This window comes from Microbacterium hydrothermale (genome assembly GCF_004854025.1).
Taxonomy (GTDB): Bacteria; Actinomycetota; Actinomycetes; order Actinomycetales; family Microbacteriaceae; genus Microbacterium; species Microbacterium hydrothermale.
Window position 1 is genome coordinate 452,548 of sequence record NZ_STGM01000001.1, and the last position, 112,854, is coordinate 565,401.

At 70.6% G+C, this 112,854-nt stretch carries 104 protein-coding genes, 5 tRNA genes, 1 other RNA gene and 1 pseudogene (2 of these 111 cut by a window edge); 64 read left to right on the forward strand and 47 right to left on the reverse strand.

Features of this window, described 5'->3' with window-relative positions; genetic code table 11:
* The 7 genes from FB047_RS02200 to FB047_RS02230 form a co-directional block, all read right to left on the reverse strand.
* Window positions 1-146 carry the start of a hypothetical protein gene (locus FB047_RS02200; protein ID WP_136585582.1) on the reverse strand. Its footprint begins 223 nt before the window's first position, so only the first 146 of its 369 coding nucleotides appear in the window; it begins with the start codon at window positions 144-146; its stop codon lies beyond the left edge, outside the window.
* 112 nt (window positions 147-258) lie between these two features.
* On the reverse strand, window positions 259-1,077 hold the full coding sequence (locus FB047_RS02205) for an SDR family oxidoreductase (protein ID WP_136585583.1): 819 nt from the start codon (window positions 1,075-1,077) through the stop codon (window positions 259-261).
* Between the two features lie 186 nt (window positions 1,078-1,263).
* Window positions 1,264-2,289 (reverse strand): CNNM domain-containing protein, encoded by a 1,026-nt coding sequence (locus tag FB047_RS02210; RefSeq protein WP_136585584.1) that lies wholly within the window; start codon window positions 2,287-2,289, stop codon window positions 1,264-1,266.
* Window positions 2,286-3,665, reverse strand: a complete 1,380-nt coding sequence (locus tag FB047_RS02215) for a hemolysin family protein (RefSeq protein WP_136585585.1) — start codon at window positions 3,663-3,665, stop codon at window positions 2,286-2,288. The genes FB047_RS02210 and FB047_RS02215 overlap by 4 nt, the downstream gene beginning before the upstream one ends.
* Before the next feature lie 242 nt (window positions 3,666-3,907).
* Window positions 3,908-4,603, reverse strand: coding sequence for a hypothetical protein (locus FB047_RS02220; protein ID WP_136585586.1), 696 nt, complete (start codon window positions 4,601-4,603; stop codon window positions 3,908-3,910).
* Entirely contained in the window at window positions 4,600-5,511 is a 912-nt protein-coding gene (locus FB047_RS02225; RefSeq protein WP_136585587.1) for an ABC transporter ATP-binding protein, read from the reverse strand. The genes FB047_RS02220 and FB047_RS02225 overlap by 4 nt, the downstream gene beginning before the upstream one ends.
* Entirely contained in the window at window positions 5,508-5,903 is a 396-nt protein-coding gene (locus tag FB047_RS02230) for a GntR family transcriptional regulator (protein WP_136585588.1), read from the reverse strand. Before FB047_RS02230 ends, FB047_RS02225 begins: the two co-directional genes overlap by 4 nt.
* Before the next feature lie 232 nt (window positions 5,904-6,135).
* Between FB047_RS02230 and FB047_RS02235 the strand changes: the two genes are divergently transcribed.
* Window positions 6,136-6,474, forward strand: a complete 339-nt coding sequence (locus FB047_RS02235; RefSeq protein WP_205822589.1) for a DUF7882 family protein — start codon at window positions 6,136-6,138, stop codon at window positions 6,472-6,474.
* 129 nt (window positions 6,475-6,603) lie between these two features.
* Here the strand turns inward: FB047_RS02235 and FB047_RS02240 are convergent, their stop codons facing one another.
* Together FB047_RS02240 and FB047_RS02245 are read right to left on the reverse strand one after the other, a co-directional pair.
* On the reverse strand, window positions 6,604-8,034 hold the full coding sequence (locus tag FB047_RS02240) for a sensor histidine kinase (protein WP_136585589.1): 1,431 nt from the start codon (window positions 8,032-8,034) through the stop codon (window positions 6,604-6,606).
* Window positions 8,031-8,705: a response regulator transcription factor gene (locus FB047_RS02245; protein ID WP_136585590.1), complete on the reverse strand. Its 675-nt coding sequence runs from the start codon at window positions 8,703-8,705 to the stop codon at window positions 8,031-8,033. Before FB047_RS02245 ends, FB047_RS02240 begins: the two co-directional genes overlap by 4 nt.
* A gap of 146 nt (window positions 8,706-8,851) precedes the next feature.
* Here FB047_RS02245 and FB047_RS02250 point away from each other — a divergent pair, with 146 nt between their 5' ends.
* The 3 genes from FB047_RS02250 (at window position 8,852) to FB047_RS02260 (ending at window position 11,031) form a co-directional block, all read left to right on the forward strand.
* Window positions 8,852-9,436, forward strand: coding sequence for a hypothetical protein (locus FB047_RS02250; RefSeq protein WP_136585591.1), 585 nt, complete (start codon window positions 8,852-8,854; stop codon window positions 9,434-9,436).
* Between the two features lie 80 nt (window positions 9,437-9,516).
* Complete coding sequence (locus FB047_RS02255; RefSeq protein ID WP_136585592.1) at window positions 9,517-10,398, forward strand: hemagglutinin; 882 nt, start codon at window positions 9,517-9,519, stop codon at window positions 10,396-10,398.
* Between the two features lie 129 nt (window positions 10,399-10,527).
* Window positions 10,528-11,031, forward strand: a complete 504-nt coding sequence (locus tag FB047_RS02260) for a DUF3145 domain-containing protein (protein WP_076675660.1) — start codon at window positions 10,528-10,530, stop codon at window positions 11,029-11,031.
* 144 nt (window positions 11,032-11,175) lie between these two features.
* Here FB047_RS02260 and FB047_RS02265 read toward each other — a convergent pair whose 3' ends face one another.
* From FB047_RS02265 to aceE, 6 genes are all read right to left on the reverse strand, one after another.
* The gene (locus FB047_RS02265; protein WP_136585593.1) at window positions 11,176-12,414 is read right to left on the reverse strand and encodes a beta-ketoacyl-[acyl-carrier-protein] synthase family protein; all 1,239 of its coding nucleotides are present in this window, start codon (window positions 12,412-12,414) and stop codon (window positions 11,176-11,178) included.
* Between the two features lie 68 nt (window positions 12,415-12,482).
* Window positions 12,483-12,731 (reverse strand): acyl carrier protein, encoded by a 249-nt coding sequence (locus tag FB047_RS02270; protein WP_022880558.1) that lies wholly within the window; start codon window positions 12,729-12,731, stop codon window positions 12,483-12,485.
* A 67-nt stretch (window positions 12,732-12,798) separates the two neighbouring features.
* The gene (locus FB047_RS02275; RefSeq protein ID WP_136585594.1) at window positions 12,799-13,803 is read right to left on the reverse strand and encodes a beta-ketoacyl-ACP synthase III; all 1,005 of its coding nucleotides are present in this window, start codon (window positions 13,801-13,803) and stop codon (window positions 12,799-12,801) included.
* Window positions 13,800-14,720 carry an ACP S-malonyltransferase gene (locus FB047_RS02280; protein ID WP_136585595.1) on the reverse strand — a complete coding sequence of 307 codons (921 nt, stop codon included), beginning with the start codon at window positions 14,718-14,720 and terminating at the stop codon, window positions 13,800-13,802. The genes FB047_RS02275 and FB047_RS02280 overlap by 4 nt, the downstream gene beginning before the upstream one ends.
* Before the next feature lie 167 nt (window positions 14,721-14,887).
* Window positions 14,888-16,069 (reverse strand): PucR family transcriptional regulator, encoded by a 1,182-nt coding sequence (locus FB047_RS02285; RefSeq protein WP_136585856.1) that lies wholly within the window; start codon window positions 16,067-16,069, stop codon window positions 14,888-14,890.
* Between the two features lie 116 nt (window positions 16,070-16,185).
* Window positions 16,186-18,912, reverse strand: a complete 2,727-nt coding sequence (gene aceE, locus FB047_RS02290) for a pyruvate dehydrogenase (acetyl-transferring), homodimeric type (protein WP_136585596.1) — start codon at window positions 18,910-18,912, stop codon at window positions 16,186-16,188.
* A gap of 298 nt (window positions 18,913-19,210) precedes the next feature.
* On the opposite strand from aceE, the gene FB047_RS02295 reads away from it, so the two are divergent.
* The 3 genes from FB047_RS02295 to FB047_RS02305 are packed head-to-tail and all read left to right on the forward strand — an operon-like array spanning window position 19,211 to window position 23,003.
* The gene (locus FB047_RS02295; RefSeq protein ID WP_167494121.1) at window positions 19,211-21,247 is read left to right on the forward strand and encodes a hypothetical protein; all 2,037 of its coding nucleotides are present in this window, start codon (window positions 19,211-19,213) and stop codon (window positions 21,245-21,247) included.
* A 20-nt stretch (window positions 21,248-21,267) separates the two neighbouring features.
* Entirely contained in the window at window positions 21,268-22,311 is a 1,044-nt protein-coding gene (locus tag FB047_RS02300) for an acyltransferase family protein (protein ID WP_167494122.1), read from the forward strand.
* Window positions 22,308-23,003 (forward strand): DUF1345 domain-containing protein, encoded by a 696-nt coding sequence (locus FB047_RS02305; protein WP_136585599.1) that lies wholly within the window; start codon window positions 22,308-22,310, stop codon window positions 23,001-23,003. The genes FB047_RS02300 and FB047_RS02305 overlap by 4 nt, the downstream gene beginning before the upstream one ends.
* On the opposite strand, the gene catA is transcribed toward FB047_RS02305, so the two are convergent.
* Both catA and FB047_RS02315 read right to left on the reverse strand, forming a co-directional pair.
* Window positions 23,000-23,674 (reverse strand): type A chloramphenicol O-acetyltransferase, encoded by a 675-nt coding sequence (catA, locus tag FB047_RS02310; RefSeq protein ID WP_136585600.1) that lies wholly within the window; start codon window positions 23,672-23,674, stop codon window positions 23,000-23,002. The two genes, FB047_RS02305 and catA, sit on opposite strands and share 4 nt — an antisense overlap.
* Window positions 23,675-23,711: 37 nt before the next feature.
* Window positions 23,712-23,787: transfer RNA gene (locus tag FB047_RS02315), tRNA-Val, on the reverse strand.
* A gap of 140 nt (window positions 23,788-23,927) precedes the next feature.
* Between FB047_RS02315 and FB047_RS02320 the strand changes: the two genes are divergently transcribed.
* The 3 genes from FB047_RS02320 (at window position 23,928) to rnpB (ending at window position 26,782) form a co-directional block, all read left to right on the forward strand.
* A complete protein-coding gene (locus tag FB047_RS02320) occupies window positions 23,928-24,656 on the forward strand; it encodes a zinc ribbon domain-containing protein (protein WP_167494123.1) in 729 nt (242 codons plus the stop codon).
* A gap of 15 nt (window positions 24,657-24,671) precedes the next feature.
* Window positions 24,672-26,372, forward strand: coding sequence for a bifunctional 3'-5' exonuclease/DNA polymerase (locus FB047_RS02325; protein WP_136585602.1), 1,701 nt, complete (start codon window positions 24,672-24,674; stop codon window positions 26,370-26,372).
* Window positions 26,373-26,400: 28 nt separating this feature from the next.
* An RNA gene (gene rnpB, locus FB047_RS02330) (RNase P RNA component class A) lies at window positions 26,401-26,782 on the forward strand.
* An 84-nt stretch (window positions 26,783-26,866) separates the two neighbouring features.
* Here the strand turns inward: rnpB and FB047_RS02335 are convergent.
* A complete protein-coding gene (locus FB047_RS02335; RefSeq protein ID WP_136585603.1) occupies window positions 26,867-27,100 on the reverse strand; it encodes a hypothetical protein in 234 nt (77 codons plus the stop codon).
* Between the two features lie 174 nt (window positions 27,101-27,274).
* Here FB047_RS02335 and FB047_RS02340 point away from each other — a divergent pair, with 174 nt between their 5' ends.
* The gene (locus FB047_RS02340; RefSeq protein ID WP_136585604.1) at window positions 27,275-27,562 is read left to right on the forward strand and encodes a hypothetical protein; all 288 of its coding nucleotides are present in this window, start codon (window positions 27,275-27,277) and stop codon (window positions 27,560-27,562) included.
* A gap of 4 nt (window positions 27,563-27,566) precedes the next feature.
* On the opposite strand, the gene FB047_RS02345 is transcribed toward FB047_RS02340, so the two are convergent.
* The 3 genes from FB047_RS02345 to ppgK are packed head-to-tail and all read right to left on the reverse strand — an operon-like array spanning window position 27,567 to window position 29,118.
* The gene (locus FB047_RS02345) at window positions 27,567-27,935 is read right to left on the reverse strand and encodes a hypothetical protein (RefSeq protein ID WP_136585605.1); all 369 of its coding nucleotides are present in this window, start codon (window positions 27,933-27,935) and stop codon (window positions 27,567-27,569) included.
* A complete protein-coding gene (locus FB047_RS02350) occupies window positions 27,917-28,336 on the reverse strand; it encodes a hypothetical protein (protein ID WP_136585606.1) in 420 nt (139 codons plus the stop codon). Before FB047_RS02350 ends, FB047_RS02345 begins: the two co-directional genes overlap by 19 nt.
* On the reverse strand, window positions 28,333-29,118 hold the full coding sequence (gene ppgK, locus FB047_RS02355) for a polyphosphate--glucose phosphotransferase (RefSeq protein WP_136585607.1): 786 nt from the start codon (window positions 29,116-29,118) through the stop codon (window positions 28,333-28,335). Before ppgK ends, FB047_RS02350 begins: the two co-directional genes overlap by 4 nt.
* 96 nt (window positions 29,119-29,214) lie before the next feature.
* Here ppgK and FB047_RS02360 point away from each other — a divergent pair, with 96 nt between their 5' ends.
* From FB047_RS02360 to FB047_RS02370, 3 genes are read left to right on the forward strand one after another with little or no spacing between them, the layout of a single operon-like run.
* Window positions 29,215-29,397, forward strand: coding sequence for an SPOR domain-containing protein (locus FB047_RS02360; RefSeq protein WP_136585608.1), 183 nt, complete (start codon window positions 29,215-29,217; stop codon window positions 29,395-29,397).
* Between the two features lie 45 nt (window positions 29,398-29,442).
* Window positions 29,443-30,783 carry a type I glutamate--ammonia ligase gene (glnA, locus tag FB047_RS02365; RefSeq protein ID WP_136585609.1) on the forward strand — a complete coding sequence of 447 codons (1,341 nt, stop codon included), beginning with the start codon at window positions 29,443-29,445 and terminating at the stop codon, window positions 30,781-30,783.
* 10 nt (window positions 30,784-30,793) lie between these two features.
* Window positions 30,794-33,784 carry a bifunctional [glutamine synthetase] adenylyltransferase/[glutamine synthetase]-adenylyl-L-tyrosine phosphorylase gene (locus FB047_RS02370; RefSeq protein WP_136585610.1) on the forward strand — a complete coding sequence of 997 codons (2,991 nt, stop codon included), beginning with the start codon at window positions 30,794-30,796 and terminating at the stop codon, window positions 33,782-33,784.
* Between the two features lie 137 nt (window positions 33,785-33,921).
* Here the strand turns inward: FB047_RS02370 and FB047_RS02375 are convergent, their stop codons facing one another.
* The gene (locus FB047_RS02375; RefSeq protein WP_136585611.1) at window positions 33,922-35,616 is read right to left on the reverse strand and encodes a long-chain-fatty-acid--CoA ligase; all 1,695 of its coding nucleotides are present in this window, start codon (window positions 35,614-35,616) and stop codon (window positions 33,922-33,924) included.
* A 183-nt stretch (window positions 35,617-35,799) separates the two neighbouring features.
* Here FB047_RS02375 and FB047_RS02380 point away from each other — a divergent pair, with 183 nt between their 5' ends.
* Both FB047_RS02380 and FB047_RS02385 read left to right on the forward strand, forming a co-directional pair.
* Window positions 35,800-36,123, forward strand: coding sequence for a hypothetical protein (locus tag FB047_RS02380; RefSeq protein WP_136585612.1), 324 nt, complete (start codon window positions 35,800-35,802; stop codon window positions 36,121-36,123).
* 38 nt (window positions 36,124-36,161) lie between these two features.
* A complete protein-coding gene (locus tag FB047_RS02385; protein WP_136585613.1) occupies window positions 36,162-36,473 on the forward strand; it encodes a DUF2277 domain-containing protein in 312 nt (103 codons plus the stop codon).
* A 103-nt stretch (window positions 36,474-36,576) separates the two neighbouring features.
* Here FB047_RS02385 and glnA (FB047_RS02390) read toward each other — a convergent pair whose 3' ends face one another.
* Complete coding sequence (gene glnA, locus FB047_RS02390; RefSeq protein WP_136585614.1) at window positions 36,577-38,001, reverse strand: type I glutamate--ammonia ligase; 1,425 nt, start codon at window positions 37,999-38,001, stop codon at window positions 36,577-36,579.
* Between the two features lie 91 nt (window positions 38,002-38,092).
* Here glnA (FB047_RS02390) and FB047_RS02395 point away from each other — a divergent pair, with 91 nt between their 5' ends.
* Window positions 38,093-38,563 (forward strand): RDD family protein, encoded by a 471-nt coding sequence (locus FB047_RS02395; RefSeq protein ID WP_136585615.1) that lies wholly within the window; start codon window positions 38,093-38,095, stop codon window positions 38,561-38,563.
* A gap of 68 nt (window positions 38,564-38,631) precedes the next feature.
* Here FB047_RS02395 and FB047_RS02400 read toward each other — a convergent pair whose 3' ends face one another.
* On the reverse strand, window positions 38,632-39,342 hold the full coding sequence (locus FB047_RS02400) for a DUF4191 domain-containing protein (RefSeq protein ID WP_136585616.1): 711 nt from the start codon (window positions 39,340-39,342) through the stop codon (window positions 38,632-38,634).
* A gap of 117 nt (window positions 39,343-39,459) precedes the next feature.
* On the opposite strand from FB047_RS02400, the gene FB047_RS02405 reads away from it, so the two are divergent.
* Window positions 39,460-40,473, forward strand: a complete 1,014-nt coding sequence (locus FB047_RS02405; protein WP_136585617.1) for a hypothetical protein — start codon at window positions 39,460-39,462, stop codon at window positions 40,471-40,473.
* A 17-nt stretch (window positions 40,474-40,490) separates the two neighbouring features.
* On the opposite strand, the gene sucB is transcribed toward FB047_RS02405, so the two are convergent.
* Genes sucB through FB047_RS02420 form a run of 3 tightly spaced genes read right to left on the reverse strand, consistent with a single transcriptional unit; the run spans window position 40,491 to window position 45,112 of the window.
* On the reverse strand, window positions 40,491-42,221 hold the full coding sequence (gene sucB / locus FB047_RS02410) for a 2-oxoglutarate dehydrogenase, E2 component, dihydrolipoamide succinyltransferase (protein WP_136585618.1): 1,731 nt from the start codon (window positions 42,219-42,221) through the stop codon (window positions 40,491-40,493).
* 54 nt (window positions 42,222-42,275) lie between these two features.
* A complete protein-coding gene (lpdA, locus tag FB047_RS02415; protein WP_136585619.1) occupies window positions 42,276-43,649 on the reverse strand; it encodes a dihydrolipoyl dehydrogenase in 1,374 nt (457 codons plus the stop codon).
* Entirely contained in the window at window positions 43,646-45,112 is a 1,467-nt protein-coding gene (locus tag FB047_RS02420; RefSeq protein ID WP_136585620.1) for a leucyl aminopeptidase, read from the reverse strand. The genes lpdA and FB047_RS02420 overlap by 4 nt, the downstream gene beginning before the upstream one ends.
* A gap of 84 nt (window positions 45,113-45,196) precedes the next feature.
* Here FB047_RS02420 and FB047_RS02425 point away from each other — a divergent pair, with 84 nt between their 5' ends.
* From FB047_RS02425 to FB047_RS02435, 3 genes are all read left to right on the forward strand, one after another.
* Window positions 45,197-46,123, forward strand: a complete 927-nt coding sequence (locus FB047_RS02425) for a proteasome assembly chaperone family protein (RefSeq protein WP_136585621.1) — start codon at window positions 45,197-45,199, stop codon at window positions 46,121-46,123.
* 241 nt (window positions 46,124-46,364) lie between these two features.
* On the forward strand, window positions 46,365-47,693 hold the full coding sequence (locus FB047_RS02430) for an RNA polymerase sigma factor (protein WP_136585622.1): 1,329 nt from the start codon (window positions 46,365-46,367) through the stop codon (window positions 47,691-47,693).
* Window positions 47,690-48,388, forward strand: coding sequence for a coenzyme F420-0:L-glutamate ligase (locus FB047_RS02435; protein WP_136585623.1), 699 nt, complete (start codon window positions 47,690-47,692; stop codon window positions 48,386-48,388). The genes FB047_RS02430 and FB047_RS02435 overlap by 4 nt, the downstream gene beginning before the upstream one ends.
* A 262-nt stretch (window positions 48,389-48,650) precedes the next feature.
* Here the strand turns inward: FB047_RS02435 and FB047_RS02440 are convergent, their stop codons facing one another.
* A complete protein-coding gene (locus FB047_RS02440) occupies window positions 48,651-49,673 on the reverse strand; it encodes a sugar-transfer associated ATP-grasp domain-containing protein (protein WP_136585624.1) in 1,023 nt (340 codons plus the stop codon).
* A 45-nt stretch (window positions 49,674-49,718) separates the two neighbouring features.
* Here FB047_RS02440 and FB047_RS02445 point away from each other — a divergent pair, with 45 nt between their 5' ends.
* Both FB047_RS02445 and FB047_RS02450 read left to right on the forward strand, forming a co-directional pair.
* The gene (locus FB047_RS02445; protein ID WP_136585625.1) at window positions 49,719-50,357 is read left to right on the forward strand and encodes an alanine racemase C-terminal domain-containing protein; all 639 of its coding nucleotides are present in this window, start codon (window positions 49,719-49,721) and stop codon (window positions 50,355-50,357) included.
* On the forward strand, window positions 50,354-51,394 hold the full coding sequence (locus FB047_RS02450; protein ID WP_136585626.1) for an alanine racemase: 1,041 nt from the start codon (window positions 50,354-50,356) through the stop codon (window positions 51,392-51,394). Before FB047_RS02445 ends, FB047_RS02450 begins: the two co-directional genes overlap by 4 nt.
* Window positions 51,395-51,545: 151 nt before the next feature.
* Here the strand turns inward: FB047_RS02450 and FB047_RS02455 are convergent, their stop codons facing one another.
* A complete protein-coding gene (locus tag FB047_RS02455; protein ID WP_136585627.1) occupies window positions 51,546-51,764 on the reverse strand; it encodes a DUF7455 domain-containing protein in 219 nt (72 codons plus the stop codon).
* A gap of 134 nt (window positions 51,765-51,898) precedes the next feature.
* On the opposite strand from FB047_RS02455, the gene FB047_RS02460 reads away from it, so the two are divergent.
* The gene (locus tag FB047_RS02460; RefSeq protein WP_136585857.1) at window positions 51,899-53,998 is read left to right on the forward strand and encodes a DNA gyrase/topoisomerase IV subunit B; all 2,100 of its coding nucleotides are present in this window, start codon (window positions 51,899-51,901) and stop codon (window positions 53,996-53,998) included.
* Window positions 53,999-54,023: 25 nt separating this feature from the next.
* On the opposite strand, the gene FB047_RS02465 is transcribed toward FB047_RS02460, so the two are convergent.
* Window positions 54,024-56,495: a DNA gyrase/topoisomerase IV subunit A gene (locus FB047_RS02465; protein WP_136585628.1), complete on the reverse strand. Its 2,472-nt coding sequence runs from the start codon at window positions 56,493-56,495 to the stop codon at window positions 54,024-54,026.
* 70 nt (window positions 56,496-56,565) lie between these two features.
* Here FB047_RS02465 and FB047_RS02470 point away from each other — a divergent pair, with 70 nt between their 5' ends.
* On the forward strand, window positions 56,566-57,693 hold the full coding sequence (locus FB047_RS02470) for an alkaline phosphatase family protein (protein WP_136585629.1): 1,128 nt from the start codon (window positions 56,566-56,568) through the stop codon (window positions 57,691-57,693).
* 102 nt (window positions 57,694-57,795) lie between these two features.
* Here the strand turns inward: FB047_RS02470 and sepH are convergent, their stop codons facing one another.
* A complete protein-coding gene (gene sepH / locus FB047_RS02475; RefSeq protein ID WP_136585630.1) occupies window positions 57,796-58,821 on the reverse strand; it encodes a septation protein SepH in 1,026 nt (341 codons plus the stop codon).
* A gap of 221 nt (window positions 58,822-59,042) precedes the next feature.
* Between sepH and FB047_RS02480 the strand changes: the two genes are divergently transcribed.
* Window positions 59,043-59,336, forward strand: coding sequence for a DUF4193 domain-containing protein (locus tag FB047_RS02480; protein ID WP_136585631.1), 294 nt, complete (start codon window positions 59,043-59,045; stop codon window positions 59,334-59,336).
* On the opposite strand, the gene FB047_RS02485 is transcribed toward FB047_RS02480, so the two are convergent.
* Window positions 59,311-59,802 (reverse strand): DUF3093 domain-containing protein, encoded by a 492-nt coding sequence (locus tag FB047_RS02485; RefSeq protein ID WP_136585632.1) that lies wholly within the window; start codon window positions 59,800-59,802, stop codon window positions 59,311-59,313. The genes FB047_RS02480 and FB047_RS02485 overlap by 26 nt on opposite strands.
* Before the next feature lie 12 nt (window positions 59,803-59,814).
* Between FB047_RS02485 and dut the strand changes: the two genes are divergently transcribed.
* The 5 genes from dut to dxs all read left to right on the forward strand — a co-directional run bounded on the left by dut (window position 59,815) and on the right by dxs (window position 66,769).
* Window positions 59,815-60,270 (forward strand): dUTP diphosphatase, encoded by a 456-nt coding sequence (gene dut / locus FB047_RS02490; protein WP_205822593.1) that lies wholly within the window; start codon window positions 59,815-59,817, stop codon window positions 60,268-60,270.
* Window positions 60,267-60,911 carry a DUF3710 domain-containing protein gene (locus FB047_RS02495; protein WP_136585633.1) on the forward strand — a complete coding sequence of 215 codons (645 nt, stop codon included), beginning with the start codon at window positions 60,267-60,269 and terminating at the stop codon, window positions 60,909-60,911. The genes dut and FB047_RS02495 overlap by 4 nt, the downstream gene beginning before the upstream one ends.
* Window positions 60,908-61,669, forward strand: coding sequence for a DUF3159 domain-containing protein (locus FB047_RS02500; protein WP_136585634.1), 762 nt, complete (start codon window positions 60,908-60,910; stop codon window positions 61,667-61,669). The genes FB047_RS02495 and FB047_RS02500 overlap by 4 nt, the downstream gene beginning before the upstream one ends.
* Window positions 61,670-61,802: 133 nt before the next feature.
* Window positions 61,803-64,643 carry an aconitate hydratase AcnA gene (gene acnA, locus FB047_RS02505; RefSeq protein ID WP_136585635.1) on the forward strand — a complete coding sequence of 947 codons (2,841 nt, stop codon included), beginning with the start codon at window positions 61,803-61,805 and terminating at the stop codon, window positions 64,641-64,643.
* Window positions 64,644-64,819: 176 nt separating this feature from the next.
* Window positions 64,820-66,769: a 1-deoxy-D-xylulose-5-phosphate synthase gene (gene dxs / locus FB047_RS02510; protein WP_136585636.1), complete on the forward strand. Its 1,950-nt coding sequence runs from the start codon at window positions 64,820-64,822 to the stop codon at window positions 66,767-66,769.
* A gap of 213 nt (window positions 66,770-66,982) precedes the next feature.
* Here dxs and FB047_RS02515 read toward each other — a convergent pair whose 3' ends face one another.
* The 4 genes from FB047_RS02515 to FB047_RS02530 all read right to left on the reverse strand — a co-directional run bounded on the left by FB047_RS02515 (window position 66,983) and on the right by FB047_RS02530 (window position 72,192).
* Window positions 66,983-69,136 carry a 3-hydroxyacyl-CoA dehydrogenase NAD-binding domain-containing protein gene (locus tag FB047_RS02515; protein ID WP_240752502.1) on the reverse strand — a complete coding sequence of 718 codons (2,154 nt, stop codon included), beginning with the start codon at window positions 69,134-69,136 and terminating at the stop codon, window positions 66,983-66,985.
* Entirely contained in the window at window positions 69,133-70,341 is a 1,209-nt protein-coding gene (locus tag FB047_RS02520; protein WP_058625199.1) for a thiolase family protein, read from the reverse strand. Before FB047_RS02520 ends, FB047_RS02515 begins: the two co-directional genes overlap by 4 nt.
* 71 nt (window positions 70,342-70,412) lie before the next feature.
* On the reverse strand, window positions 70,413-71,609 hold the full coding sequence (locus FB047_RS02525; protein WP_136585637.1) for a ribonuclease D: 1,197 nt from the start codon (window positions 71,607-71,609) through the stop codon (window positions 70,413-70,415).
* On the reverse strand, window positions 71,602-72,192 hold the full coding sequence (locus FB047_RS02530) for a DUF3000 domain-containing protein (protein WP_136585638.1): 591 nt from the start codon (window positions 72,190-72,192) through the stop codon (window positions 71,602-71,604). The genes FB047_RS02525 and FB047_RS02530 overlap by 8 nt, the downstream gene beginning before the upstream one ends.
* A 25-nt stretch (window positions 72,193-72,217) precedes the next feature.
* On the opposite strand from FB047_RS02530, the gene FB047_RS02535 reads away from it, so the two are divergent.
* On the forward strand, window positions 72,218-73,432 hold the full coding sequence (locus FB047_RS02535; RefSeq protein WP_136585639.1) for an alpha/beta hydrolase family protein: 1,215 nt from the start codon (window positions 72,218-72,220) through the stop codon (window positions 73,430-73,432).
* 67 nt (window positions 73,433-73,499) lie between these two features.
* Here the strand turns inward: FB047_RS02535 and FB047_RS02540 are convergent, their stop codons facing one another.
* Window positions 73,500-73,940 carry a SufE family protein gene (locus tag FB047_RS02540; protein WP_136585640.1) on the reverse strand — a complete coding sequence of 147 codons (441 nt, stop codon included), beginning with the start codon at window positions 73,938-73,940 and terminating at the stop codon, window positions 73,500-73,502.
* Between the two features lie 34 nt (window positions 73,941-73,974).
* Window positions 73,975-74,877: a sulfurtransferase gene (locus FB047_RS02545; protein WP_136585641.1), complete on the reverse strand. Its 903-nt coding sequence runs from the start codon at window positions 74,875-74,877 to the stop codon at window positions 73,975-73,977.
* Between the two features lie 119 nt (window positions 74,878-74,996).
* On the opposite strand from FB047_RS02545, the gene zapE reads away from it, so the two are divergent.
* The 4 genes and pseudogenes from zapE to FB047_RS02565 all read left to right on the forward strand — a co-directional run bounded on the left by zapE (window position 74,997) and on the right by FB047_RS02565 (window position 79,135).
* Window positions 74,997-76,034, forward strand: a complete 1,038-nt coding sequence (gene zapE / locus FB047_RS02550; protein ID WP_136585642.1) for a cell division protein ZapE — start codon at window positions 74,997-74,999, stop codon at window positions 76,032-76,034.
* Window positions 76,035-76,200: 166 nt separating this feature from the next.
* Entirely contained in the window at window positions 76,201-77,475 is a 1,275-nt protein-coding gene (locus tag FB047_RS02555; RefSeq protein WP_136585643.1) for an ammonium transporter, read from the forward strand.
* A gap of 72 nt (window positions 77,476-77,547) precedes the next feature.
* Window positions 77,548-78,107, forward strand: a pseudogene (locus FB047_RS17430) (type II toxin-antitoxin system PemK/MazF family toxin).
* Window positions 78,108-78,187: 80 nt separating this feature from the next.
* Window positions 78,188-79,135: a hypothetical protein gene (locus FB047_RS02565; RefSeq protein ID WP_167494124.1), complete on the forward strand. Its 948-nt coding sequence runs from the start codon at window positions 78,188-78,190 to the stop codon at window positions 79,133-79,135.
* A gap of 54 nt (window positions 79,136-79,189) precedes the next feature.
* On the opposite strand, the gene FB047_RS02570 is transcribed toward FB047_RS02565, so the two are convergent.
* A tRNA-Val gene (locus FB047_RS02570) sits at window positions 79,190-79,262 on the reverse strand.
* A gap of 151 nt (window positions 79,263-79,413) precedes the next feature.
* Here FB047_RS02570 and FB047_RS02575 point away from each other — a divergent pair.
* The 3 genes from FB047_RS02575 to FB047_RS02585 all read left to right on the forward strand — a co-directional run bounded on the left by FB047_RS02575 (window position 79,414) and on the right by FB047_RS02585 (window position 79,724).
* A tRNA-Gly gene (locus FB047_RS02575) sits at window positions 79,414-79,486 on the forward strand.
* Window positions 79,487-79,554: 68 nt separating this feature from the next.
* Window positions 79,555-79,625, forward strand: a tRNA-Cys gene (locus FB047_RS02580).
* A 27-nt stretch (window positions 79,626-79,652) separates the two neighbouring features.
* Window positions 79,653-79,724, forward strand: a tRNA-Val gene (locus tag FB047_RS02585).
* 579 nt (window positions 79,725-80,303) lie between these two features.
* On the opposite strand, the gene FB047_RS16805 is transcribed toward FB047_RS02585, so the two are convergent.
* Complete coding sequence (locus FB047_RS16805) at window positions 80,304-80,486, reverse strand: hypothetical protein (RefSeq protein ID WP_167494125.1); 183 nt, start codon at window positions 80,484-80,486, stop codon at window positions 80,304-80,306.
* Between the two features lie 129 nt (window positions 80,487-80,615).
* On the opposite strand from FB047_RS16805, the gene FB047_RS02590 reads away from it, so the two are divergent.
* From FB047_RS02590 to FB047_RS02600, 3 genes are all read left to right on the forward strand, one after another.
* Window positions 80,616-81,029, forward strand: coding sequence for a PPOX class F420-dependent oxidoreductase (locus FB047_RS02590; protein WP_136585645.1), 414 nt, complete (start codon window positions 80,616-80,618; stop codon window positions 81,027-81,029).
* Between the two features lie 194 nt (window positions 81,030-81,223).
* Entirely contained in the window at window positions 81,224-81,607 is a 384-nt protein-coding gene (locus FB047_RS02595; RefSeq protein WP_136585646.1) for a DUF7882 family protein, read from the forward strand.
* A gap of 7 nt (window positions 81,608-81,614) precedes the next feature.
* Window positions 81,615-82,040 (forward strand): TIGR03618 family F420-dependent PPOX class oxidoreductase, encoded by a 426-nt coding sequence (locus tag FB047_RS02600; RefSeq protein WP_240752511.1) that lies wholly within the window; start codon window positions 81,615-81,617, stop codon window positions 82,038-82,040.
* Between the two features lie 3 nt (window positions 82,041-82,043).
* Here FB047_RS02600 and FB047_RS02605 read toward each other — a convergent pair whose 3' ends face one another.
* Complete coding sequence (locus FB047_RS02605; RefSeq protein ID WP_136585647.1) at window positions 82,044-83,195, reverse strand: SLC13 family permease; 1,152 nt, start codon at window positions 83,193-83,195, stop codon at window positions 82,044-82,046.
* A gap of 82 nt (window positions 83,196-83,277) precedes the next feature.
* Between FB047_RS02605 and thrS the strand changes: the two genes are divergently transcribed.
* The 4 genes from thrS (at window position 83,278) to FB047_RS02625 (ending at window position 87,168) form a co-directional block, all read left to right on the forward strand.
* Window positions 83,278-85,263 carry a threonine--tRNA ligase gene (gene thrS, locus FB047_RS02610; protein WP_136585648.1) on the forward strand — a complete coding sequence of 662 codons (1,986 nt, stop codon included), beginning with the start codon at window positions 83,278-83,280 and terminating at the stop codon, window positions 85,261-85,263.
* Window positions 85,264-85,370: 107 nt separating this feature from the next.
* Window positions 85,371-85,883, forward strand: coding sequence for an HIT family protein (locus FB047_RS02615; protein ID WP_136585862.1), 513 nt, complete (start codon window positions 85,371-85,373; stop codon window positions 85,881-85,883).
* A 56-nt stretch (window positions 85,884-85,939) separates the two neighbouring features.
* Window positions 85,940-86,545: a hypothetical protein gene (locus FB047_RS02620; RefSeq protein WP_136585649.1), complete on the forward strand. Its 606-nt coding sequence runs from the start codon at window positions 85,940-85,942 to the stop codon at window positions 86,543-86,545.
* A gap of 44 nt (window positions 86,546-86,589) precedes the next feature.
* Entirely contained in the window at window positions 86,590-87,168 is a 579-nt protein-coding gene (locus FB047_RS02625; protein ID WP_136585650.1) for a hypothetical protein, read from the forward strand.
* Here FB047_RS02625 and pdxY read toward each other — a convergent pair.
* Both pdxY and FB047_RS02635 read right to left on the reverse strand, forming a co-directional pair.
* Window positions 87,165-88,016, reverse strand: coding sequence for a pyridoxal kinase PdxY (pdxY, locus tag FB047_RS02630; RefSeq protein WP_136585651.1), 852 nt, complete (start codon window positions 88,014-88,016; stop codon window positions 87,165-87,167). The two genes, FB047_RS02625 and pdxY, sit on opposite strands and share 4 nt — an antisense overlap.
* Window positions 88,013-89,371, reverse strand: a complete 1,359-nt coding sequence (locus tag FB047_RS02635; RefSeq protein ID WP_136585652.1) for an aminotransferase class I/II-fold pyridoxal phosphate-dependent enzyme — start codon at window positions 89,369-89,371, stop codon at window positions 88,013-88,015. The genes pdxY and FB047_RS02635 overlap by 4 nt, the downstream gene beginning before the upstream one ends.
* A gap of 96 nt (window positions 89,372-89,467) precedes the next feature.
* On the opposite strand from FB047_RS02635, the gene pdxS reads away from it, so the two are divergent.
* Together pdxS and pdxT are read left to right on the forward strand one after the other, a co-directional pair.
* Entirely contained in the window at window positions 89,468-90,352 is an 885-nt protein-coding gene (gene pdxS / locus FB047_RS02640; protein WP_136585653.1) for a pyridoxal 5'-phosphate synthase lyase subunit PdxS, read from the forward strand.
* Window positions 90,342-90,962 (forward strand): pyridoxal 5'-phosphate synthase glutaminase subunit PdxT, encoded by a 621-nt coding sequence (pdxT, locus tag FB047_RS02645; protein ID WP_136585654.1) that lies wholly within the window; start codon window positions 90,342-90,344, stop codon window positions 90,960-90,962. Before pdxS ends, pdxT begins: the two co-directional genes overlap by 11 nt.
* Before the next feature lie 54 nt (window positions 90,963-91,016).
* On the opposite strand, the gene FB047_RS02650 is transcribed toward pdxT, so the two are convergent.
* Window positions 91,017-91,493 (reverse strand): hypothetical protein, encoded by a 477-nt coding sequence (locus FB047_RS02650; RefSeq protein ID WP_136585655.1) that lies wholly within the window; start codon window positions 91,491-91,493, stop codon window positions 91,017-91,019.
* Between the two features lie 212 nt (window positions 91,494-91,705).
* Here FB047_RS02650 and FB047_RS02655 point away from each other — a divergent pair, with 212 nt between their 5' ends.
* The 8 genes from FB047_RS02655 to FB047_RS02690 all read left to right on the forward strand — a co-directional run bounded on the left by FB047_RS02655 (window position 91,706) and on the right by FB047_RS02690 (window position 100,407).
* Complete coding sequence (locus tag FB047_RS02655; RefSeq protein WP_136585656.1) at window positions 91,706-92,464, forward strand: YebC/PmpR family DNA-binding transcriptional regulator; 759 nt, start codon at window positions 91,706-91,708, stop codon at window positions 92,462-92,464.
* Between the two features lie 47 nt (window positions 92,465-92,511).
* Window positions 92,512-93,114 (forward strand): crossover junction endodeoxyribonuclease RuvC, encoded by a 603-nt coding sequence (gene ruvC, locus FB047_RS02660; protein WP_136585657.1) that lies wholly within the window; start codon window positions 92,512-92,514, stop codon window positions 93,112-93,114.
* Between the two features lie 9 nt (window positions 93,115-93,123).
* The gene (ruvA, locus tag FB047_RS02665; RefSeq protein ID WP_136585658.1) at window positions 93,124-93,744 is read left to right on the forward strand and encodes a Holliday junction branch migration protein RuvA; all 621 of its coding nucleotides are present in this window, start codon (window positions 93,124-93,126) and stop codon (window positions 93,742-93,744) included.
* Window positions 93,737-94,783 carry a Holliday junction branch migration DNA helicase RuvB gene (gene ruvB, locus FB047_RS02670; RefSeq protein ID WP_136585659.1) on the forward strand — a complete coding sequence of 349 codons (1,047 nt, stop codon included), beginning with the start codon at window positions 93,737-93,739 and terminating at the stop codon, window positions 94,781-94,783. The genes ruvA and ruvB overlap by 8 nt, the downstream gene beginning before the upstream one ends.
* Before the next feature lie 91 nt (window positions 94,784-94,874).
* Window positions 94,875-95,333: a preprotein translocase subunit YajC gene (locus FB047_RS02675; RefSeq protein ID WP_136585660.1), complete on the forward strand. Its 459-nt coding sequence runs from the start codon at window positions 94,875-94,877 to the stop codon at window positions 95,331-95,333.
* A gap of 44 nt (window positions 95,334-95,377) precedes the next feature.
* A complete protein-coding gene (secD, locus tag FB047_RS02680) occupies window positions 95,378-97,084 on the forward strand; it encodes a protein translocase subunit SecD (protein WP_136585661.1) in 1,707 nt (568 codons plus the stop codon).
* Window positions 97,084-98,073 carry a protein translocase subunit SecF gene (gene secF, locus FB047_RS02685; protein WP_136585662.1) on the forward strand — a complete coding sequence of 330 codons (990 nt, stop codon included), beginning with the start codon at window positions 97,084-97,086 and terminating at the stop codon, window positions 98,071-98,073. The genes secD and secF overlap by 1 nt, the downstream gene beginning before the upstream one ends.
* An 84-nt stretch (window positions 98,074-98,157) precedes the next feature.
* Window positions 98,158-100,407, forward strand: coding sequence for a RelA/SpoT family protein (locus FB047_RS02690; RefSeq protein WP_136585663.1), 2,250 nt, complete (start codon window positions 98,158-98,160; stop codon window positions 100,405-100,407).
* 16 nt (window positions 100,408-100,423) lie between these two features.
* Here FB047_RS02690 and FB047_RS02695 read toward each other — a convergent pair whose 3' ends face one another.
* From FB047_RS02695 to FB047_RS02705, 3 genes are all read right to left on the reverse strand, one after another.
* Complete coding sequence (locus tag FB047_RS02695; RefSeq protein ID WP_136585664.1) at window positions 100,424-100,975, reverse strand: hypothetical protein; 552 nt, start codon at window positions 100,973-100,975, stop codon at window positions 100,424-100,426.
* Window positions 100,976-101,037: 62 nt separating this feature from the next.
* The gene (locus FB047_RS02700) at window positions 101,038-102,741 is read right to left on the reverse strand and encodes a DUF349 domain-containing protein (RefSeq protein ID WP_136585665.1); all 1,704 of its coding nucleotides are present in this window, start codon (window positions 102,739-102,741) and stop codon (window positions 101,038-101,040) included.
* Between the two features lie 143 nt (window positions 102,742-102,884).
* A complete protein-coding gene (locus FB047_RS02705) occupies window positions 102,885-103,160 on the reverse strand; it encodes a DUF3597 domain-containing protein (RefSeq protein WP_136585666.1) in 276 nt (91 codons plus the stop codon).
* Window positions 103,161-103,266: 106 nt separating this feature from the next.
* On the opposite strand from FB047_RS02705, the gene FB047_RS02710 reads away from it, so the two are divergent.
* From FB047_RS02710 to aroC, 8 genes are all read left to right on the forward strand, one after another.
* Window positions 103,267-104,688 carry a replication-associated recombination protein A gene (locus FB047_RS02710; RefSeq protein ID WP_136585667.1) on the forward strand — a complete coding sequence of 474 codons (1,422 nt, stop codon included), beginning with the start codon at window positions 103,267-103,269 and terminating at the stop codon, window positions 104,686-104,688.
* 184 nt (window positions 104,689-104,872) lie between these two features.
* On the forward strand, window positions 104,873-105,502 hold the full coding sequence (gene rpsD, locus FB047_RS02715; protein ID WP_076675537.1) for a 30S ribosomal protein S4: 630 nt from the start codon (window positions 104,873-104,875) through the stop codon (window positions 105,500-105,502).
* Window positions 105,503-106,338: 836 nt separating this feature from the next.
* Window positions 106,339-106,620 carry an ATPase gene (locus FB047_RS02720; protein ID WP_136585668.1) on the forward strand — a complete coding sequence of 94 codons (282 nt, stop codon included), beginning with the start codon at window positions 106,339-106,341 and terminating at the stop codon, window positions 106,618-106,620.
* Between the two features lie 64 nt (window positions 106,621-106,684).
* The gene (gene alaS / locus FB047_RS02725; protein ID WP_136585669.1) at window positions 106,685-109,354 is read left to right on the forward strand and encodes an alanine--tRNA ligase; all 2,670 of its coding nucleotides are present in this window, start codon (window positions 106,685-106,687) and stop codon (window positions 109,352-109,354) included.
* Complete coding sequence (ruvX, locus tag FB047_RS02730) at window positions 109,351-109,824, forward strand: Holliday junction resolvase RuvX (protein WP_136585670.1); 474 nt, start codon at window positions 109,351-109,353, stop codon at window positions 109,822-109,824. Before alaS ends, ruvX begins: the two co-directional genes overlap by 4 nt.
* A gap of 2 nt (window positions 109,825-109,826) precedes the next feature.
* Window positions 109,827-111,629, forward strand: coding sequence for an endolytic transglycosylase MltG (gene mltG / locus FB047_RS02735; RefSeq protein WP_136585671.1), 1,803 nt, complete (start codon window positions 109,827-109,829; stop codon window positions 111,627-111,629).
* Complete coding sequence (locus FB047_RS02740; RefSeq protein WP_338095109.1) at window positions 111,599-112,459, forward strand: shikimate dehydrogenase; 861 nt, start codon at window positions 111,599-111,601, stop codon at window positions 112,457-112,459. The genes mltG and FB047_RS02740 overlap by 31 nt, the downstream gene beginning before the upstream one ends.
* A gap of 4 nt (window positions 112,460-112,463) precedes the next feature.
* Window positions 112,464-112,854: the beginning of a chorismate synthase gene (gene aroC / locus FB047_RS02745; protein WP_136585673.1), read on the forward strand. It continues 836 nt past the right edge of the window; 391 of the gene's 1,227 nt are visible here — the first part of the coding sequence; it begins with the start codon at window positions 112,464-112,466; its stop codon lies beyond the right edge, outside the window.

Consider the following 112,854-nt stretch of genomic DNA (forward strand, 5'->3'; position numbering starts at 1 on the left):
AGACCGGTGTCGAGGTCGTCCTCGCCGTCCTGCGGCACGACGTCGACGCGCGCTCCGTTCAGGCCGGACTCCGCGAGGTAGTCGTCGACCCAGGCCTGCAGGATCTCGCGACTGCGGCGCGGGGGGAAACCGATGTCGGAGCTCACCGACTCATCATCGCACCGCGACCGGACGGTGAGGCGACGCGCCCCGCAATGCCCTGCTCGGTCCCGCCCGCCCGGGATGCCGGCAGCGCGCCGGTCCCGGGCGGGATCTCGCTCACGAGCCGTGCGCCTCCTCCGACACCGGCTGCCACTCGCGCCACGTCTGCAGCCGCGACGCGTAGTCGCGCTCGGCGATGCCCAGGGGCGCCTTGCCGAAGAAGATGCGCAACGGCGGATTCTCGGCATCCACGACCTTCAGGATCGCGGAGCGGGTCGCTTCCGGGTCACCGGGCTCGGCGGCCGACGGCCGCTTGGCCGCCTGCTCGCGCACCTCGGCGTACGCCTCGATCTCGTCACTGCGTTTCGCGGAGGGACCCGACCAATCGGTCGAGTATCCGCCGGGCTCGATGAGGGTCACGTGGATGCCGAAACCGGAGACCTCCTGAGCGAGCGACTGCGACAGGCCCTCCAGCGCCCACTTCGACGCGTGGTAGACGCCCACCGAGGGGAACGCGCTGATGCCGCCGATGCTGGAGACCTGGATGATGTGCCCCGATCCCTGCGCGCGCATGATCGGCAGAGCCGCCTGGGTGACCCACAGCGCTCCGAAGAAGTTGGTCTCGAGCTGGGAGCGCACCTCGTCCTCGGCGAGCTCTTCGACCATTCCGAAGTGTCCGAACCCGGCGTTGTTGACCACGATGTCGAGGCGGCCGAACTTCTCGTGCGCGGCCTTCACGGCGGCGGTGTCGGCCGCGTGGTCGGTCACGTCGAGCTGCAGCGGGAGGAACGTGTCGGGGTAGGCGTCGACGAGCGCCTGCACGTCGTCGAGGTTGCGGGCGGTGCCGGCGACGCTGTCGCCGCGCTCGAGGGCGGCTTCAGCCCACTCGCGGCCGAAGCCCTTGGATGCGCCGGTGATGAACCAGATCTTGCTCATGGCAGTCCTTGCGGGAAGGGGGAGGGTGAACGCGAGCGACGGTACGCCGCGTTCTTCGGCCCTTCGGACGGCTTGACAGCCCGGCACGAGCGCTCGGACAACCGTCCTCGCCGAGCGGTTCGGGGCGGCATCCTCACCTCGGGGCGCGAAACCGCCGTCCGAGCGGAGGACTCCGCCCCGAACCCCCTAGCGCGCCGCCACCTCGACGCCCTCGCCCGGTCCGGGCAGGATCTCGCGCAGCAGGTCGTCGAGGGTCACCACCCCGACGAGACGCTCTCCCTCGACCACCGTGGCCAGCTGCACGCGCCCGCGGCGCATGCGCGCCAGTGCGTCGTAGGCGGATGCCGTGGGCTCCAGCAGCAGCGGTTCGCGCGCGATCTCGATCGCCGGCGTCGACGGATCGACGGCCAGCGTGTCGCGGACGTGCGCGACCCGCGACGACGCTCCCTGGCCGACGAGGATGCGCAGGTGGGTCGACGAGGCGGCCACCCGCTGGATGTCGGCGACCGTCGCCTGCGCCGACACCGCGGTGGGGGAGCGGTCGGTGCGGACGATGTCGCCCACGGTGAGCGTGCCGAGGGCGATCGCCTGGGCGATGGGCTCGGAGTACTGCTTCTCGAGAGTGCCGGCCTGACGCGAGTGCGCGACGAGTTCGCGGATGGTGTCGGCGTCCTGCCCGCCGGCGGCGGCCTTGTCGACGGGCTCCACGCCCGACGCCTTCACCAGGCGGTTCGCGATGTGGTTGATCCACAGCAGGAACGGGCGCAGCGGCCACGTGAGGGCGCGGGCCAGGATGCCGGTGGCCTTCGCCGCGGTCTCGGGATGGGCGATCGCCCACGACTTCGGCGCCATCTCGCCGATCACGAGATGCAGGAACGTGACGACGATCAGCGCGAGCATGAACGCGATGATGTCGGCGAGCACGTAGGGCAGGCCCCACGCCTCGAACATCGGGGCGAGGGCGTAGTCGATCGCCGGCTTGGTGATCGCTCCGAGCAGGAAGGTGCAGGCCGTGATGCCCAACTGCGCGAAGGCGAGCATGACGGTCAGCTCGTTGACTCCGCGCAGGGCCGCGCGGGCGGAGGCGCTGGTGGCGGCCTCCTCCTCGAGTCGGTGGCGACGAGCCGCCAGCAGGGCGAACTCGACGATGACGAAGAAGGCGCTCGCGATGATGAGCGCCGTGGTGATCAGCGCGACGGTCCAGCCGTTCATCGGGTCACCTCCTCGTCGAGGGCCGCGCGGTCCAGCTCATGCACCTGCACCCGCAGCTGCGACGGCACATGGCGGTCGACCTCGACGACCTCGACGGCGAGCCAGCGCTCGTAATCGAGCCCCTGCACGGTCTCGGAGGCCCGCTCGGGCAGGTCGATGCGCACGATTCCGCCGACCGGCGGGAGATCGCCGTGCGTCTCGATGACGAGCCCCGCGACGGTCTCCACGTCGCTGTCGGCGAGGTCGAAGCCGATGAGCCGCTCGAGTTCGTCGAGGTGCAGGTCGCCGGGCACGCTCCACGCGTCGTCGCCGACGGCGGCCACCTCGGCCACCTCGGCGTCGTGCTCGTCGGAGAGCTCGCCGATGACCTCCTCGGTCAGGTCCTCGATGGTCAGGATGCCGTCGAAGTTGCCGTACTCGTCCACGACGCACGCGAGCTCGTTGCGGGTGCGCCGCATGCGATCCAGCGCCACCGGCAGCAGCATCGACGTCGGGATCACGACGGCAGCGCGCATGACGGAGGACACGGGAGCGGCATCCGCCGGCTGCTCCCGCAGGATGTCGATCAGTTCGACGACGCCCACGGGGGAGTCCTCGTCGCCGATCACGGGGTAGCGGGTGTGGCCCGTCGCCATCAGGGCCCGCACCTCGCCCACGGTGGTGTCGGGGGAGACCGAACCGACCTGCGAGCGCGGGACCATCGCGTGCTCGACGTCGCGCTGGGGGAAGTCCAGGATGCGGTCGATGATCATCGACAGATCGTCGGGCAGATCGCCGCTCTGGCGCGACTCCTCGATGATCGCCTCGAGGTCGCGCGCCGTGGCGCTCTCGTCGACGTCTTCGAGGGGTTCGATGCGCAGCAGACGCAGCAGGGCGTTGGCGGCGACGTCGAAGACCGTGATGAGCCAGCCGAACAGCAGCAGGTAGATGCGGGTCGGCACCGCGAGGGCGCGGGCGAGGGGTTCGGGGTTCGCGATCGCGAGGTTCTTCGGGTACAGCTCGCCGAAGATCATCGTGACCACCGTGGCGAGCAGGAGGGCCCCCACGGTACCGATCAGCACCGAGACGGCCGGGTCCACGCCGACGCCGCCCAGCAGCGTGCCGATCGACTCGCCGATCAACGGCTCGGCCACGTAACCGATCAGCAGGCCGGTCACGGTGATGCCCAGCTGCGCGCCCGACAGCATGAACGAGGTGCGCTTGGTGATCGCCAAGACGCGCTTCGCCTGCGCGTCGCCCTTCTCGGCCCGCGCGGTCAGCTTCGCCCGGTCGACGGACATGTAGGCGAACTCCTGCGCGACGAAGAATCCGCACGCGACGATGATCGCCAGAGTGACGATGATCCCCAACAGAAGCGTCAGGGCCGCAGCCAGCATCAGATCTCACCCCCTCTCGAGAAGAGGGGGCTCGAAGATCGGCCCTCCTGGTCGGTGGAGGTGCGGTGATGGCTCACGGGTTTTCTCTCTCGTGGGTCGGATGATCGCAGATCGCCTCCCACGCTAGCGGCGCGAGGTCACGGCATCCTGGGGATTCGCCCCCATCCCGCCGGGAGTCGCGGTCGCCGCGCACGGTGCGGGGCCGCGCCGTCGGTCGACGCGGCCCCGCACCGATCCACGCGTCAGGGCATCGCGTGGCGCAAGGTGCGGAAAGCGGATGCCGCCAGCCCGGCCGTGAGCACGAGCCCCACCAGTGCGAGTCCGAGCGCGCCGGCCCGCGTCACCGCCTCGACCACCGTCGGCCACGATCCGGTCACCGTGACGAGCCAGACGATCACCACCAGCCCGACACCGACCCCGACGAGGGTGAGCGTCGTCACGGTCGCGCCGAAGCGCTTGTAGACGGTCGCCGCCCAGAAGCCGATGACGAAGAAGGACATCGCGATCGCGAAGTAGACCACCCCGGCCGCCAGAGCGCCGGCGTCCCACACCCACGGCATGAAGAAGAACCACCCGTTCATGCCGTAGCCGCCCGTCGCCTGTTCGACGAGGCCGCCCACGACGAACACCGCCGACAGCAGCACCGCCGTGCCGACCGCCGTGAGCAGGGTGCCGCTCCAGAACTCGCGACGCGTGACGCTCATCGCCTGCGAGAACGGGAACGTGCGGGTCAGGGCCTGCACGCCGATCGCCAGGAAGTACCACAGCGGAGCCTGCACGCCCCCGCCGATCTTCACCCCCGACGCCCCGGCCGACTGGATGATGCCGTACAGCGCGAGGCTGATGCCCAGGCTCCCGAACAGGATGATCAGGGGGATCCACACGAAGGTCTGCCGGTTGATCAGCTGCATGCGGACGACGTTCAGCGTGCGGCTCATCGCAGCGCTCCTTCCTCGATGCGCTCGCCGCGGGTCTGCGCGGCGTGGCGGGTGGTTCGGACGACGAGCTCCTGCAGCGAGACCGGGACGATCTCGACGCGCGAGGCGGTGAGGGCGCGACGGTCGGACTGCGACAGCGGACCGGCGACGGTGACGGATGCCACCCGTCCGAGCCCCTCGCGGTGCAGCACCTCGCGATCGGCGCAGAACGCGTCGACCGCGCCGACGTCGCCGACGAGGGTGACGGCCCGATCGCGCACCGCGTCGGTCTCCTCGTCCATGACGATGCGCCCGCGGTCGAGGACGACGACCTTCTCGAGCAGGTTCGCGACCTCGTCGATCAGGTGGCTCGACAGGATCACCGTGCGCGGATGGTCGGTGTAGTCCTCCCGTAGGCGGTCGTAGAAGATCTGCCGGGCCACGGCGTCGAGGCCGAGGTAGGGCTCGTCGAAGAACGTGATCTCCGCGCGGGAGGCGAGCCCGATGATGATGCCGACCGCCGACAGCTGCCCGCGCGACAGCTTCTTGATGGCGCGCGTGGTCGGGAGCTGGAACTCGTCGATCAGGCGCTCCGCCAGGTTCTGGTCCCAGTTCGGGAAGAACAGTCGCGCGGACCCGAACGCGTGCCGGGGCTGCGCGTCATCGGGGTACTTCTGACTCTCGCGCACGAAGCACATGCGCGACAGCACGCGCGCGTTCTCGTACGGCTCCTCGCCGAAGATGCGCACCGATCCCGCGGTCGCGATGTTCTGCGCGGTCAGGATCGACATCACGGTGGTCTTGCCCGCGCCGTTGCGTCCGAGAAGGCCCGTGATGGTGTCCTTCTCGACGCGGAACGATACGTCGTCCACCGCGACCGCGTCGCGGTAGCGCTTCGTCAGGTTCGAGACCTCGATCACGGCGGTCATCGCAGTGTCCCCTCGGTCAGACCGGCGGCGGAGCCGATCGCGGCGCGCTCGCGGATGAGATCGGTCAAGTCGTCGGCCCCCAGGCCCAGGGTGCGGGCCTCGGCCAGGAGCGGGTCGACGAAGCGATCAGCGAAGGCGGTGCGGCGCTCGCCGAGGAGCTGGGCGCGCGCCCCGGGGGAGACGAACATGCCGATCCCGCGCTGTTTGTAGAGGACGCCCTTGTCGACGAGCATGCTGATTCCTTTCGCCGCCGTGGCGGGGTTGATGCGGTGGAACGCGGCCAATTCGTTGGTCGAGGGAGCGCGGCTCTCCTCGGGGAGGGAGCCGACGACGATCTGGTCCTCCACGCTCTCGGCGATCTGGAGGAACAGAGCCCGGCCGTCGTCGATCATGTGATCTCCGTCTGTTGGTTACCTACTTGACTAAGTAACCATGCAACACAGACGAACGGCGTGTCAAGAGCCGCCGACGATGCAGCCCCGCGGCCGCTACCGATATATCGGTCGGATGCCGCCGACACCCCCGAACAGTGGAATACTGAAGGTCCCCGCATTGCCTCGCTTCCCGGCGTGGTCCCGCCCGTGCTCTACCGGTACGCTTCAGCGCGCCAGAAAAGGACCCGTCGTGGGAAGACTCATCTACCGAGACCGCGCATCGTTCGACATCGACGACCGCATCCTCGCCCACCTGCGCATCGTCGTCATGAACAAGCTGCGTCGCAACGAGGGATTCATGCTGCAGCTGCCCGTCAACGAGGGCGTCCGCCAGGCCAGCCTGTGGATCCACGCCTCGAACGCGCTCGTCATGCAGTTCTACGGGGGACGCGAGCCCGCGATCGATCGCGAGCTCATCGACCAGATGATGCACGACGCCAGCGGCGCGGACGGCCTCACGTTGACGGCCGCGGGGATCGCTCCGCCGCCCGCCCCCGCCCGTCGTCCCGTCGGGCGCACCGCGTCCTGACGGTCACCGCGTCCTCACGCGCACGCGCGCGCGGCGGGCGCTCGCGGCATCCTGATCCCCGCCGCTCGCGGGAAGACGGATGCCGCGGCGCCGACGCTCCGGGAGGCGTCCGCGCGGGCCTCGCCCCGCTCAGTCCGCCGCGAGGGGCAGGTCGACCTCGAACCGCGCGCCCCGGTCCCCGGCAGCCGTGCAGCGCACGTCGCCGCCGTGGGCGCGCGCGATGCCCCGGGCGATCGGCAGCCCCAGGCCGACGCCCGCGGCCGAGGCCCGCGCGGCGTCGAGGCGCACGAGCCGGTCGAAGATGCGCTCCCGCTCGGCGGCGGGGACGCCCGGCCCGTCGTCGGTCACCGAGATGACGGCGCGGTGCGCGCGCACTTCGAGCGCGAGGTCGATATGTCCGGTTCCGCCCGTGGCCCGCGCGGCGTTCTCGACGAGATTCGCCACCACCTGCGCGAGCCGGTCGACGTCCACGCGCGCCATCACGGCCCCCTCCGGCGACGTCCTCCGCAGCCGCACCGAGGGGTGCACGAGCGGCACCCGACGCGCCTCGGCGTCGACGAGCGTGCGCAGGTCGACCTCGACGCGCTGCAGCTCGAGCCCCCGGTCCACGCGCGCCATCATCAGAAGATCGTCCACGAGCCGCGACGCACGGCCGGCCTCGCGCGCGACGTGGGCGGCCAGCATCTCGCGCTCGGGTCCGTCGAGGTCGGCCCGCACGAGGGTGTCGGCGGCCGCCCGGATGCCGGCGACCGGTGTGCGCAGTTCGTGCGCCGCGTCCGACAGGAACGCCCGCAGCCGCTGCTCGGCCTCCCGGGCCGTCTGCTCGGCACCGACGACGTCGTCGAGCATGTCGTCGAGCGCCGTCGCGACGCGCCCGATCTCGGTGTCGGCGCGGGTCGGACGCAGCCGACGCCCTCGTTCGCCGGCGCCGATCGCCCGGGCCACCTCCGACACGCGGTCCAGCGGCCGCAGACTGCGGCGGACGACCAGGGTCACGGCGCCCGCCGCGAGCACGAGCACGCCGACCGATGCGACCGCCATGATCCACCGCACCTGCGCGAGCGTCTCGCCCACGCCGACAGCCGAGGCCGTGAGGGTCAGGACCGAACCGTCGCTCAAGGTCGACCGCAGGGTCACCAGTTGGTCGTCGCCCGAGACCTCGGATGCCACCACCTGCACGCTGCTCGAGGGGGCGGCCTGGGGCGTGGATCGGTCGCCGGGGCCGCCGGCACCCGGGCCGCCCGGCCCCGGAGGGGCCTCGCGCAGCTGCTCGGGACTCGGTCCGGCGACGATCGACTCGCCCCCCGCGCCGTCGATGCGCACCGCGAGACCCTGGTCCGAGAGGCGTTCGGCGAGGTCGGCGTCGTCGACCGTGCCGACGAGCGACGCGGTGGCGGCCGCGCGATCGCGCAGGCGGTCCTCGATCTGCCCGCGCAGGCGCGCACCGAGCGCCACGTCGACCACGACGGCCAGCACGACGAGCAGCAGCGCGACAAGCGCCACGACGGCCACGATCGTGCGCCGACGCAGAGAGCCCGACCTCAGCACGGGGGTGGTCACGGCGTCACGCTCAGCCGGTATCCGAGGCCGCGGACGGTGTGGATCAACCGGGGTCCGTGCTGCTCCATCTTGCGGCGCAGGGCGCTGAGGTGCACCTCGACGAGGTTGGGGTCGTAGTCCTCGTACCCCCACACCTGGGTGAGGATCTGCGCCTTCGACAGCGTACGTCCGCGGCTCTCCGCGAAGAGCTGGAGCAGGCGGAACTCGGTGGCCGTCAGATCCAGCGACGCTCCCGCGCGGTGGGCGGTCGCGGCATCCGGGTCGACGAGGAGGTCGCCGATCGCGAGGGTCTGCGGAAGGCGCCCGCGCCGGCGCAGCACCACCCCGGCCCGCGCGACGAGCTCCGCCATGGTGAAGGGTTTGACGACGTAGTCGTCGGCGCCCTCGGCGAAGCCGCGCAGGCGGTCGTCGACCTCGTCGCGCGCCGTCAGCATGATCACCGGGATGTCGCCCGTCGCCCGCACGAGGGGGAGCAGACGGATGCCACTGGGCCCGGGCATCATCCAGTCCAGGATCACGAGGTCGGGGCGGAACCGCTCGAGGCGGGCGCTCAGATCGCTCCCGTCGGGAGCGGCCTCGGTCACGAAGCCCTCGGAGCGCAGCGCGGTCTGGACGGACACGCGGATCGTCTCGTCGTCGTCGAGGACGAGCACGCGGGCGGGAGCGGACATCCGAACGACGTTAGGGCCACCCCCTGAACGCGGGATATGGCTTGCGTATGCGCTCGCCCGTCGGCGACCGGCTTCAGGTTCGCTTCAGTCCCGGCTCGAAGTCTGGTCTCAGGAGCCGGTGAACGCCACCGGCACAGGAGGAGATCATGAACGACGACGACAACCCCACGCAGCCGCTGCCGCGTCTGGACGACACCGCCGAGCCGCGCCGACGCAGCTGGCGCCGGCCCGCCCTCATCGCGGGTGCGGTCATCGTGGCCGCCGGCCTCACCGGAGGAAGCGCCGCCCTGGCCGCGCAGACCGGCGGAGGGGCGACCCTCGCGTCGGCGACCTCGGCCCCGAGCGCCGACGGAGGCTCGACCGGTCCCGGCAGCGCCCCGACGCCCGGATCGACGCCCAGCGGCGCACCCGCCGACGGCACGGCCCCCACGCCCGGGACCGTCCCGAGCCCCGCCCCGACCGACGGCACCGCTCCGGCCGCGCCCGGTGGAGGCGCGGGACCCGCCGAGTGCGGACCCGGCGGTGCCGGTCCCGCGGGCCCCGGTGCGGGAGGCCCGAAGGCCCAGGGGGAGAAGCCCGCTCCGCCGGCTCCGCCGGCGGACGGTTCGGCCCCCACTCCGCCGACCGACGGCAGTGCCCCCACCCCGCCGGCGCCCCCGGTCGACGGCACCGCGCCCACGCCGCCCGCGGACGGTTCGGCCCCCACCCCGCCGGCCCAGCCCGGCAGCTGAGCCGTCGCCGACCGCGCTGACCGACGCGCCCACGCCCTCGCGTGCAGCGCGCGGTCAGCGCGGTGCGGCACGATCGTGTGGTGGCCAAGACTCGCAAGCGGCGCCCCTCCGCGGCCCGCGCCCGCGTGCTCCGCCGCCGCCGGATCGTCGCGGGCGTCACCGCCGCCACCCTTGTCGCCCTGATCGTCGCGGCCCTCGTGCCGTTGATCACCCTCACGCGCGCGTGGAACGCCGCCTGGAACGCCGAGACACGGCGCGAGGCGGTCGACCTGACCGCGTTCGACGCGGGGTCGCTCATCTCCGACGACGACTTCTACGACGGCGACGCCCTCACCGCCGATCAGATCCAGGCGTTCCTCGACGACCAAGTCGGCGCGTGCACCTCGGACACGTGCTTGGCCAACCTGCAGGTGGATCTCCCCGCCCGCGCACCGATCGTCTCGGATGCCACGGGCCGCACGATCTGCGAGGGCTGGGACGGGGGACGCCTGACCGCCGCCGAGGTGATCGACCGGGTACAGCGTGCGTGCGGCATCTCGGCCAAGGTCATCCTGGTCACCCTGCAGAAGGAGCAGAGCCTCGTGGCGGGTCGGACCGCACGCGCCCCGAGTCCCGCGCAACTGGGCGCCGCGATGGGCGCCCGGTGCCCCGACGACGCCGCGTGCGATGCGGGCGTGGCGGGCTTCGCGGAGCAGGTGGCCCAGGGCGTGACCGATCTGAAGTCGTACAGCGCCTCGGACTTCATGCGCCAACCCGGCACGCACTACATCGCCTATTCGCCCGACCCCGCCTGCGGGGGGAGCGACGTGACGATCGCGAACGAGGCCACCGCCGCGCTGTACAACTACACCCCCTATCAGCCCAATCCGGCCGCTCTGGCCGCCCGCTGGGGCGCCGGCGACGCGTGTTCGGCGTACGGGAACCGCAACTTCGCGCTGTACTGGGCGCTCTGGTTCGGCTGAGCCGCACTGTCGGCGGAATCACAGTGTTGTGATTTCGTTATGCGCGGGCGATAATTGCCGGGACAACCGAACAGCCGCCGTGCTCCATCACAGGTCGTAGGGGAAGACGTACCTGACGAAGGAGAGACCATGGCGATCACGTCTTCGCGCGGAGTGATCCTGATCCACTCCGCGCCCCGCGCGTTGTGCCCCCACCTGGAGTGGGCGGTGGGACGCGCTCTCGGCCGTGCCGTCAACTTCGACTGGGCCGACCAGCCCGTGCTGATGGGCAGCCGTCGCGCGGAGTTCTACTGGGAGGGTCCCGTCGGCTCCGGTGCGGCCCTCGCGAGCGCCATCCGCGGCTGGGAGCACCTGCGCTTCGAGGTGAGCGAGGATCCCACCCCTCGCAGCGACGGCGGTCGCTGGATGCACACGCCGGGGCTCGGCATCCACTACGCGCAGACCGACGCGTCGGGCAACGTCGTCATCGGCGAGGACCGCGTGCGGTACGCGATGGAGGTCGCCGCGGGCGATCCCTTCGAACTGCAGCGCGAACTCGACGTCGCCCTCGGTTCGGCGTGGGACGAGGAGCTCGAACCGTTCCGTCACGCGGGCGACGATCAGCAGATCGTCTGGCTCCACAAGGTCGGCTGAGACCGCCGGGCGGGGAGGCGCCACTACCGGAGGCCGGTGTCCGCACCCGGCGCCGGGACCGCGTATCCCCGCTCGGACGAAAGAGAACGCCCCATGGCATCCCCGATCGCAGTCGGAGGGATGCCAGGGGGCGTTCTCGTCGGATCAGACCGACGCGATCGCGACGACGGCGTTGTGCCCGCCGAAGCCGAACGAGTTGCTGATCGCGAGCTGGTCGCCGGCCCCGAGCTCGACGGGCGAGCCGGAGAGGGCGAAAGGGACCTCGGGATCCTGCTCGGTGAGGTTGATCGTGGGCGGAGCCACGCGGTTCTGCAGCGCGAGGACGGTGAAGATCGCCTCGAGGGCGCCCGTGCCGCCGAGAAGGTGACCGGTGGAGGCCTTCGTCGCCGAGACCGGGATCTCGTCGACGCGGTCGCCGAACACCGCGCGCAGCGCCTTGTATTCGTTCGGGTCGCCGACCGGGGTCGAGGTCGCGTGCGCGTTGATGTGCGTGACGTCGTCGACCGACGCTCCGGCCATCTCCAGCGCCAGGTGGACCGCACGGGCGGCACCCTGACCCTCGGGGTCGTTGGCGGTGATGTGGTACGAGTCGGCGGTGACGCCGCCGCCCACGATCGAGGCGTAGATCTTGGCACCGCGCGCCTTGGCGTGCTCCTCGGTCTCGAGGATCAGAACGCCCGCCCCCTCGCCCATGACGAAGCCGTCACGGTCGATGCTCGCGGGGCGCGAGGCGGTCTCGGGGGAGTCGTTGCGCTTGGACAGCGCCTGCATCGACGCGAAGGAGGCGATCGTGATCGGGTGGATCGCCGACTCGGTGCCGCCGGCGATCACGACGTCGGCCAGGCCGTCGCGGATGTGCTGCACCGCGTTGACGATCGACTCGGTGCTGGACGCGCACGCGGAGGCGACCGTGCGGGCGAAGGCGCGCGCGTTGAAGTGGAGGGAGAGATTGCCGGCCGCCGCGTTGGGCATGAGCATGGGGACCGTCATCGGCATGACGCGACGCGGGCCCTTCTCGCGGAGGGTGTCCCAGGCGTCGAGCAGCGTCCAGACGCCGCCGATCCCGGTGGCGAAGTCGACGCCGAGGCGGTCGGGGTCGATGTCGGGGCTGCCGGCGTCCTCCCAGGCCTCCTTCGCCGCGACCATCGCGAGCTGGGAGGAGGGGTCGAGGCGCTTGGCGACGGGTCGCTCGAGCACGGTCTCGGGACGCACGAGCGCCTCGGCGGCGAACGTGACGGGCAGGTTGTACTGCTCGACCCACTCGTGCTCGAGGGAACGGGCGCCGGAGGTGCCGGCGAGCAGGGCGGACCAGCTCTCGGGCGCCGTTCCGCCGATGGGCGAGGTGGCTCCGATGCCGGTGACGACGATGCGGGGTGTGCTCATGAGCGAGGAATCCTTGGTGCGGACGACAGGTCGTGACCGGTGGGGGCCGGAGCCCCCACCGGGAGGTGTCAGGACTGGTTCGACGTGATGAACGTCACGGCGTCGCCGACGGTCTTGAGGTTCTTGACCTCGTCGTCGGGGATGGTGACGCCGAACTTCTCCTCGGCGTTGACGACGATCGTCATCATCGAGATGGAGTCGATGTCGAGGTCATCGGTGAACGACTTCTCGAGGGCGACCTCGTCGGCCGAGATCCCGGTCTCGTCGGTGATGAGCTCGGCAAGGCCGGCGAGAACCTCGTCATTGGTGAATGCCATGATGTCTCCTGTTTCTTGGGGGCGGGCCTGACAGGCCCCGATCAGTCTAGGGTTCGGCGTCGCCGCGTCAGGGAAGCACGACCACCTGCGCGCCGAACACGAGTCCGGCGCCGAAGCCGATCTGCAGCGCGAGTCCGCCGCTCAGCTCCGGGTGCTCCTCGAGCAGGCGGTGGGTGGCGAGGGGGATGGATGCCGCGGACGTGTTGCCCGTGGTCTCGATGTCGCGGCCGATGACCACGGTCTCGGGCAGGCCGAGCTGCTTGGCGAACTCGTCGATGATGCGCATGTTCGCCTGGTGGGGCACGAAGGCCGCGAGGTCGGCGGGCTCGATGCCGGCGGCCTCGATCGCCTGACGCGCGACCTTGACCATCTCCCACACGGCCCAGCGGAAGACCGTCGGGCCCTCCTGACGGAGGGTGGGCCACGGCGCCGTGCCGTCGCGGAACTCGTTGAGGGTGGCGTTCATGCCCACGGCGTCGGCCTTGGACCCGTCGGAGCCCCAGACGGTCGGTCCGATGCCGGGGGTGTCGCTCGGACCGACGACCACGGCGCCCGCGCCGTCGCCGAGGAGGAACGAGATGCTGCGGTCGGTGGGGTCGACGATGTCGCTGAGCTTCTCGGCGCCCACCACGACGACGTGCGTCGCCAGGCCCGCCCGCACGAGGGCGTCGGCCTGTCCCACGCCGTAGGCGAAGCCGGCGCACGCGGCGTTGACGTCGTACGCCGCGGCGGGGTTGGCGCCGATGCGGTCGGCGACGATCGCGGACGCCGAGGGCGTCTGCTTCGGGTTGCTGATGGTGGCGACGATCACGGCGTCGATGTCGGCGGGGGAGACCCCGGACTTCTCGACGGCCTCGCGCGCGGCTTCGGAGGCCAGGTCGATGGCATCCGTCTCTTTGTTCGCGCGCACGCGCGTGACGATGCCGGTGCGCTGGCGGATCCACTCGTCGCTCGAGTCGATCGGGCCGACGAGGTCGTCGTTGGGGACGAAGTTCTCACCGCGGGCGGCGCCGTAGGCGTAGATGCGGGTGTGCGCCGCGCCCTGGGTCTGGCGGAGGGTGGGGGTGCTCATGCCTGGTCTTCTTTCAGGAGTGAGACGGCCGCGTCGAGGTCGTCGGGGGTCTTGACCGCCACGGTCGGGGTGCCGCGCAGGGCGCGCTTGGCGAGCCCGGTGAGGGCCCCGGCGGGCGAGAGTTCGATGATGCCGGTGACGCCGTGCTCGGCGAACGAGGCCATGCAGCGGTCCCAGCGCACGGGCGATGCCACCTGAGCGACGACGAGGTCGAGGGCGCGGCGGCCGTCGGCGACGACGGAGCCGTCGGAGTTGGTCCAGAGCGTCAGGCGCGGGTCGGTCGCCTCCACGTCGGCCGCGGCGGCGCGCAAGCTCTCGACGGCGGGCTCCATGAAGCGCGTGTGGAACGCGCCCGCGACCTGCAGCGGGATGACGCGCGTCCCGCGCGGGGCCTCGGCCGCGAGCTCGGCGAGAGCGGGCAGCTCTCCGGCGGCGACGATCTGCCCACCGCCGTTGTAGTTGGCCGGGGTGAGCTCGAGGGCGTCGAGGCGCTCGAGCACGGCCTGCTCGTCGCCACCGACGACGGCGCTCATCCCCGTCTGCACGGCGGCGGCGGCCTCGGCCATCGCGCGGCCGCGCAGTCCCACCAGGCGCAGCGCGTCGTCGTCGCCGAGGACTCCGGATGCCGCCAGCGCGGCGATCTCGCCCACGGAGTGTCCCGCGACCCCGCCCACGGGTGCGCCGGCACGCTCGTTCAGGGCGGCCCACGACAGCAGCGACGCCGCCACGATGAGCGGCTGGGCGACCGCGGTGTCGCGGATGCGGTCGGCATCCCACTCGGTCCCGGCGGCGACGAGGTCGACGCCCGCCTGATCGGAGAAGGCCGCGAGACGCTCGCGCGCCCCGTCGAGCTCGAGCCACGGAGAGAGGAATCCGGGGGTCTGCGACCCCTGTCCGGGGAAGACGGCGATGATCACCGTCCCATCCTGCCAAGGATCGGGCGCGCGCTTATGGAGATATCGGCACAGATATGCGGCGTGTCTTTGTGCGCGCCGTGCATCGGGCCCCCGTCACCCGCCTCACGCGGCACGAGTCGTGCGCCGCTTCCCGTGTGTCTCGGACACTCGATCCGGGCAAAAGGGTGTCAGCGCGCGGGCACCGGACGCCGGCCGGCGAGGCCGCGACGACGCGTGGCATCCGTCCCGATCGAACCGAGGATCAGCGCCGTCTGCAGGATCAGCGCCTCGCGCGGGCCGGTGGCATCCCACCCGATCACCTCGGACACGCGCTTGAGGCGGTAGCGCACCGTGTTCGGGTGCACGTACAGCTCGCGCGCCGTCGCCTCGAGGGAACGCCCGTTGTCAAGGTAGCTCCACAGCGTCGCAACGAGATCCGCGCTGTGCGCCTGCAGGGGGCGGTACACGCGGTCGACGAGGGTCTGCTTCGCGACCGCGTCTCCGGCCAACGCGCGCTCGGGCAGCAGGTCGTCGGCCTCGACCGGACGCGGAGCGTGTCGCCAGGCTCGCGCGACGGCGAAGCCGGCCAGCGCCGCCCGCGCACTCTGTCCCGCGTCGACGAGGGCTGGAACGGCGGGGCCGAGCACGAGGTGACCCGAGCCGAAACCGGGCTCGAGACGCTTGGCGATCTCGGGGAAGGGCAGCTCGGCGGTGTCGTCGCCGCCGCTGCGGGCGGGGAGGTCGGCACGACCCACGACGAGCACGAGACGCGAACCCTGCACGCCGATCAGCACGTCGACGCCGAGCTTGCGGGCCGTGCGTCGCACCTGGTCGACGTCGAGCTGCGGGGGAGTGGTGCCCACGAGCACCGCGACCTCGCCGTGCCCGTGCCAGCCGAGGGCGGCGATGCGGCTGGGGAGTTCGTCGTCGGCCTCGCCCGTGAGGATCGAGTCGACGACGAGCGCTTCGAGGCGGGCGTCCCAGAGCCCGCGGGCCTCGGCCGCGCGGGCGTAGACGTCGGCGGCGGCGAAAGCGACCTCGCGCGAGTACGACAGCATCGCCTCCCGCACCTTCTCGCTGCGCCCGGCGACCCGCTCCTCCATCACCTCGACGGTGACGCGGACGAGCTGCAGCGTCTGCGTGAGGCTGACGCTGCGCAGCAGTTCGCGCGGGGCCGCGGCGAAGATGTCGGCCGCGATCGCCGGAGTGGATGCCGGCTCCTCGAACCACTGCAGGAACGAGGTGATGCCGGCCTGGGCGACCAGCCCCACCGCCGAGCGCCGCGCGGGAGGCATCTCGGCGTACCAGGGGAGCGTCTCTTCGAGGCGCTGGATCGTCGCGGTCGCCAGGTCACCGGAGATGCGCCGCAGCCAGGTGAGCGTCTCGGCTTTCTCGGCCGCGGCGTCGGTGCCCGAAGACCGGTCGGACCCGGTCCCGCCCGTGGTGCGGGGGGAACCGGGTCCGACGGTGGAATCCGTCACGTGGATCAGGCCTCGCCGCCCGCGTTGCCGCTGGTGCCGGCGTTGACGTCGTGCAGGCGGTACTTCTCGATCGCCTGTCCGACCACGGCGCGGTCGACCTTGCCCTCTTCGGCCAGAGCCTGCAGGGCGCGGACCGCGAGCGAGGGACCGTCGATCTTGAAGAAGCGACGAGCCGCGGCGCGGGTGTCGGAGAAGCCGAAGCCGTCGGCACCCAGGGTCCAGTAGTTCTGCGGGACCCACTGGCGGATCTGGTCCTGCACCGCGTGCATCCAGTCGCTGACGGCCACGACGGGACCCTCGGCTTCCTTGAGCTTGTCGGTGACGTACGCCACGCGGGGCTCCTCGTCGGGGTGCAGGAAGTTGTGCTCGTCGGCGGCGAGACCGTCGCGACGCAGCTCCGACCACGAGGTGACCGACCACACGTCCGCCTTCACGCCCCAGTCGTCCTTCAGCAGACGCTGCGCCTCGAGCGCCCACGGCACGCCGACGCCCGACGCGAGCAGCTGCGTGCGGGGGCCGTCGCCCTCACCGGTCGAGATGTGGTGGATGCCGCGGACGATGCCGTCCACGTCGACGCCCTCGGGCTCGGCGGGCTGCACGTAGGGCTCGTTGTAGACGGTCATGTAGTACATGACGTTCGGGTCGGGGTGCTCCCCGCCGTACATCCGCTCGATGCCGGAGCGCACGATGTGGGCGATCTCGTATCCGTAGGCCGGGTCGTACGACACGGTCGCGGGGTTGGTCGAGGCGAGCAGCTGCGAGTGACCGTCGGCGTGCTGCAGACCCTCACCGGTCAGCGTGGTGCGACCGGCGGTGGCGCCGATGATGAAGCCGCGCGCCATCTGGTCGCCGGCCGCCCACTGGGCGTCGCCCGTGCGCTGGAAGCCGAACATCGAGTAGAAGACGTAGACCGGGATGAGCGGCTCGCCGTGGGTCGAGTAGGCCGTGCCTGCCGCGGTGAACGCCGCGAGGGCGCCCGCCTCGTTGATGCCGACGTGGATGATCTGCCCCTCGGGGCTCTCCTTGTACGCCAGCAGGAGCTCGCGGTCGACCGAGGTGTAGTGCTGGCCCTTGGGGTTGTAGATCTTCGCCGTCGGGAAGTACGCGTCCATGCCGAACGTGCGCGCCTCGTCGGGGATGATCGGCACGATGCGGTGGCCGAAGCCCTTGACCCGCAGCAGGTCCTTCAGCAGACGGACGAACGCCATGGTGGTGGCGACGTCCTGCGTGCCGGAGCCCTTCTTGGGCAGCGCGTACGCGGCATCCCCGGGCAGTTCCAGACCCACGTGCGTGGTGCGACGCTCGGGCAGGAACCCGCCGAGCGAACGGCGACGCTCGAGCATGTATTTGATCGTCTCGTCCTGCTCACCGGGGTTGTAGTACGGCGGCTGGTACGGGTTCTCTTCGAGCTGCGCGTCGGTGACGGGGATGTCCATCGCGTCGCGGAACGCCTTGAGGTCGTCGAGCGTCAGCTTCTTCATCTGGTGCGTGGCGTTGCGGCCCTCGAAGTGGGGACCAAGGCCGTAGCCCTTGATGGTCTTGGCGAGGATGACGGTGGGCTGGCCCTTGTGCTCCTTGGCCGCCTTGAACGCCGCGAACACCTTGCGGTAGTCGTGGCCACCGCGCTTGAGGCCCCAGACCTGCTCGTCGGTGTAGTCCTTGACGAGCTCGAGGGCCCGGGGGTCGCGTCCGAAGAAGTTCTCGCGCACGTACGCGCCGTTCTCGGCCTTGTACGTCTGGTAGTCGCCGTCGGGCGTGGTGTTCATCAGGTTCAGCAGCGCGCCCTCGGTGTCACGGGCGAGCAGGTCGTCCCACTCGCGACCCCAGACGACCTTGATGACGTTCCAGCCGGCGCCGCGGAAGAAGCTCTCGAGCTCCTGGATGATCTTGCCGTTGCCGCGGACGGGGCCGTCGAGGCGCTGCAGGTTGCAGTTGATGATGAAGGTCAGGTTGTCCAGGCCCTCGTTCGCGGCCACCTGGAGCTGGCCGCGGCTCTCGACCTCGTCCATCTCGCCGTCACCGAGGTACGCCCACACGTGTGAGTCGGAGACGTCCTTGATGCCGCGGTTCGAGAGGTACTTGTTCGACATCGCCTGGTAGATGGCGTTGATCGGACCGAGACCCATCGACACCGTCGGGAACTGCCAGAACTCCGGCATGAGACGGGGGTGGGGGTAGGACGGAAGGCCGTTCGGGGCCGCGGACTTCTCCTGGCGGAACCCGTCGAGCTGCGCCTCGGTGAGGCGACCCTCGAGGTAGGCGCGGGCGTAGGCGCCGGGCGACGCGTGGCCCTGGATGAAGATCTGGTCTCCGCCGGAGGGGTCGTCGAGACCGCGGAAGAAGTGGTTGAAGCCCACCTCGTACAGGGCGGCCGACGAGGCGTAGGTCGAGATGTGACCGCCGACGCCGATGCCGGGGCGCTGCGCGCGGTGCACGGTGACCGCCGCGTTCCAGCGGATCCACTTGCGGTAACGACGCTCGAGCTCCTCGTCACCGGGGAACTCGGGCTCGTTCTTCTGAGCGATCGTGTTGATGTAGTCGGTGGTCGGAACCATCGGCACGTTGAGGTGCAGTTCCTTCGAGCCCTTGAGCAGGCTCAGCATGATCTCGCGAGCGCGAGCCGGACCCTTGGCCTGGACGAGCTGGCGGAGGGATTCCTGCCACTCCCCGGTCTCTTCCGGGTCGCTGTCCTGCGGCCCCTGCGAATACGGATCCTGGTCGTGAACAGTCACGGAAGACCTTTCGTCGTCTGGCAGGTCATGCCAGAGAATCGCCATACGAGTGCGGCAACCCTTGTTCGCTCCGCACAATCAACCAGCGTCCAGCCTAGCGAGTCGCGGCGCCGACGGATGCGCGCGGGGCCCCCGGTCGTGAATGGATCGTGCGGGGCAGGCTCCCGGCGGACCGCCGGGCGGGTGAGATCGAAGGCTAAGCCTGTGTTCGATTCACAACGATCACCGGACCGAGCGGGCTTTTCCCGAGTGGGTGCGTGACGTTTCACCCCGCGCCGCACACTCACGACTCGTGCGCATGTATGCATTGGCGTTCTACCTTCGCGCCGTGCCCATCGCCGACTCATCCATCCCCCGCCGCCGCTTCCTCGGGAGCGCGGGAGCGGGGGTCGCCATCGCGGCGGTCTCCTCCGTGGTCCCCGCACCCGCGGCTCACGCCTCGCCGCCCTCGGAGGACGTGCCCGATCGCACGACCATGATCGCGGTGACGGGCCTAATGCTCGGCATCCCCTTCGTCACAGGAACGTCGCAGCTGGACGTCGCCGAGTACGCCCGACGGGCGGCGATCAACACGACCGCACTGAACGACGCCTGGACGCGCGCCCTGGCTGCTCTTCGCGTCGTTCCCGCGCCGACGACGTCTCCGGCCTCGGGAAACAGCGTGAACTGGATCGAGAACGCGTCGGTGGTGATCCGAGTGCCCGCGGGCTTCTACGCGATCGACTCCTGGGACATGTCCGTTCGCGCTGCCGATCTTCACCTCCCCGGGTCGGAACGCGACGCCGGGGTGCAGTACGGGGAGTGGTCGGTACGCATCACCGTCGAGGCCGACGGGGTTGTTCTCGTCGCGAAGGACCACCCCTCCGTTGCATCCACCGGTACAGCCGTGGTGTACCTCGGTAGCCCCGACTCACCGGGTCAGGGGTACGACCTCCTCAAACGCGTCACCATTCGCGGGCTCAGCATCCAGAGCGACGGACATCCCATCCAAGGCTTCTACGTGGCGAATCGCTCGGGGCTCACGGTGGAGCACGCGCAAGAGATCCGCCTCGAAAGGCTCTCGATCTTCGGTTTCGCCGACGAAGGGCTCCGCCTCGTCGGAGTCATGGACTCAACCATCGAGGCCACCTTCATCGGCTGGTGCGCGCGAGCCTCCCGGACCGGATCCACCGCCTACGCACTGTCGCTCCTCAGCCACCGCGATGCCTCGGGGGGACTGCTCGACAACTGCAACGCGATCCGCATCATCGACACCCACGTGGAGTTCTGCGATCACGAGCTCCTCCTCGACCGCGGGACGCGCCATGTCGAGGTCATCGGCAGCAAGTTCGAGCACGGGTGGGGCACGACGTCCGTCACCTCGCCCATCTCCATCGGATACCCGCCGAACGCTGCGTCGTCGGCCGATCGCGTCCGCGAGATCAGCTTCACCTCGTGCATGTTCGTGCAGAACACCTACGATTCGCCGGCGGAAGGTCACCCTTCTCACGTCGTCGTGGGCGAGCTGACGTACGGCGGGGGAGAAGCGGAGTTCGCGAAGACGGCAGTCACCTTCGCCGCGTGCCATTTCTCCGTCCCGGACGGAGTCGGCGAGCGATGGTTCACGGGCGGGGACACGACCTTCATCGGCTGCGACTTCGGCGGTTGCGGCACAACGGCGAGGGACCCCGCGTGCTTCGACCTGGCGAACGACGTCACCTTCGACGACTGTCGTTTCTCGGTCATACGACGGATCCATGACGGACTCACGGGCAACACGGCGAACGGAGCCGCAGGGTCCGCGATCGCCGACTCGCGCGCCGACCTCTTCCGCTTCCGAGGGGGCGCCTCGCGCGTCCTGAATCCCGTGATCTACTTCCCTCCGCCTGCCGATGGTCGAGCCGCTGCCCCCGGCATCCTGGCTACGGTCGGCCGGAACGCCGGCGACGCCAACCGCATCGTCGGCTGGCACCCCGCCAACTACGGCCTCCCTGGCTGGTCGGGGAACATCGCGATCGTCGGATACGAGGATGCCGATCGACGACAGCTCGGCACCTCGCTCGTGATCGAAGCGCTCACGGGCTCTTCGAGCCCCGTTCTTTCCCCCGATCAGGACGGTCGCGTCTCGATCTGCGGTTGGGAACAGGTCCGCCTGGAAGGCGGCAGGAGCTATCGATCGTTCACGGACGGGTTCGCGGGTCAAATCATTCGCGTCGTCGCCAATGACTCGCCGATCACCTTCGAACCGGGGGAATTGGTCCTGAGGTCCGGTGCGACAACGGTGGCGGGCACCTCGGAGATGTCGTCGTTCGTGTTCTACGCTTACGGGTCGGCGGCCGCGTGGTTCCAAATCTGACGCGTTCCTCGCTCGGTGCGGTGTTCGATCCGAGAGCGAACAGTCTCAACGCGCTGCGCCTCGCCCTCGCTCTCCTCGTCCTCGTGGCTCACGCCGCGGAGCTCGGCGGATACGGTCGCGAACTCCAACCGCTCGGCGCCTGGGCTGTCACCGGCTTCTTCTGCATCTCGGGCTACCTCATCACGGGGAGTCGGGAGCACTCCGCATCCCTTCGGGACTTCCTCTGGCGCCGATTCCTCCGCATCTATCCGGGATTCCTGACGACTCTCGTCGTCGTGGCGTTCGTCATCGCCCCCGCCGCGGGCCGGTGGGCGGGCGCGGGAGAGTGGTCACCACAGGGCGCGACATCGTATGTGCTCCGCAATCTCGCCGTGTGGATCTTTCAGCCCGACATAGACGGAATGCTCGGTTCGACGCCGTTTCCGGGAGTCTGGAACGGATCGCTGTGGACGCTCGGTTACGAGGCCCTCTGCTACCTCATCGTCGGCGCGCTCTCCCTGTTCCCCGGGCGACCGCGCCGGGTGTGCATCGTGGTTCTCTTCCTCGTTTCGACTGTCATCGTGGGGCTTCACTCGGCGGGAATCGCCGTCGTCCCTGGCACCGTCTCGACGTTCAGCGGCCTCTTGTCGTCTTTCCTGGCAGGCGGACTGCTGTATCTCTGCCGCGACCACGTCGTGTTCCACGGCGCGGCGGACGTCGTCGCGGCCACGCTCGTGGTGGCGCTTGCGGCGCTCGGCGTCGCCCCGGGACTCGCGAGCCTGCCCGTGGCCTCCCTTCTGATGTCCGCGAGTGTTCGCCTGCCGCTCGCGCGGATCGGCACCCGGAACGACATCTCATACGGCGTGTACATCTATGCGTTCCCCGCCCAGCAAGTGCTCGCGTGTCTGTTCCCCGACACCGTGCTCCCGCTGTGGGCATTCATCGGGCTGAGCATCGCTGTCACGCTGCCGCTGGCGTGGGCGAGTTGGCTCTTCGTCGAACGTCCCGCGCTGCGCGCGAAAAGCCTTTTCGCGCGCACGGCGAGAAGCCGACACATCGACCGGGGGTCTACCCTGAGCGCGTGAATCAGCGACAACAGGGGGCGTTCCGCACGCGGCCCGAGCACCGGTGGCCGGTGCTCATCGCCCTCGCCGTGGGGGCGGGACTGTACGCATTCCTGCCGACCGAGGCCTCCGGCATCCTGAGGTACGTCGTCGTGGGCGCCGGTGTGCTGTGCGCCATTCCGATGGTGGTGACCAATCCGTCGCGCCTGACGCGCGAGTCGCGACTCGGGCGCGGCTTCGCCCTCGCCTTCACCGCCGTGCTGCTGCTCGCGAACCAGGTGGCGCTCGTGCTTCTCGTGCATCAGCTGCTGCAGGGGCAGGGCGACGGAGCCGGAACGCTCCTGGGCGCGGCGCAGGTGTGGGCGATCAACGTCATCGGCTACGCCGTCGTGTACTGGGAGATGGACCGGGGCGGCCCGATCGCCCGCCGCCGAGACGCCCGCGACGACCTCCCGCCGGCCGACTTCCAGTTCCCCCAGGACTCGGACCGCGACGCGGTCAGCGAGGTGCGACGCCGCTCGTCCGACGTCGAGGACTGGGCGCCCGGCTACGTCGACTACCTCTACTTCTCGGCATCCAACGCGATGGCGTTCAGCCCCACCGACGTCATGCCCCTGTCGAGCAGGGCCAAGCTGTTCATGATGGTGCAGGCGGTCTCGGGGTTCATCCTGCTCGCGCTGGTGATCGCGCGCAGCGTGAACATCCTGAACTAACGCGCGGCGGGCTCCGGGCTGGCCAGCCACGACCCGTCGGCCAGAAGATCGCGCAGCTCGTTCACGAAGCGGGCGGCGTGGAAGCCGTCGGCCGCGGCATGGTGCAGCTGCAGGGCGACGGGCAGGAGCACGCGACCGTCGCGCTCGACGTACCGGCCGAGGGTGACGATGGGCGCGAGGTGCGCCCACCCCTTCTCGATGTTCAGCGCGAAGCCGGTGAAGCTCGTCCAGGGCACGCTCGAGACGTCGAAGGTGTTGCGGGGCGGCTCACCCTGCGGGAAGAAGTCCGCGGATGCCGAATGCTCGGCGATCGTGCGCACGGCGGCGTCGTGGAACGCGGCGAAGTCCGGATCGAACGCCACCCAGAGGCAGGAGAACGTCTCGGTCTCGGGGTGGAAGACGGTGAAAGCCGGATGCACGCGATCCCACACGGCCGGCGCGCCCGCCTCGTCGAGGCACAGGCGGAACTCGTCGCGCCTGTTCACGATCGCGGCCAGCGCCCAGATCTGCGCGACGTACGTTCGACGCCCCGAGGCGCGCACGGCCGCGACGAAGTCCGTGACATCCACCTCGACGGTCAGCGCGTACGTGCACGGCGACGCGTGCAGGTAGTGCGCGAAGTGCTGCCGTCGCGGCCACGTCTCGAGGTCGATGGGGGTGGCGTGCTCCATCGCTCCATGATGCGGGACCGCGGGCTGCGCCGCGGGGTGGTGGGCCCTGCCGGGATCGAACCGACGACATCCACGGTGTAAACGTGGCGCTCTACCAGCTGAGCTAAAGGCCCGGGATGCCCCGAGTCTATCCGCGAGCCCCCGCCGCGTGCGCACCCGCCGCTCCGATCGCCGGGCGCCGGGCGCGCGGGGCGCGCCGGCCGCGCTGTCCGCGCGTGCGCCGATGTCGGGGGGCCGGGGTAGCGTGGGAGCCGTGAATGCCGATCCCGCCGACCAGCGCAAACTGCTCGATCTCGCCGACCTCGACGCCCGCATCCGTCGGGACGAGCGCGTCGCGGCGAACCCTCCGCAGGCGGAACGCGTGCGCGAGCTCATCGCCCAGCGGGCCACGCTGTCGCAAGAGCTCGGCACCCGGGCCAACGCGCGCGACGACATCACCGCCGAGCTGAAGCGTCTCGAGTCCGACGTCGCCGTGGTCGACGCCCGCATCGCCCGCGACACCGAGCGTCTCGCCGCGTCGTCGAATCCGAAGCAGGCGCAGGGCTTCGAGAGCGAACTCGTGTCGCTGAAGCGGCGCAAGAGCGACCTCGAAGACATGGAGATCGCCCTCATGGAGCGTCTCGAGGCAGCGGATGCCGCCGTCGCCGAGCAGGAGACGCTGATCGCCGACACCAACGCGCAGGGTGCCCAGCTCAGCGCCGAGGCCAAGACCACCGTGTCCGACGCGACCACGCGCCTCGAGGGCGCCCGTCGCGATCGCGACGCCGTGGCGGCATCCGTTCCCTCCGACCTGCTGGGGCTCTACGAGCGTCTCGCCTCGCGGGGCAACGGTGCCGGCCTGCTGCGGGCCGGGGCGTGCGAAGCCTGCCGCATGGTGCTCCCGCCGAGCGATCTCGCGACGGTGCGCCGCGCGCAGACCGACGAGGTCGTGTTCTGCCCCGAGTGCGGGGCGATCCTCGTCCGCACCGAAGAATCCCGGTGACCCCACCCGGCGCCCATGTCGTCTGACGCGGTCGTCGTCGGGCGCACCGGTTCCGGCTCCCTCGCCCTCCTGACCCTCGGGGGCGAAGCCCTCCCACCCGAGGAGGTTTCCTCCGACCGCCTCGCCGACGCCGTCGCCGACCGCGAGGCGCGAGGAGAGGTCCGCTGGATCTGGGCCGACACGGCATCCGTCTACCCGGCGCTGCTGGCGGCGGGCGTCCGGGTCGCCCGCGCCTGGGACGTGCGCCTGGTGCACGGCATCCTGCGCGACGCCCACGACGTGGTCGACGATCACGGACTCCGCGCCCACCGGGAGTGGGATGCCGGCACCTCGGCCCCCGCGACGACCGACACGCTCTTCGACCTCGGCGACAGCCCGACCGCCCTGCCCGACACGCTCGACGCGGTCGCCGCCGAGTATCACCGCCAGCTCAGCGCCCTCGCCTCGGCCGCGGCTCCGGGAGCACTCCGTCTGCTGTGCGCGGCGGAGTCCGCGGGCGCCCTCATCGCCGCCGAACTGCACGCGGCGGGCGTGCCGTGGAGCCGTCGCGCGCACGAGGAGATGCTCGAGCGCGAGCTCGGCGGACGACGCGGGGGAGGCCTGCCGGAGCGCATCGAGCGCACGGCCGCGGTCGTGCGCGCCGCCCTCGACGACCCCACGGCGTCGCTCGACTCGCAACCGCGGCTGCTGCGATCGCTGCACCGTGCGGGCCTGCTCGTGAACTCGACCAGTCGGTGGGAACTGGCCGAGCACGATCACCCCGCCGTCGCCCCGCTCATCGCGTACAAGAAGCTCATGCGCCTGTACACGGCCAACGGCTGGGCGTGGCTGCAGGAGTGGGTGTACGACGACCGCTTCCGCCCCGTGTACGTCCCCGCCGGAGTGGTCACGGGCCGCTGGGCGTCATCGGGTGGCGGCGCCCTGCAGATCCCGCGCGCGCTGCGCACGGCCGTCCGCGCCGACCCGGGCTGGACGCTCGTCACCGCTGACGTGGCGCAGCTCGAACCCCGCGTCCTGGCGGCGATGGCGCGCGACACGGCCTTGGCCGAAGCGGCATCCGGTCGCGATCTCTACGCCGGCATCGTCGAACGCGGAGCCGTCGCCAGCCGCGCCGAGGCCAAGCTCGCGATGCTCGGCGCCATGTACGGCGCCACCACGGGGGAGAGCGGCCGGCTCCTTCCGCGGCTGCGCCGCACCTTCCCGCGGGCGATGCGGCTCGTCGACGACGCAGCGCGCGTCGGCGAAGACGGGGGAGTGGTGCGCACGTGGCTCGGTCGCACCTCACCCGCCGCGGGAGAGGCGTGGCAGCACCTTCAGTCGCGCGCGAGCGACGCCGCGGCATCCGGAGTCGACGAGAACCGCGCCCGCCGCTCGGCGCGCGATCGGGGCCGGTTCACCCGCAACTTCGTCGTTCAGGGCACGGCCGCCGAGTGGGCCCTCGCGTGGCTCGCCGATCTGCGCGCGCGTCTCGCCGCTTTTCCGGCCGTGGATGCCGCCCACGCGGCGCCCGCGTCGGGTCCGGTGTTCTCGCGGGTGCCGCACCTGGCGTTCTTCCTGCACGACGAGATCGTCGTGCACACGCCCCTCGCGCACGCCGACGCCGTCGCGGACGCCGTGCGCGCGTCCGCGGCATCCGCGGGTCGACTGCTGTTCGGGACGTTCCCGATCGACTTCCCCCTCGACCTGCGCATCGGCGAGACGGCCGAGAAGGGCTGAGCGACCCGCGTAGACTCGACGGAGCGAATGGGTCGGCTGGACGGTCGCGTCACGGGTTCGCCCGTGCCGAGGAACGTCCGGGCTCCACAGGGCAGGACGGTGGGTAACGCCCACCCGGAGTGATCCGCGAGACAGTGCCACAGAGAGCAGACCGCCGCGGTCCGTCAGGGCCGGGGTAAGGGTGAAAGGGTGGTGTAAGAGACCACCGGGGTCGTGGTGACACGACCCGCGAGGTAAACCTCGTCCGGAGCAAGGCCAGACAGGGGATGCAGACGCGGCTCGCCGAGTCCCCGGGTAGGCCGCTGGAGCGGCACGGCAACGTGTCGCCGAGAGAGATGACCGTCCACGGAGACGTCCCGCTCGTCGGAACGCCTCCCGGACAGAACCCGGCGTACAGGCCGGCCCATTCGCACCTCGACAGCACAGCACGACACCGCACGATGGCCCCGCCCGCTCCGAGGAGCGCGACGGGGCCATCATGCCGTGCGGTGGTTTCAGGCGCCCGAGCTGTACCCGGGGCCCGTGGGCGGAGGCGCCATGCCCCCTCCGGCGAGTCCGCGACGAGCGCGCTCCTCATCGGCGCGCAGGATGCCGTTCTTCACGGCCGTGCGCATGATCAGGTACCCGATCCAGATCGCGAGCGCCAGGATCGCGATGTAGACGAGGAATCCGACGATCAGGACGCCGATTCCGAGCCCCGCGGCGGCGCCGCTGTAGTCATTGCTCACGATGTTCCCCCTCTGTGTCGTGTGCATCGATGCGTTCGACGCTAAGGGGCCGGGCTCCCGCGCGGCATCCGTTTGACGGCGGCCGCGGTGATTCGGTAGGGGTGCGCGACGCACCGGAGCGAGTGTCGGACATATGTTCTACACTCGATCTCGGCCGGGGAAGGGAGCCGGTGCATGGGGTCGACGAGAGTCAGCGACGAGATGGTCGCGCGCGTGCTGGCATCCATCGCTCCCTGCACGCTCCAGCCCGAGACGTGGGGCTCCCGGCCCATCGAGTGGTACGTGCAGAAGCGCGCCGTATGGGCTTGGGTGACGTGGCCCAATCGCGCCGCGACGCGCGAGCCGGCCTGGGCGACCGGCGGTAACGACCGCGTGGTCATGCTGGAGGTGCCCTGCGAGGGCGGTCACTGGGCGCCGGTGGTGTGGCGCAACGCGGTGAGCGTGCGCGACGCGGCGGCGTGAGGGGTCAGGGGCACAGGGACGCGAGGGCGGCCCGCGCGACGATCCCGATCTCCGCGCCGTCCGTGAGCTGTCGCTTCCCGACCGCGATGACCGCCGACGATCCGGGCTGCATCTGCGCGTGAGCAGAGCAGTACCTCCACCCCGCGGAGAGCACCGCGTCGTCCCGGGAGACCGCGACGACACCCCCGCGCGGGGCACCGGCGCGCACCTCAGCCAGGAAGCCACCCGGATCGGGCGGCACCGTGGCGAGGGAGAACCGGGGAACGGCCGCCGCCTCCGCGTACTCGAGCGAGATCGACACGATCGCCCCGACGACGAGGAGGGCCGCCAGCGCCCGGCGCGCGGTCACCCGCATCAGTCGTCGCTCGGGCACAGCACGCTCCGCGCCGCGTCGGCGATCACCCGGTCGTCGCCGGGCGAGAGCGAGACACCCGCGACGACCTCGGGAAGGGACGGCCTGTCGTCGACCTCGATGGCGAGGAAGCAGAAGTCCTGCCCGACTTCCTCGAGCGCCTCATCCGGCAACGCCTGCACGGGACTGTCCTCCGGGAGCCCCGCGCGGACGGCAGCCACGAATTCGGCCGGCGCCGTATCGACCGCGACGTGCGGTCGCGCCGTCTCGACCTCGTCGGAGTCGGCGTCGCTCCACCACCCCCGCTCGCTCACGATGTATCCCGTCGCGGGCGGCGCGGCCGCCGCGGCCGGCGAACAGGCGGTCAGCGTGGCGACGGCACCCGCGAAGAGCAGCAGGATGCCGCCCGCCCCGCGCCTCACTTGACGGCGGGCAGCGCCTCGGGAACCGGCACCGCGAGCGAGGCCGCACCGATGATGCCGGCGTTGTTGCGGTGCTTCGCGGGGAGGATCGGCGCGCGCAGGTTCAGCAGGGGCAGGAAGTGCTCGGAGTGCTTCGACACCCCGCCGCCGACGACGATGAGGTCGGGGCTGAAGAGGAACTCGACGTAGTCGTAGTACCACTGCAGCCGCTTCGCCCACTTCTCCCACGACAGCTCTTCGCGCTCGAGCGCGGAGTAGGCGGCGAAGTGCTCGGCATCCTTTTTATGTCCGGCGCGCTGCAGATGCCCCAGCTCGCTGTTCGGGACGAGGACGCCGTCGTAGATCATGGCCGAACCGATGCCGGTGCCCAGGGTGGTGAGGATCACGAGACCCTCGATCCCCTTCGCGGCGCCGTAGCGCACCTCGGCGATACCGGCCACGTCGGCGTCGTTGGCGAAGTGGATGTCGCGCGACAGGCCCTGCTCGAAGAACTTCTCGGCCTCGAAGCCGATCCACGACTTCGACACATTCGCCGCCGACAGCGTGCGCCCGCCCTTGACGATCGCGGGGAACGCGACGCCGAGCGGCAGATCGGCAGGGGCCTCGAGCGTCTCGAGCACCTGCTTCACCGCGGCGAGCACGTCGGCGGGTTCCGCGCCCTCCGGAGTGGCGACCTTCACCCGGTCGCTGATGAGCTCCCCGGCATCCAGATCGACGATTCCGGCCTTGATGCCGGTTCCGCCGATGTCCACTCCGACCGCACGAGACGCATTCGTTGCCATACCCCTCAGCCTATCCAGGCGCGGGGTCGGCATCAGTAGGATCAGGAGAGCACCGGCGGTTCCGCGCCGATTCGCGAACGCACGGGAGGAGCCATCGTGAGCGACGAGAATGAGAAGTACTGGTACAACCTCGAGACCGGACAGGTCGAGAAGGGGTACGAGTCGCCCGCGATCGACCGCGCCGGCCCGTTCGACACCGCCGAAGAGGCCGCCGCGGCTCCGCAGCTGCTCAAGCAGCGCGCCAAGCAGTGGGCCGACGAAGAGGCCCAGGACGACTGAGAGTCGGGCCCGACCCACCGACTGCCCCCGAAACGAAGGATGACGATGGACAAGCAGCGCGATTTCGTCCTGCGCACGATCGAGGAGCGCGGCGTCAAGTTCGTCCGCCTGTGGTTCACCGACGTGGTCGGCACGCTCAAGTCGGTGGCGATCGCGCCGGCCGAGGTGGAGGGGGCCTTCACCGAGGGCCTCGGCTTCGACGGATCGGCGATCGAGGGCCTGACCCGCTCCTACGAGTCCGACCTCCTCGCCCACCCCGACCCCACGACGTTCCAGATCCTGCCGTGGCGCGGAGAGATCGACCCCACGGCGCGCATGTTCTGCGACATCACGACGCCCGACGGGCAGCCGGCCGTCGCCGACCCCCGTCACGTGCTCAAGCGCACCCTGGCCAAGGCCGCCGACGCCGGGTTCACGTTCTACACGCACCCCGAGATCGAGTTCTACCTGCTGAAGTCGTCGCAGCTCGGCCCCGACGGCAAGCCGCAGCCGGTCGACTCGGCGGGCTACTTCGACAACGTCCCCGGCGGCACCGCGCACGACTTCCGTCGGCGCTCGGTGCGCATGCTCGAAGACCTCGGCATCTCGGTGGAGTTCAGCCACCACGAGGGCGGACCGGGGCAGAACGAGATCGACCTGCGGTACGCCGACGCCCTGACCACGGCCGACAACATCATGACCTTCCGCACCGTGGTGAAGGAGGTCGCGATCGAGCAGGGCGTGTACGCCACCTTCATGCCCAAGCCCATCAGCGGACAGCCCGGCAGCGGCATGCACACGCACCTCTCGCTGTTCGAGGGCGACATGAACGCGTTCTACGAAGAGGGCGCGCAGTACCAGCTGTCGAAGGTGGGCCGGCACTTCATCGCGGGCCTCCTGCGCCACGCGAACGAGATCTCGGCCGTCACGAACCAGTTCGTCAACTCGTACAAGCGCCTGTGGGGCGGCGACGAGGCCCCGAGCTTCATCTGCTGGGGCCACAACAACCGCTCGGCCCTCGTGCGCGTGCCGTTGTACAAGCCGAACAAGGGCCAGTCGACGCGCGTCGAGTACCGCGCCCTCGACTCCGCGGCGAACCCGTACCTGTCGTACGCGCTCATGCTCGCGGCCGGCCTCAAGGGCATCGAGGAGGAGTACGAGCTCCCCGCCGAGGCCGAAGACAACGTCTGGTCGCTCAGCGACGCCGAGCGCCGCGCGCTGGGGTACGCGCCGCTGCCCGCGAGCCTCGACCACGCCCTCGAGTACCTCGAGGAATCCGAGCTCGTCGCCGAGACGCTGGGCGAGACCGTCTTCAAGTACGTGCTGCTCAACAAGCGCCGCGAGTGGCAGCAGTATCGCGCGCAGGTGACGCCGTTCGAGCTCGCGAGCAACCTCGAAGCGCTCTGACGAGCGAACGATGACCTCGGGCGACCGTTCCACCGCGCTCACCGCCCTCGCCCGCACCGGCTTCTCGCAGCTCACCGAAGCAGACATCCTGCTCGGTGAGCTCGAGGAGTCGGTCGGCGTCGACCGGGCGGATGCCATGCAGCTCGCGCAGCGCGTGGCCGATCCCGATCGCGCGCTCCGGGCGGTCCTGCAGGTCGCGCGTCGGGATGCCGACGCCGTCCGCCGGACCGCCGCGGACGCGGGAGCCTGGCGCGCGCTGTGGGACATCGTCGGGGCCTCCAACGGCTTCGCGGAGTTCTACCTCCGGCATCCCGACGAGCTCGTGCACCTGTCGGGTGCGGGTCTGACCCTGCCCGACGAGCCGACCATGCGCGCGGAGCTGTTGGCATCCGTGGGAGACGACGACGGCTTCGCGGCCGACGCGACGGATGCCGCCTGGGTAGCCCTGCGGGTGCGGTACCGGCGACTGCTCGCCCGCATCGCGGCGTACGACCTCGGCCAGGACGACCCGGCGGCCGCCATCGACGTGGTCTCCTCGTCGCTCGCCGACCTCGCGGGAGCGGCCCTCGAGGCCTCGCTCAGCGTCGCGCGGGCGCGCGTCGCGGGGTCGGGGCCCGGGTGCTTCCCCCGCGAGCAGGTCGCGGCAACGCGCTTCTCGATCATCGCGATGGGCAAGACCGGCGCGCGCGAGCTCAACTACGTCAGCGACGTCGACGTGATCTTCGTGGGGGGCTCCGCCGACGAAGACGTGGTGTCGGAGGCGCGCGCGATCGACATCGGCACGCGGCTGGCCGTGCAGACGATGCGCGGCATCTCGGGCGCCGAGATCGAGCCGCCCCTCTGGGAGGTCGACCCCAACCTGCGCCCCGAGGGCAAGCAGGGGGCCCTCGTGCGCAGCCTCGCCTCGCACCAGCAGTACTACGCGCGGTGGGCGAAGAGCTGGGAGTTCCAGGCGCTGCTCAAAGCGCGCGCGATCGCGGGCGACACGACCCTCGGCGCCGAGTACGTCGCCGCGGTGCAGCCGCTCGTCTGGCACAGCGCGGCGCGCGAGAACTTCGTCGAGGGCGTCCAGCGCATGCGCGAGCGGGTGACCGACCACATCCCCGCCGCGGAGGTCAACCGTCAGCTCAAGCTCGGCCCCGGCGGCATCCGCGACGTCGAGTTCACCGTGCAGCTGCTGCAGCTCGTGCACGGGCTGACCGACGAACGCATCCGCCAGCGGGGGACGCTCGAAGCTCTCGACGCGCTCGTCGCGGAGGGCTATATCGGCCGGAGCGAGGCCGAGGCGTTCGCCCGCAACTACCGTCAGCTGCGCCTGCTCGAGCACCGCCTGCAACTGCGGGGGCTCCGTCGCACGGCCCTGCTGCCCGAGAAGGACGACGACCTGCGCGTGCTCGCGCGGGCGACGCGGCTCGCCGACTCGGCATCCGGGATCCAGGCCGTCTGGGAGGGCATCAAGCGCGAGGTCCGCGACATCCATGTGCGCCTGTTCTACCGCCCGCTGCTCTCGGCGGTCGCCGCCCTCCCCGAGGGGGAGCGGACGCTGTCGACCGAGCAGGCGCGCGATCGACTGGCCGCGATCGGATTCCGCGACCCCGCCGGCGCCCTGCGCCACATCGCCGCGCTCACGAGCGGTCTGAGCCGCAAAGCGACGATCCAGCGGCACCTCATGCCGATCATGATCCGGTGGTTCGCCGACGGCGTCGACCCCGATTACGGGCTGCTCGTGTTCCGCCGTATCAGCGAGCGGCTCGGCAACACGCCGTGGTTCCTGCGGATGCTGCGCGACTCCGCCGGTGCCGCCGAGAGCCTCACGCGCGTGCTGTCGGGTTCGCGCTACATCGGCGAGCTGATGGAGTGGATCCCCGAGTCGGTCGCGTGGCTCGACGACGACGCCCTCCTGCGTCCGCGCTCCGGCAAGGCGCTCGAAGACGAAGCGCGGGCGATCCAGACCCGGTGGCAGAACATCGACGACGCGATGCGGTCCGTGCGGGCGCTGCGGCGACGCGAGATGCTGCGGGTCGCCATGGCCGCCGTGCTGGGCACCGTGTCGCTCGAGGAGCTCTCCGACGCCCTCACCACGATCACCGAGGTGACGATCCAGGCCACGCTGCGCGCGGTACGCCGGGTCGTGGTGCCTCCCGAAGACGACGATCTCGACTTCGCGGTCATCGCCATGGGACGCTTCGGCGGCCGCGAGCTCGGATTCGGGTCGGATGCCGATGTGATGTACGTCTACCGAGCGAACGGCGTCGACCCGCAGCGCGCGAGCCAGCTGGCGCTCAAGCTCGTGGCCGGCCTACGCGAGCAGTCCGAGGATCACCGCCTGCCGCTCGACCTCGACGCCGAACTGCGACCCGAGGGACGCAGCGGTCCGCTGGCGCGTTCGATCGAGGCCTACGCCGAGTACTACCGCCGGTGGTCGCTGTCGTGGGAGGCGCAGGCGCTGCTGCGCGCCCGGGGGGTCGCGGGCAGCGTCAAGCTCATCCGGTCGTTCCTCGAACTCGCCGACGAGGTGCGGTACCCGGTCTCCGCCGATCAGAACGGGCTGCGCGAGATCCGCCGCATCAAGGCGCGCGTCGAGAACGAGAGGCTGCCGCAGGGCGCCGACCCCGCACGTCACCTCAAGCTCGGGCCGGGGTCGCTCAGCGACGTCGAGTGGCTCGTGCAACTGCTGCAGCTGCAGCACGCGCGCACGGTGCCCGAGATGCGCACGACGTCGACGCTGGGCGCGCTCGAGGCCGCGACGCGCGCGGGTCTCGTCGACGTCGACGCGAGCGAGAAGCTCGCGGCCGCGTGGCACCTGGCCAGCCGCCTGCGCTCGGCCAACACGCTGCTGTCGGGTCAGACGAGCGACATCCTCCCCGTGGACCGCGGGCGGCTCGACGGCATCGGCCGCATCCTCGAATACCCTCCCCGGTCGGCCACGCAGGTCGAGGAGGACTACCTCGGCGCGACCCGGCGAGCCCGCCGCGTGTTCGACAAGCTGTTCTACGGCTGAGCCGCGTGGCATCCGTCCCTCGATGGATGCCACGCGGCCCGGTCCCGATCGTCGCCGGTGTTCTCAGCGCCCGAGGTGCTCGGGCCCCGAGGATGCCGTACCGGCCGGGCCGTGCGGCGTCCTCGCCTCCGGCCTCCTCAGGACATCAGACGCTCGCGCACCTCGCGCCGCTGCACCTTGCCGATGAGCGAGCGCGGGAGGTCGTCGACGACGACCACGCGGCGGGGGACCTTGTACGCCGCGAGCCGCTGCTTGCAGAAGTCGCGGATCGCCTCGGGTTCGACCTGCACGCCCTCGCGCAGCACGATCGCGGCCGCGACGTCTTCGCCGCCGCTCGACTTCGGCAGGGCGACCACCGCCGCACCGGCGATGTCGGGGTGGGAGGTGAGCACGTCTTCGACCTCGCTGGGCGAGACGTTGAACCCGCCCGTGATGATGATCTCCTTCAAGCGGTCGACGATCGTCACGAACCCGTCGGGGGAGACCGAGGCGATGTCTCCCGTGCGCAGCCACCCGCCGGCGAGCAGCGTCGCCGCCGTGTCGGAGGGGCGGTTCCAGTAGCCCTGGAACACCTGCGGACCGCGCAGGAGCAGCTCGCCGGGTTCGCCCAGGGGGAGGTCGACGCGCGGATCGTCGGGGTCGACCACCCGGATCTCGGTGCTGGGGAACGGCACACCCACCGTGCCGGGGCGCCGTGAGGGACCGATCGGATTGCCCAGGGCCACCGGCGACGACTCGGTCATGCCGTAGCCCTCGACGAGCAGACCTCCGGTGGCCGCCTCCCAGCGGTCGACGGTGGCGACGGGCAGGCTCATCGCCCCCGAGATCGCGAAGCGCACGCTCTTCAGATCGATCGTTCCGCGCGCGGCCGCGCGGGCGAGCTGGTCGTAGATGGGCGGCACGGCGGGAAGGAAGGTGGGCGGGCTCTTCTTCGAGGCCGCGACGACCAGGTCGAGGTCGTACTTCGGGAAGAGCACGAGCTTCGCGCCGATGCTCATCGCGAAGGTGAGGCACAGCGTGAGGCCGTAGGCGTGGAAGAGGGGCAGCACCCCGTAGAAGGTCTCTTCGCCGTCGCGCAACCCCGGGACCCAGGCGCGCCCCTGCATCGCATTGGCGCGCAGGTTGGCGTGGGTGAGCACGGCCCCCTTCGGGCTTCCGGTCGTGCCGCTGGTGTACTGCAGCAGTGCGATGTCGTCGAGCACGGGCCCCGCGTGCTTGCGCGAGAGCGAGCCGTGGGTGAGCAGCGTCTTCCACGCGATGGGACGCCGCGACGCGGGGCGGGCGGTCAGCTGAGCGCGCGCCGCTCGTGCCTTCGCGACGGGCAGGCGGAGGGCGAGACGCTGGGCGAGGGGCAGGGCGGCGGTGATGTCGACGCTCACGATGTGCTCGAGAGCGAGGTCGGAGGGGAACTCGGCGACCGTGTCGGCCAGCTTGTCCCACACGATGGCGAACCGCGCACCGTGGTCTTCGAACTGGTGACGCAGCTCTCGCGGCGTGTAGAGCGGATTGTGCTCGATGACGATGGCCCCGAGTCGCAGTGCCGCGTAGAAGCCGACCACGTGCTGCGGCGAGTTGGGCAGGACCAGCGCCACCCGGTCGCCGGCGCGGACCCCGAGGCGGCGCAGCCCCTCCGCCGCCCGCGCGACCTGCTCGCCGAGCTCGCGGTAGGTGGTGGCTGCGCCGAAGAACTCGAGCGCGGTCTTCTTGCCGAACCGCGCGACGGAGGCGGCGAGCATCTCGGGCAGCGTCTGCGAGGGGGCGTCGATCTCGAACGGCACGCCCTCGGCGTACGACGTCGACCACGGTCGCGAGGCGTAAGGGGACTCCGGCATGCCTCCATCCTCGCGCGCCCCACCGACATCGCAGCGGAGGTGCGCCTGTGCGGATGCCGGGAAGCCGGCTGGCTCGAAGGACGCCTCGGCGCGCCGAGTCGACGCGACGTGTTTCGATGGGGGAGTGCACGTCCGACCGTTGACCGAGACCGATGGGTTCCGCCTCGTCGAGATCCCCGCGCTGTGAAGAACGTCACCGAGCGGTGGACGCGACAGCTCGACGCGAGCCTGCAGCGCCTCGGGCGCGCCCGGGCGATCCTGGCGGTGCTCACGATCCTGGTGATGGGCGCCGTGATCGCCGCGTTCGCCCTCTCCGCCCTCGCGCAGATCGCCGCGGGAGACCTGCAGTGGACCGACACCCTGGGATCCGGTCGCCGCCGCATGCCCGCGGTCGTCGTCGTCGCAATCGGGGGCCCGCTGGCCGTGCTGTTCGTCGTCTACGGCGCCGGCCTGGCGGGCCGTCTCGTCCGCCGGTGGTCGGAGATCCCCGCTCGCCGCGCACGGTGACCTCGCGCGACTGACGCCGGGGGCCTACCCTGTCGGGCATGTGCCGCAACATCGTCCCCCTGCACAACTTCGCACCCCCGGCGACGGATGCCGAGTGCCACGACGCCGCGCTGCAGTTCGTCCGCAAGATCGTGGGCACCACCACGCCGTCGCGCGCCAACCAGGACGTCTTCGATCGCGCCGTCGCCGAGATCACGGCATCCGTGCGCCATCTGCTCGACGATCTCGTGACCAGCGCGCAACCGAAGGTGCGCGAGGTCGAGGCCGCGAAGCGACAGGCGCGTTCGGCCGAACGCTACGAGGCGATCCGAGTGTTCCAGGAGCAGAAGCGCGCGGGGCGCACCGACTGAGCGTCGCCCCTCAGGATGCCACGACCGTGGCATCCGCACGCAAAACGACGGCGCCCGCCCCCGCGAAACGGCGGGGACGGGCGTCGTCGTGATGATCGGGCGATCAGACCCCGAAGTACAGCTCGTACTCGAAGGGGTGCGGACGCTGAGCGATCGGCTGGATCTCGTTCTCGATCTTGTACTCGATCCAGGTGTCGATGAGCTCCTGCGTGAAGACGCCACCGGCGAGCAGGAACTCGTGGTCGGCGCGCAGGGCCTCGAGCGAGTCGAGCAGCGAGTTCGGAACCTGCGGGATGTTCTTGGCCTCTTCGGCGGGGAGCTCGTAGAGGTCCTTGTCGACGGGCTCGTGCGGCTCGATGCGGTTCTTGATGCCGTCGATGCCGGCCATCAGCTGGGCCGCGAACGCGAGGTACGGGTTGCCCGAGGCGTCGGGCGCGCGGAACTCGATGCGCTTGGCCTTGGGGTTCGACCCCGTGATCGGGATGCGGATGGCCGCAGAGCGGTTACCGGCCGAGTACACCAGGTTGACCGGAGCCTCGAAGCCCTTCACCAGGCGGTGGTAGCTGTTGAGGGTCGGGTTGGTGAAGGCGAGCACCGCGGGAGCGTGCGCCAGCAGACCGCCGATGTACCAGCGGGCGATGTCGGAGAGCCCGCCGTAGCCGGTCTCGTCGTAGAACAGCGGCTTGCCGTCGTTCCACAGCGACTGGTGCGTGTGCATGCCCGAGCCGTTGTCACCGAAGAGCGGCTTCGGCATGAAGGTCGCGACCTTGCCCCACTGCTCGCAGGTGTTCTTGACGATGTACTTGAACTTCAGGATGTCGTCGGCCGCGTGCAGCATCGTGTCGAAGCGGTAGTTGATCTCCTGCTGACCACCGGTACCGACCTCGTGGTGCGAGCGCTCGAGCGCGAAGCCCGCCTCGATCAGCTTGAGGGTGATGTCGTCGCGGAGGTCCGCCGTCTTGTCGACGGGGGAGACGGGGAAGTAGCCGCCCTTGTAGGGGGTCTTGTTGGCGAGGTTGCCGCCCTCTTCTTCACGGCCCGTGTTCCACGCGCCCTCTTCGGAGTCGACCGAGTAGAAGCTCGAGTTCTGCTTCACTTCGTAACGCACGTCGTCGAAGATGTAGAACTCGGCCTCGGGCGCGAAGAACGCGGTGTCGGCGATGCCGGTGGAGGCGAGGTACTTCTCAGCCTTCTTGGCGACCTGGCGCGGGTCCTTGCCGTAGATCTCACCGTTGCGCGGGTTGTAGATGTCGAAGATCATGACGAGGGTCTTGGCCTCGCGGAACTGGTCGACGTACGCCGTGGTGACGTCGGGGATCAGCTGCATGTCCGACTCGTGGATGTTCGCGAACCCGCGGATCGACGAGCCGTCGAACAGCTGTCCGACGGTGAAGAACTCCTCGTCGACGGTCGAGGCGGGGATGTTGAAGTGCTGCTGCACACCAGGAAGATCCGTGAAACGGATGTCGAGGAACTTGACGTCCTCGTCCTGGATGAACTTCAGCACCTCGGACGAATCTTTGAACATGAAGACTCCAGAGGTAGAACATTCGGGATCATGCCGGCCTCGGCCAGCCTCCTCGACCCTACCCAGAACCGGTGTCCCGGTCATATCTCGCATGTTTCCGGGATGTTACGCCGACCCGATTACGCTGGATGCCGTGACCGTCCCCGCCGAGAACGACTACCCGGGCCAGCGGCTCGGCCTTCCCCGCGAGGGTCGCGGCTCGATCGCCCGTCCCGGCCGCCGCATCGCGGCGCTGCTGATCGACGTCGCCAGCGCCGGCCTGATCGGCTTCGCGTTCTTCTCCAGCCCCGATCCGGTCACCGGCGTCCCGTTCGCCAACCCCATCGCGACGAACCTCATCTTCTTCGCGGTGCAGATCCTCTTCATCCCGCTGCTGGGCGGCAGCCCGGGGCACCGACTCCTGGGGATGCGTCTCGAATTGGCATCCGGAGGCTGGGTCGGATTCTGGCGGCCCATCGTGCGCACCGTGCTACTGGCCCTCATCATCCCCGCCGTCGTGTGGGACGCCGACCAGCGAGGCCTGCACGACAAGGCCGTCGGAACGGTGCTCGTCCGCAGCTGAGCGTCCATCCCCCGGGGTCCCGGGAACGACGAGAAAGGCCCCCGCTGAGCGGGGGCCTTTTCACGAGGTCAACGGGGGCGCGGTGCGCGCATCTTGGTGGGGTCGACGCCCTTCGGGATGGGCAGCGACGACAGCCCCTGGGAGACCGACGAGACCCGCTTGATGACCGCCGCCATGGTGGCGCGGTCGACCTTCTTGGGCAGGGCCTTGATGGTCGAGGCGAGCTTGGCGATGGGCACCTCGTCGTCGCCGTGTCCGACGTAGAGCACCGTGACGGGCACACCGGCCGCGACGCGCAGGACGCGCGAGCGCTCCTCGCCGACCAGCCGCGTGAGGCGGTTGCGATTGCCCTCGCCGATCAGCACGACGCCGCCACGGCCGATCGCACGGTAGAGGGCTTCCTGGGTGCGGGGGTTGACGCCGACCGGGGTCTCGGAGGCCTGCCAGTTGCGGCCGAGCGACGACGACAGCACGTGACCGGTCGCGCCGGGCATGCCGTCGATCTTCTTGTACATCGCCGTGGTGGACAGCCGCGTCATGGTGATCATCGCGGCCAGGATGCCGGCGAGCAGACCCGTGACGCCCCACAGGATGACGCTCCACACCGCCAGCGGCGGGATCAGGAAGCCGATGAGCACGCCGACGGCGATGCCCACCAGGACGATGCCCGCGAGCAGGAAGGGCAGCCAGCGGTACTCCTTCTGCGTGAAGGTGTAGAGCGTTCGGAGCTGCGAGAAGAAGCCCGGACGCTTCTCGGGCGTGGTGGTGCGAGCGGCCATGTGAACGATTCTATCTTCGCCGCGCACCGTTCCTCCCCAGGCGGGGGACCGCGGCCGTCATCCCCATTCCGCCGCCGTGCCGCCACGCGCCGTCGCGAACTCACCGACGATCGGGGGATGACCGCCGCGACCCCCTCCCTCCCCGTCGAACCGTTCACCGCCTACCTGCAGCGGCGAGGCACCAGCGCTACCGCGCTGACCGCGGGCGAGGTCGTCACCGCCACCATCGGCCTCCTGCGCGGATGCCGATCCGCGCACAGGACCGATGAGGGAGCCACCTGGTGGCTCACGGCGCACGGACGACCGGTGGTCGTGTCCGACGCGGGCGCGCCCGACGTCGTGTCGACGACGGCCGACGGCCTCGATCGACTCGCCGCCCTCGCCCCCGACCGGACCACGCGGGACCTCGTGGCGCGCGCCGGAGAGGCGGTGGCGACTCGTTCCCCTCGCGAATGGGAGGCCATGGAGAGGCGCCTCTTCGCGCACGCGGACCCCGAACCCCTCGTCCTGGGGCCGCTGACACCGAGGGCGACGGTCGAACCGCCCGTCGTCACCCCCGCGCCCCTCGCCGGGGGCGTGTTCGACGCGCTCGACACGAGCCTCCTCGACGACGTGCGGCGGAGCCTCTCGAGGCTGCGCGAGGGCTGGCTCGCCTCGTCGCGGATCCGCGCGGCGGTCATCGGCGGCGCTCTGGCCGTCGCCCTCGTCGTCGCGGCGGTGGTGCTCCTCCCCGGTGATCGAGGATCCGCGCCCTCGTCCGCCCCCACCGCGACGGCCTCCGCGACGACATCGGTCGTTCCACACCCGTCGGCGACGTCGTCGTGGCCGGTCGACGAACGCGTTCCTCTGTCCGACGATGCGACCGACGTCGCGCGGACCCTGTTCGCGCAGATCTCCCGGTGCGGAAGCGACCTCGCGTGCCGCGGCGCTCTCGAAGAACCCTCGACGTTCCGCCGCGAATCGCTCCTGCCCGACGCGGAGCACGCGGACATCTCTCTGCTCGAGAACTTCGGCGGCGTCATCGTCGTGCGCGTCGCCGACGCGACCCGGGCGCAGTACGTCACCCTCGTCCGCTTCAACGACAGATGGCTGGTCCGCGCCGTTGAAACGGTCGCGGACCAGCCATCATGAGCCGGTGCTCAGCGGAGTCAGATGCCGAGATCGCCCTCGAACTGCGCCGCCTCGAGGCGAGCCTTGACCGCACCGAGGAAGCGCGCGGCGTCGGCGCCGTCGATGATGCGGTGGTCGTACGACAGGGCCAGGTAGACGTAGGAGCGCACCGAGATGGCATCCTTCCCATCGACCGTGACGACACCCGGCTTCTTCACCACGGCACCGAGGCCGAGAATCGCCGACTGGGGCAGGAACACGATGGGCGTGTCGAACAGCGCGCCGCGCGAACCGGTGTTGGTCAGCGTGAACGTGCCGCCCGCGAGCTCGTCGGGCTTGAGCTTGTTGTCGCGCGTGCGCGCCGCGAGATCGGCGATCTCACGGGCGAGCTGGGCGATGTTCTTCTCACCCGCGTCCTTGACGACCGGCGTGAGCAGGCCGCGCTCGGTGTCGACGGCGATCGCCACGTTCTCGTGAGCGGGGTAGACGATCTCGTCGCCCTCCACCGTGGAGTTGATGATCGGGTAGGTCTTCAGCGCCTCGATGGCCGCGATCGCGAAGAAGGGGAGGAACGACAGCTTGTCGCCCGTCTTCTGCTGGAACTCACCCTTGAAGCGGTCGCGCAGCGCTGCGACCTTGGTCACGTCGACCTCGACGACGGTGGTGAGCTGAGCGGTCGCCTGCATCGACGCCACGGCGCGCTCGGCGATGACCTTGCGCAGGCGAGACATCTTCTGGGTCGTTCCGCGCAGCGGCGAGACCTCCACCGGCGCGGACGCCGCGGCGGCCGGAGCCGGGGTGGCGGACGCGGCCGGAGCCGACGCTGCCGCTTCGGCGGCCTTCAGCACGTCTTCCTTGCGGATGCGACCGCCGACGCCGCTGCCCTTGACGGACTTCAGGTCGACGCCCTGCTGCTGCGCGAGACGACGCACGAGGGGGGTGACGTAGGTGACGTCGTCGTTCGACGACGCGGCGGGGGCCTGCTCCGCCGGCTTCTCGGCGGCGGGGGCGGGCTGCGCGGCGGGGGCGGGCTGCTCCGCCGGCTTCTCCTGCTCGGCCGGCTTCTGCTCCGCGGCGGGGGCGGGCTGCTCGACCGGCTTCTCTTCGGCGGCCGGGGCGGCGGGCGCCTCCTCCTTCGCCGCGGCGGGGGCGCCGCTTCCGATGCGCGCGAGGGCGGCACCGACGTTCACGGTCTCGTCCTCCTGCACGAGGATCTCCTGCAGGGTGCCGGCGACCGGCGAGGGGATCTCGGTGTCGACCTTGTCGGTCGAGATCTCCAGCAGGGGCTCATCGACGGCCACGTCGTCTCCGACGGCCTTGAGCCAGCGGGTCACGGTGCCCTCGGTGACGCTCTCGCCCAGCTCGGGGAGGGTCACCTCGGTGGCGTCGCCGGAGGCGGCCGGAGCCGACTGCTCGGCCGGAGCGGCCTGCTCGGCGGGGGCGGAGGCGGCGGGAGCCGGCTCTTCGGCCGGCGCGGATTCCGCCGCGGCGGGAGCGGCCTGCGGGGCGTCGTCGCTGGAGGACGCGCCCGAACCGTCGCCGATCTTGGCGAGGACGGCGCCGACCTCGACGGTCTCGTCTTCCTGGACGAGGATCTCTTCGATCACGCCCGAGACGGGCGAAGGGATCTCGGTGTCGACCTTGTCGGTCGAGATCTCCAACAGCCCCTCATCCTCCTGGACGGTGTCCCCGACCTGCTTGAGCCAGCGGGTGACCGTTCCCTCGGTGACGCTCTCGCCGAGAGCGGGGAGGACGACGGATGTGCTCATGGATATGTCTCCTTCGTACCGGATGCGGTATCTAGCTTAGTGACCGGTTGTCGGTCAGAGTGCGTGCAGCGGCTTGCCCGCGAGAGCCAGGAAGGCCTCGCCGAGCGCCTCGCTCTGAGTGGGGTGCGCGTGGACGAACGGCGCGATGTCTTCGGGATGCGCCTCCCAGCCGACGGCCAGCTGCGCCTCGGAGATCAGCTCCCCGACCCGGTCGCCCACCAGGTGCGCACCGACGACGGGGCCGTCGACACGGCGGACGATCTTCACGATGCCCGAGGTGCCGATGATCTCGCTGCGGCCGTTTCCGGCCAGGTTGTACTCGTACGCGCGAACGGCCTCGGATCCGTAACGATCCTGCGCCTGCGCCTCGGTGAGCCCCACCGAGGCCACCTCGGGGTGCGAGTAGGCCACCCGCGGAACATCGACGTCGGGGACGAGGACGGGGGAGAGCCCCGCGATCTCCTCGGCTACGAAGATGCCCTGCTGGAATCCCCGGTGAGCGAGCTGCAGCCCCGGCACGATGTCGCCGACGGCCCAGACGTGCGCCGCAGTGGTGCGCAGCCGCGCGTCGGTCTGCACGAAGCCGCGCTCCAGCACGACCCCGGCTTCCTCGTACCCGAGACCGGCGGTCGCGGGTCCTCGACCCACGGCCACCAGGACGTAGTCGGCGGTCAGCTCGCTCCCGTCGTCGAGGACGACCGTCACGGTGTCGTCGCCCGACGAGAGCGAGGTGAACCGTCGACCCAGCTGGAAGGCGATGCCCCTCTTGCGGAACGCCCGCTCGAGAGCCTTGCTCGACGACACGTCCTCGGCCGGCAGCAGGTGGGGGAGCGCCTCGACGATCGTCACCTCGACGCCGAACGAGCGCCACACGCTCGCGAACTCGACGCCGATGACGCCACCGCCGAGCACGACCACGCGCTCCGGGATGACGTCGAGATCGAGTGCCTGCTCGCTCGTGAGCACGCGGCCGCCGATCTCGAGGCCCGGGAGGCTGCGGCTGTACGAGCCCGTCGCGAGGACGACGTCCGTGCCGCGGTAGACGTCGTCGCCGACACGGACGGCGGGTCCTGCCTCGAGCCGCCCCTCTCCGGCGACCACACGGATGCCGCGCGCCGAGATGAGACCCTCGAGACCCTTGAACTTCTTGGCGACGATCCCCTCGCGGTAGGCGCGCACGCGCGCCGGGTCGATCCCGCCGAAGGTCACATCCACGCCGATGTCGGCCGCCCCGCGCGCGGCGTCGGCGACCTCTCCGGCGTGCAGCAGAGCCTTGGTCGGGATGCAGCCGCGGTGCAGGCACGTCCCGCCGACCTTGTCCTTCTCCACGAGGACGACGTCTTTGCCGAGCTCGGCGAGACGGAGGGCCGCGGCGTAGCCGCCGCTCCCCCCGCCGAGCACGACGACGTCGGCGGTGTACTCGGTCACCGCGCGCCGTCCGTGGCGAGCATCTCCACGAGCGAGCGGACGGTCGCGCCGGTGACGCCCTTGTCGGTGTATCCGAAGGGCGCGGACTTGTTCATGCCCACTCCCGCGATGTCGAGGTGCACCCACGGGATGCGCGGCGCGTCGGCGTCCTCCGACACCCGACCGACGAAGTGGCGCAGGAACAGTCCGGCGAACAGCGAGCCGCCGGCGGGGTCGCCGATCTTGGCGTTCTGCAGGTCGGCGATGGGGGAGTCCAGGTCGTCGACCATGTGGTCGGGCAGCGGCAGCTGCCAGGCCAGCTCGGCCGCGCGGCCGGCGGCTGCGAGGTACGACGCGACGGCGGCATCCTCGCCCATCACACCGGTGTGCCGGTTTCCGAGGGCGACGGTGATCGCGCCGGTGAGGGTCGCGACGTCGACGATCAGATCGGGGTTCTCGCGGCTGGCCGCGGCGAGACCGTCGGCCAGGACGAGGCGCCCCTCGGCGTCGGTGTTCAGCACCTCGACCGTGGTGCCGTCCAGGGTGCGCAGCACGTCGCCGGGGCGCGTCGCGCGACCCGAGGGCATGTTGTCGGCGATGCAGAGCCACGCGCTGACCTTGACGGGCAGCTTCATCTCGGCGGCGGCCTTGAGCACCGCGAGCACCGTGGCGGCTCCGCACATGTCGTACTTCATGCCGACCATGGATGCCGGCGGCTTCAGCGACAGCCCGCCGGTGTCGAAAGTGATGCCCTTGCCGACGAGGGCGACATGGCGCTCCGCGTCCGCGGGCGAGTACTCCAGGCGCACCATACGGGGCGGGCGGTCGGATCCCTGGCCGACGCCGAGGATTCCGCCGTAGCCGCCCTCGCGCAGGGCCGTCTCGTCGAGCACCTCCACCTCGACGGGGAGGTCCGCCACGGCCGCGACGGCCGCGTCGGCGAAGTCCGCGGGGCCCAGCCACTCGGCGGGCGTGGTGACGAGGTCCTTGACGAGCGCGACGGCGCCCGAGATCGCGGCGACCGCGGCGACGTCGGCATCGCTCGGCGCCTCGGCCGCCGACACCGTCACGCGCTCGGCGCGGGCCTTCGGCGACTTTTTCTTGTAGTCGGCGAACCGGTAACCGCCCAGGGCGGCGCCCTCGGCGATCGGCCGCCAGGGTGCGGCGACGAGCGACTGCACGGCGACGTGCGCGAACCCGGTCAGCTGGCGCAGGCCCGTGCCCGCGGCATCCCGAACCGCCGCCTCGTCGGCACCGGCCCCGGCGCCCGCCACGGCCACGGGCGTGTCGACGCCCGGTACGTGCACGCGCTGAAACGAGCCCGCGGCGCCGGTGAAGCCGACGGCGGCGAGGGCCGCGCCCAATCCCTCCCAGCCGGCGGGGTCGGACGCTCCCTCCGTCGAGGGCGGGACGATCAGGAGGATCGCATCGGCATCGGATTCGCGTACGGGGGCGTCGGTGAACGCCACGGAGGGGAAGGGCATGGCATCCATCCTAGGTTCGCCCGTGTTCGCTGGCAGCGGGACGCACCGCGGCCGGCCGAGCGCGTGCGCTCGTAGAGTGGAGTCATGCCCTCCTCCGCCCCGCTGTACGACCGCGCCCCCGCGGCGCCGCCCGTGCCGTCGGGCCTGCCGCTCGTGATCGCCCTCACCGGCTTCACGGACGCCGGCGGGGCCGTCACCCGCCTGGTCGAGTACTTCCGCAACGATCTCGAGCCCAATCCCGTCTTCGTCTTCGACAACGACGTGCTGCTCGACTACCGCGCGCGCCGCCCTCTTGTCACCTTCGTGGAAGACCACCTCACCGACTACCGTCCTTCGCGGCTCGAGCTCTCGCTCGCGCACGACTCGCTCGGGCACCCGTTCCTGCTCCTCGCCGGCTACGAGCCCGACTTCCTCTGGGAGACGTTCGCCGAGACCGTTCTGGAGCTGGCGGCCGGCCTGCAGGTCGCCTCCGTCACGTGGGTTCACGCGATCCCCATGCCGGTTCCGCACACGCGCCCGATCGGCACGACCGTCAGCGGCACGCGACCCGATCTCGCCGAGAAGCACTCGGTGTGGCGTCCGCACACGCAAATCCCCTCCACCGCGGGACACCTGCTCGAGTACCGCTTCGCCGAGGCCGGGGCCAAGGTCGCCGGCTTCGCCCTGCTCGTGCCGCACTACCTGGGCGACACCGAGTACCCCGCGGCCGCCCTCGCGGCGCTCGACAGCCTCACCGTCGCGACCGGTCTCGTCTTCTCGGGCGAGGTGCTGCGCGAAGAGAACCGCGACTTCATCGCCAAGGTCGCCGAACAGGTCGAGGGCAGCGAAGAACTCACGCGCATGCTCGAGGGCCTCGAGGAGCGCTACGACTCCTACATGGCCGGCTCGACGCACGCGACCCCGATCATCCACACGGGCGACCTCCCCAGCGCGGACGAACTCGCCGCCGAGCTCGAGCGGTTCCTCGCCACGCGACCCGGCGACGACGACCGGCGCGGCAAGCTCGGCTGAGCGCCGCCGCGAGGTCCTCGGCGTCGGTGGGGGAATGCGGAGCGCCGACACGACGTTGTCTACGCATAGATGCCCGGTCCGCGTCAAGTCCCGGTCCGGGGATGTGAGACAATGAAGAACCTGACCCGTTGTCAACCGGTCCAGGAGCCCTGCTCCTCGGCTCGGGACTTGACAAGGGTCTTACTAGTGTCCGAGAACGACCGGTGGCCGTGCAACGTACGTTCCCGGTGAAAGGCGAAACGTGGCAGGCACGACAACCAAGACCCGCTCCCGGAGTGCGAAGGACACCGAGCTCGAGAACTCCGAGGAGACCGTGACGGCGTCGACGACGACGACCGCGAAGAAGGCTCCCGCCAAGAAGGCTCCGGCCAAGGCCAAGGCGACGCCCGCCAAGGCCAAGACCAAGGCGAAGAAGGACGACGACCTCGACGACGAAGAGGACGTCGACGATGAGGGCGATGTCGAGATCGACGTCGAAGACGGCGACGACGCGGACGACTCCGACGACGCGGCCAAGCCCGGCGCGAAGAAGTCCGACGACGACGATGATGACGAGACCCCGGCGGCGCCCGCCGAGGCCCTGCCGACCGGCGCGATCGTCATCTCCTCGAGCGATGAGGACGACGTCCCGGTCTACTCCGCGCAGATCACCGGCGCGACGGCCGACCCCGTCAAGGACTACCTGAAGCAGATCGGTAAGGTCCCGCTGCTGAACGCGGCCGAAGAGGTCGAGCTCGCGATGCGCATCGAGGCGGGCCTGTTCGCCGAAGAGAAGCTCTCGAACATGTCGGCCGCCGAGAAGACCAGCCAGCTGGGTCTCGACCTGCAGTGGGTCGCCCGCGACGGACAGCGCGCGAAGAGCCACCTGCTCGGCGCAAACCTCCGCCTCGTGGTCTCGCTCGCCAAGCGCTACACCGGTCGCGGCATGCAGTTCCTCGACCTGATCCAGGAGGGCAACCTGGGTCTGATCCGCGCCGTCGAGAAGTTCGACTACACCAAGGGCTTCAAGTTCTCGACCTACGCCACCTGGTGGATCCGTCAGGCGATCACCCGCGCGATGGCCGACCAGGCGCGCACCATCCGCATCCCGGTGCACATGGTCGAGGTCATCAACAAGCTCGCGCGCGTGCAGCGCCAGATGCTGCAGGACCTCGGGCGCGAACCCACGCCCGAGGAGCTGAGCCGCGAACTCGACATGACCCCCGAGAAGGTCATCGAGGTGCAGAAGTACGGCCGCGAGCCCATCTCGCTGCACACGCCCCTCGGCGAGGACGGCGACAGCGAGTTCGGCGACCTCATCGAAGACACCGAGGCGGTCGTCCCGGCCGACGCGGTGGGCTTCACCATGCTGCAGCGCCAGCTGGAGTCGCTCCTCGACTCGCTCAGCGAGCGCGAGGCGGGCGTCATCCGCATGCGCTTCGGCCTCGGCGACGGTCAGCCCAAGACCCTCGACCAGATCGGCGACACGTTCGGCGTCACGCGTGAGCGCATCCGCCAGATCGAGTCGAAGACCATGGCGAAGCTGCGTCACCCCAGCCGCTCGCAGTCGCTCCGGGACTACCTCGAATGAGCGGCGAGGCCAACGCCGGCAAGGCGCTCACCCGTACCGTCGAGGGAACCTCGTACGCCCGCATCCCGATCCGCACGCGGGTCGTCATGCCGGGCGACGACCTCGACGCCTTCATCCTCGAATACGCGAAGGATGCCGTGCAGCCGGGCGACCTGCTGTTCGTCACCGAGAAGATCGTGGCGATCACGCAGGGCCGCTCGTTCAAGCTGGACTCGATCAAACCCCGCAAGCTCGCGCTGTTCCTGTCGAAGTACGTCACCCGCACGCCCTACGGCATCGGTCTCGGCATGCCCGAGACGATGGAGATGGCGCTGCGCGAGTGCGGCACACCCCGCATCCTGTTCGCCGCGGCCGTTTCGGCCGTGACCAAGGCATTCGGACGCAAGGGCGACTTCTACCGCATCGCGGGCGACAAGGCCCGCGCGATCGACGGCCCCACCAAGGGCACGATCCCGCCCTACAACCAGGCGGTCGTGCTCGGCCCCGAGCGTCCTCGCGAGGTCGCCGCTCGTCTGAAGTCGCTGCTCGGCGGCGACGTGCAGGTGGCCGTGGTCGACATCAACGACCTCGGGGGCAACATCCTCGGGTCGACGATGGACAAGGCGGGCGAGAAGCGCCTCGTCGCGATCCTCAAGGACAACCCGCTCGGTCAGGGACACGAGTCCACGCCGCTCGGTATCGTCCGCCACGGCTGAGAGAGCTCAACGTGAGAGGCCCGCCCCGTTTTCCGGGCGGGCCTTTCGCGTTTCCGGATGCCACCCGCTCGGCGAACCGCGGTGGCTGAGCCTCTCGAAGCCACCGGACCCCTTCGCACCCCGGCCCCTTCGACAGGCTCAGGGTCCTCCCGCCCAGGTGGCTGAGCCCGTCGAAGCCACCGGACCCGCGGAAGATCTCCGCACCCCCGCACATGCGGAAGGCCCGCCCCACACGGGGAACGGGCCTCTCGGCATCCGGGGCTCAGAACCCGATGGCGGCCTGGTAGCGCGGCTTGTGACCGGTGCGGATGCCGGTCACGCTCGGCTTGTTCTCGTACACGCCCGCGCCCCAGTTGCCCTCGACGAGCACGGGACCGTCGGGACCGACGACGATGTCCCACCCGACGTACTGCACCTGGGGGACGACGCGGGCGACCCGGTCGACGAACGCCGTGACCTCGTCGATCATGGGCAGCTGGAAATCGGCGATGCGGGCGCCCGAGTCGGGGTGCAGCTCGTGCACGTGCCCGTGCGAGTCGTAACCCGCGCCGAGGGCGTGCCCGTTCTCGTCGAGCATCGTGTAGAAGCCGCCGAAGGTCATCTGGTCGCTGACCGCTCCGCGGCCGAACTTCTGCGCCATCGCGAGGATGTGTGTCGTCGAGCCGTCGAAGAAGGCCGTGACGCGCGTGGTGTTGACGGTGCCGGGGCAGACGGCGGCGAGGTCGTCATGCTGACGGATGACCTCTTCGACGAGGATCTCTCCGCGCTCGAGGAGACCGCGGTGGAACTGCGTCCAGTCCTCGACCTCGGCCGCGTGGTAGCGGTGCACGCCGGTTCCCGCCTGGCCGACGGGCTCCTTCGTGACGATGGTGCCGAGGCGCTCGGCGAAGGCGCGCAGATCGTCGGCGTTGTCGGCATCCACCACCATCCAGTCGCGGCGCAGGAACTCGCTGAAGGTCTTGTCGAACTCCACCTTGTCCTGGAACAGACCGCGGTAGTCGGGGTGGTCGTACTTCTGCGAGATCTGGTTCGACACCGGGTGCGTCATGTAGGTGGCGCGCTCCGCGGGGGTGAGGATCGCGAAGTCGTAGTCGATGTAGTCCTGGAACCCGACGTTCTTCACGCCCGCCTGGAACAGCATGTCGGCCACGACCAGCGGAAGAGCCTTGCCGTGCTGGGCGGACGCCTCCTTGGCGCGCTCGACGACGGATCCGACGTCGATGCGACGGGCGCGTCCGGCGAGGTAGCGCAGACGGGTGACGGGGGAGAAGCCCTGGCTAGGCATGCACACTCCGGGATCGGGGACGAAGGACCCCGTTAGTCTAAAGGGGTGACCTCCACGCTCCCTGCCCGCGCGCCCGGGGCCGGGGGAGTCGCCCCCGTCGCGCTCCTGTCCGCCGAGGCGCTGCGAGCGAACGCCGCCCACGCCCCCGCCGCCTCCGGTCCGAACGCCCTCGCCGCCGACGCCTGGGGCCACGGCGCGGAGTGGGTGGCATCCGTGATCGCTGAGATGGGCGGGGATGCCGCGACGCTCGACCCGGCCATCCTGTACGGGCTCCCGGGGGCGCACACGCGCCCGGTGATGTCGCTGCGCGGTCGAGCGCTGGGCACCAAGCCGCTGCTGCGGGGCGAGGGGGTGTCGTACGGCTACACGCATCGCGCGCCGCACGACACGACCGTCGCGCTGGTGACCGGCGGCTACGCGCAGGGGGTCGTGCGCTCCCTCGGCAATCGCGCGACGGTGTCGATCGACGGACGGCGCCACCGCATCGTCGGGCGCGTCGCGATGGACGTCAGCGTCGTCGACGTCGGCGGGGCGCCGATCGCCCGCGGCGCAGAGGTCGTCTTCTTCGGCGATCCCGCCCAGGGTCACCCCTCGCTGGAGGAATGGACGGATGCCACGGGACTCACGGCCGCCGAGCTCGTCGCGGCCGTGGGGTCGCGGGCCGAGAGGAGCGTGATCGCGTGACGACCACGTACCGCGTGGACCTCGACGCGTTCTCGCGGAACCTCCACCGCGTCCGCGCGGCGATCGCCCCCGCCGCCCACATGCTGGTGGTCAAGGACGACGCCTACGCCCACGGCCTCGAGCCCCTCGTCAGCCGCGCGTTCGACGAGGGCGTGCGCTGGTTCGGCGCGTTCGACGTCGCCACGGGCGCGGCGGTGCGCGCGGTGGTCGGTCCGGAGGCCCGCATCTTCGTGTGGCTCATCGGCGGTGCCGACGACCTCGCCGCCGGCGTCGCCGCCGACCTCGACCTCGGCATCGGCGACGAGGCCCTGCTGGACGATCTCGCGGGCCTCTCCGATCCCGCCAGCGTCGCCCGGATTCACCTCAAGATCGACACCGGACTGCACCGCAACGGCATCCGCCCCGAACGGTGGGACGAGGCGCTCGCGCGTACCGCGGAGCTCGTCGCGCAGGGGCGCGGGGTGCTCGAGGGCATCTGGTCGCATATCTCGGAGGCATCGGATGCCGACGACGACGACGCGCGCGCGGTGTTCCTCGCCGGCCGCGACGCCGCTCGCGCCGCCGGCCTCGCCCCGCGGTTCTCGCACCTCGCCGCGAGCGCCGCCGGTTTCGCCCGCGGGGAGTTCCGCGAGGACCTCGTGCGCGTCGGAGCGTTCTCGTACGGCATCCGTCCCGCCGGGGGTCCCGGCGAGGACGACCTGGGAATCGAACCCATCGCGACCCTCGTGGCGACGGTGACCGCGGTGGATGCCGCGGGGGTGCACCTCGATCTCGGCAGCCTGCACGGGTTGCCGAGCACGCTCGCGGGGCGGTTCGACGTCGACACCCCGGCGGGGCCCCGCCGCGTCGAGGCGATCGCCCCGGCGTCGCTATCGATCGCCCCGTGGCCCGAGGCGGCTCCGGGAGACGAGGTCGTCGTGTTCGGGCGGGGAGCACGCAACAGCGCCACCGACCTCGCCGAGCTCATCGACACGATCGGCGAGGAGATCGCCTTGCGCGTCTCGCCGACCGTGCCGCGTCGCTACCTCTCGGCCTGACCGCAGCGGAAGGCCAAGGAGGCGGCGGTCGCCGACTCCCTCGACCGCCGGCGTGCGCTTCCCTGCGCGGAGCGATCCGCACCGAAGACGCGGAACGGGCCCCGGTCCGGCTCCCGGGGGAGACGGCACGAGGCCCGTTCGGACGGGGACGTCAGTCGGCGGCGGTGAGGCGCGCCGTCTCGTCGTGCCACGAGGTGGCGACGCTGCGGAGCTTCTCTTCGTACTTGCGGCCGTGGTGCGCGCAGAACAGCAGCTCGCTGCCGTTCACCTCGGCGGCGATGTAGGCCTGAGCGCCGCAGGAGTCGCAGCGATCCGCCGCCGTCAGGCGGTGGTCGAGAACAGACGCGTCGGGTGCAGTCGTGGTGGTCATCTCGGGTGCCCTCCTCAGGTGATCGTGGGCGAGTCCACACATATAACCACGCGGATGTTTCCCCTATGCCGCGGCTTGATCACATTTCGCTGTGCGCGTACGGTGACCCGACCGCGCTGTGTGTCTGGCAGTCGATGTCGGTGGCCCCGATTACCCTGAAAACCGTGACCTCCGAGTACTCCGCCCATCACCTCCAGGTCCTCGAGGGCCTCGAAGCCGTGCGCAAGCGCCCGGGAATGTACATCGGGTCGACCGACTCCCGCGGTCTCATGCACTGCCTGTGGGAGATCATCGACAACTCCGTCGACGAGGCCCTCGGCGGCCACGGCACCCGCATCGACATCGTGCTGCACGCCGACGGCAGCGTCGAGGTGCGCGACCGCGCCCGCGGCATCCCCGTCGACGTCGAACCCCGCACCGGCCTCACCGGCGTCGAGGTGGTCTTCACCAAGCTCCACGCGGGAGGCAAGTTCGGCGGCGGGTCCTACGCGGCATCCGGAGGCCTGCACGGCGTCGGCGCCTCGGTCGTGAACGCCCTCTCGGAACGTCTCGACGTGGAGGTCGATCGCGGCGGCAAGACGTACGCGATGTCATTCCATCGCGGCGAACCCGGGCTCTTCGCCGGCGACGGTCCCGATGCCCCCTTCACTCCCTTTGAGCGCAGCAGCGAACTCCGCGTCGTCGGCAAGGCCGCCCGCGGCGTCACCGGTACGCGCATCCGCTACTGGGCCGATCGCCAGATCTTCACGAAAGACGCCGCCTTCGGCCACGACGAACTCGTGCAGCGCGTGCGTCAGACGGCGTTCCTCGTGCCGGGCCTCGAGATCGTCGTCCTCGACGACCGCGGCGACGAGCGCATCGAGACGAGCTATCGCTTCGACGGCGGCATCTCGGAGTTCGCGGACTTCCTCGCCCCCGACGCCGCCGTCACCGACACCTGGCGCCTCACCGGCACGGGCACGTTCACCGAGACGGTTCCCGTGCTGCAGCCCGGCGGCTCGATGATCCCCACCGAGGTCGAGCGCTCGTGCGAGGTCGACATCGCCGTGCGGTGGGGGACCGGATACGACACCACCACGCGCTCGTTCGTCAACATCATCGCCACACCCAAGGGCGGAACGCACCAGCAGGGCTTCGAGCAGGGCCTCATGAAGGTCCTGCGCACGCAGGTCGATCAGAACGCGCGCAAGCTCAAGGTGGGCAACGACAAGATCGAGAAGGACGACATCCTCGCGGGGCTGTCCGCCGTCCTGACCGTGCGCCTGCCCGAGCCGCAGTTCGAGGGTCAGACGAAAGAGGTGCTCGGCACTCCCGCCGTCCGCCAGATCGTGGCATCCGTCGTTCAGAAAGAACTTGCGGCGCGCTTCGCATCGCCCAAACGCGACGACAAGGCGCAGACGGCGCAGCTGCTCGAGAAGATCGTCTCCGAGATGAAGGCGCGCATCTCGGCGCGCACCCACAAAGAGACGCAGCGCCGCAAGAACGCCCTCGAGTCGTCGTCGTTGCCGGCCAAGCTCGTGGACTGCCGTTCCAACGACGTCAACGACTCCGAGCTGTTCATCGTCGAGGGCGACTCGGCGCTCGGCACCGCCAAGCTCGCGCGCAACAGCGAGTATCAGGCTCTGCTGCCGATCCGCGGCAAGATCCTCAACACGCAGAAGGCCTCGATCAGCGACATGCTGTCGAACGCCGAGTGCGCCTCGATCATCCAGGTGATCGGCGCCGGATCCGGCCGCTCGTTCGATCTCGAGGCGGCGCGCTACGGCAAGATCATCCTGATGAGCGACGCCGACGTCGACGGCGCGCACATCCGCACCCTGCTGCTCACGCTGTTCTTCCGGTACATGCGCCCCCTCGTCGAAGAGGGGCGCGTGTTCGCGGCCGTCCCGCCCCTGCACCGCGTGATCGTGATGAACCCCGGCTCGAAGCCGAACGAGACGATCTACACGTACAGCGAGCAGGAGCTGCACCAGCTGCTGACCAAGCTCAAGCGTTCGAACAAGCGCTGGCAGGAGCCCGTGCAGCGCTACAAGGGCCTCGGCGAGATGGATGCCGACCAGCTCGCGACGACGACCATGGATCGCGGTGGCCGCATGCTGCGGCGCGTCCGTGTGCAGGACATGGAGGCCGCGGCATCCGTGTTCGATCTGCTCATGGGCAGTGACGTGGCCCCGCGCCGCGAGTTCATCATCGACTCGAGCGACCGCTTGGCGCGCGAGCGCATCGACGTCTGACGGGCGGCCGCGGCCGGCGCCGCGGTCAGCGGACCACGGTGCCGATCGCGCCGATCACGGCCTCGAGGGGCTGACCCGAGGCGTCGCGCTTGGCGCCGGTCTCGGGCAGCGTGCGCACCGATCCGTCGGCGCCGACCGCACGAGGATCCGTGCCCACCCACGCCAGCGCGAGGGCGTCCTCGCCGCGGAGCAGGCGCTGCGCGCGCACCCCGCCCGTGGCACGTCCCTTCGCGGGGAACTCGGTGAAGGCCGAGACCTTGGCCGATCCGGCGTCGGTTCCGGGCAGCGCCGCCGACGACCCGGCCACGGTGACGACGACCGCGTCGAAGGCCGAGGCGCCGACGACCGCGAACGCGATCACGCGCGCACCGTCGGAGAGGCGGATGCCGGCCATCCCACCCGCGGAACGCCCCTGCGGCCGCACCGAGGAGGCGTCGAAGCGCAGAAGCTGCGCGTCGCTGGCGACGAAGACGAGCTCGGCGTTGTCGCCGGCGGGCGCTGCACCGACGACCCGGTCGCCGTCGCGGAGGGAGATGATCTCGATCTCGTCCTTCGTGCCGAGCTCGCTCGCGGCGACGCGCTTGACGACGCCCTGCGCGGTGCCGAGGGCGATGGTGGGGGCGTCCGCCAGGGGCACGAGGGCGACGACGCTTTCGCCCTTCGCGAGCGCGAGGTACTGCTCGACCTTCGTTCCGGCGGACAGGTGCACGGAGTTCGCGGGCACCGACGGCAGATCGACGGGGGAGAAGCGCACGAGCCGGCCGGCCGAGGTGACCGCGCCGATGTCGCCGCGCGTGGTGGTGTCGACAGCGGAGCGGACCGCGTCGTGCTTCGAGCGTCGCGTGGGGGCGACCACGCCTCCGCCGGGGACGTCGGCGACGAGCTCGGCCCGCACCATGCGTCCCGTCGCCGAGAGGTAGACGCGGCAGGGTGCGTCGGCGATCTGCAGGTCGGCGGCCGCCGCGGCCTTGGCCGAGCGGGGCTGCACGGGACCGCCGTTGAGCAGCATCGTGCGGCGGGGCGTGCCGTAGGCCTCGGCCGCGGCATCCAGTTCTCGAGCCACCTGCTGTCGCAGCAGCGTCTCGCTGCCGAGCAGCTCGACCAGCTGCGCGATCTCGGCGTTCAACTGGTCGCGCTCGGCTTCGAGCTCGATGCGGGAGAACTTCGTCAGGCGGCGAAGACGCAGCTCGAGGATGTACTCCGCCTGCGGGTGCGAGAGATCGAACACCTCCTGCAGCTTGGTGCGCGCCTGCTCGCCGTCGTCGGAGGAGCGGATGACCTGGATGACCTCGTCGATGTCGAGGATCGCGATGAGAAGGCCCTCGACGAGGTGGAGGCGTTCGCGCTTGCGCGCGAGACGGTACTCGCTGCGGCGCGTGACGACGCGGATGCGGTGGTCGATGTAGACGCGCAGCATCTCGCGGAGTCCGAGCGTCTGCGGCTGGCCGTCGACGAGGGCGACGTTGTTGATGCCGAAGGAGTCCTCGAGCGGGGTGAGGCGGTAGAGGTGCTCGAGCACCGCCTTCGGGTCGAACCCGGTCTTGATGCCGATCACCAGGCGCAGACCGTTGTTGCGGTCGGTCAGGTCGGTGACGTCGGCGATGCCGGCGAGCTTCTTCGCCTGCACCGCGTCCTTGATCTTCTCGATCACGCGCTCGGGCCCGACGAGGTAGGGCAGTTCGGTGATGACGATGCCGGTCCGACGCGGGCCGAGCGACTCGATCGACGCCTTCGCCCGGGTCCGGAAGGTGCCGCGGCCGTTGGTGTACGCGTCCTTGATGCCGTCGAGGCCGACGATGATGCCGCCCGAGGGGAGATCGGGGCCGGGGACGAACTCCATGAGCTCTTCGACCGTGGCATCCGGGTTCTGCAGCAGGTGGGTCGCCGCGGCGACCACCTCGATCAGGTTGTGCGGCGCCATGTTGGTGGCCATGCCGACCGCGATGCCGGTCGCTCCGTTGACGAGCAGGTTGGGGAAGGCGGCGGGGAGCACCTCGGGCTGCTGGAACTGCCCGTCGTAGTTCGGGATGAAGTCCACGACGTCTTCGTCGAGGTTCTCGGTGAGCGCGAGCGCCGGGGGAGCCAGGCGCGCCTCGGTGTAGCGCGGGGCGGCGGGGCCGTCGTCGAGTGATCCGAAGTTGCCGTGGCCGTCGACGAGGGGCACCCGCAGCGAGAAGTACTGCGCGAGGCGGACGAGGGCGTCGTAGATCGGCGCGTCTCCGTGCGGGTGGAGCTTTCCCATCACCTCGCCCACCACGCGCGCGCTCTTGACGTGGCCGCGGTCGGGGCGCAGTCCCATCTCGGCCATCTGGTACAGGATGCGGCGCTGCACGGGCTTGAGCCCGTCGCGGGCGTCGGGCAGGGCGCGCGAGTAGATGACGGAGTAGGCGTACTCCAGGAACGACCCCTGCATCTCAGTCGAGACGTCGACGTCTTCGATGCGCTCGGTCACGGAAGAGCCGGTCGCGGCTGAGGAGGAGGAACGGGAATCGGGCATATCAACGACCTCGGGTCGGGCGGGCGTCCGGTCGGGACGGGGTCGGGAGCCGTGTGGAAGACTTGCTCCGATGTCACTCAGCCTACCGGCGGACCCGCCGCGCTCCCGGAGCCTCACCGGTGTGGTGGAGCAGTCGATCGCCGCTCTGTCGGGCGCCTCGGAGTGGTTCGCCCCCGCTCAGAGCGCGATCGTCTTCCTCGTCGACGGATTGGGCGCCCACAACCTCGCCGCGCGGCGCGGTCACGCGCGATTCCTGGGATCCGTCGGCGGGCGCAAGGACTTCGCCCGCACGGTGTTCCCCTCGACCACCGCCGCAGCGCTGACGAGCCTGCTCACGGGCACCGCCCCGGGCACCCACGGCATCGTCGGCTACCGCGCCCGCATCCCCGGCACCGACCGCGTGCCGAACCAGTTGCACGGGTGGGAGACCGACGGCCTCGACCCGCACTCCTGGCAGCGTCGCACCCCGCTGTTCGAGACCCACGCGGCATCCGGCCGCGAGGCCTTCGTCGTCTCGCGCCCGAGCTACACGGGAACCGGATTCACCGAGGCCACCCTCCGCGGAGCGTCGTTCTTCCCCTCCGACGACCTCGACGAACGCGTGGCCCTCGCGGCCGACCTCGCCGCGCGGCATCCGGGGTCTCTGACGTACCTTTACGCGCCCGAGCTCGACACCGCCGGGCACCGCGACGGCTGGGAATCCGACCGGTGGACCGACGCCCTCGAACGCGTCGACGCCGCCGCGCGGCGTCTGTCCGAGGCGATCGGCCCGCGCACGGGTGTCTTGGTGACGGCCGACCACGGCATGGTCGACGTCCCGGCGCACAAGCACGTGCTGCTGCGCGACGGCGACCCCCTGCTCGACGGCGTCGCCCTGGTCGGCGGCGAGCCCCGCATGCTCCACCTCTATGCGGAGGAGGGGCGGGCGGATGCCGTGGCCGCGCGCTGGAAGACCGACGAGGCCGCGCACGCGTGGGTGCTGACGCGCGACGAGGCGATCGAGGCGGGACTGTTCGGGCCTGTCGACGACGAGGTGCGCCCGCGGATCGGCGATGTGGTGGTCGCCGCGCGTGGCCGCTTCGCCTACTACGACGATCGCGAAGCCGACAAGCGTCCGCAGCGCATGGTCGGCCAGCACGGCTCGCTCACCGACGAGGAGCGCACCGTCCCCCTGCTGCGGCTCGGCGCCTTCGCCTGACGCCAGCGCGCGGTCGCTGTCGCCGGACACCCCGATCGACGGATGCCGCCACCGGATGCGTTCGAGCGGGAACGGGCCCAGCCCGACGAGGGAGAGCGCGCGTCAGCTCTCGTCGCTGCGCGCCCCGAAGACGATCTCATCCCACGACGGCATCGACGGACGCCCCTTTGCGCGTCGCGCGGTGTCGGGCTGGGGACGCTCGGGCTCGACGGTGTCGTCGACGCTCTCGTCGCGGTAGCCGGGTTCGACGGCGTCGAACAGGGCCACCGGAGGAGCGGACGGACGCGGCTCGGGCTCGATCTCGGCGGCGCCCGGCAGGGGCTCGCGCTGACCGCGACGGCGACGGAGCGCCTCCAGCAGGTCGGCCGTCTCGGACGAGGTCACGGGAGCGTCGGGAGCCCGCTTGATCGCGGCGGCCTGCACGGCCGGGGCGACCGGACCGGTCGCCTCGACGCCCGGCTCGTCGTCGATGTCGAGACGACGCGGGCCGAAGGCCCCGCTGTCGAAACGCGAGTCGTCTTTCGCGACGTTGTCGAGGGCGCGCAGACGCGGGATGAGCCCCTCGGGCAGCGATCCCTGCCGCGAGAGCTGGATCGCGTCGGCGTTCTGGGGGGAGAGGGTGCTGCGGCGCGGCTCGAAGCCCCAGCGGGCGTCGTGGTCGATGCCGTTCGCGGTGAACTCCAGCTTGACCATCCAGCCGGAGCCCTCCTTCCAGCTGGTCCAGCGCTCCGCCGAGGCGCCCGCCTCGGCCAGCTTGGCGCGCACGGCCGCTCCGAAGGTGATGGGGGCGTCGTGTTCGAGAGTGCCGCCCAGCAGCACGGGGACCGCGAGGGCCTGCGCGACGACGTGCTCGCGCTCGGCGAGCACGGGTCCTTCGAAGCGCTCCACGTCCTCGACGCGTGCGTTCAGGAGGGTCGCCACTTCGCGCGCCGACAGGCCGGCGCGGATATGGGCCTGGATCTCCCGGGGGCTGGGGCGCGGGGCGCGGTCGTCGTCTTCGCGGTCGCGACGTGCGCGGCGCGCCTCGGCGCGCAGCACCTCGTCGAGCGCGAGGGCGAAGCGTTCGCCGGACTGCGTCGCCACGACGAGGACGTCATCTTCGGTTCCGATGACTTTGAGCTGTTCCATGCGAAACACCCCTCCGATCTGCGGTCAGCGCCCATGCTGACATGCGCGCCGCCCGGTTGCGGGAATATCCGGGGCGCGCCGCGAGTTTCCCGTCTCGCCCGACACGCGAACACCGCCGAGAGCATTTGCTTATCGCAGACGTGTCATGCAAACTATGGCCGCCCGATCGGGCACCCGATGGGGCACAGCACCACGAAAACCGGAAGTAGAGACCCGCACGCATGGCAACCGATTACGACGCACCGCGCAAGACCGAGGACGACAGCGAGTCGATCGAGGCCCTCAAGGAGCGCGTGCCCGACAAGGCGTCGGGGTCGATCGACAACGAGGATGCCGACAACCCCTCGGGCTTCGAACTGCCCGGCGCCGACCTCTCCCACATCGAGCTCGATGTCGTCGTCCTGCCCCCGCAGGAGGACGAGTTCACCTGCATGAACTGCTTCCTCGTGAAGCACCGCTCCCAGATCGCGGAGGAGAGCGGCCCCGGCTTCATCTGCCTGGAGTGCGCAGCCTGATCTGAGCGCGCTGGATCGCCGCGACGAGGCGATCCGGCGTGCGGGTGGACACCACCCACGACGGGGTCGGGTCGTCGGGATCGGTCACGGGAACCGTGACGATGCCGTCGATCCCACCCCGGATGACATGCCAGGCCCGGTGGTCGAGACCACTCCCGCGGGCCGTGCGGGCCTCCTCGGCGACGACGCCGGAGGGAACGCCCAGGAACTCCACCGGGATGTGCGCGCGTCCGGCGCGCAGCTCACCGTCGCGCACCTCGACGACGGGGGAGAGCGCCAGCAGAGCGACCACGATGGCCACCGACACGATCAGCCCGATGAACAGGGCCAGGGTCGTGTCCAGCGGCGAGAAGACGACCGCCGCCATCGGACCGCACACGGCGGCGGCGACGAGCGCCCACAGCGACGGACTCAGGCGCTCTCGGTACTCGGCTGCGGTGCGGATGCCGCACCCCCTCTTCTGCATTACCCTCGTGGGGTGACCGAAACGGTGGACGTCCCAATTGTCGCATCCGAGCCCCCGGTCTTCGCCCACCCCGGCGACGCCGGGGCCGACCTGACCGCCGCCGAGGCGGTCCTCCTCGAGCCGGGCCGCCGCGCTCTCGTGGGAACGGGAGTGCGCATCGCCCTCCCCGAGGGGTACGCCGCCTTCGTGGTCCCGCGCAGCGGGCTGGCCGCGAAGCACGGCATCACCATCGTCAACGCCCCCGGCACGATCGACGCCGGGTACCGCGGCGAGATCAAGGTCGCCCTGCTGAACACCGACCTCGACGAGGCGTACGACATCGCGGTCGGAGACCGCATCGCCCAGCTCATCGTGATGCCCGTCCCGCCCGTGCGCTTCGTCCCCGTCGACGAACTCCCCGAGAGCGTGCGCGGCGAAGGCGGTTTCGGATCGAGCGGATACCAGAGCCTGCAAGGGAGCACCCGATGACCGACGCGTCGCAGCCCACACCCGCACCCGACGGCCCCTCGGCCGACGAGCCCGGCACCGAGCTCGCGCCCCCCGCGAAGAGCGCCCCGCTCGACCGCGACAGCGCCGGCCCCTTCGACGAGGCCGAGGCGAACCCCGTGCGCCCCTACATCGACCTGGGCGGGATCAAGATCCTGCCGCGCGAGGGCCTCAACCTCCGCCTCGAGGTCGAGGAGCAGACCAAGCGCATCGTGGCCGTCGGTCTCGACTACGCCGACTCGACCCTCCAGGTGCAGCCCTTCGCCGCGCCGCGCTCGAGCGGCCTGTGGGAGGAGACGCGCGAGCAGATCCGCCAGCAGGTGAAGCAGCAGGGCGGGCGCGTGGAGGAGCGCGAGGGTCCCCTCGGTCCCGAGCTGCTCGCCGAGGTGCCGGTCGTGGCCGGAGCCGACGGCGCCGGAAAGCGTCTCGCCCGCTTCGTGGGCGTCGACGGGCCGCGCTGGTTCCTGCGCGGAGTGGTCGGGGGAGCGGCGACGAGCGACGTCGAGGCCGCCGCGGCGGTCGAAGACCTCTTCCGTTCGATCGTGGTCGTGCGCGGATCGTCGCCCATGCCGCCGCGCGACCTCATCCCCCTGCGGATGCCGTCGACTCCCGGCACCGCATGAGCGAGGAGTCCTCCCGCCCCGACGCCGCCGCGGACGCGGAGCGCGTCCCCCTGCAGCCGCCCTCGGCCGCGGACAGCGTGGGGGCGGCCCTCGGCAACGCCGCGCGGCGCGCGGGCCTCGACCCCGCGGCGCACGGCAGCACCGGCGCGGCGGTGTGGTCGGCGATGGGCGGGGTGCGCGGCATCCTGGAATCCGTCCTGCCGTCGCTCGCGTTCGTCGTGCTGTTCACCGTCACGATCGACCCGGAGACGCGGCAGGGCAACCTGTGGCTCAGCCTCGGCGTCTCGGTGGGGCTCGCGGTGGTGTTCACGCTCGCGCGCCTGATCGCGAAGTCGCCGCCGAGCGCCGCGATCGGGGGACTGCTGGCGACCGTCGGTGCCGCCGTGCTCGCCCTCGTCACCGGCCGCGGCCAGGACAACTTCGTGCTGGGCTTCTTCACCAACGGCGCATACGGAACGGCGTTCTTCGTGTCGGCGTTGATCGGCTGGCCCCTGATCGGCCTCGCCGCCGGCTACCTCCTCGGTGAGGGATCGGGCTGGCGCGCGGACCGGCGCAAGAAGCGCGCCTACACCTGGCTGTCGATCGCGTGGGCGGCGCTGTTCGCGGCGCGGCTCGTGGTGCAGTTGCCGCTCTACTTCGCCGGCGACGTCACCGCGCTCGGCACACTGAAGATCGTGATGGGCCTGCCGCTGTTCGCCCCGATGCTCGCCGTGACGTGGCTCGTGGTGCGTTCTCTCTCGCCGCGGCGCGAGTCCTGATATTATCTTGACATCAAGATAAATCCGTTCCCCCGAGCGGTTAGGCCGACCTTGCTGGAATCGGCCTCGCGGCGCGGGGAAGATGGGGAGATGCGGGCCCACGCCTGCGCATTCGCCGACGAAGGAGACGATCGTGTCCACGGTTGACAGCTTCGGTGCAAAGAGCACCCTGACGGTCGGCAGCACCGACTACGAGATCTTCCGCATCGACACGGTCGCCGGTCACGAGAAGCTCCCGTTCAGCCTCAAGGTGCTGCTCGAGAACCTGCTGCGTACGGAAGACGGCGCCAACGTCACCAAGGAGCAGATCGAGGCGCTCGGTTCGTGGGTGCCCACGGCCGACCCCGACACCGAGATCCAGTTCACGCCCGCCCGCGTGGTCATGCAGGACTTCACCGGAGTGCCCTGCATCGTCGACCTCGCCACCATGCGCGAGGCCGTGACGGCGCTCGGCGGCGACCCGAACAAGATCAACCCGCTCTCGCCCGCCGAGATGGTCATCGACCACTCGGTCATCGCCGACCTCTTCGGCAGCGAGAACGCCCTCGAGCGCAACGTCGAGATCGAGTACGAGCGCAACGGCGAGCGGTACCAGTTCCTGCGCTGGGGCCAGACGGCGTTCGACGACTTCAAGGTCGTCCCCCCGGGAACGGGCATCGTGCACCAGGTGAACATCGAGCACCTGGCCAAGGTCGTCTACGACCGCTCGGTCGACGGCGTTCTTCGCGCCTACCCCGACACCTGCGTCGGCACCGACTCGCACACCACGATGGTCAACGGCCTGGGCGTGCTCGGCTGGGGCGTCGGCGGCATCGAGGCCGAGGCGGCCATGCTCGGCCAGCCCGTGTCGATGCTCATCCCGCGCGTCGTGGGCTTCAAGCTCTCGGGCGAGATCCCCGCCGGCGTCACCGCGACCGACGTCGTGCTCACGATCACCGACATGCTGCGCCAGCACGGCGTGGTCGGCAAGTTCGTCGAGTTCTACGGCGAGGGCGTCGCCTCGGTGCCGCTCGCGAACCGCGCCACCATCGGCAACATGAGCCCCGAGTTCGGCTCCACCGCGGCGATGTTCCCCATCGACGACGTCACCCTCGACTACCTGCGCCTGACCGGCCGCGACGAGCAGACGGTCGCGCTGGTCGAGGCGTACGCCAAGGAGCAGAAGCTCTGGCACGACGCCGACCGCGAGCTGGTCTTCAGCGAGTACATGGAGCTCGACCTGTCGACGGTCGTCCCCTCGATCGCCGGCCCGAAGCGCCCGCAGGACCGCATCCTGCTGTCCGAGGCGAAGAACCAGTTCGAGAAGGACATCCTCAACTACGCCGGCGCGTCGGTCTCCGACTCGATCGTCGACCTCGAGGTCGACGGCACCTTCCCGGCATCCGACCCGGGCTCGGTTCCCGGTGAGGAGCACGAAGAGGTCACCGAGAGCGAGGTCCTGATCTCCTCGGGCCACCCCGCCAACGCGTCGAACCCGGTCAAGGTCACCACCCCCGACGGGCAGTCGTACCTGCTCGACAACGGCGCGGTCACCCTCGCCGCCATCACCTCGTGCACCAACACGTCGAACCCCTCGGTCATGATCGCGGCGGGCCTGCTCGCCAAGAACGCCGTCGACAAGGGCCTGAAGCGCAAGCCGTGGGTCAAGACGACGCTCGGCCCCGGCTCGAAGGTCGTCACCGACTACTACGAGAAGTCCGGCCTCGACAAGGCGCTCGAGGGCCTCGACTTCTACACGGTCGGCTACGGCTGCACGATCTGCATCGGCAACTCCGGCCCCCTCATCGAGGAGGTCTCCGAGGCGATCAACGAGAACGACCTCGCCGTCACGGCCGTCCTCTCCGGCAACCGCAACTTCGAGGGTCGCATCAGCCCCGACGTGAAGATGAACTACCTGGCCTCCCCGCCGCTGGTGGTCGCGTACGCCCTCGCCGGATCGATGAACTTCGACTTCGAGACCGACGCCCTCGGCAAGGACCAGAACGGCGACGACGTCTTCCTCAAGGACATCTGGCCGGCCCCCGACCAGGTGCAGACGATCATCGACGCGTCGATCTCGCGCGAGCAGTTCATCCAGCAGTACGCCACCGTCTTCGAGGGCGACGAGCGCTGGAAGAACCTCCCCACCCCGACCGGCCCGGTCTTCGAGTGGGATGCCGACTCCACCTACGTGCGCAAGGCTCCCTACTTCGACGGCATGACGATGCAGCCCGACGCGGTGCGCGACATCACCGGCGCGCGCGTCATGGCCACTCTCGGCGACTCGGTCACCACCGACCACATCAGCCCGGCCGGCAACATCAAGGCGGGCACGCCCGCCGCGCAGTACCTCACCGAGCACGGCGTCGCGCAGAAGGACTTCAACTCCTACGGTTCGCGCCGTGGAAACCACGAGGTCATGATCCGCGGCACCTTCGCGAACATCCGCCTGAAGAACGAGCTCACCGCGGCGGTCAACGACGGCACGGTCGTCGAGGGTGGTTACACCCGTGACTTCACCCAGGAGGGCGGCCCGCAGTCGTACATCTTCGACGCGAGCCAGAACTACCAGGCGCAGGGCACCCCGCTGGTGATCTTCGGCGGCAAGGAGTACGGCTCCGGCTCGTCGCGCGACTGGGCGGCCAAGGGCACGAACCTGCTCGGCGTGAAGGCCGTCATCACCGAGAGCTTCGAACGTATCCACCGCTCGAACCTCATCGGCATGGGCGTCGTCCCGCTGCAGTTCCCGGCCGGCGAGAGCTGGAAGTCGCTGGGCCTCGACGGCACCGAGATCGTCTCGATCGAGGGCCTCGAGCAGCTCAACGAGGGCGTGACCCCCAAGACGGTGAAGGTCACCGCCGAGCCGAGCGAGTTCTCGCCCGAGGGCAAGCAGACCATCGAGTTCGACGCCGTGGTCCGCATCGACACCCCCGGTGAGGCCGACTACTACCGCAACGGCGGCATCCTGCAGTACGTGCTGCGTTCGCTCGTCTGAGTGATCGTCATCCGGTGCCCCGGGAGCCTCGCGCTCCCGGGGCGCTTCGCGTTTCGGGCGGGGGAGCGAACACTACTCGGCCGCGGACGGCAAGCCGTTGCCGGGCCCTCCGCACCCCCGGAGACTAGAATCGACAGACGCGCAGACCTCTGCGCACACCGCACGAGAGGAGTCACATGGCTCTCCTACCCGGCATCCACGGACCCCGTGACCTCGACGCCCTGACTTCCGACGAGCTGCGTCAACTGGCCGCGGAGGTGCGGTCCTTCCTCGTCGAGAACGTGGCCCGCACCGGCGGCCACCTCGGACCGAACCTCGGCGTGGTCGAGCTCACGATCGCTCTCCACAAGGTCTTCGATTCACCCGCCGACCCCATCATCTTCGACACCGGGCACCAGTCCTACGTGCACAAGATCCTGACCGGCCGTCAGGACTTCGAGAAGCTCCGCTCGCGCGGGGGTCTCGCGGGCTACCCGCAGCGCTCCGAGAGCGAGCACGACGTCGTCGAGTCGTCGCACGCCTCCAGTTCGCTCAGCTGGGCCGACGGCGTCTCGCGGGCCTTCAGCCGCACCGGTCGCCGCGACCGCCACGTCGTCGCCGTCGTCGGCGACGGCGCTCTCACCGGTGGGATGACGTGGGAGGCGCTGAACAACATCAGCGACGACAACGACCGCAACCTCGTCATCGTGGTCAACGACAACGGCCGCTCCTACGCCCCCACGATCGGCGGCATGGCGCGCTACCTCAACCGCGTGCGCACGAATGAGGCGTACCGCACCCTGCACCGCGGCTCCGACACGCTCTTCCGCCGTCTCGGGCCCGCCGCCCGCGCGGTGTACCGCGGCGTCCGCGGCGGAACGCACGGCTTCCTGTCACGCTTCACGAACAACGAGGCGCTGTACAGCAACCTCGACATCAAATACCTCGGTCCCATCGACGGCCACGACTTCGAGTCGCTCATCGAGACGCTCGAGCTGGCCAAGTCGTACGGCGCGCCCGTCATCGTGCACGCCATCACCGACAAGGGCAGCGGATACGCGCCCGCGATGAGCGACGAAGCCGATCAGTTCCACGCCGTGGGCAAGATCGACCCGATCACCGGCGAGGCGCTCGGCTCGGGCGGCGGTCCGCAGTGGACCGACGTGTTCGCCGACGAACTGGTCGCGGTCGGTGCCGAACGCGACGACGTCATCGCCATGACCGCCGCGATGCTGCGTCCCACAGGTCTGCAGAAGTTCGCGGAGCGCTTCCCCGAGCGCGTGTACGACGTCGGGATCGCGGAGCAGCACGCGGTGGCATCCGCCGCCGGTCTCGCCTTCGGAGGCCTGCACCCGGTCGTCGCCATCTACGCCACGTTCATGAACCGCGCGTTCGATCAGGTCATGATGGACGTCGCCCTGCACAAGGCCGGGGTGACCTTCGTGCTCGACCGGGCCGGCGTCACCGGTCCCGACGGCCCGAGCCACCACGGCATCTGGGACCTCGCGATGCTGCAGCTGGTCCCCGGCATCCGCATCGCCGCTCCGCGCGACGCCGCGCGCCTGCGCGAGGTGTTCCGCGAGGCCACCGCCGTCGAGGACGCGCCGACCGTCGTGCGCTACCCCAAGGGCAAGGTCAACGACGACGTCGAGGCGATCGAGCGTCTGCACGACGGCGTCGACGTGCTGAGTCGCGGCTCGAGCGAAGACGTGCTCCTCGTGGGCATCGGACCGATGGTCCATCTCGCGCTGGAGGTCGCGGAGCGACTGAAGGCGCAGGGCATCGGTGCCACGGTGATCGATCCGCGCTGGGCCATTCCGGTGCAGCCGTCGATCGTCGACCTGGCCCGCGAGCACCGTCTCGTGATCACGATCGAGGACGGCATCCGCGTCGGCGGTGTCGGCACGCGCGTGCGCCAGGTTCTGCGCGAGGCCGGCGTCGACACGGCGGTCGACGAGCTCGGCATCCCCGACGAGTTCATCGATCACGCCACGCGCGAGCAGATCCTCGAGGATGCCGGACTCACGGCGTCCAAGATCGCCCACGACGTCGTGGCGCAGGTCCTCGGTACCCGCATCCCCATGGCCCGTCAGACTCCGACCGGCTCGATCCCGACGATCGAGGAGTGGGAGAAGTCCCGGCCGTAAGGGCGTGACGAAGGGGCCGGGATCGTGAGATCCCGGCCCCTTCCTCATGAGCCCCACCGCGCGAGAACAGGCGATGATTCCAGAACACGCCTCGCCCGCCGAGCCCCGTCCTGTCCCCGGACGATCTCCTGTCGCGGAGCGCTGCCCCTCACCTCGCACAGATGACGACGGCGCCGCCCCCTCGGGGACGGCGCCGTCGTTGTGTGCGGGGCCTCAGGCTCCGATGCCGCGGATGGGCGGGTGGTGGAACGTGTCGCCGAAGGCGCGCTGCGACGCCCCCTCGCGGTCGAGGTAGGGCGAGGCCCCACCGTCGATGAAGGGCCAGCCGGCGCCGAGGATGAGGCACAGGTCGATGTCCTGCACCTCGGGGACCACGCCCTCATCGAGCATGATCTTGATCTCCTGCGCGAGACCGTCCTGCACGCGGGCGAGGATCGTCTCGGGCGCGACCGGGGTCTTTCCGGTGACGAGCACCTTCTGCGCGGCCTTGGTCCAGCCGGTCACGCGACCGCCCTTGTCCTTCTCGACGACCTCCGGGAGGGCCGCGAGCTCGTGGAAGTTCTCCGACGAGAAGAACCGGTCGGGGAAGGCGTGCGCCATCGTGTCCTGCACGTGCGCCGCGACCTTCCAGCCGACCAGGTCGATCAGCTGGAACGGTCCCATCGGCAGTCCGAGGGGAGCGAACGCCTTCTCGACGACCGTGAGGGGCGTGCCCTCGTACACCGCGCGCGCCGCCTCGCCCATGACCTTCGCCAGCAGGCGGTTCACGACGAAGCCCGGGGCGTCGGCGGTGAGCACCGCGTTCTTGCCGAGACCCTTCGCGACCACGAACGCCGTCGAGAGCGCGGCGTCGGAGGTGGCATCCGTCTTGACGACCTCGATGAGCGGCATGACCGCGACGGGGTTGAAGAAGTGGAAGCCCACGAGCCGTTCGGGGTTCTTCAGCACCGAGCCGATCTCGGCGACCGAGAGCGACGAGGTGTTGGTGGCGAGGATCGCGTCGTCGGCGACGATCTTCTCGATCGCGCTGAAGACCTCCTGCTTGACGCCGACCTCTTCGAACACGGCCTCGATCACGAAGTCGCAGTCGGCGAACTCGTTGCGATCGGTCGTGCCGTGCACGAGCGCGCGGAGCTGGTTGGCGGTGTCGCCGTCGAGGCGGCCCTTGGCCTCGAGCTTGCCGATCTCTTCGCGAATGGATGCCACGCCCTTGTCGACCCGACCCTGGTCGAGGTCGGTGATGATCACGGGCACCCGGAGCTTGCGCACGAACAGCAGCGCGAACTGCGAGGCCATGAGGCCCGCGCCGATCACGCCGACCTTCGTGACCTTCTTCGCGAGCGCCTTGTCGGGAGCCCCGACGGGACGCTTCGCGCGCTTCTGCACGAGGTCGAAGGCGTACATGGATGCCGCGAACTGGTCGCCCGTGATCAGGTCGGCCAGCGCCTCGTCCTCGCGGGCGAAGCCCTCGGCCTTGGTGCCGCTCTTCGCCTTGTCGAGCAGATCGAGCGCGACGTAGGGGGAGCGGGGCACGGTGCCGATCTTCGACTCGAGCATGCCGCGCGCCATCTTGATCGCGATGGGCCACTTGGTCAGGCGCTCGAGCTTGCCGGGCTCGTTCTTGCGCTCGACCTTCACGCGGCCGGTGAGCACGCCATCGGCCCACCGCAGCGAGTCCTCGAGGTAGCTGGCCGCCGGGAAGATGGCATCCATGATCCCGAGGTCGAACGCCTGCTGCGGCTTGAGCATGCGGTTCTGCTTGAGCGGATTCGAGATGACGGCCTCGAGCGCGTTCTCGATGCCGATGAGGTTCGGCAGCAGGTAGGCGCCACCCCAGCCGGGGATGATGCCGAGGAACACCTCGGGCAGCGCGACGGCCGCCGCGGAGGCGTCGACCGTGCGGTACGTCGAGTTGAGCGCGATCTCGAGCCCGCCGCCGAGGGCGAGGCCGTTGACGAACGCGAACGAGGGCACGCCCAGCTCGGAGAGCGAGCCGATCACCTGGTGGCCGCGCTGCGCGATGAGGCGGGCGACGTCCTTGGAGGGCAGCTTCGCGACGTCGGACAGATCGGCGCCGGCGGCGAGGATGTACTGCTTGCCGGTGATCGCCACGGCGTGGATCTCTCCCGCCGCTGCGCGACGCTTGAGCGTCGCGAGGGTCTCGCCGAGCTCGGCGAGGGTCGCCGGGCCCAGCGTGTTGGGACGCGTGTGGTCGCGGCCGTTGTCGAGCGTGACCAGCGCGAGCACGTTGCCCGAGGGCAGACGCACGTCGCGGACGGGGGAGTGGGTGATCACCTCGTCGCCGGTGAGGGCGTCGAGGGGCGAGAAGTCGATGTCCGCGTAGGCGCGGGAGATGTCGTCGGTCACTTGCGCTTCTTCTTTCCGTCGAAGAACGGGTTCTCCCAGATGACCGAGCCCCCCTGGCCCAGGCCCACGCACATCGCGGTGAGGCCGTAGCGCACGTCGGGACGCTCGGCGAACTGGGCCGCGAGCTGGATCATGAGACGCACACCGGATGCCGCGAGCGGGTGGCCCAGGGCGATCGCCCCGCCCCACGGGTTGACGCGGGGGTCGTCGTCGGCGATGCCGAAGTGATCGAGCAGCGAGATGACCTGGATCGCGAACGCCTCGTTGAGCTCGAAGAGCCCGATGTCGTCGATCGTGAGTCCGGCCTTCTTCAGCGCCTTCTCGGTCGAGGGGATCGGACCGATGCCCATGATCTCGGGCTCGACGCCGGCGAAGGCGAACGACACCATGCGCATCTTGGGGGCGAGACCGAACTCCTTCACCGCGTCGGCACCGGCGAGGAGGCTGATGGTCGCCCCGTCGGTGAGCGGCGACGAGGTGCCCGCGGTCACGCGCCCGTGCGGCCGGAAGGGGGTCTTGAGGGTCGCGAGACCCTCGACCGTGGTCTCGGGGCGACGGCCCTCGTCCTCGGTCGCGAGTCCCCAGGCGCCCTCGGCGTCCTTGACGGCGACCGGGACCAGATCGGGCTGGATCTTGCCGGCCTCGTACGCGGCCTGCACCTTGTGCTGGCTCGCGGCGCCGAAGCGGTCGGCGCGCTCCTTCGTCAGGTGGGGGAACCGGTCGTGGATGCGCTCGGCGGTGACGCCCATGTTCAGCGCGCCCGGGTCGACGAGCTTCTCGGCCACGAAACGGGGGTTCGGATCGACGTTGCCGCCGATGGGGTGACGACCCATGTGCTCGACACCGCCCGCGAGGGCGAGGTCGTACATGCCGACGCCGATCGAGGCGCCCATCGTCGTCACGCTCGTCATGGCGCCGGCGCACATGCGCTCGATCGCCAGACCCGGCACCGTCATCGGCAGACCCGCGAGGATCGCCGCGGTGCGGCCCAGGGTCAGGCCCTGGTCACCCGTCTGCGACGTCGCGGCGATCGCCACGTCGTCGATCCGGTCCTTCGGCACGTCGCCGTTGCGCTCCATCAACCCGATGATCGCCTTGACGACCAGGTCGTCGGCGCGGGTGTTCCAGTACATGCCCTTCTCGCCGGCGCGCCCGAAGGGGGTGCGCATTCCGTCGACGAAGAAGACGTCCGTCATCTCGGCCACTCTGCCTCCATAGTTTGGGATCACCCCAGCCTAGGAAGCGGGATCGAGCACCGGGAATCGGTTGTCCGAACCTACGAAGTCGCCTCCCCGGCATCCGGATCGTCGTTGACGGAAGCTACAAAGCTATCGGCGATCACCTGTGCGGTCTGCTCAATCTGCCAGGGCCGCGCTCCGAGCTCCGCGAGGGCCGCTCCGATCGCCTCCGACGTCACCTCGGCCGGGGGAGCCCACGCGACACGGCGCAGCGTCTCGGGGGTGAGGAGGTTCTCGGTCGGCATCCGCAGCTCTTCCGCGCGTGCTTCGACAGCCGGTCGCGCCGCCTTCAGGCGACGGTCGGCCTCGGGATTGCGGTCCGCCCACGCGCGGGGCGGGGGGAGCGTGTCGCTGGGCACGCGATCGGCCGGCAGATCGGTCGACTCCCGCCCCTCGACGATCGCGTTCCACCAGCGGTCCAGCTGCGTCCGGGACGCGCGGCCGTTGAACTCCTTGACACCGGCCAGCGCCTGCTTGCTCGCGGGATCGGCGAGCACGGCGGCCACCAGCGCGCGATCGGGGACCAGCCGCCCGGGGGCCACATCCTGCTCGCGGGCGTAGTCCTCGCGGGCCTGCCACAGCGAGCGCGCGACCGCGAGGGAGCGGCGGCCCCGCACGGTGTGCAGTCCGCTCAACCGCCGCCAGGGGTCGTCGCGCGGGGGCTTGGGCTCGCGGTCGAGCACCGCCTGGAACTCCTGGCGGGCGAACTCGGTCTTGCCCTGCTCGTCGAGCTCGGCCACGAGCACGTCGCGCACGTCGACGAGGTGCTCGACGTCGAGACCGGCGTATTCGAGCCAGGATGCCGGGAGGGGGCGCGTCGACCAGTCCGCGGCCGAGTGCGCCTTGGCGAGGGTGATGCCGAGCGTCTGCTCGACGACGGCACCCAGCCCGACCCGCTCGTGCCCGAGGAGGCGCGAGCCCAGCTCGGTGTCGAAGATCACCGGCGGCTCGAGACCGCGCTCGCGCAGCGACGGCAGGTCCTGGCTGGCCGCGTGGAAGACCCACTCGGTCTCGCCGATCGCCTCCTGCAGGGGGGAGAAGTCCTCGATCGTCGTGGGGTCGAAGAGGAACACCCCGGCATCCCGACGGAACACCTGGATGAGATAGGCGCGCTGCGAATAACGGAAGCCCGAGGCCCGCTCGACGTCGACCGCGACCGGCCCCGTCCCGGCGGCCAGCGCCTCGCACGCGGCACGGAACCGCGCGGCATCCTCGATCACGATGTACTCAACCACGCGTGGGCCTCCGGGCTCCGAACACGGCAACGCCCTCCGACCCCGGGGGGAGGCCGGCGAGCATGCACACGAGCTCCGCCCACGCCTCGAGGTGCGGGCGGAAGGGACCGCGCGGCGACCATGACGCGCGAAGTTCGATCTGCGAACCCTCTCCCTGGGCGGCGAGGGCGCCGAAACCGGCGGAGAGGGTCTTCGTGGCGGTTCCCGACTCGGAATGCCGGTCGGCGCCGCGGGAGTCGAGCGCGTCGATCAACCACGACCAGGCGACCTCGGCCAGCAGCGGATCCACACCGATCTCGGGTTCCAGGGGGGCCTGCGCGAAGCAGACGATGCGCCACGCCCCGCCCCAGGGCTCGGGTTCCTCGGGGTCGTGCAGCAGGATGAAGCGGCCCGTTCCGAAGGGCGAATCGGTGGCGTGCTCCTCGGGACGCACATCACCGGCGAGGGCGAGCGAGAACGGAGCGAGACCGGCGGGCGAGGAGATCTCGCGGACCACCAGGTCGTCGCGGAACGTGGTGGCGCGGATCTCCTCGGCGGCACGCGCGAACGGTCCGGCGGCCTCCGCCGGGCGATGGTCACTCACGGCAGCAGACTAGAGTGAGGCCTCGATGAACGCTCCCAGGCGCGCCGCGGGTCACCCCGCATCGCGGCGCCGCATCACCGGTTTCCGCATCGCCCTCTCCACCCTGGGGGTCGCTTTCGCCGCCTCGGCGGGCGCGCTCGGCGCGGTCTCCCTGCGCGTGGCGCGAACGGTGGTGCGACCGGCCGGCCGACGGCCCGACACGCGCATCGTCCGCCTCGACGCGGCGGCGCAGACCATCACGCTCGCCCGGACGCCCGACACGGCCCTGCCCGGTCGGTACGGCTTGTTCACGGTCGGCTCCGTCGAGTACCTGCGCCTCGGTTCCATCGTGGGCGACGACGAGACGACCGTCACCCGCAAGCTACTCACGCACGTCGCCGCCGATGGCGACCTCGCCCCCGAGGCCGCCTTCAGCGGGTGGTACTTCGACCAGCCGGGTCAGCTGCACCTGCCCATGCGCGACGTCGACGTCGAGACCGGGGTGGGCGCCTGTCCCGCGTGGGAGTTCCCCGCCGCCGAGCCCACCGACGTGTGGGTCATCCAGGTGCACGGGCGCGGCACGACGCGCGCCGAGACCCTGCGCGCCGTTCCGGTGTTCCACGCCCTGGGCATCACGAGCCTCGTCGTGTCGTACCGCAACGACGGCGACGCACCGGCGAGCCCCTCGGGCACCTACGCCCTGGGAGCGACGGAGTGGCGCGACCTCGACGCCGCCATCGGCTACGCCCGTCGCCAGGGCGCGCGGCGCGTCATCGTCATGGGCTGGTCGATGGGCGGCGCGCTCGCGCTCCAGGCCGCCCTCGAATCCCCGCACGGCGACGTCATCGCCGGTCTCGTGCTCGACTCTCCCGTCGTGGACTGGCGCACGGTCCTGTCCTTCCAGGGGCGCGCGATGCGCCTGCCGGCACCGGTGATCGCCCTGGCGCAGCGCACCATCCGTTCGGGGTGGGGAGCGGCGATGCTGCGAACCGGTGAACCGATCCCGCTCGACCGCCTCGACGTGGTCTCGCGTGCGCGGAGCCTGCGGCATCCGGTGCTCATCCTGCACAGCGACGACGACGGCTTCGTCCCCTCCGACGCCTCGCACGCCCTCGCCGCGGCGCGCCCCGACCTCGTCACGATGGAGACGTTCACCATCGCCCGTCACACCAAGCTGTGGAACTACGACGAGACCCGCTGGTCGGAGGCCATCGCCCGTTGGGTCCGCGACCGGGGCCTCGCGCGCACCGGGAGCGAGTGACCCGGATGCCGCGCGCCCGGCCGGGCGCGGAGGCACGGGGCTCCGTACCCCGCCGGCGGCGGTGGGCTCAGGCGGCGCGCTTGGCGCGCACCTGGCGCTTCGCGCGCATGAGCATTCCGGTCATCCCCGCGATGCGCAGGGGACTGACCGCACGGGTGAGACCGATGCTCTGCGGGAAGTCGTCGGGGACGGCGAGCATCTCATCGGCACTCAACCCGGTGAGACCCTGCGCGAGGATGCTCGCGAACCCGCGGGTCGTGGGCGCCTCGGCGGGGGCCGTCGCGTGCATCGCGACGCGATCGTCGGCGTCGACCGTGACGATGATGTAGACCGGCGACTGGCACTCGGCCACCCGCTCGGCGAGCTCGGGGTGGTCGGCGTACTCCGCGGGGACCTCGGGGAGCTCCTGCGAGAACTCCAGCAGCAGCTGCAGCCGATCGGGTTCGTCGAGCTCGAGGAACTCGTCGCGGATCTCGGCGAGACGGGCGGGGAGGGCGTGTTCGGACATCCGTGTCATCCTCCCACGTCCCCCGCTCCCGGGCTCAGCGGCCCGGGACCTCGCCGGGCTCGGCACCGGAGACGATGGGCACGCGCACCGCGCTGCCCCACTCCGTCCACGAGCCGTCGTAGTTGCGGACGTCGTCGAAGCCGAGCAGGTGCTTGAGCACGAACCAGGTGTGGCTCGAACGCTCCCCGATGCGGCAGTACGCGACGATCTTGTCGCCGTCGGCCAGTCCCGCACCGTCGCGGTAGATGGCATCCAGTTCGGCGCGCGACTTGAAGCCGCCGTCCTCGGCCACGGCCTTGCCCCACGGGACGCTCTGCGCGCTCGGGATGTGTCCCGCGCGCAGCGCGCCCTCCTCCGGGTAGGCCGGGGCGGTCGTGCGCTCGCCCGAGTACTCCTCGGGGGAGCGCACGTCGATGAGGGGGTTGCCGAGGTGGGCGAGCACGTCGTCCTTGTACGCGCGCAGCACGGAGTCGTCGCGCTCGACGACGGGGTAGTCGGTGGCCTCGACGACGGTCTTGTCGGTCGTCAGCGGCCGCCCCTCGGCGATCCACTTGTCACGGCCGCCGTCGAGCAGACGGACGTCTTCGTGACCGAACAGCGAGAAGACCCACAGCGCGTACGCGGCCCACCAGTTGTTCTTGTCTCCGTAGATGACGACCGTGTCGTCGCGCGAGATGCCCTTCGCGCTCAACAGCTTCGCGAAGCCGGCGCCGTCGACGTAGTCGCGCACGACCGGGTCGTTGAGCTCGGTGTGCCAGTCGACCTTCACGGCACCCGGGATGTGCCCGGTCTCGTACAGCAGCACGTCTTCGTCGGATTCGACGACGACGAGACCCGGCGTTCCGAGGCGCTCCTGCAGCCACGCGCCCGTGACGAGGCGTCCGGGCTCGGAGTACTCGGCGAACTTGGGGGACGTGGTGTCGATCTCGACGGTCACGGAGAGCTCCTCGGTCTTGTCGGCTGATGCGGCGGCATAGGGTGGACACCGCACCATCGACCCTAGATCCGCGTCATGGGGCACGCACCCCTGACGTAAGACTCGGACACAGGACGGCCATGACCTCGATCCCCGCCACGACCGGCCTCATCCACCTCACCGATCGCGAGCCCGCGGTCTCGGGCGCCGAGATGGTCAGCGCGCTCGTGCCCCCGCCGCAGTTCGACGGGGCGACGTTCGAGTCGTACCGGGCGGATGCCGCCTACCCCTCGCAGCAGGAGGCCAAGGAGCTGCTCCAGGCGTTCGCCGGGAAGCAGTCGGCTCCGGCGAAGAAGGGCGGGTTCTTCCGCCGTGCCGAGAAGACCCCGCCGGTCAAGCCCGGGGTGTACCTCGACGGCGGGTTCGGCGTCGGCAAGACCCACCTGCTCGCCTCGATCTATCACGCGATGCCCGCCCGCCGGAAGTACTTCGGCTCGTTCATCGAGTACACCGCCCTCGTGGGCGTGCTCGGCTACGCGAAGGCCGTGGAACTGTTCCGCGGATCCGACCTGCTGTGCATCGACGAGTTCGAGCTCGACGACCCGGGCGACACGATGGTCATGACGCGCCTGCTCGGCGAGCTCGTGGCATCCGGAACCCGACTGGCCGCGACCTCGAACACGCCGCCGAACGCCCTGGGCGAAGGCCGGTTCGCCGCCCAGGACTTCCTGCGCGAGATCCAGTCGATGGCCGACAGCTTCCGCACGATCCGCATCGACGGCACCGATTTCCGCCAGCGCGCCATCGACGGCGAGGCGAAGGTTCTCTCCGACGACGACTACCGGACCGCGATCGACACCGCGGCCTCGGGAGCGGTGGCATCCGACGACTCCTTCACCGGTCTCGTCGGACACCTGGCCCGCGTGCACCCCTCGCGTTTCATCCGTCTGATCGACGGGGTCGACGTGATCGGGCTGCGCGACGTGCAGGTGCTGCACGATCAGTCGGCGGCGCTGCGCCTGGTCGCGTTCGTCGACCGCGCGTATGACGCGCAGATCCCGATCCGCGCCACCGGGGTGCCGCTGAACACCGTCTTCAGCGACGAGATGCTCGCCGGCGGATACCGCAAGAAGTACCTGCGCGCGGTGTCGCGCCTGGTCGCCCTCACGCACTCCTGAGGCCTTCTCATCAGCGGCTCCCATCCGCGCGAAACGCGATGTTTACCGGGGGGCTCGGGCTGTAACGTTCGCGAAACACGAGGCGAACGCCGACGGTAACCGGCACTGGGAACACTGAGGGGACCCGACGCTACACCTGCGTCCCTGCAGAGAGGTTTCCTCCGAGATGGATCAAGGCAACACCGCATTCATCCTGATAGCAGCGGCACTCGTGCTGCTCATGACGCCAGGACTCGCGTTCTTCTACGGCGGCCTCGTCAAGGCCAAGAGCGTCATCAGCATGATGATGATGAGCTTCGGCGCGATGGGCCTGATGGGCGTCCTCTGGGTGCTCTACGGCTACTCGATCGCGTTCCCCACCACCGAGGCGGGCACCACCCAGTTCGCCTGGGCCATCGACCCGTCGAACTTCAGCCTCGCCGGTGTGCTCGAGACGCCCGAGGGCGCCGCGTACCCGCCGCTGGCCTTCGTCGCATTCCAGGCCACGTTCGCCATCATCACCGTCGCCCTGGTCTCGGGCGCCATCGCCGACCGCGCCAAGTTCGGCGCGTGGATGATCTTCGCGGGCATCTGGGCCACGGTCGTCTACTTCCCGGTCGCCAGCTGGGTCTTCAACTTCGGCCTCGCCGATGACGGCTCGTTCTCTTACGGCGGCTGGATCACGCACGGTATGCAGGACATCTTCGGCGTCGGCGCGATCGACTTCGCCGGTGGAACCGCGGTGCACATCAACGCCGGTGCGGCGGCCCTCGCCCTCGCCCTGGTGCTCGGCAAGCGCGTCGGCTTCCAGAAGGGCGCCCACGTCCCCCACAACCCGCCGTTCGTGCTCCTCGGCGCGGGCCTGCTGTGGTTCGGCTGGTTCGGCTTCAACGCGGGCTCGGAGCTCGCCGCCGACGGCACCGCCGCGCTGGCCTTCGTCAACACCATCGCCGCTCCCGCCGCCGCGCTGCTCGCCTGGCTGATCGTCGAGAAGATCAAGGACGGCAAGCCCACCTCGGTCGGCGCCGCCTCCGGTGCCGTCGCGGGTCTGGTCGCGATCACCCCCGCCTGCGCCGCCCTGACGCCGTTCTGGGCGATCGTGCTCGGCCTGCTCGCCGGCGCCGTCTGCGCCCTGGCGATCGAGCTCAAGTTCAAGCTCGGCTTCGACGACTCGCTCGACGTGGTCGGCATCCACCTCGTCGGCGGTCTGCTCGGAACCCTGTACCTGGGCATCTTCGCCAACACGACCGGCCTGATCTACAGCGGCTCGTTCAACCAGCTGATCGTCCAGGCGATCGCCGCCCTCGCGGTGCTGGCCTACTCGTTCGTGCTCGCCTTCATCATCGGTTTCGCGATCGAGAAGACGATCGGCTTCCGCGTGAAGAACGAGGACGAGATCGCCGGCATCGACACCGTCGTGCACGGCGAGGAGGGCTACGTCCTCTCGGACGTGCGCGGCTGAGTCCGCCTCACCCCGAACGGGGCGTCACCGATTTGTCGCTGGCGCCCCGTTCCGCGTGTCTAGGGTGGGCCCATGGGAACGACCTCTCGCGTGCTCTCGGCGCTGCTCGGCCTCTTCCGGTCCGGATCGGCCCCGACCGCCCCCCCCGCTCCACCCCTCCCGCCACGGCCCCCACGCGGCGTCCTGCGGCCCCCTCGCGGCCCGCGACGCCCTCGGCCCCACCGGCGGGCACCGAGACCGTCGAGATCGCGCCTCCGCGCCGCCTGACGCTCACGTACGCGCCCGAGCGCGACGGCGCTCCCGACGGGGGAGAGATCGTCTGGACCTGGGTGCCCTACGAGGAGCGCGACGGCCGTGGGAAGGACCGTCCCGTGCTCATCCTCGGTCGAGCGGATGCCACCCGCTCCTACGCCGTGCGACTGACCAGCAAGCCCCACGACGGCGACCGGCAGTACCTGTCGCTCGGCACGGGGGAGTGGGACCCGCAGCGGCGTCCGTCGTGGGTCGACGTCGAGCAGGTCTACCTCGTGCACGACGCCGGCATGCGGCGCGAGGCGGCCGCCCTCGACCGAGCGCGCTTCGACACCGTCGCCGCGGCTCTGCACGCGCGTTACGGCTGGAGCCGAGGCTGACCGGCGTCCTGCTCGACGGGCCGCGGGGGCGCCGGCTCTGTCTCGAGTACGCCTGTCGGGATCCTCGCGTCGCCCCGCTCGTGAACTCTTACGCGTTCCATCATCACGACGGCGGGTCCCGAGTCCTCGCCGTCACCCGAGGGGAACCCGCACCGATCCGCGACCCCGACGTGGGCGAGGTGGCGGCTGCGCTGGCCTCGGTCTCCGGAGCAGCCGTCGACGACGTCGCCCTCGCCGCCGCCCTTCGCGCGACGGTCGACGCCGCGTGGTACTGGCAGGAGCCGGACACGATCGACCGGCTCTGCGCCGATCCGCAAGTCGCCGATGCACTGCGTCCGCTCGCGGGCGACCTGCTCGCGGCCCGCGGAGAGTCGTGGACTCTGCCGGGCGTGACCGAGCAATGGGCCGTGCAGTGGCGGCTGCGCGAGGCTGCCGGCGCCCTCACCGCGGAAGCGACCGCCACGCTCGAGAAGTGGGACGACGAGCTCCGCGCCGGAGAGGAACATGCTCGGCTGCACGGGCCGGCGGACCCGACCGCGCGCGTGTCGGGGGAATGGTGGTCGGTGCCCGTTCGGCTCCTGTCGACGCGGGGGAGCAGAGACGCCGCGCTCGATCTCATCGAGGACGCGTTCGGCGACGAGGTCGCGACGCTCATCCCGGTCACGGGGTCGGGGCGCACGCTCGAAGTGACCGGGGCCGTCGACTGGGCCGAGCTGTGCCGTCGATACCCGGTCGAGGTGACCGCATCCCGCCGGCACGACTGGCACCGGACGACGGGACGCGACGGGCGCTGGCTCGTGCCGGATTGGAGGCGCATCGCACGGGAGTGGGACGCCGTGCATCTGACCACGCTCGGATACCTCGACGGGGCGACGCGCACGATCACCGTCGACGACGAGTACGCGAGCGTGATCGCCGGGTGGGAGCCCGACTCGACGATCTGGCTGAACGACACGGTCACCGAGACCGGCCCGCGTCAGGAGTGGCGACGAGAACATCCGAGCGCGGCGTGGACGCGGGCGGGGTGAGCCGGACTCGCCCGTGAACGACGAAGGCCCCCGGAGAACCGGGGGCCTTATCGGTGGGCGATACCAGACTCGAACTGATGACCTCTTCCGTGTGAAGGAAGCGCGCTACCAACTGCGCCAATCGCCCGCATCCCGAACGGGACTCATCGATCGTACCGGATGCGGAGAGGTGCTTCGAACCACAGGCGAAGACACGCGCGGGGCGCACCTCGTTTTGCGCCCGCGCTCAGATCGGGTAATGTCTTACGAGTGCTCGGGGCAAGCCCCGGGAACGAAATGCGGATGTAGCGCAGTTGGTAGCGCACAACCTTGCCAAGGTTGGGGTCGCGAGTTCGAGTCTCGTCATCCGCTCGAGTGGAGGGAACTGTCGTCAGTATCACTGACGGGCAGATCACGACACGTGGGTCGAACCACATCACGGTGGCGTGGCCGAGCGGCTAGGCACCGGCCTGCAAAGCCGTTTACACGGGTTCGAATCCCGTCGCCACCTCGCCTCACAATAGAACAGCCTGTATAGGCGCGATTGGCGCAGCGGTAGCGCGCTTCCCTGACACGGAAGAGGTCACTGGTTCGATCCCAGTATCGCGCACCGAATGAAACCCCCGGCTTGCCGGGGGTTTTTTCGTTGTCAGCACCGGACGCGAGCTGCCCGGCCGAGCCGACCGCGATGCGACACAGGCCCGGGAACGACCTCGCCGCACGTGATCGCTTCGACCCTGCGGCATCCGTTGAGCGGGTCGAAGCGAGGAACGCTCGCGCGTCGAGCGCGTCGAGCGCGCCAGGGCGAAGGGGCGCTAGGGGAGGGCTCGAACGGCCGCGCGCGATACTCCGGCGAGAAGGGGCCGCCGCCGGCCTCGTCCGCCGCGGAACGCGTCACCGCGCGGCGCGGATGGGTCTCGCCCGCGGGGTCCGAACAGCCGGGCGGAAGCGTCCGCCGCGCGGGGGCTCGATCCCGTCAGCGTCCCCGGCGGACCGGGGGAGTGGTCGTCCCCGCCGCCAGTAAGGGGGGCTGCGGAGTGCCTGGCGGCGGGGACGAGACGACGCTAACCCATGTCCACCGAAAGGGGGACACCGATTTCGCTGTCTTGTGCCACCGTTGCGGCTTTCTTGCGCCCGCCTTGAGGTTCGGCATAGGCGCCGCACAGGCCCCGACCCGCCGTCGGTCCCGTCAGATGACGGCGATGCTCTGCAGGTACTGCGCCACCCGCTCGTGATCCACGCTGTCCAGAGCCTTCCCGTCCGCCCGGCGAGCCGAGGCGAGAGTCGTCAGCGACTCGTTCGTCAGCCCGAACCGGTACGTCTCCAGCGACACGATCACAGGCCCCACCTGCGGTACGTCATAGCTCCCCATGGCGGAGAGCGTATTGGCGCCCCACGTGAGTATGGAAGCGCTCCCACGTCATTCTGCGCGAAGCGGCCCGGCATCCGGGATCGAGCGCAAGCCCGCGACCCCGGAGCGCCTCGCGGATACCGTGGGAGCATGACGGTTCCCGACACCCACTGGCGCGAGATCGCCTCGTCGCCCTTCGTCTCCTTCGGCACCTACCGCAAGAACGGAGCCCTCGTCGCCGTGCCGGTGTGGATCGCGCGCGACGGAGACGAGCTCGTCGTCACGAGCGAGCGGACCACGGGCAAGGTCAAACGACTGCGCAACGACTCCCGCGTCGTGCTGCGCCCGTGCAGCAGGATGGGTGCGGTCGAGCCGGACGCCATCACCGTCGAGGCGAACGGGCGCATCGCCGGCCCCGCCACCGACGACGCACGGGCCGACACGGCGCTTCGCCGCAAGTACGGGCTGCAGTACCGCGCGATCCTGGGCTTCGAGGCTCTCGTCCGCCGCATCCAGCGCAAACCGGGCGATCGCGTCATCCTGCGGATCTCGCGCACCGACTGACACGTCGTCCGCGGTCCCTGGCCGCGTTGCGCCATGCGCTACCCGCCGAACGATGCCGAGGCAAGGGGGTTTGCGTGCGCGCAGTCGGCGGGGGACAGTGCTCACGGAGACGGCGTTGCGCCTCCGGTCGATCGCGTTGCCTTTCTCGCCTGGAGATGCGCGCCACCGGAAGGCGGATCGCCTCGGGGGTCATCATGGGCAAATTCATCTACGACGGCGACATCAAAGTCGACTTCGAGGACCGGCTCCTCGCGCACCTCCAGGCGGTGATCATGGCGAAGGTCCGGCGCGGCGAGTCCTTCCCCTTCACCTGGAAGGACGACATCAGCACGGGGGGAGGACGCACCACCGTGTACATCCACCCCAACGTCTCGCTCGTGTTCAAGTACCACGGCAGCCGCACCCCGCAGCTGAGCCCCGCCTGGCTGCACGCGCTCACGTACAACGCCAACTCCGGGCGCGGGCTCTACGTCATCCCCGAGCCCGACGACTTCCCGCCGCGCGAGAGCGCTCAACGACCCGAGATGGTCTTCCGCGAGGTTCCGAACGAGCAGTATCGGGCCCCGGCACAGACCTGAGGCGGGAATGCCGCGCGACCTCGCGCTCGTTCCCTCCCGTATGACCGCCTGGAACGACGCCAAGCCCTTCTTCGAGACGAACGCCGTCGCGCACCTGTCCACGCTGATGCCGGACGGCTCACCGCACGGCATCCCGTTGTGGGTGGGCGTCGACGGGGATCGCCTCATGATCTTCACCGAGGTCGACACCCTGAAAGACCGCAACATCCGCCGCGACCCCCGGGTCGCCGTCTCCGTGACCGGCGCCGACAACCCGTACGCGATGGCGTTCGTCCGCGGAGAGGCGGTCGAGCGCGTCGACGGCGACGCCGCGCTGCCGTTCGTCGACCGCATCTCGACGCTCTACACGGGCGAGCCCTACGGACTGCGCGAAGGGCTGGCGGTCTGGTTCATCGAGCCGCGCAAGGCGTGGTCGCGGACGTACGAGGACTGACGCTCAGAGAACGAGCGGAAGGACGCCCAGCAGCAGGATCAGCGGGGCGATCACGGCGCCCAGCGCGATGAAGCGGCTCCAGCGCACTTCGATGCCGGCTGCCACGAGACGATCGTGCCACAGCAGCGTCGCGAGAGACGCCCAGGGGGTGACGATCGGGCCCGCGTTGACGCCGATGAGCAGCGCGGCGAGGCGCTCGGGCGAACCCGCGACCGACTCGAGGGCGAGGTAGGCGGGGAGGTTGTTGATCCCGTTCGCGACCAGCGCGCCGACCCCCGCGAGCTGCCACAGCGATCCGAGGTCGTCGCCCGTCCCCGCGAGCACCGACATGACCCTCCCGCTGCCGAGGGCCTCGAGAGCGCCGACGGCGAGGAAGAGTCCGCCCGCGAACACCAGCAGCGACCACGGCACCAGACGGATGCCGAGTGCCTTCGGCGCGCGCAGGGCGAACGCCGCGATGAGTAGCACGGCGGCCGCGACGGCCGGCATCCAGGGCTCCAGCCCCACCACGAGCAGAGGGAGCAGGGCCAGGGTCACCACGCCGGCCACCCGCAGCAGGATCGGATCGGACACGGCCGGGGGCGCGGCATCCGGGTACGTCTTCGGCAGACGCCGCAGGAAGACCACAGTGAGCACGATCACCGAGACCGCGATCGCGATGAGCGCCGACGGCCCGAGCAGCACGAGGAACGCGACGGGGTCGTGACCACCGCCGAGGGCCTCGGATGCCAACAGGTTGGTGAGGTTCGACACCGGCAGCACCAGCGAGGCGGTGTTCGCCAGCACCACCGTCACGAAGGCGAACGGCAGCGGGTCCATCTTGCGCGCCACCGCCATCGCGACCACGACGGGCGTGAGCAGCACCGCGGTGGTGTCGAGGGAGAGGAAGGCGGTCGCCACCGTCGCCAGCAGCACGACGAGGGCCCAGAGCAGCGCCGTGCGCCCGCGGGCGATCCGCGCGAGGCGCGCCGCCACGACGTCGAACAGGCCCGCCTTCGACGCCAACTCCGCCACGATCGTGACGGCGACGACGAACAGCAGGATGGGCCAGACACGCTCGGCGACGGCGAGGGCGTCGTCGGCGGGGAAGGCGCCGGTGAGCAGCGCGACGATCCCGAGGATCCACAGCACGCCGCCGATGATGGCCAGAGTCACCGCTCCACTATGGGGCACGCACCGTGCCGTCGAGGCCACGACCGCCCGGTAGCCTGGAAGCGACCCCTTCAGGAGATGTTCTGTGACTGATTTCCCCGCCGATGGCTTCGCCCTCTTCCCCGACCGTTCGGTCGTCGCCCTGCGCGTCAATGGGGAGCTGAAAGACCTGGCCACGACCGTGACGGCCGACGACCAGGTCGAGCCGGTCACCGTCGACAGCGCGGACGGACTGTCGATCCTGCGCCACTCGACGGCGCACGTGCTCGCGCAGGCCGTTCAGCGTGTCAAGCCCCAGGCCAACCTGGGGATCGGCCCGCCCGTCACCGACGGCTTCTACTACGACTTCCAGGTCGACGAGCCCTTCACCCCCGATGACCTGAAGGTCATCAAGAAGGAGATGGAGCGCATCGTCCGCGAGAACCAGCGGTTCGTGCGCCGCGTCGTCACCGACGACGAGGCCCGCGCCGAGCTCGCCGACGAACCGTTCAAGCTCGAGCTCATCGGCCTGAAGGGCGGATCCGCCGAGGCCGCGGAGGGCGCCTCGGTCGAGGTCGGCGCGGGCGAGCTGACGATCTACGACAACGTCACGCGCGACGGAGAGACCGCGTGGAAGGACCTCTGCCGCGGACCCCACGTGCCCGGTACGCGCCTCATCGGCAACGGCTGGGACCTCACCCGCATCGCGGGTGCCTACTGGCGCGGCAGCGAGAAGAACCCGCAGCTGCAGCGCATCTACGGCACCGCGTGGCCCACCAAAGACGAGCTGCGCGCCTACCAGCACCGCCTCGAAGAGGCCGCGAAGCGCGACCATCGCAAGCTCGGCAAAGAGCTCGACCTCTTCTCGTTCCCCGACGAAATCGGTCCCGGACTCTCGGTGTTCCACCCCAAGGGCGGCATCATCCGCTACGAGATCGAGCGCTACATGCGCGAGCGCCTGCTCGCGAGCGGCTACGAGGTCGTCAACACGCCGCACATCACCAAGGGCGATCTGTTCATGACCAGCGGCCACCTGCAGTGGTACGCCGACGGCATGTACCCCCCGATGGTGCTCGACGAGGTCGTGGATGCCGACGGCCACGTGTCGCGGGAGGGCCAGGAGTACTACCTGAAGCCCATGAACTGCCCGTTCCACAACCTGATCTTCCGCTCGCGCGGACGCAGCTACCGCGAGCTGCCGCTGCGCCTCAGCGAGTTCGGGTCGGTCTACCGCTACGAGAAGAGCGGCACCCTCGCCGGTCTCACGCGCGTGCGCGGCATGACCCAGGACGACACCCACATCTACGTCACGGCCGACCAGGTCAAGGGCGAGCTGACCCACAGCCTCGACTTCGTGCTGCAGACGCTGCGCGACTACGGTCTGAACGACTTCTACCTGGAGCTGTCGACCAAGGAGGAGGGCAACCCGAAGTTCATCGGCGACGACGCCCTCTGGACCGAAGCGACCGAGACGCTGCGCGAGGTCGCCGAGGCCTCCGGCCTCGAGCTCGTGCCCGACCCGGGCGGAGCGGCCTTCTACGGTCCGAAGATCTCGGTGCAGGCACGCGACGCGATCGGGCGCACGTGGCAGATGTCGACCATCCAGCTCGACTTCAACCAGCCCGAGCGCTTCGAACTCGAGTACACCGGTCCCGACGGGGAGAAGCACCGTCCGGTCATGATCCACCGCGCCCTCTTCGGGTCGGTCGAGCGGTTCTTCGCGATCCTGCTCGAGCACTACGCCGGCGCGTTCCCGGTCTGGCTCGCGCCCACGCAGGTCGTGGCCGTGCCCGTCGCCGCGGAGTACGGCGACTACCTGCAGGGCATCGTCACCGATCTGAAGACCAAGGGCGTTCGCGCCGAGGCCGACCACAGCGACGACCGCATGCAGAAGAAGATCCGCACGCACACCACGCAGAAGGTGCCGCTGATGCTGATCGCGGGCGAGCAGGACCGGTCGAACGGGACGGTCTCGTTCCGTTTCCGCGACGGCACCCAGCTCAACGGCATCCCCGTCGACGAGGCCGTGGCGCGCATCACCGGCGCGATCGCGGCTCGCACCCTTGTGAACACCGCGGAGGACCTGGCGTGACCGGCGATCCGGATGCCGCCGCGGCGGGCCCGTCGCCGGTGACCGGCTCGACGGCCCCCGCCGGCGGGTCCGGATCACCGACGACCGACGCCGAACTCGTCGACGCGATGACCCTGCCCGGTGTTCCCGACGAGTTCCAGCGCCTGTGGACCCCGCATCGCATGGCGTACATCTCGGCCGGTCGCGAGCCGATGGAGAAGAACTGCCCGTTCTGCGCCGCACCCGACATGAGCGACGAAGACGGGCTGATCGTCGCGCGCGGCAAGACCGCGTACGTTCTGCTCAACCTCTTCCCCTACAACTCGGGCCACCTGCTCGTGTGCCCGTACCGTCACATCGCCACGTACGACCAGGCGACCGACGAAGAGGTCGCCGAAATCGGCGCTCTCACCCAGCGGGGCATGCGGGTGCTCCGCGCGGTCTCGAACTGCGACGGGTTCAACCTGGGGATGAACCAGGGGGCGATCGCCGGGGCGGGCGTCGACGCGCACCTGCACCAGCACATCGTGCCGCGGTGGGCCTCGGATGCCAACTTCTTCCCGATCATCGCCAAGACCAAGGCCCTGCCGCAGCTGTTGGGCGATGTGCGCCGCGCGGTGTCGGAGGCGTGGGACGCCTGATCCGCGTCATCCACAACCCTCGCTCGCGCGAGCGGGCACCTGGCTACGGTGTCCCCATGAACGCCCCCGGTCGACCTCTCGCTCTCACGCTTATGCTCGCCGCCGTCCTCGCGGCGACCACGGCGTGCATCCCCCTCCCGAGCCCCCTCGACCGCGGCGACGCGGCGGAGGCGCCGAGCAGCGTGACGACGGAGGCCCCCTCGACCGCGCCGGGCGACGAGGCGACCGTCGACCCCGACGACTACTCCGACGTCTTCGCCGAGCGCGACGAGTTCTTCCGCGCGCAGCAGCTGCCCATGGACGGCACCCCGCTCGTCGCGGTGACCCCGGCCCAGAAGGATTTCATCACGCAGCAGCGGGCGTACGTCGAGCAGCAGGGATTGTCGTGGACGGCCTCCGATGAGAATCTCGCCCTGGCCCTGGCAGGGGACGCGTGCGAGACCGCCATCCTGAGCCGGCACCGCGTTGACTCGTCGACCCTCATCGCGCACGTCACCACGTCGCCGCTGTTCGCGCAGCTGATCCCCGCCGACCTCGAGGGCGACGCCCGCACGACGGCGGAGGCCCCGATCGCGAGCGTCATGGTGTTCGGCACGACGTTCCTGTGCCCCGAAGACGGCGACCAGTGGGTGGCCGCCTATCGCGAGGTGTACGGGGGCTGACCGCGCGTTCCGGCGCTCCGTCGCGCGGACGCTAACGTGTGAGCATGACCCGCTCGTTCCTGTCGGCCCTCGGCATCGTCTCGGCAGGGGTGCTCGGTCTCGCCGGATGCGCATCGAACGGTCTCGACGCCCGAGCCCCCGAACCCACGGTGACGGCACGCCTGGACGGCCAAGCCGCTGTCGACGCCATGGATCCGAAGGTGCTGGCCGAGTACGAGTCGTTCTTCGCGGAGCAGAACTATCCCGAGGACGAGACGAGCCCCCTGACGCCGACCACGGCTGCCCAGGACGCCTTCGTCGCCGAAGAACGCGCGATGTTCACCGAGCGCGGCTGGGAGTGGAACGCAGACGAGCAGACGATCGCGCTGAGTCTGGCGTTCGAGGGATGCGGGGTCGCGATCCTCAACGGGCATGCGGTGGACGCGGAGCTACTGCGTCACCATGTCGCGTTCTCGGAGCTGTTCGCGTACCTCATCGATCCCGAGGCGACCGAGGATCAGAGACGCGCCGCCGAGGCGGACTTCTCCGGGACCCTCGTATCGGGCACCGTTCACCTCTGCCCCGATGACGGGGCGTCATGGAGCGCGGCGTGGAACGAGGTCTACGGGGAGACGAACGGCTAGCGCACCTGGCGAACGCCGAACTGCAGACGCGGGTGGGCGTACGCCTCCTGCGACTCCACGAGGCGCAGCTCGCGCGAGCCCGACTCGTAGGTGTTCGACAGCAGGTCGAAGACGCTGGACGCCGTGCGCGCGAGAGCGTCGGCGGCATCGCCGCTGCGCCGGTAGTGCGCGGTGAACAGCGCCGCGGTCACGTCGCCCGAGCCGTTGGCCTTCATCGGGATGAGCGGCGTCTGCACGATCCACGCGCCGGTGTCGTCGACGACCATCATCTCGATGGTGTCGGGCTCCCGGTCGGGCCGCTCCACGCTGGTCACGAGGACGGTGCGCGGACCGCGGGCGCGAACGAGATCGGCCGACTCGAGGGTCGAATCGATGCTGCCGGGCTCGGTGCCGGTCAAGAAGCCCAGCTCGAACTGGTTGGGCGTGATGATGTCGGCCACCGGCACCACGCGCTCGCGCAGGAGCTCGGGGATCGCGGGCGCCACGAAGCACCCCGACTTGGCGTTGCCCATGACGGGATCGCAGGCGTAGACGGCATCCGGATTCGCCTTCTTCACGCGTGCGACGGCGTCGATGATGACGTCGCCGATACCCTCACCGCCCTGGTAGCCCGAGAGCACCACGTCGATCTCGGGGAAGATGCCGCGGTCCTCGATGCCCGCGATCACGTCGGCGACGTCGGCCGGCGAGATGAGGGGTCCGCGCCAGGCGCCGTAGCCGGTGTGGTTCGAGAAGTTCACCGTGTACACCGGCAGCACCTCGACGCCGATGCGCTGGAGGGGGAAGGCCGCGGCGGAGTTGCCGACGTGCCCGTACGCGACGGCGGACTGGATCGAGAGAACCTTCATGCGTCGATCCTTCCACTTCCGGCGTCACCGCGGAGCACACCGCAGGCCCGGGCGAGGTCGTCGGCGAGGGTGCGGCGCGAGGCGTCGTCGAGATCGTGCACGGTGAGACGCAGGAACGAGCCACGGGAGGCGTCACCGCCACCGCCGTCGAGGAAGAAGGGATCCCCCTCCCGCACGAGCCAGCCGCGACGCATGAGGTCCTCCCGCACGCGCGCAGCCGGCACCGACGGCGTGAGCGGCACCCACAGGTTGAGGCCGTCACCGGGGACGACGGGCAGTCCGCGCGCGGTGAGCTCGCGCGCGAATTCCGCGTTGCGCTCGGCGTAGTGCACCGCCGCGCGCTCGATGTGCGCGCGCACGGCGTCGTCGGTGACGAGCGCCAGGGTCAGCCGCTGCAAGATGTGGCTCACCCAGGTGGTCCCGGGAGTGAGCCGGATGGCGAGGCCGTCGGCGGTGTCGGGATCGGATGCCGTGACGGCGAGGCACGTGTCGGGGCCGAGGAACTTCGACATCGAGCGGATGCGTGCCCACCGTCGTTGCGACGCGCCGATGACCGACTGCAGGGGCGCCCGCGACAGCAGGGAGAAGTGATCGTCCTCGATCACGAGCACGTACGGGTGGGCGACGAGGACCTCGCGCAGCGCCGCCGCGCGCTCGGCGCTGAGGCTCGCGCCGGTGGGGTTGTGCGCACGCGGCGTGACGATGACGGCCCGCACCCCGGCGTCCAACGCGGCAAGCAGTCCCTCGACGGTCATGCCCTCGGCATCCACGGGAACGGGCACCGCGCGGTAACCGCCCGTGCGCACCGTGTGCAGGGCCGACAGGAAGCAGGGGTCTTCGAGTGCCACCGCGTCGTCGCGCTGCAGCGCCTGGGCCAGCAGGCGTTCGATCGCATCGCTCGCCCCGCTCGTGACGGTGATGCGCATGTCGTCGTGGGGGAGTTGTTCGGCCATCCACTGGCGCGCCCACGCCTCCAGACCCGGGTCGATCACGGGCTCGCCGTACAGGACCGGACGAGCCGAGCGGGCGAGGGCCGCGGTGGGATCGGGGATGAGCGCGGGATCGGGGTTTCCCGTTCCCACGTCTCGCAGCACCGTGTCGGGCGCGTATCCCTCCTGCGCCACGGTCGCGCGATCAGCGACGCGCGTGCCGCCGCGGCCGCGCGACTCGACGAGGCCCGCCTGGGCGAGCTGCCGGTAGGCGGCGACGACGGTGTTGCGGTTGACGCCCAGCTCGCCCGCGAGCGACCGGACGGGAGGCAGGAGAGTGCCGGGCGGCAGTTCTCCGCGCTCGATGCGCGTGCGCAGGCCGACGGCGATCTCGGATGCCGAGCGGCCGGTGATGTCGATGGTCATACGCCCCCAAAGCTTTCGACCAGCTTATGTCCTGCGCCATGCTACGGTTTGGCCTAAGCCAATAGATCGCGCCCCGAAGCGCGGAACGGAGCAGTCATGACGGACACCGGAACCTCGCGCGTCAAGCGCGGACTCGCCGAGATGCTCAAGGGCGGCGTCATCATGGACGTCGTCACCGCCGAGCAGGCCCGCATCGCCGAAGACGCCGGCGCCGTCGCCGTGATGGCGCTCGAGCGCGTGCCGGCCGACATCCGCGCGCAGGGCGGCGTGGCGCGCATGAGCGACCCCGACCTGATCGACGACATCGTGGCATCCGTCTCGATCCCCGTCATGGCCAAGGCCCGCATCGGCCACTTCGTCGAGGCGCAGATCCTGCAGGAGCTCGGCGTCGACTACATCGACGAGTCCGAGGTGCTCTCGCCCGCCGACTACGTCAACCACATCGACAAGTGGAACTTCACCGTGCCGTTCGTATGCGGAGCGACGAACCTGGGCGAGGCCCTGCGCCGCATCACCGAGGGCGCGGCGATGATCCGCTCCAAGGGCGAGGCCGGCACGGGAGACGTGTCGGAGGCCACCAAGCACATCCGCACCATCCGCGCCGAGATCAACGCGCTGCGCGCGAAGACGAAGGACGAGCTCTACGTCGCCGCCAAGGAGCTGCAGGCCCCCTACGACCTCGTCGCCGAGATCGCCGAGACGGGCAAGCTCCCCGTCGTGCTCTTCACCGCCGGGGGAGTGGCCACCCCGGCCGACGCCGCGATGATGATGCAGCTGGGCGCCGACGGCGTGTTCGTCGGCTCCGGCATCTTCAAGTCCGGCAACCCCGCGCAGCGCGCGGCCGCGATCGTCAAGGCGACCACGTTCCACGACGACCCGAAGATCGTGGCGGAAGCCTCGCGCGGGCTCGGTGAGGCGATGGTCGGCATCAACGTCAGCGACCTCCCCGCGCCGCACCGCCTGGCCGAGCGTGGCTGGTAACAGCCCCCGCGTCGGCGTCCTCGCCCTGCAGGGCGACGTGCGCGAGCACCTCGCCGTCCTGACCGCCCTCGGCGCCGACGCGCGACCCGTGCGTCGGCCCGAGGAACTCGCCGCCGTGGAGGGCCTCGTCCTCCCCGGCGGCGAGTCGAGCGTCATCGACAAGCTCGCCCGCGCGTTCGGGATGTTCGACCCGATCCGCGACGCGATCGCCGCGGGGATGCCGACGTACGGCACGTGCGCGGGTCTCATCCTGCTCGCCGACCGGATCGACGGCGGCATCGAGGGCCAGCAGACCTTCGGCGGGATCGACGCGCGCGTCGCGCGCAACGTCTTCGGCAGCCAGACCGCCTCCTTCGAGACCGACCTCGCGGTCCCCGCCCTCGGCGATCCGCCGGTGCACGCCGTGTTCATCCGCGCGCCCGCGGTTCTCGAGTGGGGCCCGGATGCCGAGCCCCTGGCATCCCTTCCCGACGGACGCGTCGTGGCGATCGAGCAGGGGGCCCTGCTCGGCACGGCCTTCCACCCCGAGTCGACGGGGGAGACGCGCTTTCACGCGCGGTTCCTCGACCGCGTGCGCGATCGGCGCGGCGCGGACGTCGTCGCATCGTGACGCGGCGAAGCCTCCGCGCTCTCCGGTGAGGTGGGTCGAGCCGGGGCGATCTCGTTACGGGAACAGCACGAGGACGTCGCCGGGCCAGATTTCCCGGTCCATGCGTGTGTCGCTCATCGCGGGGATCGTCGAGTAGTCGAGGCAGAACCGACCGGCGATCGCGACGATGTTGTCGTTGGGCGCGACGGTGTAGAACTTCGGCACCCCGTCGACCACCTCGACCTCGCCTGAGGCTTTCGCCCGCGGGCCCTGATCGTACGGGGTCGACCCGAGGGGCGGCGGGTAGCTGGTGTCGCAGAAGAGGGGGGCGCGGTCGGCGCGGTCGGCGAGCGGCTCGGTCACCGTCGGGGGCACCTCGGGGGAGGCCACGGGGGTCGGCGTGACCGAGGGGGCCGGGGTAACGCCTTCGGCGGTCCTATGGCCGCCGGACGCGACGGTGCCGAGGGTTTCGAACGCGGGAAGGGCGAGAGCGACGAGCCCCGCGACGACGACGCCAGACGCGGCGAGGGCGATGATCGAGCGGCGGTTCATCCGTCCACCCTCGCATCCGCCCGGAGCCGTCGCCAATCGCCGGACGGCTCGTCGAGGTCGGGGCCGCCGCGGAGGCACGGCTGCGCGCTGCGACCGACGCGTGCGCGGGCGGATCGCCCCAAGACCGAGGACGCTGGGAACCAACACCCCGACAAGCGGGCCGCCCACGGCGAGCAGCCGCGAGCCATTCCGTCATCCTTTATCTTTGAGGTATGTCCGGACACTCCAAATGGGCCACGACCAAGCACAAGAAGGCGGTCGTCGACGCCCGCCGCGCCAAGTCGTGGGCCAAGCTCATCAAGAACATCGAGGTCGCGGCCAAGCTCGGCGGCGCTGACCTGCAGGGCAACCCGACCCTCTTCGACGCCGTTCTGAAGGCCAAGAAGACCTCGGTCCCCAAAGACAACATCGACCGCGCGATCAAGCGCGGCGCGGGCATCGGCGGCGAGGCCGTCGAGTACGCCTCGATCATGTACGAGGGCTACGGCCCCAACGGCGTGGCGTTCCTCATCGAGTGTCTGACCGACAACAAGAACCGCGCCGCGGCCGAGGTGCGCACCGCCCTCAGCCGTAACGGCGGGACCCTCGCCGACCCGGGCAGCGTCGCGTACAACTTCAGCCGCAAGGGCGTCATCGTCGTCCCCTCCGAGGGCACCACCGAAGACGACGTCATGCTCGCCGTCCTCGAGGCGGGCGCCGAAGAGGTCGAGCCGCACGGTGAGGGCTTCGGCGTCATCACCGAGGCGAGCGACCTGGTGTCTGTGCGCTCCGCACTGCAGGATGCCGGGATCGAGTACGACTCTGCCGACGTCGAGTTCGTCCCCTCGCTCAAGGTCGAGGTCGACGCCGACACCGCCCGCAAGGTGTTCCGCCTCATCGATGCGCTCGAAGACAGCGACGACGTGCAGAACGTCTACACCAACTTCGACATGACCCCCGAGGTGCAGGCCGAGCTCGAGAACGACGAGTAGGGCGCGCCCTTCGCCGCGACACGGCCCCTGCGCTTAGCGTGGGGGCCGTGTCCCGTTCTCTGCGCGTCCTCGGCATCGATCCCGGCCTCACCCGCTGCGGGATCGGCGTGGTCGACGTGTCGCCGAACCGCACGGCGTCTCTCGTGCACGTGGGCGTCGCGCGCTCGGCTCCGGGCGATCCGATCGAGAAGCGACTCGCCGCGATCGCGGCCGGCATCCGGGAGGTGCTGGTCGCCCACGAACCTCACGTGGTCGCCGTCGAGCGCGTCTTCGCGCAGAACAACCGGCACTCGGTCATGGGCACCGCGCAGGCGAGCGGCATCGCGCTGCTGCTGGCCGCGGAGCACGGGCTGACCGCCGCGACCCACACGCCCAGCGAGGTCAAGGCCGCCATCACCGGTTACGGCTCTGCCGACAAGCTGCAGGTGCAGACGATGGTCGCGCGCGTACTGCGGCTCGACGCCCTGCCCCAACCGGCCGACGCCGCCGACGCCCTCGCGATCGCGCTGTGCCACGCCTGGCGCGGCGGCGCGGCGGCCGCCCCGGCGGGGGAGACGCTCACGCCGGCCCAGAAGGCATGGAGGGATGCCGAGAAGCGGCGTTCTCCACAGCCCCGTGTCGCTCGAACACATGTACGAACGGGCGCGTAAGCTTTTTCCATGATCTCTTCGCTGCATGGGGCGGCGGCGCACGTCGCCGACGATTCGCTCGTGGTCGTCGTGGGAGGAGTGGGCTTCTCGGTGGCCGTCACCGCACAGTTCGCGCGCACCGTGCACCTCGGCGATGACGTGCACCTGCACACCAACCTCATCGTCCGCGAAGACGCCCTGTCGCTGTACGGATTCGAGACGCGCGAAGAGCTCACCGTCTTCACGCAGCTGATCAGCGTCACCGGAGTGGGCCCGAAGTCGGCGCTCGGCGTGCTGTCGTCCCTCACTGTCCCGCAGATCGCGCAGGCCGTCGCCGACGACGACGACGCCCCATTCCGTCGGGTGTCGGGCATCGGACCGAAGACCGCGAAGCTCATCGTGGTCCAGCTCGCCGGGAAGCTCGCCGTCCAACCGGCGTCGGCTCCCGCCGCTGCGACCCCGGGCGGGCAGGTCCCGGTGCAGGTGACCCAGGCCCTCGTCGGTCTCGGGTGGACCGAGCGCACCGCGGCCGAGGCCGTGGCATCCGTCGCCGAGACCGCCTCCGAAACCGACCGCGCCTCGGTCCAGGCCCTGCTGCGCCTCACCCTCGCCCTGCTCGGACCGTCGCGGAAGGAGAACGCGGGTGGCTGACGTCCGCGACGCCGGAACGCCCGACGACGAGACCGAACTCGCGATCGAGGGCGCCCTGCGCCCCACGTCCCTCGACGAGTTCGTCGGACAGCACAAGGTGCGCGGGCAGCTCCAGCTACTGCTCGACGCCGCCCGCATCCAGCAGCGCTCGCCCGACCACATCCTCCTGTCGGGCCCTCCGGGGCTGGGCAAGACGACCCTGGCGATGATCGTCGCGCACGAGAGCGGACGCCCGCTGCGCCTGTCGAGTGGACCCGCGATCCAGCACGCCGGCGACCTCGCCGCCCTGCTGTCGTCCCTCACCCCGGGCGAAGTGCTGTTCATCGACGAGATCCACCGCATGGCGCGCTCCGCCGAAGAGATGCTCTACCTGGCGATGGAGGATTTCCGCATCGACATCATGGTCGGCAAGGGGGCGGGCGCCACCAGCATCCCGCTCGACCTTTCGCCCTTCACGCTGGTGGGGGCGACGACGCGCGCCGGTCTGCTGCCGAACCCCCTGCGCGACAGGTTCGGTTTCACCGCGCACCTCGAGTACTACGAGCCGGAGGAGCTCGAGCAGGTCGTCTCGCGCTCGGCGGCCATGCTCGACGTCGGACTGCCCGGAACCGCGCGTTCCGAGATCGCCCGCCGCTCCCGCGGAACCCCGCGCATCGCCAACCGCCTCCTCCGACGCGTCCGCGATTACCTCGTCGTCCACGGCCCGTCGGCCGGGACCGATCACGGTGACGCCGACGTCCGCACGGTCGGCGCCGCCCTCGACCTGTACGACGTGGATGCCATCGGCCTCGACCGCCTCGACCGCGCGGTCCTCGACGCGCTCGTGCGCCGGTTCCGCGGGGGCCCGGTGGGGCTCAGCACGCTCGCCGTCACGGTCGGCGAAGAACCCGAGACGATCGAATCCGTCGTCGAGCCCTACCTCGTGCGGATCGGCTTCATGGGGCGGACCCCGCGCGGCCGCATCGCCACGCCCGAGGCCTACGATCACCTCGGCGCCCCTCACCCCGACGGCCTCCTCCGGTTCAGCCAGGGGTCATGACCTATACTCGGCGAGGGATTCCCCGACCCCCGCTTGACTCACGCTAGGCAGTGCCGCACGGCGCGCCTGACTCGAAAGGTGCACCGCCTCGATGGATATCGCCCGGTTCTTCGCCGATTACGGCATCGTCATCCTGCTCATCGGCCTGCTGGTCTTCATGTTCTACAGCTCGCGGCGCCGCATGCAGAAGCAGAAGGCGGAGCTCGAGAAGAAGTCGCGCGAGACCGTCCCCGGCGCCGAGGTCCTCCTGCAGGGCGGCCTTTACGGCACCATCGTCGAGTACGACGGCGAAGACCTCGACAAGCCCGCGCTCGTCGAGATCGCACCCGGCGTGGTCATCAAGGTGCACAGCCAGGCCGTGCTCCGCATCGTCGACCCGGCCCAGGGCGCCGTCACCGAAGACGAGTTCATCGAGGCCGAAGAGACCGAGGCCGAGTACGTCGCCGGCGTCGCCGACGGCGACATCACCTCGATCAGCGACGACCAGCGTTCCGCTCGTCAGCACGCGGCCGACACCGACCAGACCGACAAGGACCGCCCGCAGGCCTGACGCCCGCTCCGCCGTTCCCGCCCGCCGCACAGAAAGCCGACTCCGTGGCGCCCTCGACCCCTGTCCGTCATGCCTGGCGCGTGCTGACCGGACTGCTCGCCATCGTCGGCGTGCTGTTCGGCATCAACGCGCTCGGCGTGTACGTCTACAACGCCAGTTCCTGGACCCCCGAGCTCGCGCTCGACCTCCAGGGCGGGACGCAGATCATCCTGCAGGCCCAGACCACCGACGGGGCGGCCCCCGACAGCGAGCAGCTCGCTCAGGCCGTCACCATCATCCGCCAGCGCGTCGACGCGTCCGGGGTCGGCGAAGCCGACGTCGCCACCGAGGGTGGGCGCAACATCGTCGTTCAGATCCCCGGCCAGGCCGACGAGGCGACCCGTCAGCGCATCCAGAGTTCCGCGCAGCTGCAGCTGCGGCCGGTGCTCTTCACCGGTGCACCCGCGACGTCGTTCGTGGGGCAGGACGGCAACTCCACGCCGTACCCCACCCCCGACCCGAGCCTGCCGGCCACGCCGACCGCTTCGCCCACAAACGCGAGCGACCCCGCCTACATCACGCCCGCTCTGCAGGCCGAATTCCTCGCGTACGACTGCAGCAACCCGCCGAGCAATCCCGCGCAGGCGCCGGCCGACCAGCCGATGATCACCTGCGACGTGAACGGGCAGGCGAAGTACATCCTCGGCCCGGTCGAGCTCGACGGCAACGACATCTCCGACGCCACGAACGGCCAGGAGCAGAACACCGGCCAGTGGGCCGTGAACCTCGTCTTCAACGACCAGGGCACGCAGAAGTTCGCCGAGGTGAGCCAGCGTCTCTACGGTGCGCAGGCGCCGTTCAACCAGTTCGCGTTCGTCCTCGACGGCAGCGTGCTCTCCGCCCCGTCCATGAACGGCATCATCGTCGACGGCCGCCCGAGCATCACGGGCAGCTTCACGCAGGAGTCGTCAAAGGCCCTGGCCGACCAGCTCAAGTACGGCGCCCTGCCGCTGAGCTTCACCGTCGTCAGCTCCGACACCGTCTCGGCCACCCTCGGTTCGCAGCAGCTGCAGGTCGGCTTCATCGCCGGTCTGATCGGCCTCGGCCTCGTCGCGATCTACTCGCTCATCGTCTACCGCGCGCTCGGCACGGTGATCATCGCGTCGCTCGGCGTCATGGCGGTCCTGACCTACCTCGCGTTGTGCATCCTCGCGTGGCGCGCGGGCTTCCGCCTGTCGCTGGCCGGCGTCGCGGGACTGATCGTGACGATCGGCTTCACCGCCGACTCGTTCATCGTCTACTTCGAACGCATCCGCGACGAACTGCGCGACGGCAAGTCGATTACCGCGGCCGTCGAAGACGGATGGTCGCGCGCCAAGCGCACGATCTACATCTCGAAGTCGATCAACGTCCTCGCCGCCGTCGTGCTGTACATCCTCGCGGATGCCACGGTGAAGGGCTTCGCGTTCACGCTCGGCCTGACGACCGCGATCGACATCCTCATCTTCATCCTGTTCACCCACCCGGTGATGCAGCTGCTCGCCCGCACGCGCTTCTTCGGCTCGGGCCACCCGCTGTCGGGGATGGATCCCAACGCCCTCGGTGCGGTCTACCGCGGTCGGGCGCAATTCCGCACCCCGGTCGCCGACAGCGGCCGCACGAAGCGCTCGCGCGGCGAAGCCCAGCGACGGCAGACGATCGCCGAGCGCAAGCAGGCGGAACTCGCCGCCGCCCGCGGCGATAGCCGCTCCACCAAGGAGGGAGACGACTGATGGCCCGCTCCATGTCCCAGCTCGGCAACGACCTCTACTCCGGGAAGACGTCGTTCCCCTTCGTTCAGCGTCGTCGCCTGTGGTTCATCATCGCCGCGATCCTCGTGATCGGCGCGGCCCTGGTGCCGCTGTTCCGTCCGGTGCAGTTCTCGATCGAGTTCACCGGCGGATCGCAGTTCACGGTGTCGAACCCCGCCTCGTTCGACCAGTCGATCGCGACGAACGCGGTGACCTCGGTCGTCCCCGGCGCGCAGACGCGTGTGACGACGATCAGCGACCAGGCCGTCCGCGTGCAGACCGACCAGCTCGGCAGCGACGAGACGCAGGCCGTCTCGGCCGCGCTGGCCTCGGCCTACGACGTGCCCGCCGCGGAGGTGACCGACTCGTTCATCGGCCCCACCTGGGGAGCGGACGTCACGCGTCAGTCGCTGTGGGGTCTGTCGATCTTCCTCGCCCTGACGTTCCTCATCCTCGCGCTGTACTTCCGCACGTGGAAGATGTCGGTCGCGGCGATCATCGGCCTCGTCGACGTGCTCGTGATCACGATCGGCGTCTACGCGGTCTTCGGATTCGAGATCTCTCCCGCGGCCGTGATCGGCTTCCTCACGATCCTCTCCTATGCGCTCTACGACACCACCGTCGTCTTCGACAAGGTGCGCGAGAACACGAGGGAAGACGGCGAGATCTCGGGACGCACCTTCGCGGAGTCCGTCAACCTCGCCGCCAACCAGACGCTGATCCGCTCGATCAACACGACGGTCGTGGCGATCCTCCCGGTGGGCGCGATCCTCTTCATCGGCGTCCCCCTCGGGGCGCGGACGCTGAGCGACATCTCGCTGTCGATCTTCGTCGGCACGATCGTGGCCGCGTACTCGACCCTGTTCGTGGCCGTTCCGATGTACGCCCTCCTGCGCGAGCGGGAGCAGCCGATCGCCCAGCGCGACGCGCGCGTGCGCGCCGCGCGCGAGAAGGCCGGCATCCCCGCCTGACGCCCTGCGATCTCCCCGGCGCGACCTCAGGGCCGCGCCGGGGAAGCGTAGACTTGATCGACTGGCCGTGAAGAAGGGGTGCTGATGACCGAGACCGCCTCCTCCGCGCCACCGCCGTCGTCGCTCCGACGCCTGGTTCCGCGCATCTTCTCGCGCGCCGCCCGTCGCGACGACGTCGACAAGCTGCTGCGCACCGTGCGCACGCACCACCCCAAGGGCGACCTCGCGATCATCGAGCGCGCGTACGCCGTGGCCGACAAGGCCCACGACGGGCAGAAGCGCCAGAGCGGCGAGCCCTACATCACGCACCCCCTCGCGGTCGCGCAGATCCTCGCCGAACTCGGCCTCGGGCCGAAGGCCATCGCGGCAGCCCTGCTGCACGACACGGTCGAAGACACCGGCTACCCGCTCGACGAGCTCGCCGCCGACTTCGGCGACGAGGTCGCGATGCTCGTCGATGGCGTCACCAAGCTCGACAAGGTCAAGTACGGCGACAGCGCCCAGGCCGAGACGGTGCGCAAGATGATCGTGGCGATGTCGAAAGACATCCGCGTTCTGCTCATCAAGCTCGCCGACCGCCTGCACAACGCCCGGACCTGGGGCTTCGTGCCCCCGCACAAAGCCGCGAAGAAGGCCACCGAGACCCTCGAGATCTACGCGCCCCTCGCGCACCGCCTCGGCATCCAGGCGATCAAGAGCGAGCTCGAAGACCTCTCGTTCGCCGTGATGCATCCGAAGCTGTACGCCGAGATCGACAGCCTCGTCAAGCAGCGCACCCCCCAGCGCGAGCAGTACGTGCAGAATGTCATCGACGCCGTGGACGCCGACCTGCGCGAGCTCCGCGTGCGCGGGCGCGTCATGGGACGCCCGAAGCAGCTCTACTCCGTGTATCAGAAGATGGTCGTGCGCGGCCGCGAGTTCGACGACATCTACGACCTCATCGGCATCCGGATCCTCGTGGGCACGGTGCGCGACTGCTACGCGGTGCTGGGCGCCATCCACGCGCGGTGGACGCCACTTCCGGGGCGCTTCAAGGACTACATCGCCACGCCGAAGTTCAATCTCTACCAGTCGCTGCACACGACCGTGATCGGTCCCGGCGGTCGCACCGTCGAGATCCAGATCCGCACCAACGAGATGCACCAGCAGGCGGAGTTCGGCGTCGCCGCGCACTGGAAGTACAAGGAGCGCATGGCCGGCGGCAAGGCGGATGCCAAGGCCGTTGACGCCGACATGGCCTGGATCGCGCACATCTCCGACTGGCAGGCCGAGACCGCCGATCCGGGGGAGTTCCTCGACTCGCTGCGTTTCGAGATCGGCGCGAAAGAGGTCTACGTCTTCACCCCGAAGGGGCGCGTGATCGGCCTTCCGACCGGAGCCACCCCGGTCGACTTCGCCTACGCCGTGCACACCGAGATCGGTCACCGCACGATGGGCGCGAAGGTGAACGGGCGACTCGTTCCCCTGGAGTCGACGCTGCAGAGCGGCGACGTCGTCGAGGTGTTCACCTCGAAGAACCCCGACGCGGGCCCCAGCCAGGACTGGCTCGGATTCGTCAAGAGCACGCGCGCGCGCAACAAGATCCGCGGCTGGTTCACGAAGGAACGTCGCGAAGAGGCCATCGAGCAGGGCAAGGACTCCATCGCCCGCGCCATGCGGCGGCAGAACCTGCCGCTGCAGCGGCTGATGAACCAGGACTCCTTCACCGAGGTCGCGCGGCAGTTCCACTACGAAGACGTCTCGGCGCTGTACGCGGCCGTGGGAGAAGGACACGTCTCGACGCAGTCCGTGATCGAGAAGGTCACCGCGCTGGTCAGCGTCGAGGAGACGAACACCGGCCCGATCGACATTCCCGTCGGGCGCAGTCGCGCCCCGCGCGGCGGCGACTCGGGCGTGCTCGTGCGCGGCGCCCCCGACATCCTGGTGAAGCTCGCCAAGTGCTGCACACCGGTTCCGGGCGACGAGATCGTCGGCTTCGTCACGCGGGGGAGCGGGGTCTCGGTGCACCGGGGCGACTGCACCAACGTGCGGTCGCTGAAAGAGGAGCCCGACCGTCTCATCGACGTGGAGTGGGCCCCCACGACCAAGAGCGTGTTCCTCGTGCAGATCCAGGTCGAGGCGCTCGACCGCTCGGGCCTGCTGAGCGATGTGACGCGGGTGCTCAGCGAGCATCACGTCAACATCCTCTCGGCCACGGTCTCGACCACGAACGACCGACTGGCGCTCAGCAAGTTCGTCTTCGAGATGGGCGACACGGTGCACCTCGACCGCGTGCTCAACGCCGTGCGGCGGATCGACGCGGTGTACGACGTCTACCGCGTGACCTCTTCCTGAGGCGGTTCTCCATCCGTCACGGGTCGCGCGGCTCCGTCCGCGCCGCTCGCAGCAGACGCGTCGCCCGGTGCACGTGCGGGAAGCGGGGATGCCGTGAGAGCCAGGCCGCGGCATCCTGAGCCACGCCGGGCTCGCGGTGCGCCCACGCCCGCGCGACGGCGGCTTCGACCTCGTCGGCGGATCGCGCGAGATCGGCGAGCGTCCGCGGTCGCGTGCTGAGCGGCACCCCGCCGATCGCGACCGTGTCTTCCGGAGGCAGGCGCACGTCGTGATAGACCGCTCGCGGGTCGCGCCCCGCGCGAACGCGGGCGTCACGAGCTCGCTGGAGGTGATGGGCGACCGGCTCGACGGGGATCGCGCCGTGCACCCACGCCGCTGACAGCCGCACCGCCGCCCACCGCCCCTCGAGCAGGGGCCGGAGGCTGCGCGCGCGCATCCAGGGGGTCTCGGCGGCATCGGCGGGCATGAACCCCTCGCCGAGCGGCACCAGGGCGCCATCGAGGCACGCGGCGGTCAGCTCGGGGAGGGAGAGGCGCTCGTCGGCGAAGAACAGGAAGGGCGACACCATCCCGCCAGTGTGGCGGGGCGGTGTCGCCCGTGACGGCTGACCGTCGGATCTGTGGAGAGCGGTCAGCCGCCGAGTGCGCGCAGCCAGGTGCGACGCGCCTCGAGGGCTTCCGATGCCTGCGCCGCGGCGCGCTTGTCACCGCGGGCCTCGGCGTCGGCGAGCTCGGCCTCGAGCTTGTCGATCGCGTCGGTGAGCTGACGCGTCATGTCGTTCGCGCGCGCCTTCTGCTCGGGGTCGTTGCGCTTCCAGTCGGCGTCCTCGCGCGTACGCACGCTCTGCTCGATCTTGCGGAGCTCGTCGTCGAGGGCGCGCTCCTTGTCGCGGGGGAAGATGCGACCGATCTCGTCCCACTGCCGCTGGATCGCGGTGAGCTTCTGACGGGCCGTCGCGAGGTTCTTCTCGTCGACGATCGGCGCGGCCTGCTCCAGCAGAGCGCGCTTCTGCTCGATCTTCTCCTTCGAGGCCTCGGCGTCCGCCGACTCACGCTCGATGCGCGCGCCGTACAGCGCGTCACCGGCGGCCTTGAAGCGGGCCCACAGCGCGTCGTCGACCTTGCGGCCGGCGCGTCCGGAGGCCTTCCACGCGTCGAGGAGGTCGCGGTACGCGCCGATGCCGTCTTCGCCGCGCGGGGCCAGGGCCTCGGCCCGCTCGACGAGGCGGGTCTTCGCCTCGCGCGCGGCCTTGTGCGTCTCGTCGAGGGACGAGAAGAACTCGCGGCGGTGCCGGTCGACGGTCGCACGGGCGTCGCGGAAACGACGCCACAGCTGCTGCGCCGTGGACTTCGACAGGCGCGGTCCGTTCTGCTGGTGCGCCTGCCAGCGGTCGAACAGCGCCGCCATGTCGGCCGTCATCTGCTTCCACTGCACCGATTGGGGGTCGCGCGAGGCGAGGGCCTCTGCCTCCTCGACGATCGCGGTGCGCTCGCGCACGGCCTCCTCGGAAGCCTGCTTCGCGGCGACCGCCTCGGTCTCGCTCGCCTCGGCGAGCTCGCCCGTGAGGGCGTCGACCCGGGCGATCAGCGCGGCGAGGTCGCCCACCGCGGCAGCACCGTCGAGCTTGGAGCGGAGCGTCTTCGCCGTGGACCGGAGGTCGGATGCCGATGCACCGCCGCGACGGTGACGGGTCTCGAGAAGCGTCACCTCGCCGGCCAGATCCGCGAACTTGCGCTGGAAGTAGGCGAGGGCCTCTGCGGGAGTGCCGTCGGGGTACTGGCCCACGACACGCCATCCGTCCGCCTCGCGGACGGAGACCGTGCCCTCGTCGTCGACGCGGCCCCACGGCTCGGACACCGTCTTGGACGCCTTCGCGCCGGGGGGAGGACCGGGGATGCGCGCACCCGGAACGGGGCGGGCCGCCGGCTGCGGTGCCGCGGCCGTGTCGGTGGCGGGCTCCGCCGTGGAGGGCGTCTCGGCGTCCGCGGCATCCGCGGTCTCGTCAGCCGCAGTGGCGGCGTTTGCGTTCGCGGCATCCGCGGTGTCGGCATCTACGCTGGCGGCGTCCGCGTCCGTGGTCTCGGCGTCCGACGACGCGGTCGCGACCTCGGGCTCGTCGGCCTGCGGCTCGGCGGCGGTGGTCTCCGCCTCGTCGGCGGGGGCCTCGGCCGGCGTCTCGGCATCCGCCGTGTCGTCGACCGTCTCGGCGTGCGCGGACGCGGGGGCCTCGGCATCCGTCGCGTCGGCCACGACCTCGGTCGTGGCGGGATCGACCTCGGGGGCGCTCGCGTCGTCGCGCGGGTCGGAGGTCTCGGGGGAGGGAACGGAAGTCACGGGTAGCACCTCATCGCGGCAGGACCGCCTGGGGGAGAAGGACCCTCCGAGCCTAGTACGAGCGGCCGCGCCCTCACAGGACCGAGACGTGCGGCGTCACGCGGGGATGCGCGGCTCGCGACCCGACGCCTCGGTCGCGTCGATCAGGGCGTCGGCGCGGGCGAGGACGACGGGGCATCCGTCGCGGGAGAGGTCGGGGCAGGGCTCTGCGTCGGAGCGGGGGCTCCCGGGCCGGCGGCGTAATAGACGGTCTGCGTGGCGATCGCACCCGCGATCACGACCAGACCGATCACGACGGCGAGCACGTTGTCGCGCCGGCGACGACGCCCCTGGCGCTCGTGCAGCGCCAACCGCACCTGGTAGGCGCGAGCACGTTCCCGCTGCGCCCGCGTCTGCCGGTCTTTCCCGCGCGTCGCCACATCGACCTCCTCCGCCCGTCACCGGGCACCCCGATCCTACAAAGGGCGCCGTCGCGCCTCACCCCGCACGACGACCGGTGTCGGAACCCACGATTAGCCTGGACGGGTGACCCCTTCCTCCGCGCTCTTCCAGGGCCAGACCCCGCTCGCTGTCCGCATGCGGCCGGTGAGTCTCGACGAAGTCGCGGGCCAGGGTCATCTGCTCCGCCCCGGCTCGCCGCTGGTCACCCTCGCGACCACCGACTCCTCGGCATCCGGATCGGCGGTCTCGGTCATCCTGTGGGGTCCGCCCGGCACCGGCAAGACCACGCTCGCGCAGGCGATCGCCCGCTCGTCGGGGCGCCGTTTCGTCGAGCTTTCGGCCATCACCGCCGGGGTGAAAGACGTCCGCGAGGTCATGCAGGAGGCCCTGACCCAGCGCGACCTCTACGGGCAGTCGACCATCCTGTTCCTCGACGAGATCCACCGGTTCACCAAGGCGCAGCAAGACGCGCTGCTGCCCGGGGTCGAGAACGGCTGGGTCGTGCTGATCGCCGCGACCACCGAGAACCCCTCGTTCTCGGTCATCTCCCCGCTGCTGTCCCGCTCTCTGCTGCTGACGCTGCGCCCGCTCGGCGACGACGACCTCGGCGCCCTCGTCGACCGCGCCGTGAGCGACCCCCGCGGTCTCGGCGGCCGCGTCGTCCTCGACGACGACGCGCGCGCGGCCCTCGTGCGCCTCGCGTCGGGCGACGCCCGCCGTGCTCTGACCGCCCTCGAGGCGGCCGCGTCGGTCGCGGGAGACGATGCCGGAGCGGTCGGCACGGCGTCGGCGGACAGCGCGTCGGCGGAGCACGACGAAGACGAGGACGAAGACGACGGATCGCCGTTCGTCCTGCCTGAGACCGAGACCCCCGTCATCACCGCCGACCACATCGCCCAGGCCGTCGACCGCGCGCTGCTGCGCTACGACCGCCAGGGCGACGAGCATTACGACGTGATCAGCGCGTTCATCAAGTCGGTGCGCGGATCCGACGCGGATGCCGCGATCCACTACCTGGCGCGGATGATCGAGGCGGGGGAGGACCCGCGCTTCATCGCGCGGCGCCTCGTGATCTCGGCCGCCGAAGACATCGGCATGGCCGATCCGCAGGCCCTGCAGATCGCGGTCGCCGCCGCCGACGCCGTCGCCTTCATCGGCATGCCCGAGGGGCGCATCCCGCTCGCCGAGGCCACGATCTACCTCGCCACCACCGCCAAGTCGAACGCCGCGTACAACGCCATCAACGCCGCGATCGCCGACGTGCGCGCCGGAGGGTTCGGGCGGGTGCCGATGCATCTGCGCGACGCCCATTACCCGGGGGCCAAGCGACTCGGGCACGGCAAGGGCTACAAGTACGCGCACGACAGCGAGATCGGCATCGTCGCCCAGCAGTACCTCCCCGACGAGCTGCGCGGACGCCGGTACTACGAGCCGACCACCCACGGCACGGAGCGCGACGTCTCCGCGCGGCTCGAGAAGATCCGCCGCATCCTCGACGGCCCGTGAGCACCCGGCGGGCACGCAGGGCTCTCTGATACCATGAACCGGCTCGAAACAGGGTTTTCGGGCATCCCCTCCTTTCTGTGATCACCATCCGGTGCGCCCCGGCGTGCGCCCCGGACCGGGCGGAAGGGGGCGATACGCCCGCGAGCCGCGAAAGGCGCGGCCGCGTCATCGGAAGGAGAACTTCGTGACCACGAAGTCTCAGGACCGCCGCAAGGTGCGTCTGTCGCGCGCCCTCGGCGTCGCGCTCACCCCCAAGGCCGCCCGCTACCTCGAGAAGCGTCCCTACGCTCCCGGCGAGCACGGCCGCACCAAGCGCAAGGCCGACAGCGACTACGCCGTCCGTCTGCGTGAGAAGCAGCGTCTGCGTGAGCAGTACGGCATCCGCGAGAAGCAGCTGCGCATCGCGTTCAACGAGGCCCGCCGCACCGACGGCCTGACCGGTGAGAACCTGGTCGAGCTGCTCGAGATGCGTCTGGACGCCCTCGTCGTGCGTTCGGGCTTCGCCCGCACCACCGCGCAGGCTCGCCAGCTCGTGGTGCACCGCCACATCATGGTCGACGGCCAGCTCGTGGACCGCCCGTCGTTCCGCGTGAAGCCGGGCCAGCAGATCCACGTCAAGCCGAAGAGCGAGGGCCTCGAGCCCTTCCAGGTCGCCGCCGCCGGCGGGCACGCCGAGGTGCTGCCCCCCGTTCCCGGTTACCTCGAGGTCGACCTGTCGACGCTCCAGGCCAAGCTCGTGCGTCGCCCCAAGCGCGCCGAGGTGCCCGTCACGTGTGACGTGCAGCTCGTCGTCGAGTACTACGCCGCCCGCTGATCCCAGCGAGCACACGAAGGGCGTCGGATTCTCCCGGCGCCCTTCGTCGTTCCCGATCGCGCTCTCGCGCGGCCGGATGTCGTTCCCGGTCGAGCTCCCGCGCGGCCGGATGTCGTTCCCGGTCACGCTTTCGCGCGGCCGGATGCCCGTCACCGGCACAACTCCGGCAGAATCGGCGCGCAGGGCCCCGCAGCGGGCCTATGGCGGACACAATGCAGGAGTTGTGCGCGCGACAGCGCCGCCCGCCCCACCATCCGGCCCGACAGCGCGACGAAATCCTGCGCTGTGTCCCACCGCGCGCCCCCACCCGCAGCCGCGGCCGGGCCCGGCGCCCCCTCCCACCGACGGCCCGCGGCGGCGCCACGACCCGGCACAACTCCGGCAGAACCGGAGCCCGGCCGTGGGCCGCGCGCCGCCACAACGCAGGAGTTGTGCACGCGACACCGCCGCCGCCCCGCCGTCCGGCCGGACAGAGCGACGAACTCCTGCGCCCTGTCCGACCGCCCCGCCCCACCCGAAGGCGAGCCCGGCGATCCCGCCACCCGGCGGCCCGCGCCGGCGCCACGCCCCCGGCACAACTCCTGCAGAAACAACGCACGGGGCCCGGCTGCGGGCCGTACGCCGCCATATCGCAGGAGTTGTGCACGCGACAGCGCGGGCAGGCGATCGCGGAGGGCGACGCTCGGCGCCGGGGAAGTACGACCCGCGGCGCAATCCACTGTCGGAGGCAGCGGATACGGACCGCACCGGGCGGCTTCATGCGCCACACAACGGCCGTCGCCTACGATGAAGGATGCCGCGACCGCGGCGTCGCCTCGAGGAAGAAGTCGTTGATCGTGAAAAGCCTCTTCTGGTTCGCGCTGGGGATCGCCGGCGGATTCGTCGCCGCCCATCTCGTCAACAAGGACCCCCGCGGTCAGGAGTTGCTCGCCCAGCTCGACTCCCGGATCGGGGAATTCACCGACCACATGAGCGACGCCTACCACCAGCAGGAGACCCGCCTGTCGGAGATCATCGACGACGCCAAGGGCGTCACCGCCTCCGCGGTCGACCGGGCCTCCGAGGCGATCGGCGACGCCGCCGCCTCCGCGAAGACCGCGGCCTCCTCGACCGACTGACCTCCCCGGCATCCCGCCCCCGAAGACCGGGGGCGGCCATCGCACGCCCACGGAAAGACCCGCCATGAAAACCGCCGAGATCGCCCAGCGCTTCCTCGACTTCTTCGAGAAGAAGAACCACACGATCGTCCCGTCGGCCTCGCTCGTCACCGACGATCCGGCCCTGCTGTTCACCGTGGCGGGCATGGTGCCCTTCATCCCGTACCTGAGCGGTGTCGTTCCCCCGCCCTACCCGCGGGCCGCGGACGTGCAGAAGTGCATCCGCACCAACGACATCGAAGAGGTCGGCAAGACCCCGCGCCACGGCACCTTCTTCCAGATGCTGGGCAACTGGTCGTTCGGCGATTACTTCAAGGAGGACGCGATCCGCTTCGCGTGGGAACTCCTCACCGCGCCGGAGTCCGAGGGCGGCCTGGCCTTCGACCCGAAGGACCTCTGGGTCACCGTCTACGAAGAGGATGACGAGGCGCACGACCTCTGGCTGAAGCTGAGCACCCTGCCCGAAGACCGCATCCAGCGTCTCGGCAAGGACACCAACTACTGGTCGACGGGTCTTCCGGGCCCCGCGGGCCCCTGCTCGGAGATCTTCTTCGACCGCGGCCCGGACTACGGCATCGACGGGGGCCCCGCCACCGACGACGACCGCTACGTCGAGATCTGGAACCTCGTGTTCATGCAGTACGAGATCACGAACGTGCGCTCGAAGTACGACTTCGACATCGTCGGCGAACTCCCCGCGAAGAACATCGACACCGGCATGGGCCTCGAGCGCATCGCGTTCATCAAGCAGGGCGTCGACAACATGTACGAGACCGACCAGGTGCGCCCCGTGCTCGATCTCGCGGCGAAGCTGGCGGGCAAGGCCTACGGCGCCGAATCCCACGAGGACGACGTGCGCCTGCGCATCGTCGCCGACCACGTGCGCTCCTCGCTCATGCTGCTCGCCGACGGCGTCACCCCCTCGAACGAGGGCCGCGGCTACATCCTGCGGCGCATCATGCGCCGCGCGATCCGCTCGATGCGCCTGCTCGGCGTGGAGGGCGCGACCTTCCCCGAGCTGTTCGCCGCCTCGCGCGACGCGATGAAGGAGTCGTACCCCGAGGTCGAGGCGGACTACGCCCGCCTCTCGGCCTACGCCATCGCCGAGGAGCAGACGTTCCTGCGCACCCTCGCGGCGGGATCCGCCATCCTCGACCAGTCGGTCGCCGAGGCCAAGAACGGCGGCGGCTCGACGCTCTCGGGCTCCGAGGCGTTCCTGCTGCACGACACCTACGGCTTCCCGATCGACCTCACGCTCGAGATCGCCGAAGAGGCCGGGCTGAGCGTCGACCGCGCGGCGTTCGACACCCTCATGCAGGAGCAGCGCACGCGCGCCAAGGCCGACGCCCGCGCCCGCAAGGGAGCGATCGCCGACCAGAGCGCGTACCGCGAGTTCCGCGCGCTCGGTGAGACGGTGTTCACCGGCTACACCGAGCTGCAGACGGAGTCGAAGGTGCTCGGCATCCTGGTCCAGGGACAGGGGACCGACCGCGCTTCGGAGGGCCAGATCGCCGAGGTCATCCTCGCCGAGACCGCCCTGTACGCCGAGTCGGGCGGCCAGGTCGCCGACAAGGGCGTCATCGTGGGACCCGGCTACGAGCTCGAGGTGCTCGACGTGCAGCGTCCCGTCCCGGGCCTCGTGAGCCACACTGTCGAGGTCACCACCGGCGAGGTCTCGGTGGGCGCCCCCGCCACGACAGTCGTCGACGGGCTCAACCGCCACGCCGCGCAGCAGGCCCACACCGCCACGCACCTCGTGCACGCGGCGATCCGCGACACCCTCGGCAAGACCGCGACGCAGACCGGATCGCTCAACCGCGCCGGCTACATGCGATTCGACTTCAGCTGGGGGTCCGCGCTCTCGAGCGAGACCCGCACCGAGATCGAGGACATCGCCAACAACGCCGTGCGCGACAACCTCGAGGTGACCACGCGGGTCATGTCGCTCGACGAGGCCAAGGCCGCCGGCGCCATGGCGCTGTTCGGTGAGAAGTACGGCGACACCGTGCGCATGGTCGACATCGGGGGTCCGTGGTCGCGCGAGCTGTGCGGTGGCACGCACGTCGCCCGCAGCTCCGAGATCGGTCTGGTCAACCTCGTCGGCGAGCAGTCCGTGGGCGCGTCGAACCGTCGCGTCGAAGCCCTCGTGGGACTCGACGCCTTCCGCGACCTCGCCGCCGAGCGCGCGATCGTCTCGCAGCTGTCGACGTCGCTCAAGACCCCGCGCGAGCAGCTCACGACCCGCATCAGTGAGCTCGCGGCCAGCCTGAAGGCCGCCGAGAAGAAGATCGCCGCCTTCGAGGCGCAGGCCCTGACCGGTCGACTGCCGCAACTGGTGGAGTCGGCCGTGGCCGTCGGCACCGTCAAGGTCGTGGCGCAGAGCCTCGGCGAGGGCGCGTCGGCCGACGACGTGCGCTCCCTGGCCCTGCAGGTGCGCGATCGGCTCGGCAGCGACCCCGCCGTCGTCGCGCTCGGCTCGGTGGCGGGGGGCCGCGCGACGGTCGTCGTCGTCACCAACGACGCCGCGCGCGAGCGCGGTCTCGCCGCCGGCGCTCTCGCGAAGGCCGCGGCCGCCACGCTCGGCGGCGGCGGCGGCGGTCGCCCCGACGTCGCGCAGGGAGGCGGAACGGATGCCGCTGCCCTGCCGCAGGCGCTGGAGGGCATCGTGGCCGACGTGCGGGCGACCACGGCGTGACGGAGTTCCGACGCGGCATCCGTCTGGGGATCGATGTCGGGCGCGCCCGCGTGGGCGTCGCCCGCTCCGATCCCGACGGGGTGCTCGCCGTGCCGGTCGAGACGGTTCCCCGCAAGGGGGAGCCCGTGCGCCGCATCGTCGCCCTCGCGACCGAGTACGAGGCGTTCGAGGTGCTCGTGGGGCTCCCGCTCAACCTGCGCGGGGAGGACACCCCGTCGACCACCGACGCGCGTCGCTTCGCGACGGAGCTCGCGGCGGCGCTGCCCATGCCGGTGCGCCTCGTCGACGAGCGCCTGAGCACCGTGTCGGCGCACGGGGTGCTTCGGGAGGCAGGACGTTCCCAGCGCGACTCTCGTAGCATTGTGGATCAAGTCGCCGCTGTGGTTCTGCTGCAGCAGGCGCTCGACGTGGAGCGACAGTCCGGCGAGCCGGCCGGACCCGCCGTATCACCGGGACAGGAGCCCGCCTGACGATGCCCGAGAATCAGCCCCCCGAGAACGATCCCTTCGCCGATCTGTACAGCCGTCTTCCCGATCCGCGCACCGGTGCGCGCTCGGCCGACGGCTCGGCGAGCGACGCTCCTCCCTCCCGCCGAGCGGCGCGGGAAGCCCGTCGCGCGCAGACGGGCCCCACCGGCACGGCATCCTCCGACGCCACCCCGGCCCCGCGCGTCGACGCCGCGCGTCGCGAGGGCGATGCGCCCGCTGTCGCCTCCGGCGCAGGGAACGCTGCGGAGCCCGCGCGCACCGCCGAGCCGTCGTCGGCGGCTCCGACCGCCGCACCCCGCACGTCCGCGCCCGAGCCCACCCCGGCCCCGCGCGCAACCGAGCCCCCCGCCGCCGCCCCCACCCCGGCCCCGCGCGCGACCGAGCCCACGGCGCCCGCCGCCGCGGCATCCCCGTTCCCCGCGGGTGAAGCGGATGCCGCTGCCCCCGGCCCCCGACGCACCCCGACCTCGCAGCCGGCCGCGGCCGGCACGACCTCGCCGGCCCCCGCGCCGCAGCCGTCGCCCGCCGACGGTGGCCCGCGGGCCGAGGCCGCGCATCGCTCCGAGCCCGCTCTCGTGGGCGCCGCCACCGCGCGCACCGGAGCGACCGGGGGAGGCGTGTCGTCGGGCTCTCTCGAAGACCTCTTCACCGGGGAGACCACCACCCACGAGATCGGGCACACCGCCCCGCGCGCCCCGAAGAAGCGCCGTCGCGTCGGCGGCTGGATCGCCCTCGTCGTCGTGCTCGTGCTTCTCGGCGGCGCCGCGGCGGGGGGCCTGGCCGTGTGGAACACCTACGGCGATCGCATCCAGGCCTTCCTCGGCAACGGCGAGCCCCTCGACTACGAGGCGGGCCAGGCCACCGGCGAAGCCCGCATCACCATCGTCTCGGGCGACACCGGGGAATCGGTCTCGCCGAAGCTGTTCGACGCCGGCGTCACGAAGGCGTCGAACTCGCTCTACAAGTACATGGTCGACAACTCCGTCGCCTTCACGTTCCAGCCCGGCGTCTACAAGCTGCAGCAGCAGATGACTTCCGAGGCGGTGCTCGCGGCGCTCCGCGACCCCGCGAGCCGCCTGGACTACTCCGTGCAGCTGCGCGAGGGACTGACGCTGAAGCAATCGCTCGACGTCATCTCCGAGCAGCTGAGCATCCCGCGCGCCGATCTCGACACCGCCGTCGCCGATCCCTCGGTCTACGGCGTCCCCGCCTCGACGCTCGAGGGCTGGATCTTCCCGGCGACGTACGACTTCGACGAGGGGGTCACCGCTCAGCAGGTCATCGAGCGCATGGTGCAGCGCACCATCCAGTCGCTCGACACCGCGGGGGTTCCCGCATCCGACCGCGAACGCATCCTCATTATCGCCTCGATCATCGAGCGCGAAGCGCGCAGCAGCGAGGACTTCTACAAGGTCTCGCGCGTGATCGAGAACCGCCTGCAGCCCGACAACACCGAGACCCACGGTCTGCTGCAGATGGACTCGACGGCCCAGTACGGCGCCGGAGAACTGGATGCCGGTTCGTCGTCGTCGTCCGAGAACGCGCTCACCAGCGACAACCCGTGGAACACCTACATCCGACCGGGTCTGCCCGTGGGCCCCATCGCCAACCCGGGTGATCTCGCGATCGACGCCGCCATGAAGCCGGTGGACGGACCGTGGTACTACTTCACGACGGTCAACCTCGCCACGGGCGAGACGGTCTTCTCGACGACCTACGCCGACCAGCTGAAGGCCGTGGAACAGTTCCGCGCGTGGTGCCGCGACAACCCCGACGGCGGATGCTGACCGACCGCACCCGGCTGGAGGTCTGGGGCGACCCGATCGCGCACTCGCGGTCGCCCCGGCTCCACGCCGCGGCCTACGGCGTGCTCGGGCTCGACTGGGAGTACGGGCGTCGACGCGTGGACGAGGCCGGCTTCGCCGCGGAGCTGGACGGGATGGATGCCACCTGGCGCGGCCTGTCGCTGACGATGCCGCTGAAGCACGCGGCGGCGGCCCGAGCCGCGACCCTCGACGACGACGCCCGCCTCACCGGTGCCGTCAACACCTACCTCCTCACCGACGACGGCCCGCACGGGTTCAACACCGACGTCGGGGGACTCGCCCGCGCCCTCGAGGAGATCGGCGTGCGGCGACCGCAGCGCGTACGCGTCCTGGGGGCGGGGGCGACCGCGACCTCCGCCGTCGTCGCGGCCGCGCGCGCCGGAGCGGTCGACATCGATGTGCGCGCCCGCCGCCCCGATGCGGCCGCGCCCCTGGTGGCGATCGGCGCCCGCCTCGGCGTCACCGTGCGCGCGACGACCCTCGACGCCCCCGACCCGGTCTCCGTCGACGCGACGATCGCGGCGTTTCCCGGCGGCACCGACCTCGGCGCTCTCGCCGGGCCCCTGGCATCCGCGTCGGGGCCCCTCGTCGACGTCGTCTACGGCGGCTGGCCGACACCCCTCGCGCTCGCGTGGGAGCGGGCGGGCGTCCCCGCGCACGACGGGCTGACCATGCTGCTGCACCAGGCGCTGCTGCAGGTGCGGCTGTTCGTCACGGGCGACGCCTCCCGGCCGCTCCGGCGCGACGACGAGGTGCTGGCCGCAATGCGCATCGCGCTCATGGGAGACTAGACGAATGCTTCGCGTCTTCACCGCCGGCGAGTCCCACGGCCCCGAACTGATCGCCCTCATGGAGGGGATGCCGGCCGGTGTCCCCGTCTCCTCGGCCCAGATCCGCGCCGAACTTGCGCGCCGTCGGCTCGGCTACGGCCGCGGCTCGCGCATGAAGTTCGAAGAGGACGAGCTCACCCTCTCGGCGGGTGTCGTGCACGGCTTCACGATCGGCAGCCCGATCGCGCTGCGCATCGGCAACACCGAGTGGCCGAAGTGGACCGAGGTCATGAGCCCCGAGCCCGTCGAGCTGTCCGACCGCTCGCGCGGTCGTGGCGCGGCCCTCACGCGCCCCCGCCCCGGCCACGCCGACCTCGTCGGCATGCAGAAGTACGGCTTCGACGAGGCGCGTCCCA

What these genes read in the sequence shown, in the direction of transcription:
- FB047_RS02205 (WP_136585583.1), bottom strand. Translation starts at nt 1,077, where the DNA reads ATGAGCAAGATCTGGTTCATCACCGGCGCATCCAAGGGCTTCGGCCGC.
- FB047_RS02210 (WP_136585584.1), bottom strand. Translation starts at nt 2,289, where the DNA reads ATGAACGGCTGGACCGTCGCGCTGATCACCACGGCGCTCATCATCGCG.
- FB047_RS02215 (WP_136585585.1), bottom strand. Translation starts at nt 3,665, where the DNA reads ATGCTGGCTGCGGCCCTGACGCTTCTGTTGGGGATCATCGTCACTCTG.
- FB047_RS02220 (WP_136585586.1), bottom strand. Translation starts at nt 4,603, where the DNA reads ATGAGCCGCACGCTGAACGTCGTCCGCATGCAGCTGATCAACCGGCAG.
- FB047_RS02225 (WP_136585587.1), bottom strand. Translation starts at nt 5,511, where the DNA reads ATGACCGCCGTGATCGAGGTCTCGAACCTGACGAAGCGCTACCGCGAC.
- FB047_RS02230 (WP_136585588.1), bottom strand. Translation starts at nt 5,903, where the DNA reads ATGATCGACGACGGCCGGGCTCTGTTCCTCCAGATCGCCGAGAGCGTG.
- FB047_RS02245 (WP_136585590.1), bottom strand. Translation starts at nt 8,705, where the DNA reads ATGTCCGCTCCCGCCCGCGTGCTCGTCCTCGACGACGACGAGACGATC.
- FB047_RS02250 (WP_136585591.1), top strand. Translation starts at nt 8,852, where the DNA reads ATGAACGACGACGACAACCCCACGCAGCCGCTGCCGCGTCTGGACGAC.
- FB047_RS02260 (WP_076675660.1), top strand. Translation starts at nt 10,528, where the DNA reads ATGGCGATCACGTCTTCGCGCGGAGTGATCCTGATCCACTCCGCGCCC.
- FB047_RS02265 (WP_136585593.1), bottom strand. Translation starts at nt 12,414, where the DNA reads ATGAGCACACCCCGCATCGTCGTCACCGGCATCGGAGCCACCTCGCCC.
- FB047_RS02270 (WP_022880558.1), bottom strand. Translation starts at nt 12,731, where the DNA reads ATGGCATTCACCAATGACGAGGTTCTCGCCGGCCTTGCCGAGCTCATC.
- FB047_RS02275 (WP_136585594.1), bottom strand. Translation starts at nt 13,803, where the DNA reads ATGAGCACCCCCACCCTCCGCCAGACCCAGGGCGCGGCGCACACCCGC.
- FB047_RS02295 (WP_167494121.1), top strand. Translation starts at nt 19,211, where the DNA reads ATGTATGCATTGGCGTTCTACCTTCGCGCCGTGCCCATCGCCGACTCA.
- catA (WP_136585600.1), bottom strand. Translation starts at nt 23,674, where the DNA reads ATGGAGCACGCCACCCCCATCGACCTCGAGACGTGGCCGCGACGGCAG.
- FB047_RS02325 (WP_136585602.1), top strand. Translation starts at nt 24,672, where the DNA reads ATGTCGTCTGACGCGGTCGTCGTCGGGCGCACCGGTTCCGGCTCCCTC.
- FB047_RS02340 (WP_136585604.1), top strand. Translation starts at nt 27,275, where the DNA reads ATGGGGTCGACGAGAGTCAGCGACGAGATGGTCGCGCGCGTGCTGGCA.
- ppgK (WP_136585607.1), bottom strand. Translation starts at nt 29,118, where the DNA reads ATGGCAACGAATGCGTCTCGTGCGGTCGGAGTGGACATCGGCGGAACC.
- glnA (WP_136585609.1), top strand. Translation starts at nt 29,443, where the DNA reads ATGGACAAGCAGCGCGATTTCGTCCTGCGCACGATCGAGGAGCGCGGC.
- FB047_RS02370 (WP_136585610.1), top strand. Translation starts at nt 30,794, where the DNA reads ATGACCTCGGGCGACCGTTCCACCGCGCTCACCGCCCTCGCCCGCACC.
- FB047_RS02375 (WP_136585611.1), bottom strand. Translation starts at nt 35,616, where the DNA reads ATGCCGGAGTCCCCTTACGCCTCGCGACCGTGGTCGACGTCGTACGCC.
- FB047_RS02385 (WP_136585613.1), top strand. Translation starts at nt 36,162, where the DNA reads ATGTGCCGCAACATCGTCCCCCTGCACAACTTCGCACCCCCGGCGACG.
- glnA (WP_136585614.1), bottom strand. Translation starts at nt 38,001, where the DNA reads ATGTTCAAAGATTCGTCCGAGGTGCTGAAGTTCATCCAGGACGAGGAC.
- FB047_RS02395 (WP_136585615.1), top strand. Translation starts at nt 38,093, where the DNA reads ATGTTTCCGGGATGTTACGCCGACCCGATTACGCTGGATGCCGTGACC.
- FB047_RS02400 (WP_136585616.1), bottom strand. Translation starts at nt 39,342, where the DNA reads ATGGCCGCTCGCACCACCACGCCCGAGAAGCGTCCGGGCTTCTTCTCG.
- FB047_RS02405 (WP_136585617.1), top strand. Translation starts at nt 39,460, where the DNA reads ATGACCGCCGCGACCCCCTCCCTCCCCGTCGAACCGTTCACCGCCTAC.
- sucB (WP_136585618.1), bottom strand. Translation starts at nt 42,221, where the DNA reads ATGAGCACATCCGTCGTCCTCCCCGCTCTCGGCGAGAGCGTCACCGAG.
- FB047_RS02420 (WP_136585620.1), bottom strand. Translation starts at nt 45,112, where the DNA reads ATGCCCTTCCCCTCCGTGGCGTTCACCGACGCCCCCGTACGCGAATCC.
- FB047_RS02425 (WP_136585621.1), top strand. Translation starts at nt 45,197, where the DNA reads ATGCCCTCCTCCGCCCCGCTGTACGACCGCGCCCCCGCGGCGCCGCCC.
- FB047_RS02435 (WP_136585623.1), top strand. Translation starts at nt 47,690, where the DNA reads ATGAGCGGCGAGGCCAACGCCGGCAAGGCGCTCACCCGTACCGTCGAG.
- FB047_RS02440 (WP_136585624.1), bottom strand. Translation starts at nt 49,673, where the DNA reads ATGCCTAGCCAGGGCTTCTCCCCCGTCACCCGTCTGCGCTACCTCGCC.
- FB047_RS02455 (WP_136585627.1), bottom strand. Translation starts at nt 51,764, where the DNA reads ATGACCACCACGACTGCACCCGACGCGTCTGTTCTCGACCACCGCCTG.
- FB047_RS02460 (WP_136585857.1), top strand. Translation starts at nt 51,899, where the DNA reads ATGTCGGTGGCCCCGATTACCCTGAAAACCGTGACCTCCGAGTACTCC.
- FB047_RS02465 (WP_136585628.1), bottom strand. Translation starts at nt 56,495, where the DNA reads ATGCCCGATTCCCGTTCCTCCTCCTCAGCCGCGACCGGCTCTTCCGTG.
- FB047_RS02470 (WP_136585629.1), top strand. Translation starts at nt 56,566, where the DNA reads ATGTCACTCAGCCTACCGGCGGACCCGCCGCGCTCCCGGAGCCTCACC.
- sepH (WP_136585630.1), bottom strand. Translation starts at nt 58,821, where the DNA reads ATGGAACAGCTCAAAGTCATCGGAACCGAAGATGACGTCCTCGTCGTG.
- FB047_RS02480 (WP_136585631.1), top strand. Translation starts at nt 59,043, where the DNA reads ATGGCAACCGATTACGACGCACCGCGCAAGACCGAGGACGACAGCGAG.
- FB047_RS02485 (WP_136585632.1), bottom strand. Translation starts at nt 59,802, where the DNA reads ATGCAGAAGAGGGGGTGCGGCATCCGCACCGCAGCCGAGTACCGAGAG.
- FB047_RS02495 (WP_136585633.1), top strand. Translation starts at nt 60,267, where the DNA reads ATGACCGACGCGTCGCAGCCCACACCCGCACCCGACGGCCCCTCGGCC.
- FB047_RS02500 (WP_136585634.1), top strand. Translation starts at nt 60,908, where the DNA reads ATGAGCGAGGAGTCCTCCCGCCCCGACGCCGCCGCGGACGCGGAGCGC.
- dxs (WP_136585636.1), top strand. Translation starts at nt 64,820, where the DNA reads ATGGCTCTCCTACCCGGCATCCACGGACCCCGTGACCTCGACGCCCTG.
- FB047_RS02535 (WP_136585639.1), top strand. Translation starts at nt 72,218, where the DNA reads ATGAACGCTCCCAGGCGCGCCGCGGGTCACCCCGCATCGCGGCGCCGC.
- FB047_RS02540 (WP_136585640.1), bottom strand. Translation starts at nt 73,940, where the DNA reads ATGTCCGAACACGCCCTCCCCGCCCGTCTCGCCGAGATCCGCGACGAG.
- zapE (WP_136585642.1), top strand. Translation starts at nt 74,997, where the DNA reads ATGACCTCGATCCCCGCCACGACCGGCCTCATCCACCTCACCGATCGC.
- FB047_RS02555 (WP_136585643.1), top strand. Translation starts at nt 76,201, where the DNA reads ATGGATCAAGGCAACACCGCATTCATCCTGATAGCAGCGGCACTCGTG.
- FB047_RS16805 (WP_167494125.1), bottom strand. Translation starts at nt 80,486, where the DNA reads ATGGGGAGCTATGACGTACCGCAGGTGGGGCCTGTGATCGTGTCGCTG.
- FB047_RS02590 (WP_136585645.1), top strand. Translation starts at nt 80,616, where the DNA reads ATGACGGTTCCCGACACCCACTGGCGCGAGATCGCCTCGTCGCCCTTC.
- FB047_RS02595 (WP_136585646.1), top strand. Translation starts at nt 81,224, where the DNA reads ATGGGCAAATTCATCTACGACGGCGACATCAAAGTCGACTTCGAGGAC.
- FB047_RS02600 (WP_240752511.1), top strand. Translation starts at nt 81,615, where the DNA reads ATGCCGCGCGACCTCGCGCTCGTTCCCTCCCGTATGACCGCCTGGAAC.
- FB047_RS02615 (WP_136585862.1), top strand. Translation starts at nt 85,371, where the DNA reads ATGACCCTGCCCGGTGTTCCCGACGAGTTCCAGCGCCTGTGGACCCCG.
- FB047_RS02620 (WP_136585649.1), top strand. Translation starts at nt 85,940, where the DNA reads ATGAACGCCCCCGGTCGACCTCTCGCTCTCACGCTTATGCTCGCCGCC.
- FB047_RS02625 (WP_136585650.1), top strand. Translation starts at nt 86,590, where the DNA reads ATGACCCGCTCGTTCCTGTCGGCCCTCGGCATCGTCTCGGCAGGGGTG.
- pdxY (WP_136585651.1), bottom strand. Translation starts at nt 88,016, where the DNA reads ATGAAGGTTCTCTCGATCCAGTCCGCCGTCGCGTACGGGCACGTCGGC.
- FB047_RS02635 (WP_136585652.1), bottom strand. Translation starts at nt 89,371, where the DNA reads ATGACCATCGACATCACCGGCCGCTCGGCATCCGAGATCGCCGTCGGC.
- pdxS (WP_136585653.1), top strand. Translation starts at nt 89,468, where the DNA reads ATGACGGACACCGGAACCTCGCGCGTCAAGCGCGGACTCGCCGAGATG.
- FB047_RS02650 (WP_136585655.1), bottom strand. Translation starts at nt 91,493, where the DNA reads ATGAACCGCCGCTCGATCATCGCCCTCGCCGCGTCTGGCGTCGTCGTC.
- FB047_RS02655 (WP_136585656.1), top strand. Translation starts at nt 91,706, where the DNA reads ATGTCCGGACACTCCAAATGGGCCACGACCAAGCACAAGAAGGCGGTC.
- ruvA (WP_136585658.1), top strand. Translation starts at nt 93,124, where the DNA reads ATGATCTCTTCGCTGCATGGGGCGGCGGCGCACGTCGCCGACGATTCG.
- FB047_RS02675 (WP_136585660.1), top strand. Translation starts at nt 94,875, where the DNA reads ATGGATATCGCCCGGTTCTTCGCCGATTACGGCATCGTCATCCTGCTC.
- secF (WP_136585662.1), top strand. Translation starts at nt 97,084, where the DNA reads ATGGCCCGCTCCATGTCCCAGCTCGGCAACGACCTCTACTCCGGGAAG.
- FB047_RS02690 (WP_136585663.1), top strand. Translation starts at nt 98,158, where the DNA reads ATGACCGAGACCGCCTCCTCCGCGCCACCGCCGTCGTCGCTCCGACGC.
- FB047_RS02695 (WP_136585664.1), bottom strand. Translation starts at nt 100,975, where the DNA reads ATGGTGTCGCCCTTCCTGTTCTTCGCCGACGAGCGCCTCTCCCTCCCC.
- alaS (WP_136585669.1), top strand. Translation starts at nt 106,685, where the DNA reads ATGAAAACCGCCGAGATCGCCCAGCGCTTCCTCGACTTCTTCGAGAAG.
- mltG (WP_136585671.1), top strand. Translation starts at nt 109,827, where the DNA reads ATGCCCGAGAATCAGCCCCCCGAGAACGATCCCTTCGCCGATCTGTAC.